General features: G+C 60.9%; 116 protein-coding genes, 1 tRNA gene and 3 pseudogenes (2 of these 120 only partly in view). 52 read left to right on the forward strand and 68 right to left on the reverse strand.

What is annotated here, in order from left to right; all coding sequences use genetic code 11:
- Positions 1–538, reverse strand: the 5' portion of a protein-coding gene (locus EN804_RS01125) for a sterol desaturase family protein (protein WP_135918506.1). It extends 329 nt beyond the left edge of the window; only the first 538 of its 867 coding nucleotides appear in the window; it begins with the start codon at positions 536–538; its stop codon lies off the left edge, out of view.
- A gap of 329 nt (positions 539–867) precedes the next feature.
- Between EN804_RS01125 and EN804_RS01130 the strand changes: the two genes are divergently transcribed.
- Positions 868–1101: a hypothetical protein gene (locus tag EN804_RS01130; protein ID WP_135918507.1), complete on the forward strand. Its 234-nt coding sequence runs from the start codon at positions 868–870 to the stop codon at positions 1099–1101.
- Between the two features lie 50 nt (positions 1102–1151).
- Here EN804_RS01130 and EN804_RS01135 read toward each other — a convergent pair whose 3' ends face one another.
- Together EN804_RS01135 and EN804_RS37855 are read right to left on the reverse strand one after the other, a co-directional pair.
- Complete coding sequence (locus tag EN804_RS01135) at positions 1152–2081, reverse strand: LysR family transcriptional regulator (protein WP_135918508.1); 930 nt, start codon at positions 2079–2081, stop codon at positions 1152–1154.
- A gap of 159 nt (positions 2082–2240) precedes the next feature.
- Entirely contained in the window at positions 2241–2411 is a 171-nt protein-coding gene (locus tag EN804_RS37855) for a hypothetical protein (RefSeq protein ID WP_246693336.1), read from the reverse strand.
- A 25-nt stretch (positions 2412–2436) separates the two neighbouring features.
- Here EN804_RS37855 and EN804_RS01140 point away from each other — a divergent pair, with 25 nt between their 5' ends.
- On the forward strand, positions 2437–2925 hold the full coding sequence (locus EN804_RS01140) for an SDR family NAD(P)-dependent oxidoreductase (protein WP_246693337.1): 489 nt from the start codon (positions 2437–2439) through the stop codon (positions 2923–2925).
- Between the two features lie 99 nt (positions 2926–3024).
- On the opposite strand, the gene EN804_RS01145 is transcribed toward EN804_RS01140, so the two are convergent.
- Entirely contained in the window at positions 3025–3258 is a 234-nt protein-coding gene (locus EN804_RS01145; RefSeq protein WP_135918759.1) for a hypothetical protein, read from the reverse strand.
- Positions 3259–3604: 346 nt separating this feature from the next.
- Between EN804_RS01145 and EN804_RS01150 the strand changes: the two genes are divergently transcribed.
- The 4 genes from EN804_RS01150 to EN804_RS01165 all read left to right on the forward strand — a co-directional run bounded on the left by EN804_RS01150 (position 3605) and on the right by EN804_RS01165 (position 7966).
- Positions 3605–4906: a site-specific integrase gene (locus EN804_RS01150; protein WP_135918509.1), complete on the forward strand. Its 1302-nt coding sequence runs from the start codon at positions 3605–3607 to the stop codon at positions 4904–4906.
- Positions 4907–4921: 15 nt separating this feature from the next.
- A complete protein-coding gene (locus tag EN804_RS01155) occupies positions 4922–5206 on the forward strand; it encodes a hypothetical protein (RefSeq protein WP_135918510.1) in 285 nt (94 codons plus the stop codon).
- A 252-nt stretch (positions 5207–5458) separates the two neighbouring features.
- Positions 5459–5647, forward strand: a complete 189-nt coding sequence (locus tag EN804_RS01160) for an AlpA family phage regulatory protein (protein ID WP_135918511.1) — start codon at positions 5459–5461, stop codon at positions 5645–5647.
- 192 nt (positions 5648–5839) lie between these two features.
- A complete protein-coding gene (locus EN804_RS01165) occupies positions 5840–7966 on the forward strand; it encodes a VapE domain-containing protein (protein ID WP_135918512.1) in 2127 nt (708 codons plus the stop codon).
- Positions 7967–8193: 227 nt separating this feature from the next.
- On the opposite strand, the gene EN804_RS01170 is transcribed toward EN804_RS01165, so the two are convergent.
- Positions 8194–8934: a hypothetical protein gene (locus EN804_RS01170; protein WP_135918513.1), complete on the reverse strand. Its 741-nt coding sequence runs from the start codon at positions 8932–8934 to the stop codon at positions 8194–8196.
- Positions 8935–9310: 376 nt separating this feature from the next.
- Between EN804_RS01170 and EN804_RS01175 the strand changes: the two genes are divergently transcribed.
- From EN804_RS01175 to EN804_RS01195, 4 genes are all read left to right on the forward strand, one after another.
- Positions 9311–10036 (forward strand): hypothetical protein, encoded by a 726-nt coding sequence (locus EN804_RS01175; protein WP_135918514.1) that lies wholly within the window; start codon positions 9311–9313, stop codon positions 10034–10036.
- Positions 10037–10305: 269 nt separating this feature from the next.
- Positions 10306–10731, forward strand: a complete 426-nt coding sequence (locus EN804_RS01185; protein ID WP_135918516.1) for a hypothetical protein — start codon at positions 10306–10308, stop codon at positions 10729–10731.
- A 244-nt stretch (positions 10732–10975) separates the two neighbouring features.
- Complete coding sequence (locus tag EN804_RS01190; protein WP_135918517.1) at positions 10976–11209, forward strand: hypothetical protein; 234 nt, start codon at positions 10976–10978, stop codon at positions 11207–11209.
- Positions 11210–11217: 8 nt separating this feature from the next.
- Positions 11218–11697 (forward strand): hypothetical protein, encoded by a 480-nt coding sequence (locus EN804_RS01195; RefSeq protein ID WP_135918518.1) that lies wholly within the window; start codon positions 11218–11220, stop codon positions 11695–11697.
- Between the two features lie 322 nt (positions 11698–12019).
- Here EN804_RS01195 and EN804_RS01200 read toward each other — a convergent pair whose 3' ends face one another.
- From EN804_RS01200 to EN804_RS01210, 3 genes are all read right to left on the reverse strand, one after another.
- On the reverse strand, positions 12020–12742 hold the full coding sequence (locus EN804_RS01200; RefSeq protein ID WP_135918519.1) for a hypothetical protein: 723 nt from the start codon (positions 12740–12742) through the stop codon (positions 12020–12022).
- A 13-nt stretch (positions 12743–12755) separates the two neighbouring features.
- Positions 12756–13613 (reverse strand): thermonuclease family protein, encoded by an 858-nt coding sequence (locus tag EN804_RS01205; RefSeq protein ID WP_246693338.1) that lies wholly within the window; start codon positions 13611–13613, stop codon positions 12756–12758.
- A 69-nt stretch (positions 13614–13682) separates the two neighbouring features.
- Positions 13683–13955, reverse strand: coding sequence for a hypothetical protein (locus EN804_RS01210; protein ID WP_145972883.1), 273 nt, complete (start codon positions 13953–13955; stop codon positions 13683–13685).
- 519 nt (positions 13956–14474) lie between these two features.
- Here EN804_RS01210 and EN804_RS01215 point away from each other — a divergent pair.
- From EN804_RS01215 to EN804_RS01235, 4 genes are all read left to right on the forward strand, one after another.
- On the forward strand, positions 14475–15470 hold the full coding sequence (locus EN804_RS01215) for a hypothetical protein (RefSeq protein WP_135918521.1): 996 nt from the start codon (positions 14475–14477) through the stop codon (positions 15468–15470).
- The gene (locus EN804_RS01220) at positions 15470–15973 is read left to right on the forward strand and encodes a hypothetical protein (RefSeq protein WP_135918522.1); all 504 of its coding nucleotides are present in this window, start codon (positions 15470–15472) and stop codon (positions 15971–15973) included. The genes EN804_RS01215 and EN804_RS01220 overlap by 1 nt, the downstream gene beginning before the upstream one ends.
- A gap of 555 nt (positions 15974–16528) precedes the next feature.
- Positions 16529–16741: a hypothetical protein gene (locus tag EN804_RS01230; RefSeq protein WP_135918523.1), complete on the forward strand. Its 213-nt coding sequence runs from the start codon at positions 16529–16531 to the stop codon at positions 16739–16741.
- A 12-nt stretch (positions 16742–16753) separates the two neighbouring features.
- Positions 16754–17047, forward strand: a complete 294-nt coding sequence (locus EN804_RS01235) for a hypothetical protein (protein ID WP_135918524.1) — start codon at positions 16754–16756, stop codon at positions 17045–17047.
- 10 nt (positions 17048–17057) lie between these two features.
- Here the strand turns inward: EN804_RS01235 and EN804_RS01240 are convergent, their stop codons facing one another.
- From EN804_RS01240 to EN804_RS37045, 3 genes are all read right to left on the reverse strand, one after another.
- Positions 17058–17585, reverse strand: coding sequence for a transcriptional regulator (locus EN804_RS01240; protein ID WP_135918525.1), 528 nt, complete (start codon positions 17583–17585; stop codon positions 17058–17060).
- A gap of 94 nt (positions 17586–17679) precedes the next feature.
- Positions 17680–17769: transfer RNA gene (locus EN804_RS01245), tRNA-Ser, on the reverse strand.
- Between the two features lie 43 nt (positions 17770–17812).
- Complete coding sequence (locus tag EN804_RS37045) at positions 17813–18106, reverse strand: hypothetical protein (RefSeq protein ID WP_189524447.1); 294 nt, start codon at positions 18104–18106, stop codon at positions 17813–17815.
- Between EN804_RS37045 and EN804_RS01250 the strand changes: the two genes are divergently transcribed.
- From EN804_RS01250 to EN804_RS01265, 4 genes are all read left to right on the forward strand, one after another.
- Positions 18037–19260 (forward strand): septal ring lytic transglycosylase RlpA family protein, encoded by a 1224-nt coding sequence (locus EN804_RS01250; protein ID WP_135918526.1) that lies wholly within the window; start codon positions 18037–18039, stop codon positions 19258–19260. The two genes, EN804_RS37045 and EN804_RS01250, sit on opposite strands and share 70 nt — an antisense overlap.
- 92 nt (positions 19261–19352) lie before the next feature.
- Positions 19353–20516, forward strand: a complete 1164-nt coding sequence (locus tag EN804_RS01255) for a D-alanyl-D-alanine carboxypeptidase family protein (RefSeq protein ID WP_135918527.1) — start codon at positions 19353–19355, stop codon at positions 20514–20516.
- Between the two features lie 81 nt (positions 20517–20597).
- Positions 20598–21272: a dTMP kinase gene (gene tmk, locus EN804_RS01260; protein ID WP_127872398.1), complete on the forward strand. Its 675-nt coding sequence runs from the start codon at positions 20598–20600 to the stop codon at positions 21270–21272.
- Positions 21269–22324, forward strand: a complete 1056-nt coding sequence (locus EN804_RS01265) for a DNA polymerase III subunit delta' (RefSeq protein ID WP_135918528.1) — start codon at positions 21269–21271, stop codon at positions 22322–22324. The genes tmk and EN804_RS01265 overlap by 4 nt, the downstream gene beginning before the upstream one ends.
- A 63-nt stretch (positions 22325–22387) precedes the next feature.
- Here the strand turns inward: EN804_RS01265 and EN804_RS01270 are convergent, their stop codons facing one another.
- Both EN804_RS01270 and EN804_RS01275 read right to left on the reverse strand, forming a co-directional pair.
- Positions 22388–23251 (reverse strand): hypothetical protein, encoded by an 864-nt coding sequence (locus EN804_RS01270; RefSeq protein ID WP_135918529.1) that lies wholly within the window; start codon positions 23249–23251, stop codon positions 22388–22390.
- Complete coding sequence (locus EN804_RS01275) at positions 23248–24294, reverse strand: aminotransferase class I/II-fold pyridoxal phosphate-dependent enzyme (RefSeq protein ID WP_189524424.1); 1047 nt, start codon at positions 24292–24294, stop codon at positions 23248–23250. The genes EN804_RS01270 and EN804_RS01275 overlap by 4 nt, the downstream gene beginning before the upstream one ends.
- 408 nt (positions 24295–24702) lie before the next feature.
- Here EN804_RS01275 and metG point away from each other — a divergent pair, with 408 nt between their 5' ends.
- The 3 genes from metG to EN804_RS01290 are packed head-to-tail and all read left to right on the forward strand — an operon-like array spanning position 24703 to position 27874.
- Complete coding sequence (gene metG / locus EN804_RS01280; protein WP_135918531.1) at positions 24703–26256, forward strand: methionine--tRNA ligase; 1554 nt, start codon at positions 24703–24705, stop codon at positions 26254–26256.
- On the forward strand, positions 26256–27056 hold the full coding sequence (locus EN804_RS01285; protein ID WP_135918532.1) for a TatD family hydrolase: 801 nt from the start codon (positions 26256–26258) through the stop codon (positions 27054–27056). Before metG ends, EN804_RS01285 begins: the two co-directional genes overlap by 1 nt.
- Positions 27053–27874, forward strand: coding sequence for an MBL fold metallo-hydrolase (locus EN804_RS01290; RefSeq protein WP_135917944.1), 822 nt, complete (start codon positions 27053–27055; stop codon positions 27872–27874). The genes EN804_RS01285 and EN804_RS01290 overlap by 4 nt, the downstream gene beginning before the upstream one ends.
- Before the next feature lie 219 nt (positions 27875–28093).
- Here the strand turns inward: EN804_RS01290 and EN804_RS01295 are convergent, their stop codons facing one another.
- Complete coding sequence (locus EN804_RS01295; protein ID WP_127872390.1) at positions 28094–28753, reverse strand: DUF1629 domain-containing protein; 660 nt, start codon at positions 28751–28753, stop codon at positions 28094–28096.
- Positions 28754–29085: 332 nt separating this feature from the next.
- Between EN804_RS01295 and EN804_RS01300 the strand changes: the two are divergent.
- Positions 29086–29244 (forward strand): annotated as a pseudogene (locus tag EN804_RS01300) (agmatinase); the annotation flags it as partial.
- Here the strand turns inward: EN804_RS01300 and EN804_RS01305 are convergent.
- Positions 29211–29288 (reverse strand): annotated as a pseudogene (locus tag EN804_RS01305) (PhnA domain-containing protein); the annotation flags it as partial. The pseudogenes EN804_RS01300 and EN804_RS01305 sit on opposite strands and share 34 nt — an antisense overlap.
- 309 nt (positions 29289–29597) lie before the next feature.
- Here EN804_RS01305 and EN804_RS01310 point away from each other — a divergent pair.
- Positions 29598–29870, forward strand: coding sequence for a helix-turn-helix transcriptional regulator (locus EN804_RS01310; protein ID WP_127280787.1), 273 nt, complete (start codon positions 29598–29600; stop codon positions 29868–29870).
- Positions 29871–30007: 137 nt separating this feature from the next.
- Positions 30008–30748 (forward strand): annotated as a pseudogene (locus EN804_RS01315) (YoaK family protein); the annotation flags it as partial.
- A 76-nt stretch (positions 30749–30824) separates the two neighbouring features.
- Here the strand turns inward: EN804_RS01315 and EN804_RS01320 are convergent.
- The gene (locus EN804_RS01320) at positions 30825–31550 is read right to left on the reverse strand and encodes a fused MFS/spermidine synthase (RefSeq protein WP_135918533.1); all 726 of its coding nucleotides are present in this window, start codon (positions 31548–31550) and stop codon (positions 30825–30827) included.
- A 293-nt stretch (positions 31551–31843) separates the two neighbouring features.
- On the opposite strand from EN804_RS01320, the gene EN804_RS01325 reads away from it, so the two are divergent.
- From EN804_RS01325 to EN804_RS01365, 9 genes are all read left to right on the forward strand, one after another.
- Complete coding sequence (locus EN804_RS01325; RefSeq protein WP_127872387.1) at positions 31844–32158, forward strand: helix-turn-helix transcriptional regulator; 315 nt, start codon at positions 31844–31846, stop codon at positions 32156–32158.
- Positions 32158–34176, forward strand: a complete 2019-nt coding sequence (gene hyfB, locus EN804_RS01330) for a hydrogenase 4 subunit B (RefSeq protein WP_135918761.1) — start codon at positions 32158–32160, stop codon at positions 34174–34176. The genes EN804_RS01325 and hyfB overlap by 1 nt, the downstream gene beginning before the upstream one ends.
- On the forward strand, positions 34167–35123 hold the full coding sequence (locus tag EN804_RS01335; protein WP_135918534.1) for an NADH-quinone oxidoreductase subunit H: 957 nt from the start codon (positions 34167–34169) through the stop codon (positions 35121–35123). Before hyfB ends, EN804_RS01335 begins: the two co-directional genes overlap by 10 nt.
- Positions 35123–35785: a hydrogenase-4 component E gene (locus EN804_RS01340; protein WP_127872386.1), complete on the forward strand. Its 663-nt coding sequence runs from the start codon at positions 35123–35125 to the stop codon at positions 35783–35785. The genes EN804_RS01335 and EN804_RS01340 overlap by 1 nt, the downstream gene beginning before the upstream one ends.
- Entirely contained in the window at positions 35782–37233 is a 1452-nt protein-coding gene (locus tag EN804_RS01345; RefSeq protein ID WP_135918535.1) for a hydrogenase 4 subunit F, read from the forward strand. Before EN804_RS01340 ends, EN804_RS01345 begins: the two co-directional genes overlap by 4 nt.
- Positions 37234–37243: 10 nt before the next feature.
- Positions 37244–38761, forward strand: coding sequence for an NADH-quinone oxidoreductase subunit C (locus EN804_RS01350; protein ID WP_135918536.1), 1518 nt, complete (start codon positions 37244–37246; stop codon positions 38759–38761).
- A gap of 12 nt (positions 38762–38773) precedes the next feature.
- Complete coding sequence (locus tag EN804_RS01355; protein ID WP_135864840.1) at positions 38774–39313, forward strand: NADH-quinone oxidoreductase subunit B family protein; 540 nt, start codon at positions 38774–38776, stop codon at positions 39311–39313.
- Positions 39314–39905: 592 nt separating this feature from the next.
- On the forward strand, positions 39906–40196 hold the full coding sequence (locus tag EN804_RS01360) for a DUF983 domain-containing protein (RefSeq protein WP_189524218.1): 291 nt from the start codon (positions 39906–39908) through the stop codon (positions 40194–40196).
- Positions 40197–40290: 94 nt separating this feature from the next.
- Positions 40291–40563, forward strand: a complete 273-nt coding sequence (locus EN804_RS01365) for a helix-turn-helix transcriptional regulator (protein ID WP_135917936.1) — start codon at positions 40291–40293, stop codon at positions 40561–40563.
- A 256-nt stretch (positions 40564–40819) separates the two neighbouring features.
- Here the strand turns inward: EN804_RS01365 and EN804_RS37050 are convergent, their stop codons facing one another.
- The gene (locus EN804_RS37050) at positions 40820–40969 is read right to left on the reverse strand and encodes a hypothetical protein (RefSeq protein ID WP_189522135.1); all 150 of its coding nucleotides are present in this window, start codon (positions 40967–40969) and stop codon (positions 40820–40822) included.
- Positions 40970–41114: 145 nt separating this feature from the next.
- Here EN804_RS37050 and EN804_RS01370 point away from each other — a divergent pair, with 145 nt between their 5' ends.
- Positions 41115–42026 (forward strand): agmatinase, encoded by a 912-nt coding sequence (locus tag EN804_RS01370; protein WP_135917935.1) that lies wholly within the window; start codon positions 41115–41117, stop codon positions 42024–42026.
- 50 nt (positions 42027–42076) lie between these two features.
- Here EN804_RS01370 and EN804_RS01375 read toward each other — a convergent pair whose 3' ends face one another.
- From EN804_RS01375 to EN804_RS01395, 5 genes are all read right to left on the reverse strand, one after another.
- Positions 42077–42961 carry an aldose 1-epimerase family protein gene (locus tag EN804_RS01375; protein WP_135918538.1) on the reverse strand — a complete coding sequence of 295 codons (885 nt, stop codon included), beginning with the start codon at positions 42959–42961 and terminating at the stop codon, positions 42077–42079.
- A 191-nt stretch (positions 42962–43152) separates the two neighbouring features.
- Positions 43153–43869, reverse strand: coding sequence for a Bax inhibitor-1/YccA family protein (locus tag EN804_RS01380; RefSeq protein ID WP_135918539.1), 717 nt, complete (start codon positions 43867–43869; stop codon positions 43153–43155).
- Between the two features lie 24 nt (positions 43870–43893).
- Positions 43894–44667, reverse strand: coding sequence for an anti-sigma factor (locus tag EN804_RS01385; RefSeq protein ID WP_127872379.1), 774 nt, complete (start codon positions 44665–44667; stop codon positions 43894–43896).
- Positions 44664–45182 (reverse strand): sigma-70 family RNA polymerase sigma factor, encoded by a 519-nt coding sequence (locus EN804_RS01390; RefSeq protein WP_246693339.1) that lies wholly within the window; start codon positions 45180–45182, stop codon positions 44664–44666. The genes EN804_RS01385 and EN804_RS01390 overlap by 4 nt, the downstream gene beginning before the upstream one ends.
- Positions 45183–45284: 102 nt before the next feature.
- Positions 45285–45896, reverse strand: coding sequence for a histidine phosphatase family protein (locus tag EN804_RS01395; protein WP_127281258.1), 612 nt, complete (start codon positions 45894–45896; stop codon positions 45285–45287).
- Between the two features lie 129 nt (positions 45897–46025).
- Here EN804_RS01395 and EN804_RS01400 point away from each other — a divergent pair, with 129 nt between their 5' ends.
- Together EN804_RS01400 and mazG are read left to right on the forward strand one after the other, a co-directional pair.
- Positions 46026–47210, forward strand: coding sequence for an amino acid aminotransferase (locus EN804_RS01400; RefSeq protein WP_127872561.1), 1185 nt, complete (start codon positions 46026–46028; stop codon positions 47208–47210).
- A gap of 89 nt (positions 47211–47299) precedes the next feature.
- Positions 47300–48124: a nucleoside triphosphate pyrophosphohydrolase gene (gene mazG, locus EN804_RS01405; protein WP_127872376.1), complete on the forward strand. Its 825-nt coding sequence runs from the start codon at positions 47300–47302 to the stop codon at positions 48122–48124.
- A 62-nt stretch (positions 48125–48186) separates the two neighbouring features.
- Here mazG and hflX read toward each other — a convergent pair whose 3' ends face one another.
- From hflX to dusB, 8 genes are all read right to left on the reverse strand, one after another.
- Positions 48187–49575: a GTPase HflX gene (gene hflX, locus EN804_RS01410; protein ID WP_127872375.1), complete on the reverse strand. Its 1389-nt coding sequence runs from the start codon at positions 49573–49575 to the stop codon at positions 48187–48189.
- Positions 49576–49821, reverse strand: coding sequence for an RNA chaperone Hfq (hfq, locus tag EN804_RS01415; RefSeq protein WP_006202172.1), 246 nt, complete (start codon positions 49819–49821; stop codon positions 49576–49578). It lies immediately after the preceding gene.
- Between the two features lie 144 nt (positions 49822–49965).
- Positions 49966–50829, reverse strand: a complete 864-nt coding sequence (locus tag EN804_RS01420) for a D-amino-acid transaminase (protein WP_127279996.1) — start codon at positions 50827–50829, stop codon at positions 49966–49968.
- A 96-nt stretch (positions 50830–50925) separates the two neighbouring features.
- Entirely contained in the window at positions 50926–52287 is a 1362-nt protein-coding gene (locus EN804_RS01425; protein WP_015317919.1) for a sigma-54 dependent transcriptional regulator, read from the reverse strand.
- Complete coding sequence (locus tag EN804_RS01430; protein WP_167531435.1) at positions 52277–54562, reverse strand: PAS domain-containing sensor histidine kinase; 2286 nt, start codon at positions 54560–54562, stop codon at positions 52277–52279. Before EN804_RS01430 ends, EN804_RS01425 begins: the two co-directional genes overlap by 11 nt.
- 129 nt (positions 54563–54691) lie before the next feature.
- A complete protein-coding gene (ntrC, locus tag EN804_RS01435; protein ID WP_027142746.1) occupies positions 54692–56152 on the reverse strand; it encodes a nitrogen regulation protein NR(I) in 1461 nt (486 codons plus the stop codon).
- Positions 56149–57291, reverse strand: coding sequence for a nitrogen regulation protein NR(II) (locus EN804_RS01440; protein WP_135917931.1), 1143 nt, complete (start codon positions 57289–57291; stop codon positions 56149–56151). Before EN804_RS01440 ends, ntrC begins: the two co-directional genes overlap by 4 nt.
- Positions 57288–58316: a tRNA dihydrouridine synthase DusB gene (dusB, locus tag EN804_RS01445; RefSeq protein ID WP_135917930.1), complete on the reverse strand. Its 1029-nt coding sequence runs from the start codon at positions 58314–58316 to the stop codon at positions 57288–57290. Before dusB ends, EN804_RS01440 begins: the two co-directional genes overlap by 4 nt.
- Positions 58317–58457: 141 nt before the next feature.
- Between dusB and EN804_RS01450 the strand changes: the two genes are divergently transcribed.
- Positions 58458–59687 (forward strand): bifunctional 2-C-methyl-D-erythritol 4-phosphate cytidylyltransferase/2-C-methyl-D-erythritol 2,4-cyclodiphosphate synthase, encoded by a 1230-nt coding sequence (locus EN804_RS01450; protein WP_127872372.1) that lies wholly within the window; start codon positions 58458–58460, stop codon positions 59685–59687.
- On the forward strand, positions 59684–60193 hold the full coding sequence (locus tag EN804_RS01455) for a CinA family protein (protein WP_135917929.1): 510 nt from the start codon (positions 59684–59686) through the stop codon (positions 60191–60193). The genes EN804_RS01450 and EN804_RS01455 overlap by 4 nt, the downstream gene beginning before the upstream one ends.
- Here EN804_RS01455 and EN804_RS01460 read toward each other — a convergent pair.
- The 12 genes from EN804_RS01460 to eno form a co-directional block, all read right to left on the reverse strand.
- A complete protein-coding gene (locus EN804_RS01460; RefSeq protein WP_135917928.1) occupies positions 60169–60627 on the reverse strand; it encodes a type II toxin-antitoxin system RatA family toxin in 459 nt (152 codons plus the stop codon). The genes EN804_RS01455 and EN804_RS01460 overlap by 25 nt on opposite strands.
- 36 nt (positions 60628–60663) lie before the next feature.
- Positions 60664–61629 (reverse strand): lipoyl synthase, encoded by a 966-nt coding sequence (gene lipA / locus EN804_RS01465; protein WP_135917927.1) that lies wholly within the window; start codon positions 61627–61629, stop codon positions 60664–60666.
- Positions 61630–61766: 137 nt separating this feature from the next.
- Positions 61767–62024 carry a GlsB/YeaQ/YmgE family stress response membrane protein gene (locus tag EN804_RS01470; RefSeq protein WP_027142753.1) on the reverse strand — a complete coding sequence of 86 codons (258 nt, stop codon included), beginning with the start codon at positions 62022–62024 and terminating at the stop codon, positions 61767–61769.
- A 99-nt stretch (positions 62025–62123) separates the two neighbouring features.
- Positions 62124–63569: a dihydrolipoyl dehydrogenase gene (lpdA, locus tag EN804_RS01475; RefSeq protein WP_135918541.1), complete on the reverse strand. Its 1446-nt coding sequence runs from the start codon at positions 63567–63569 to the stop codon at positions 62124–62126.
- A 15-nt stretch (positions 63570–63584) separates the two neighbouring features.
- Entirely contained in the window at positions 63585–64220 is a 636-nt protein-coding gene (locus tag EN804_RS01480; protein ID WP_135918542.1) for an SGNH/GDSL hydrolase family protein, read from the reverse strand.
- 4 nt (positions 64221–64224) lie between these two features.
- Positions 64225–64638 carry a hypothetical protein gene (locus EN804_RS01485; protein ID WP_135918543.1) on the reverse strand — a complete coding sequence of 138 codons (414 nt, stop codon included), beginning with the start codon at positions 64636–64638 and terminating at the stop codon, positions 64225–64227.
- Between the two features lie 14 nt (positions 64639–64652).
- Positions 64653–66053, reverse strand: a complete 1401-nt coding sequence (locus EN804_RS01490) for a pyruvate dehydrogenase complex dihydrolipoamide acetyltransferase (RefSeq protein WP_135918544.1) — start codon at positions 66051–66053, stop codon at positions 64653–64655.
- A 3-nt stretch (positions 66054–66056) separates the two neighbouring features.
- Complete coding sequence (locus tag EN804_RS01495; RefSeq protein ID WP_127280532.1) at positions 66057–66344, reverse strand: hypothetical protein; 288 nt, start codon at positions 66342–66344, stop codon at positions 66057–66059.
- Between the two features lie 12 nt (positions 66345–66356).
- Positions 66357–67757, reverse strand: coding sequence for a pyruvate dehydrogenase complex E1 component subunit beta (locus EN804_RS01500; RefSeq protein WP_127280533.1), 1401 nt, complete (start codon positions 67755–67757; stop codon positions 66357–66359).
- Between the two features lie 14 nt (positions 67758–67771).
- A complete protein-coding gene (gene pdhA / locus EN804_RS01505; protein WP_135918545.1) occupies positions 67772–68809 on the reverse strand; it encodes a pyruvate dehydrogenase (acetyl-transferring) E1 component subunit alpha in 1038 nt (345 codons plus the stop codon).
- Between the two features lie 191 nt (positions 68810–69000).
- A complete protein-coding gene (locus EN804_RS01510; RefSeq protein ID WP_127280535.1) occupies positions 69001–69324 on the reverse strand; it encodes a septum formation initiator family protein in 324 nt (107 codons plus the stop codon).
- 152 nt (positions 69325–69476) lie between these two features.
- On the reverse strand, positions 69477–70751 hold the full coding sequence (eno, locus tag EN804_RS01515) for a phosphopyruvate hydratase (protein ID WP_135918546.1): 1275 nt from the start codon (positions 70749–70751) through the stop codon (positions 69477–69479).
- Positions 70752–70951: 200 nt separating this feature from the next.
- Here eno and EN804_RS38585 point away from each other — a divergent pair, with 200 nt between their 5' ends.
- Positions 70952–71077 (forward strand): hypothetical protein, encoded by a 126-nt coding sequence (locus EN804_RS38585; RefSeq protein WP_135918547.1) that lies wholly within the window; start codon positions 70952–70954, stop codon positions 71075–71077.
- A gap of 56 nt (positions 71078–71133) precedes the next feature.
- Here the strand turns inward: EN804_RS38585 and EN804_RS01525 are convergent, their stop codons facing one another.
- The 6 genes from EN804_RS01525 to EN804_RS38590 all read right to left on the reverse strand — a co-directional run bounded on the left by EN804_RS01525 (position 71134) and on the right by EN804_RS38590 (position 74336).
- Positions 71134–71499 (reverse strand): PRC-barrel domain-containing protein, encoded by a 366-nt coding sequence (locus EN804_RS01525; protein ID WP_135918548.1) that lies wholly within the window; start codon positions 71497–71499, stop codon positions 71134–71136.
- 83 nt (positions 71500–71582) lie between these two features.
- A complete protein-coding gene (locus tag EN804_RS01530) occupies positions 71583–71786 on the reverse strand; it encodes a dodecin family protein (RefSeq protein ID WP_135918549.1) in 204 nt (67 codons plus the stop codon).
- Between the two features lie 85 nt (positions 71787–71871).
- On the reverse strand, positions 71872–72732 hold the full coding sequence (gene kdsA / locus EN804_RS01535; protein WP_135918550.1) for a 3-deoxy-8-phosphooctulonate synthase: 861 nt from the start codon (positions 72730–72732) through the stop codon (positions 71872–71874).
- Positions 72729–73616 carry a VOC family protein gene (locus tag EN804_RS01540; protein ID WP_135918551.1) on the reverse strand — a complete coding sequence of 296 codons (888 nt, stop codon included), beginning with the start codon at positions 73614–73616 and terminating at the stop codon, positions 72729–72731. Before EN804_RS01540 ends, kdsA begins: the two co-directional genes overlap by 4 nt.
- A 138-nt stretch (positions 73617–73754) precedes the next feature.
- Positions 73755–74045 carry a Dabb family protein gene (locus EN804_RS01545; protein ID WP_135918552.1) on the reverse strand — a complete coding sequence of 97 codons (291 nt, stop codon included), beginning with the start codon at positions 74043–74045 and terminating at the stop codon, positions 73755–73757.
- A 156-nt stretch (positions 74046–74201) separates the two neighbouring features.
- On the reverse strand, positions 74202–74336 hold the full coding sequence (locus EN804_RS38590; RefSeq protein WP_272482999.1) for a hypothetical protein: 135 nt from the start codon (positions 74334–74336) through the stop codon (positions 74202–74204).
- A gap of 336 nt (positions 74337–74672) precedes the next feature.
- Here EN804_RS38590 and EN804_RS01550 point away from each other — a divergent pair, with 336 nt between their 5' ends.
- A complete protein-coding gene (locus tag EN804_RS01550; RefSeq protein ID WP_135918553.1) occupies positions 74673–75929 on the forward strand; it encodes a cyclopropane-fatty-acyl-phospholipid synthase family protein in 1257 nt (418 codons plus the stop codon).
- Positions 75930–76110: 181 nt separating this feature from the next.
- On the opposite strand, the gene EN804_RS01555 is transcribed toward EN804_RS01550, so the two are convergent.
- Complete coding sequence (locus EN804_RS01555; RefSeq protein ID WP_135918554.1) at positions 76111–78090, reverse strand: bifunctional 2',3'-cyclic-nucleotide 2'-phosphodiesterase/3'-nucleotidase; 1980 nt, start codon at positions 78088–78090, stop codon at positions 76111–76113.
- Positions 78091–78241: 151 nt separating this feature from the next.
- On the reverse strand, positions 78242–79507 hold the full coding sequence (locus EN804_RS01560) for an NAD(P)/FAD-dependent oxidoreductase (protein WP_135918555.1): 1266 nt from the start codon (positions 79505–79507) through the stop codon (positions 78242–78244).
- Between the two features lie 164 nt (positions 79508–79671).
- Between EN804_RS01560 and EN804_RS01565 the strand changes: the two genes are divergently transcribed.
- Together EN804_RS01565 and EN804_RS01570 are read left to right on the forward strand one after the other, a co-directional pair.
- Positions 79672–80322: a 5-formyltetrahydrofolate cyclo-ligase gene (locus tag EN804_RS01565; RefSeq protein WP_127280883.1), complete on the forward strand. Its 651-nt coding sequence runs from the start codon at positions 79672–79674 to the stop codon at positions 80320–80322.
- A 196-nt stretch (positions 80323–80518) separates the two neighbouring features.
- Positions 80519–80941, forward strand: a complete 423-nt coding sequence (locus EN804_RS01570) for a hypothetical protein (RefSeq protein ID WP_135918556.1) — start codon at positions 80519–80521, stop codon at positions 80939–80941.
- Here EN804_RS01570 and EN804_RS01575 read toward each other — a convergent pair.
- A complete protein-coding gene (locus EN804_RS01575) occupies positions 80938–81411 on the reverse strand; it encodes an Lrp/AsnC family transcriptional regulator (RefSeq protein WP_015317948.1) in 474 nt (157 codons plus the stop codon). The two genes, EN804_RS01570 and EN804_RS01575, sit on opposite strands and share 4 nt — an antisense overlap.
- 156 nt (positions 81412–81567) lie before the next feature.
- On the opposite strand from EN804_RS01575, the gene ald reads away from it, so the two are divergent.
- Together ald and EN804_RS01585 are read left to right on the forward strand one after the other, a co-directional pair.
- Positions 81568–82683 carry an alanine dehydrogenase gene (ald, locus tag EN804_RS01580; RefSeq protein ID WP_019858003.1) on the forward strand — a complete coding sequence of 372 codons (1116 nt, stop codon included), beginning with the start codon at positions 81568–81570 and terminating at the stop codon, positions 82681–82683.
- A 215-nt stretch (positions 82684–82898) separates the two neighbouring features.
- The gene (locus EN804_RS01585; protein WP_135918557.1) at positions 82899–84203 is read left to right on the forward strand and encodes an outer membrane beta-barrel protein; all 1305 of its coding nucleotides are present in this window, start codon (positions 82899–82901) and stop codon (positions 84201–84203) included.
- Between the two features lie 234 nt (positions 84204–84437).
- Here the strand turns inward: EN804_RS01585 and EN804_RS01590 are convergent, their stop codons facing one another.
- From EN804_RS01590 to EN804_RS01615, 6 genes are all read right to left on the reverse strand, one after another.
- On the reverse strand, positions 84438–84905 hold the full coding sequence (locus EN804_RS01590) for a DUF1203 domain-containing protein (RefSeq protein ID WP_135918558.1): 468 nt from the start codon (positions 84903–84905) through the stop codon (positions 84438–84440).
- A 187-nt stretch (positions 84906–85092) separates the two neighbouring features.
- Entirely contained in the window at positions 85093–85650 is a 558-nt protein-coding gene (locus EN804_RS01595; RefSeq protein ID WP_135918559.1) for an OmpA family protein, read from the reverse strand.
- Between the two features lie 98 nt (positions 85651–85748).
- Positions 85749–86312, reverse strand: coding sequence for a GNAT family N-acetyltransferase (locus EN804_RS01600; RefSeq protein ID WP_127280900.1), 564 nt, complete (start codon positions 86310–86312; stop codon positions 85749–85751).
- 4 nt (positions 86313–86316) lie between these two features.
- Entirely contained in the window at positions 86317–87183 is an 867-nt protein-coding gene (gene sseA, locus EN804_RS01605) for a 3-mercaptopyruvate sulfurtransferase (protein WP_135918560.1), read from the reverse strand.
- Between the two features lie 36 nt (positions 87184–87219).
- Complete coding sequence (locus tag EN804_RS01610) at positions 87220–87963, reverse strand: alanyl-tRNA editing protein (protein WP_135918561.1); 744 nt, start codon at positions 87961–87963, stop codon at positions 87220–87222.
- The gene (locus tag EN804_RS01615; RefSeq protein WP_135918562.1) at positions 87963–88997 is read right to left on the reverse strand and encodes a cysteine synthase A; all 1035 of its coding nucleotides are present in this window, start codon (positions 88995–88997) and stop codon (positions 87963–87965) included. The genes EN804_RS01610 and EN804_RS01615 overlap by 1 nt, the downstream gene beginning before the upstream one ends.
- A 225-nt stretch (positions 88998–89222) precedes the next feature.
- On the opposite strand from EN804_RS01615, the gene EN804_RS01620 reads away from it, so the two are divergent.
- Together EN804_RS01620 and EN804_RS01625 are read left to right on the forward strand one after the other, a co-directional pair.
- Positions 89223–90044, forward strand: coding sequence for an SDR family oxidoreductase (locus tag EN804_RS01620; protein WP_127280474.1), 822 nt, complete (start codon positions 89223–89225; stop codon positions 90042–90044).
- Positions 90045–90136: 92 nt separating this feature from the next.
- The gene (locus EN804_RS01625) at positions 90137–91111 is read left to right on the forward strand and encodes an alpha/beta fold hydrolase (protein ID WP_135918563.1); all 975 of its coding nucleotides are present in this window, start codon (positions 90137–90139) and stop codon (positions 91109–91111) included.
- A 104-nt stretch (positions 91112–91215) separates the two neighbouring features.
- On the opposite strand, the gene EN804_RS01630 is transcribed toward EN804_RS01625, so the two are convergent.
- Positions 91216–92640 carry a DEAD/DEAH box helicase gene (locus tag EN804_RS01630; protein ID WP_135918564.1) on the reverse strand — a complete coding sequence of 475 codons (1425 nt, stop codon included), beginning with the start codon at positions 92638–92640 and terminating at the stop codon, positions 91216–91218.
- A 411-nt stretch (positions 92641–93051) separates the two neighbouring features.
- Here EN804_RS01630 and EN804_RS01635 point away from each other — a divergent pair, with 411 nt between their 5' ends.
- Complete coding sequence (locus tag EN804_RS01635) at positions 93052–94584, forward strand: acyl-CoA carboxylase subunit beta (RefSeq protein WP_127869351.1); 1533 nt, start codon at positions 93052–93054, stop codon at positions 94582–94584.
- A gap of 26 nt (positions 94585–94610) precedes the next feature.
- Here the strand turns inward: EN804_RS01635 and EN804_RS01640 are convergent, their stop codons facing one another.
- The gene (locus EN804_RS01640; RefSeq protein WP_135918565.1) at positions 94611–96140 is read right to left on the reverse strand and encodes an NAD(P)H-hydrate dehydratase; all 1530 of its coding nucleotides are present in this window, start codon (positions 96138–96140) and stop codon (positions 94611–94613) included.
- A gap of 356 nt (positions 96141–96496) precedes the next feature.
- On the opposite strand from EN804_RS01640, the gene EN804_RS01645 reads away from it, so the two are divergent.
- Together EN804_RS01645 and glnA are read left to right on the forward strand one after the other, a co-directional pair.
- Positions 96497–96835 (forward strand): P-II family nitrogen regulator, encoded by a 339-nt coding sequence (locus tag EN804_RS01645; protein ID WP_006205430.1) that lies wholly within the window; start codon positions 96497–96499, stop codon positions 96833–96835.
- 66 nt (positions 96836–96901) lie between these two features.
- Entirely contained in the window at positions 96902–98311 is a 1410-nt protein-coding gene (glnA, locus tag EN804_RS01650) for a type I glutamate--ammonia ligase (protein ID WP_127279623.1), read from the forward strand.
- Positions 98312–99119: 808 nt separating this feature from the next.
- Here glnA and EN804_RS01655 read toward each other — a convergent pair.
- Complete coding sequence (locus EN804_RS01655; protein WP_135918566.1) at positions 99120–100544, reverse strand: APC family permease; 1425 nt, start codon at positions 100542–100544, stop codon at positions 99120–99122.
- A 146-nt stretch (positions 100545–100690) separates the two neighbouring features.
- On the opposite strand from EN804_RS01655, the gene EN804_RS01660 reads away from it, so the two are divergent.
- Positions 100691–101293: a TetR/AcrR family transcriptional regulator gene (locus EN804_RS01660; protein ID WP_135867744.1), complete on the forward strand. Its 603-nt coding sequence runs from the start codon at positions 100691–100693 to the stop codon at positions 101291–101293.
- 34 nt (positions 101294–101327) lie between these two features.
- Positions 101328–102500: a P1 family peptidase gene (locus tag EN804_RS01665; protein WP_135915588.1), complete on the forward strand. Its 1173-nt coding sequence runs from the start codon at positions 101328–101330 to the stop codon at positions 102498–102500.
- A 115-nt stretch (positions 102501–102615) separates the two neighbouring features.
- On the opposite strand, the gene EN804_RS01670 is transcribed toward EN804_RS01665, so the two are convergent.
- Positions 102616–103656 carry a glutamine synthetase beta-grasp domain-containing protein gene (locus EN804_RS01670; protein WP_135918567.1) on the reverse strand — a complete coding sequence of 347 codons (1041 nt, stop codon included), beginning with the start codon at positions 103654–103656 and terminating at the stop codon, positions 102616–102618.
- Between the two features lie 312 nt (positions 103657–103968).
- Between EN804_RS01670 and EN804_RS01675 the strand changes: the two genes are divergently transcribed.
- Positions 103969–104163: a DUF2735 domain-containing protein gene (locus EN804_RS01675; RefSeq protein WP_127280109.1), complete on the forward strand. Its 195-nt coding sequence runs from the start codon at positions 103969–103971 to the stop codon at positions 104161–104163.
- A gap of 79 nt (positions 104164–104242) precedes the next feature.
- Here EN804_RS01675 and EN804_RS01680 read toward each other — a convergent pair whose 3' ends face one another.
- From EN804_RS01680 to EN804_RS01710, 7 genes are all read right to left on the reverse strand, one after another.
- On the reverse strand, positions 104243–106132 hold the full coding sequence (locus tag EN804_RS01680; RefSeq protein WP_135918568.1) for an MFS transporter: 1890 nt from the start codon (positions 106130–106132) through the stop codon (positions 104243–104245).
- A gap of 184 nt (positions 106133–106316) precedes the next feature.
- The gene (locus EN804_RS01685; protein WP_135867742.1) at positions 106317–107108 is read right to left on the reverse strand and encodes an ATP12 family chaperone protein; all 792 of its coding nucleotides are present in this window, start codon (positions 107106–107108) and stop codon (positions 106317–106319) included.
- Positions 107109–107119: 11 nt separating this feature from the next.
- Positions 107120–107992, reverse strand: coding sequence for a DMT family transporter (locus EN804_RS01690; protein WP_189521811.1), 873 nt, complete (start codon positions 107990–107992; stop codon positions 107120–107122).
- A gap of 47 nt (positions 107993–108039) precedes the next feature.
- Positions 108040–109020, reverse strand: a complete 981-nt coding sequence (locus EN804_RS01695) for an RluA family pseudouridine synthase (RefSeq protein WP_135880295.1) — start codon at positions 109018–109020, stop codon at positions 108040–108042.
- A 107-nt stretch (positions 109021–109127) separates the two neighbouring features.
- Positions 109128–109502: a fluoride efflux transporter CrcB gene (crcB, locus tag EN804_RS01700; protein ID WP_135867739.1), complete on the reverse strand. Its 375-nt coding sequence runs from the start codon at positions 109500–109502 to the stop codon at positions 109128–109130.
- A gap of 75 nt (positions 109503–109577) precedes the next feature.
- Positions 109578–111233, reverse strand: coding sequence for a hypothetical protein (locus EN804_RS01705; RefSeq protein ID WP_135918569.1), 1656 nt, complete (start codon positions 111231–111233; stop codon positions 109578–109580).
- A gap of 351 nt (positions 111234–111584) precedes the next feature.
- Positions 111585–112313 carry the 3' portion of an aspartyl/asparaginyl beta-hydroxylase domain-containing protein gene (locus tag EN804_RS01710; protein WP_135918570.1) on the reverse strand. 102 nt of this gene lie beyond the right edge of the window, so 729 of the gene's 831 nt are visible here — the last part of the coding sequence; its start codon lies off the right edge, out of view; it ends in the stop codon at positions 111585–111587.

Consider the following 112313-nt stretch of genomic DNA (forward strand, 5'->3'; position numbering starts at 1 on the left):
GGCCGAACGGAATCCGCAAGTTCGAATGAACAAGCAGCGTGTGCCAGAAGTAGATGACGGAAAAGACAGCGATCGAGGCTTCGGAGAATCCGAGAAAAAAGATCGGCGTCAGCGAAATTGCCTTCGTGACTATGGCGTCGACGGGATGAGAGTGGAATGCGCCGAGCCAATCCAGTTCCTCAATGCCGTGATGGACCGCATGGAATTTCCACAGCGCGGGGATTTCGTGAAACGCACGGTGTGCCCAATAGACGCCTATGTCGGTAATCAGGATGATTTCGGCGACCTGCAGCCATATAGGCTGGCCGCCGACCGCGTGCGTTGCCGATCGCGGGACCAGCATTGCAGCGGCTTCGAGTGCGTTGGCCGCGATCAGGATTATTACTGCCTTTACCACGAGGCCGTTGAACAGCACGTAGATCAGGTCGACACCCAGGCCCTTGCGCAGGATCTTCTGCGGTCGCTCGGCAAACAGATGCTCGAACGGAATGAAGATCAGCGCGGAGATCAACAGCCCCTTGATGCCAAAGATATCCATTCGACCGCTATCGCCTTGCCTTTGGTCAGCGCACCCGGCGCTTCAGCTCCCGAACAGAACCACATTTCTCCTTTCCAAAGGCTTGATGCCGACCGCTTGCATCGTTCCTCGCTTGTCATGTGACAAACGCGCTCGCCGGGTGTCACATCCGTGTCGCAAGCTGGCGCTACCTGGTCGGCGCGCGCTTGTCGAACGCAGCGCAACGCGCGTCCTCCCAGGACTAACCCCTCCGGTCCCTGCCGGCGGGGTTTTTCATTTCCAGAACCATATCGTCGGTCGCGAGTTGTCCTTGCTATCATGGCATTACGGTCAGCACAGGGACGCCCATGATGGACGCAAGTGAAATGAGTGCGATCGGCGACACCCTCATGAGGATCGTCACGCCCGACATGTCTCCCAAGCAGCTTGTCAAAGCCGCCCGGAAAGCTCACCCCAAGGCCTCGAAGAAGGATATTGCCAGAGCAGCCTTCTTCTCGATCATCGCAAACGCGGATCAGGACATCGGCAAGGCCAGGAACCTGCAGGCATTTGCCATCGCGGAGCGCGCGCAGCAGTCGGACTGAGCAGGTCGCCGCTTGGCATGGCGTGGGCTTGCCGTCGTTGGGTGACGCCTTCATCGCCGCGCATATGCCGCCCGGCAGGCCGACATCACGGTATCGCGCAGCCAACGATGGGCCGGGTCGGCGTCCATGCGAGGATGCCACATCGCCGATATCTTGAACTGAGGAATGGGAAGCGGGAGCTCGAAACTCTCGAGACCTGCCGTGATGGCGTGGTCGCCTGCACTGGCGCTGCCGAAACACGAGCCCGGCACGGTTGCGACCAGATCCGATTGGCGCACAATCCGCATTGCATCGGGGTAGCCGGGCACGACAACCACCACAGCGCGTCCAAGACCAAGCTTCTGCAAGGCGCCATCGATCGGCTCGGCGACATTGCCTTCCCGTGACGCCACGACATGCCTGCAGGCGGCATAGCGTTCGGGCGTAACGCCGGCGCCCGTCAGAAGCGGACGTCCGGCCCGGGCCACGCCGACATATTTGTCGTGGAACAGGAACTGGGTGCGTATTTCAGGCGCGGACGTTCCAAGCAAACCGATCTCCAGATCGATGAGGCCTTCCCGAAGCGGGCGCGCGTCCTTGTCGGGCTTGGGCGCGAAGCGCAGGCGGACACGAGGCGCCGCACCGGTGACCGCAATCACGACCGGGCCGGCAAGGAATTCCAGAAACGCTTCGCTGGCGCGAATGGTGAACGTCAATTCGAGCCCGGCCAGGTCCACGCGCATGTTTTGCGGCCGCAGAACCGATCTTACATCCCGGGTAAGCTCATGGACGCGATCGCGCAATTCGATGGCGTGCGGCGTGGGTACAAGCTCGCGTCCGGCTCTTACGAGCAGCGGGTCGCCGGTGGCAGCGCGAAGTCGTGCAAGCGTCCGGCTCATCGCCGAGGTGCTCAAGCCGAGCCGGCGGGCCGCCCCCGTCACGCTGCCTTCGGCCAGCAAGACGTCGAGCGCTACGAGAAGGTTCAAGTCCACACTGTCCATGGCACAGCCTTATCGCAGCTGTTTTGCCAGACATAGCGTCGGATGCAACCATAGTTTGAACCTGGCGCGTCTGGCGCATGGCTTCCGCTTGCCCATATCTGCGGTCACCCAACCAACGAAAGAGATCGCCCAATGCCCGCAAGCGTTTTGAACACCCCGTCAGGTACAGTCCTCATCATCGGCGCGTCGCGCGGCCTCGGCCATGCAATGGCGGCCGAGTTCCTCGGGAAAGGCTGGAACGTCATCGGCACGGTCCGGGAAGGCGGCCGGACCAAGCTGCACGACCTCGCGGACGAGTTCGAAGGCCGGCTCGAAATCGACAGTCGACATCTGCGAGCCCGATCAGGTCGCGGCCTTGCGCGACCGGCTGTCGGGCAGGGTGCTGGACATAGTGTTCGTCAATGCCGGCGTGAGCAACAACCCGGCTGAGACGATCGCCGATGTGACGACCGACGAGTTCGTGCGCGTGATGGTCACAAATGCACTCAGCCCGATGCGTGTTCTCGAGAGCCTGGCGCCATTTGTTCCGGCTACCGGCCTGATCGGCGTGATGTCGTCCGGGCAGGGGAGCATCTCCAACAACGAGACAGGTCAACGTGAGGTCTACCGGGGCAGCAAGGCGGCGCTGAACATGTTCATGCAAAGCTTCGCCGCCCGCCATGCCGCGACATCGCGTGCCATGGTGCTGATGGCGCCCGGCTGGGTCCGTACGGAGCTGGGAGGGCCGGATGGAAAGCTGAGCATCGAGGAAAGCGTGCCGAGCCTTGTCGACGTCCTGCTTGCCAAGAAGGGAAGCCAGGGATTGCATTATGTCGACTATCTCGGACGCACCGTCCCCTGGTAAATCCTATCGCTATGCCTGCGCGGCGACGAGCGCCAGCTTGTCCGCGGCCACACCGAATAAATTGGTACCGCGACCGGCTGGCGGCTTCTGCATCTAGCCCTATTGAGCCGCCGTCATGGCGATGAGCTTTCGGACCTGGACGCGCTCTACGCAGTGAGCAGGAAAATCCGGCCGGGTGGCCTCCGCGCAGTCTTTCGCGCTGGCGACAGGTTCATTGAGCGGAACGTTCGATGCCTGCGTAGACGCTGATGAAAAAAGCAGCGTTTGGGTGGTCAATGCCGAGACGGCAGCGACCTGTATGAGAAGCGCGGCGAAGGCGATATCTTTGAGCATGCGCGACAACGCGCCAACCTGCTACAACGTTCCAGTTAGTCGGGCCGCTTTGGGGCTTTCTTACTTCAATCGCCCATCTTGCGGCGGCGTCCCACGTTATTTCGGGCATTTTGCTCCCCCACGTCACGTGGTCGAAAGCGATTTTCCGGGCAGGGGTCACAGGCGTATATTGCCGTCGTTCTGGCGGAGGGAGTGACCATAAGTTGGCTTAGTCGTGATTAGTCACTAGTAGCCAACATGTTGATATCGCTAGATTTTGCTTAATCGTAGCTATTCAACTGATCTGTCGGACGGCTCCTAATGGTTAGCACGGCAATGGCCAACTAACCCAAGGACCGCTCCGCAAATGGCAACGAAAATCGACACTCTAAACCGCGAACTCCGCAATCGCGTTAAGGCCAACCAACCCAATCTATGGTCGCACGGCAACGGCTTGTGCTTCGTGCTGGCTAAGAACGGCAAGGCATCTTGGGCCATCCGTTACACCATCGACAGCAGGCGACGCGTGATGACGCTGGAACCGCATGCGGACCCGATTAGCGAACGCAAGCTGAAAGAACTGGAAATGATCGCGCTCGAATATCGGGACAAGATCAAGGCCGGGATCGACCCGCTTGCAATGCGCGAGGCATCCGCGAACCGTTCGAAAAGCATGGCGGGCGATACGTTCGAAACTGTCGCGCGCGATTACATCGCAACGCATAAGGCCAACTGGCGAAACGAAAAGCACGCCACGCAATGGACGAACACCTTGGAGACTTACGTGTTTCCGAAGATCGGGCGTTCACTACCGCACGAAATTAGCGTTGACGACGTGTTGTCGGTTTTGCAGCAACCGCACCTTCGGCGCGACAAGCGATTGCCGTTGTGGGATGCCGTGCCGGAAACTGCGTCGCGCGTCCGGATGCGCATCGAAACGATTATTGCTGCCGCGAAGTCCAAGGCACTCGGCAGCGCCAATCCTGAAATCAAAGCGTTGTGGAAGGATCACCATAACCCGGCGAAATGGGAAGACGGCCTGCAACATTGGCTCGGCAAGAAGGGCAAAAAGTTCAAGGGCAATTTCGCAGCAATGGCTTTTGCAGACGTACCGGCCTTTGTGCAGGAACTACAGACGAAAACCGACTACTCGGCAAAAGCGCTCATGCTGACGATCTTTTGCGCAACCCGCACATCAGAGACGTTGAACGCCACATGGGATGAATTCGATTTGGACGCGACAGTCTGGACCATTCCAGCGGAAAGAATGAAAGCGGGCGTTGAACACCGCGTTCCTTTATCGAGCGCCGCAATCACGCTGTTGAGAGGTCTGCACCGCTTTGCCGGCAATCCGTATGTCTTTCCGGGCGCGAAGCGTAATCAGCCGCTGTCCAATATGGCCATGTTGGAAATGCTGCGCGGCATGAGAGACGGATTGACCGTCCATGGCTTTCGGTCAGCATTTCGCGACTGGTGCAGCGAAACGACGTTGCATCCCGATACAATAGCCGAAATGGCACTTGCTCATACTCAACGGGATAAAGTTGTGGCCGCATACCGGCGTGGCGATGCCTTTGATCGCCGCAAACAACTCATGCAGCAATGGGCCGATTATCTTTTGATTTCGAACGACAACTACAAGCAAGAATGGCAACGATTAATTGCGTGAAAAGGGGCAAATCTCATGACCAAAAATTACTGCTGTGTTTGCAGGGAGGAATTTGGTGCGAAGGGCATCGCGCAAAAGACGTGTTCAATCGGTTGCGCTCGCGTATTGAGAAGCACCATCGACCACGCACACAAAAGTGGTGACATGCGCAGATTTATTGAACCGGGCGACGCTCGCGAATTGATGGCTGAACGCACAAGGCTAATGGTCCTAGAACAGTTTCAGCAGGATTATGAAGACCTAATAAAGCACGTTCGCAAAAATCATCCCGATTTGTTGCCGCCTCATAAAAGAGACTGACGGACCTGTTGTGGATAACTATTACAAACGGCCCGGAAAACCGGGCCGTTTTTGTTGACTAGCCGCCCTTAGTTATGTGTATCTTGCGGTTACCGCCTGATTTGGGCGGTTTGCCGCCTGATTGGATGATCGGCGGCGCTAGGGCGCTGGATGGTGCCGTGCCGCGAGCGAGACGCGGTGAACCGGGCAGGAACAGCCCCAGCGGCGTGAGAGACGCCGGCCAAACCCAATCCAGATTATGAAAGCCTTCTCATGAATGACGTGCTTCTCACGCGCGACCAGCTTTGCGCCTTGCTCAATATCAGCGACACAACACGGCAGCGGCTTGAAAAGACCGATCCGACGTTTCCCCGCAAACTGCACGTTTCGATCCGCAAAGTCGGCTACTTGCGCAGCGATGTACAAGCTTACATCACCCGGCAGCACCAGAAAGCAGCCTGATAGGTTTGCAAAAGCGGTTAGACCGAATTTTTTGCAGCCGTCACCGCTGCTGAATACGCTGCATTTTTAACGGCTTATTTGAAACGAGTTCGAAAGAGCATCGCTCCGCCGAGCTGGAAAAATAGGCCCGGCAAGGCGTTGCGAGCCGTACCGGGCCTAACCAGTCATTTCGATTACGGAAAGTGAAGTTACATGAACGATATATCATCACGCAACGCGCGGGGCAACCGCGCCGTTGATCTTGCTCGGCATGGGTACACAGTCTTTCCTCTCACAAACAACAAACTACCGTTCGCCAACGAAAGCATTGCGGCTGTTCTCGGCATACCGACACCGCCAAAAGGACAAGGCGGCGTTTGGCTGGCAACACGCGACGAAACCGCAATAGCACGTCTTTGGACGGCGTTTCCCGACGCGCTGATCGGCATTGCGACCGGTGCGGCATCGGGCGGCATCATCGCCCTGGACGTTGACCGGAAGAACGGGCGGGACGGCCTGCATACGCTTGCCATTTTGGGGCGGCACTTGCCGACAACCGCTTGGCAGCAAACCCGTTCGGGCGGCTACCACTACATCTATCGCGGTCCAGCCGGGCAGGGGTTGCCGACAGACGCGGGCGAACTTGGCGAGGCATTAGACCGGCGCGGCGACGGCGGCTACATCGTTGACTATGGCCTAGATATTGCGGCACCGCTTGCGATGGCGCCGGAATGGCTGTTGGCAGGCTCTAGGGCGCTCGGCAATGCTGATCGAAAGCCATTCGGCACCGACTGCGCGCCATCAATTGCTGATGCCATCGCAGCGCTGTCCAGCATCGACAATCCCGAGCAATACGACGATTGGCGCAATATCAGCGCGGCATTCCGGCAGGCCGCCACAGGCCTTGTTCACGACGACCTTGTTCGAATGGTCTGGGATAGCTGGTGTGCGCAGTGGCCGAAGGACAACAAAGCCGACAACGAAAAGCTCTGGCGATCCCTTGACGCCGGAACGCAACTGGGTTGGCGACGACTCCACCGCGAAGCCTATGGGCGACCCCCGCAGCCGGACCCGACGACGCTATTCGGCGGCCAGACTTACCAGTTGCCGGTTGGAGCATCCGAAACGCTGCAGCAACAGTCCGCACGACCTCACCAGCCGCCGCAACAGCTTGACGGATATGTGGAGATCATTTCGACAGCTTCCGGCGACAGCGGAAAAAACACGCTTATGGAAACCGTCAAGGTATTGCATGGCAACTTACCGGTCGCCTTTGACGAATTCACACAAACGGTGTTGGCAACGCATCCACTGCCATGGGACAAGCATGGAAGCTTTCCCCGGCAGTGGACCGAACTGGATACCATCCACTGTCAGCTTTCCGTCCAGGCGCTTTTCGTAAAGCCGGGCAAGGATACCGTTCACGACGCCGTTGCGGTCATCGCGAACAGACACAAGCGCCACCAAGTCCGCGACTATCTCGACACGCTGCTATGGGACGGCACGCCACGCCTGCCGCTACTCGCATCGCGATATTTCGGAACGTCTGACACCGGCTATGCCGGCATCATCATGACCAAGTTCATGGTCGGCGCGGTCGCTCGCATCATGCAGCCCGGATGCAAGATGGACAACGTTGTGATCCTCGAAGGCCGGCAGGGGGCCGGCAAATCATCTGCAATCGCCATGCTTGCCGGCCCGCAATGGTTCACCGACGAATTGCCCGACTTGCACACCAAAGACGCCGCAATCCAGCTTGCGGGAAAGTGGATCATTGAAGTTTCCGAATTGTCGGCGCTCAAACGATCCGACGTTGAGACGATCAAGAAATTCATGGGTCGATCAACGGACACCTATCGCGCACCCTATGAGCGCACAGCGGAGGATCACCCACGCCAATGCGTGTTCGTTGCCACGACCAACGACGAAAACTACCTCAAAGACCAGACCGGCAACCGTCGTTTTTGGCCGCTTGCATGCGGAGCAATCGACGTTGCTGCGATCAAGCGGGACCGCGACCAGTTTTGGGCCGAAGCGCTCACGCGCTACCGCAGCGGCGAACGCTGGTGGCTCGACGCCAGCGAAGCGCAACTAGCCGAGATCGAGCAAGAGGAACGCCGCGAAATCGATCCGTGGGACGACCGCGTAGCATCAGTTGTTGAGGCGTTGAACGGGCTTCCGACAACCTTTGGTCAAATCTGCATCATCCTTGGTATTCGTTTTGAACAGCACAACTCGACCGTGAACAAGCGCATTGCCTCTTGTTTGAAGCGGGCTGGATATGTCCGAAAACAGGTCCGCAACGGCGAGCAACGCTCTTGGCAATATGTGCGAGGATAGTGCTAATTGCCGGCAATTTGCTGTTGGGACGGGTTTGTCACCGCTGTCACTGCTTTGAACCGGTGACTTCCCTATATTACCCCGTTTGCCATATAGGGGGTATCTACATGACTCCACCACTCTTAAGCATTTCCAGTGGTGACACTGGTGACAGCGATGACAACCCATCAAATCGACGGGTTTTCTGTCACCAGTAAAGTCATCGCTGCCGGTGACAGCGATGACAGCTATTTACAGCCGTTCGGCGTCAATTGCTCGGGGTGGCCTATAAATTTGACCTCGCCAACCAGATGCCGCTTTTCGGCATCGGCTACGTCGAGAATCTGCGCTTCGGTTTGCAATTGCTTTGCGATCTCTGGAAGTCCGAATGCGCTGGTCGCGATGGATCGCGTTTCGCCCGGTTCAATGCCACCGTTCACATCCATCCCGAAATTCTCATCGGACCACGGAACGCTTCGACCCGGCGTCGTCACCTTGTAGCCAACGTGAACGAATGAGATCGACCACGGCAAGTTGTTGGTTACGTCCAACATGATGTTGCGGCCAAAGTCGGTCTTTTCGATCCTCGCGTTCGATACGATGACATTCCGCTGTAGGCATGAACGAATGGCGGCATAGTCCGGCTTAGCAACTGCCGCTGTCTTCTTCGCCAGTTCGCGGCCTCGCTCCAAAATCTCGTCTTTAGTCACGCCGTTCATCGTTGTGTGAGCCACCTCCATTGCTTCTGGCATCAAAGCCAGAAGCGGAAACCCTTCCAAGCCCTGCGCCGGTGGGTAACGAGTTATAATCAGGTTCAAAAGGCCCTTTTGAAAAGTCTCTTTCTCGTCCGGTTTGAGGCTTTCAACCATGGCCTTTGCCGTGAGGGTAAACGTCTCTTTGCTTGTTCCATCGATTTTCATTTCATCTGCCGTGGCCATCGACACAAAGATGCCGAATATCAGTGACGCAATTGCTACCTTGCTTTTCATGTGAGTCTCCCCGCCAAAATTATTATTGCGATTAAAATTGAAGGCGGCTGGCGCGATTTGCAAGCGAACATTGTGATGTTCGTATATGGCGGAAATGTCCTCCGCCGTGCTTCGCCTCTAGTGCTTTGAAATTCCTATTGTTCGGGATGAATACTTTTTGGTGCTAACCACTTGACTAGCCTTTTCGCCTTTTGCGATGGCCGCTTGCGGTGAACGCCGCTATAATTATCAAAGTATAAATTGCGATGATCGACCACGTAATCGTCGTCGAATGACGTTGCCGTGAATAAAATCTGATGATCCATGTAAATATGATGTTGACGCCGGATAATATATCCAGCACACAATGCAGATATGGTTATTTGGAGATATAGACATGAAGATAAATAAGACTTCGTTCCCGTCGCGTGGGACACTCTTAGCGACGACAGCCAATCGCGCGTTTATCCCATTGGGCGGCAAGTATGAAAATAGGCTTGCCGAAATCGGAGATCATTTGCAGGCGGTTGTGGACAAGAACACCGCCAAGTTCACTGAAGAACACCAGAAGCCCGAAAACAAAGAAGCCGTGGACTCTTTGTTTAGTCGCATGCGAATTTTGCACCGTGACCAAACGGACGCGCAACGCGATTGGAACAAGCGGAACGCAAATTTCACCGCGCCGGCTGCTTTGACCGATCCCCCGTATGAAGCCGAATTTCGCCAGCATCTTCGCTCTTTAGCACCGGCAGACAAAGCCGCTGCTGTATCCAATCTGTCCTACGCTCAATCCAGCACTCTGCTCAGGCACGGTGATCTGGATCGGCTCGGCTTGGATGGGCGGACGGCCGCGTCGGTACGGGAACGGCACCGTGTAAATGCTGCGGTCGAACTGATCGGACTTCGCGCCAATCATGCCACGCCAAGCACGCTCGAAAATCCGCTGCCGGGCGCTATCAACGAAGATGCCGCGTTTGCCGAAGGCAAGGCCGTTATAGCCAAACTGGACGGCGAACAGGAAACGCTCCGCAACGAAGCCAAGGCGCTGGCCGGCATTGTCACCATCGCGGCGGAAGTGTCTGGGCAGGACGCAAGTAAGCTCTGGACGGAGCTTACAGCGTGATCAATCCCGGCCCGCAATTGCCGGCCACGGTCTATTTGCCCGCCGTGGCAGAGATTGACAATCAGACGGTAGGCGAAGCGCTCGGCGGTCAATCGCGTGCGGTCCTATCGCAATGGCGCGCAAAATACGGACTGCCGCGTCCGTCACCGCGACGACACGGAAACGGCAACAGCACGTTCACCCGGACAGCAGACCTTGCGGCTTGGCTGAATGGCCGTGCAGCCGTTCAGTGGATTTGATCCGCCAAATACCGATTAAGAAACGGGACCATGATGGACGGCAAAGACAAAAAGACAGGCCGTTTTTTGCCCGGCAATAAGCTCGGTGGACGTGCGCCCGGCGCGATCTCGCATCGTCGCCGCGCTTTGGAACATCTGACCAAGCATGGCGACGCTATCATCACGACGGCCATTACTGCCGCGCTAGCTGGCGATACGCAGCTACTTTCGCTGTTGGTGAAATTGCTCGTTCCGACTGGTGGAATACCCGCCGAAATTCCGAACGGCGATCCAGTTCAGGCATATGCAGAAGGCGAGATCAATTCGAGCGAATTGCGTCAACTCATGACATCGGTCGAGAAGGCAAGGCAACTAGACGCCATTCACAAGGGCGATAGTCGCAGCGAGCCGCAACGGACGACAATTCTTGTCGATGAAGACGCAGCCGAAGTTTACAGGCGAATGATAGAAACTTGATGAGAACGCAACAAGAGACGGTCGCGATACCATCGTGCGAACTCGTAGACGAAACGTTTGCCGCATCGATCTTCGAATGGGACGTGCACAGGCTTCATTACATGCAGTCGTGGAATTCATTCCCGATCCCAACCACGATCGACAAATTGTTGGTCATTCGCACTTCCGATATCGCGCGATGGGCGACGAATAGAAATTACAACATTACCCGGCATCCAATTTATCCCACACAGGAAACACGACGATGAACATTGTATATTTCAACAACGCGAAGCTTGAAGCCGAAACGCTAGACGGAGCAATCGTCAACATTCGCAACCTGAAATCGCCCGACCAGCGCAATCACTCTGACAGGATAATGTTCAAGGGTGGAAGGCTCGCGATTGTTTTCGATGTCGATGACTCCAGCGCGAGCCCGTCCATCGACTTTGACGGCCCCGGCGATATCAGCCGCAACAGCATCGAAGGCAAGGAATAGAGAACACGATGAACATCGGAACGAAGGCGTACCCAAACACTATCGCAGTGCATGTTGTGCCGATGGATGACATTGTGGAATTGGAAGCCGGACGGATCAAAGCGATCTATAAGCGCTGGCCAAGTATGACTGCGCCCGTTGCGGGAAAGGTTGGTTTTCACGGCAGCTACAGCGAGCTCTCCCACTATGATGATGTTCGAGGCACGTTGGAGCTTTGCGACAAGGACGTGTTTGCGATCATTTCGCATTACCGTTGCAAATTCCCGCATTTGACGATCCGCCAATTCCGCCATTCGACGGCGATGCTTTTCGGCATGGACCGCGACGAATTCGATGAGCATTGGAAGGCGTCTCTTTTGCGCATTCCGGATCGTCTCGAACCGGACGGCGCAGCCTGCGGTCAACAATTCTACAAGCCACGGATTGCCGGGCGGACCCTCGCGGAATTGCACGGCGAAGACACGATGATGCTTGTGCAACTTCATTGATCGGTTGGTCGGAAAGGTTGGTCGCGGTGAAAAGCGATTGGAATTCAATGCCAGCGGCGGAAGGGTTGTCCGCTACGGAACAGCAGGGTCCAACTTCGATGGGCGGTCTGAAGGCGGAAGTTTTGACGCGCCGGCAGCTCACTCGGCGCGACTAAGCAGCGAATACCCGAACTGACGCTGGCTCAGCATACAGCGAGCGAACTCCCAATGAATACAACGATCACCGGTGCCTGGAGCACTGGCAGTTTGCGACTGGGATAGTCCCAGGGGTGAATGCCGCCTGCTTTGTGAATGGGATTTGCTATCCGCGCATCTACGCAGGCTAAGGCTTCCATTTCTTCAGGATTTCGCGAACTCGATCAGAGGGAACCGTTATCACCGTGTTGTCGCTACCAAGGAGAACCGCAAATCTTCCTGTGACAAGCACGACGCGAGCGCCGTATAAAATTCTATCGTCCAGGTAAATGTCTTCGGATAGCTGCGGAGCGTTTCTGATATGATTTCCATACATGAGTCCGACAAAGTGAAGAAAACCGACGAAAACGGTTAAGTCAGCAAGTGTTCTGTGGATGTTAACGGTTGCGAGTCCGTACTTATTAACAAAATGGAGACGAGAAACTAAGAAAATGAAACCGATCACGACTATCAGGGTGGCGATGCGTTCGGCTAAGCGATCTTTTCCGTCAAGCTGATCGAGGTATATAACTCCGGAAAATATAATAACAATTGACGCGATAACTAGCGCGGCGGCGGTCATGCGGAATCTTTTGGTTTGCGCGTCGTCGAAGAAAGATAAAACCGCCGTAAGTATCGTATTTCCAATGTAAAGAAACCCGGCAAGGAAAACTATTGTAACAAGTCCAAATTTGATAAGGTCCGTGTATTCGACTAGCCAAATCAAATTAGAATCGAATACCGATAGATAGCCCGATGTCAGAACCGCAGCGCTAATAACCATCAAAAAGAAGGCGGTGGCTGAAAGGGCGGCAAAGTTGGAAACCGAAAATTCAAACAGTTTTCTGAAACCAGATGCATTATCAGTCACGAATGATTCCCTCCTACCGTTTTGACAGCCGCCAGCCGGCCGCCATGGCTTCCGCTTCCGAGCAGAACCACCTTTCGCCTTTGGCTTGGTTAATCACGGTGACGCTATAAAATTTCTGCCCGGGCAGATGATAAATGCGCTCACCGTCCGCTGAGATATTGCCTTTAATGGTGCAGCCAGAGTTGCCGTTGCCGACCGCAGAAAGAGGCGCTGGCGTGGGTGCCGCATCGCTGCTGTGCCCTGCTCGCCAATCCCATGGCGCCTGGAAAGACCCTGCCCACAAACCGACTTTCGACGCTTCGGCCTTCGCCTGTTGCGTGGCATATGCCCCGTTGCTGTATTTCGGCCAGTCGAGTGCCTGCCCGTGCTCGACCATCCATGGAGCCACGCTGGTACCGTCAGCTCGCATGCAGTCGCCAACAAAGCGCCCGTAGCGGTCCCATGTGACGAATGCACATTTGACCGGCTTAGAAGCGGCAAGAAAGGCGTCCAAGGCATCGGCGGATCGTCGGCCACAGGGATACTCTAAGCCCTTCGCGTCATCGCAGTACTGCTTGGCCTCCGGCGCGTCGATCCCATTGAAACGGACGCGTTGGCCGTGGACTTCGATGGTGTCGCCGTCGATGACGGAGGCGACACCGACAAGTGCAACCTCCTTCGGCTTGATGATGTTCTGCAGATTGATTTTCGGCAACGATCCGCCGTTGCTCATGACGAATTGTGTCACAAGGGCAGAAGCCGCGGCTACGCTCACAAGAACTAGACGAAGCGGCACGCTTGCCCATCGTCTGGCGCGTGATCGTTTTCGGCCAGAACGCCGCCGCCACTCGTCAGAACGATTGTCATAACGCGATCTGTCGATGCCGATCACATCGCACCCCCTGGACGGCTTTCGGCGGACCGCTTACCGCAATGTGAGCCGTCCGCAGTCACGCTGTTGTTAGTCGGCAATTGCCGGAATAGCCGCCTCCGGCAGCAGACGGCGATTTGTACCGCTGGACAGAAGTGAGTTCGTGTTGTTCGCATTGCCGGACGCAAGCGTCACCGTGTCGTAGTTGTTCAAATAGTCAGCGGCACAGCCGGAAATTACAGCCGCAACCATTGCGACGAAGTACATACGGTAATTCACGTAGGCATCCCCCAAGCCGAACGCCATGATGCTCCCTTTGCACTTTACTGTCGAATCCGTTGTTGGATGGATTGCGATCTTCATCGCAATGAGCAAAGTTGGCTGTGGGTTAAGGGTTTGGGGGAATCATGAAGCGATTTGGTTTGACTATCGCCGCGTTCGTTTGCATTACAGGCTGTGCCACGCCGCCGGACAAGATTGCGGGCGTACCGAATGCCGGTCCTTGCACACAGGCAGATAAGGAACGGTTGGCACTTCTAACAAACCAACAAAACAAGGCCGCAACAGGAGACGCCCTCGGCGTGTTCCTAATCGGCGTGCCTGTTTCGTCAATGTCTGGCGGGGACCACGAAACCGAAATCGCCGTCCTCAAAGGACGTTGCGGACCCCCGAAGACCTGAAAAATCGTTCGCTCGGGTCGGGCGAAATGGTGAGCCAACTCGGTTGTTGGTCAGTCACCGCAGAAACCAAACGCGGAGGCGCTTTAAGTTGCAAATTGATCTGAGGTCCGTATCTATCCCGCTTAGCACTCGGGTTTGGCGCCTATTCCCGGGCAGCGACTACAAATTCCTCAACCACTTCATTAGAGGAAAAACAGCATTCTTGGACTTGCCTTCGCTGATATTGCCTGAGGGTCGTTTAACTCCAAATGCCGATCTCCTTGCAAGGATGCTGGCATCTGAGAAGACGAAGGAAATGATCGCTGATGCGGGGAATACAGCGGTCAAAGCAGTCACAGATCTTAAACCCTTCTTGCGCGCCCGCAAAACATCACCACGCATGAGGTTGCTGTCCGCAATAATAAATTTTTATCAAGAAGCAAAACAAGGCGACTACATAATTGTCCCATCATCGCTAACTAGTCGCAGGGTATACCTAGGGAAGTTTGTTTCTGACGACGTTGTTCCAGAATTTTTCAAGTACGGCGAGCATCCGATTCCTTCCAGGACGATAAACTGGATAGCCAATATCGATGAAGGCAAGATATCTGCGCCTCTGTCCACGTCATTACGGCATCAGCATGCGTTTTCATTGGTAGAAAGATCACGTTTCATTGAAGTGTTTGCCATAACAAACGGAAGCTACAAGTATGGCGATAGGACAGTAGCAACTATATACAATAAGCAAGATGATTTTCTAGATGCTGACTCGGCGCTCATTGGAATAATATCAAAATTGTCTGCATCGGCCTGTGCTGCGATGCAAAATCGTGAAAAAATGGGCGACACGCTCGCATCGCTAGTCTCATCGGTTCCTATTGAATTCACTTGTAGCCAAGAATCAGATATTCACTCTGAAGGATTTACTAGGTTTATTAGTTCTGCTCTCACTCCGCTAGTTATAGCGGCGGTGCTGGCGTGTCTATTAACCGCTGATGTCAATGGTGGGCAAGTTAACATTCACAATGAGTTGAAGAGTATACAAATAGTTAACAGTTTATCACCAGATGATCCTTGCGTTCCGCATGTGAGTATGGCAACCAAAATGATCTTGAAAAGCATTGACATTCAGACTACGTATGAGCTTTGCAAGGCGGCGCATGCGGCAAAGGACAGAGCCGGCCTTGAACCTACTGCGAAAGGCGCGTCAAAGCCATAATGGCTAGGATATCTGAGATTCTCGGTCATAACGCCACAAGCGCAATTGTCGGTGCGCTTGCCGCCGGCGTGGTCAGTTGGCCAGTCAGCTATTTTGTGGCGGTATCCAGTATGAAGCCCGCTCAAGATCGCCAGATGCGGCTGGAGCAATTGAAAGACTTCTCGAAAGATGCGGACACGTTCATATCTCTCGGCACCAAGGTGGTTTCTAGGATTAACGTCAGCCAGCCGCTTGATGATGTGAAGGTCGCTATTTCCGATGCATCGGGTCTCCAAGCAGTCAACACACAATCGCTTATCAGCGTATTCGGTGCCGAGATTCAACCTGCAGCCGAAGGCTATCAAGATGCGCTCAACAAGTTTGTGACAACCACGAACAGTTTGCATGAACCTGGACAAATTAAGTCATGGGTTGAGGCGTTTGACGGGGTTGTCAACGCGCAGATTGCGTTAAAAGAGCGGATTTATTCTGAGCTGGATGTCAAGCCTGCTGAGCGCAGTTAGAATAGTATTTCGGCACCGCCATGGCTGATCAGCCCCTAGGCAGCTTGTGAATTTCCAGCCGCACTGGCCCGCCACGGTCGCAACTGGTGCAGAAAAGCGCACCCAAACAAGGCATCCTTTCCGTATCTTTTGATCAGCGCGGCGGGCTTCACGTCCGCGTGATGCGAGCAGTTTTGCACCTTGCTGGCAGGCGGTGCCAATCGCGCAAGTCGCCAAGCGAAACGTCGAGGCCGGCATGGACGCTGCCGTCCACGATCGTTTGCGGTGGGATCGTTGGCTCGCGAGGCGTGATGATCTTTTCCATCGCGTGCCGGCCGTTGCGGTGAATAAGCAGCATGCCTGGGACGGCGACGAATAGCCGACTGCCACGCTTGGCTAACGAATGAATCCGGTGTTCGGCAGATGGTTTCCACGAGAGACTTTTCGTCGCGGTCCCAAACCTCGATCCGGAAGTTGTCTTCGTTGGTCTTTGCCATAGCTTCGCCGGCGGCGCCGAAGCGCTCGCTGCAATCCTCTCGCCAATTGACCCATCCTGAATAGCCGGTCGATGCCCGCTTGACTCTTTTGTTCCTATTTTGTTCACTGAGCAAAATCAGCGACGAAATCGGATTGCCGCGACCGGGTTATTCAACGCAGCCGGGCGTGCAGCATCATTTTTGCGAACATGCCGGATGCGGAAAAGATGCCGGTTGGGGCTTTGCTAAACTGAAACAGGAATCACACTGGTTCTGCTTCGAGCATCGCGGCGACGGCGAAAAATACCTTTGACGGAGCGTTGAAATGACACGGCTCGCATTCGCAAGAGAGCTAGAGAGCGCATCGGACGCCATTGGCGATATCAGCCGCGCCGACTTGGCAATCATGCTTAGGCGAGCCGCAATCAGGCTGCGAAATGTTGGTGGCATCGATCTTGAGCCGCGCACAGACGATGCGTTGGCGACCATCGCAACTGAACTGGCAATTCCTAAAGGCGATCTAGTCGCCCAGATCGTGCGGGAATGGTTGGAAGCCAATGCTTATCTGCCGGTGCCATATGCGTTGGGCAACGAAAGCGTGACGGAGGGTAACGCCTAGCCTTGAGCGGTTAACGCCGCCATTCTCGTTTCTTCAACCGCTCGACCGCAGCGTAATGAGCGCGATTAATCAGCCCCAATGCAAGGCCGACCGCAGCGGATGAGAATAGCCCAAAGCTGTTCACCTCGACTTTGCCATACGGCTTCGCTGAATGCTGCAGATTGTTGCAGAGGTCCACAACCCGCCGATCCTCGAACGAGACACGATGACTGTGCGCAAATTCGTTACGGATTTTCCGCAACGTGTCGAAGTCGTCCCGTTCCACATCTGAAATCAAACTAAGGCAATGCGCCGCTTTGATACGCGCAGAGAACGTCCCGAGCGGGGCGTTGAAACCATCCAGCAAGACCGCTTTGTCGGAATCTTCGACCAAATACGCGTCGATGATTCCACGCAGTTGCTCGTCCAAATAGGAACACGCAACCATTACCGCACCTCTTGGGCTCTCGGCATTGTGCGTATCGAGCAACGGCAAAAATTCTTTTAGATGTGGGTTGGTTTCGAGCACTTCCTCATTTGGTACACGGACCCACGGCATTGGCGATTGTCCTGTCTGGTTAGTGAATTGGTTAGTTGGTCACTAACCGAAAATCGCCCAACCCCACGGTTTCCAAGGCATTTTAGGGGTTGACTGGCGGAGGGAGTGGGATTCGAACCCACGGTGAACTTGCGCCCACGCCGGTTTTCAAGACCGGTGCCTTAAACCGCTCGGCCATCCCTCCGGTGACTGCCGGCCACTGCTCTAGTGTGCCCGGCAAAGGCCTGTCAACCGGCTTGCGTGAAGCGGCCCTTCTCCAAGCCCCAGGACAGGACAAGCAGCGTCACAATCTTGCCCGGTTCCGGCCACAATCGGTTAATACCGTGATAAACAATTCCTGCGCACAAAGGATCGGGGTCCGAGACGTCGTTGGCATTGTCGAGTGAGCGCGTGGCTCTCTGATGGTCGGACACGATGTCGTTGGTCGAGACTTTAGGGGGGGCAATCAAGAATGCAGGCTGTGACGCACCCGCGTCTTCGTCGCGTTGCCACGGTTGCGTTGCTTGCGGCGTCGGCTGCATTGCTTGCCGCTTGCGCGTCGCAGCCCGAGCCGAAGGGCATGGTCTACAAGAAGACCCGCTCCAAGGAATATTTCGCCGAGACCGAATATGGAGTGAAGGCCAGTCCGCGCGCTGCCTTCATGCGGCGCGGCGGCGGCCGCGACCAGCTCGGCAAGCCGTATCAGGTGCGCGGCAAGTGGTATTATCCCAAGGAAGAGAAGCGCTACGCCAAGGTCGGCTTGGCTTCGTGGTATGGCGACGCCTTCCATGGCCGGCTGACCGCCAACGGCGAAGTCTACGACACGGCGCAACTAACGGCGGCGCATCCGACGATGCCGCTGCCCAGCTATGCCCGAGTCACCAACCTCGAAACCGGCAGTTCGGTCATCGTGCGCGTCAATGATCGCGGCCCATACCATGAGGGCCGCATCATCGACGTCTCGGAGCGTGCCGCGCAGATGCTCGACTACGACAAGGTCGGCACCGCGAAGGTGAAGGTCGAATATGTCGGCCGCGCGCCGCTCGACGGCAATGACGACCAGTACCTGATGGCCTCCTACCATCCCGGCAACCGCATACCGGATCCATCGGATGGCTTGCCGACCGGCGTCATGGTGGCCATGAACGGACCGTCGCCGAGCCTTCCGGCGGGTGCTGCCGCCGTGCCGTTTCCAGGTCAGCTGACCGATTCCGCGACCCCGGTCCAGGCGCAGATGTCCGCGCAATCGCCGGCCTTCGGCGATCTGGCGCTGCCCGATTTCGGACCGATCGTGCCGGAACGTCCCGAGATCGGCTTGCCGCCGCAATCGCCGTTCGCCATGGCCTCGCTGTCCTATGCGGATGAACGCGTCCATCGCGCGGATGTCTTTGCCGCGCTGGACGACAGCGGCATGTCGCCCGCCGACATCCTGCCGTCCTGGAAAAAGACCGATCGCCAAGCGGCGCCGTCCAGCTCCGACTATGTCGCCGCCGGCACGTTCGACGATGCCACCGAGGCCAAACGTGTGGCCTCGGCGCTAAAGTCCTTCGGCAGAATAGAAATCCAGCGCTCCGATCTCGACGGCAATGACTGGTATGCGGTCAACCTCTATCCGGACGGCCATGGCGACCTGGACGAGTTGCTGAAGGCGGCATGGTCCCACGGCGCGCCCGACGCGCTGGTCGTGCGCGACTGATCAGAGCCGGCGTGCCGCCGGCAGTTGATCCCTCGCCGAAAAAGCCCGATAGTTTCGGCACGCCGGAGGGGCCGGCCAACGGGTCGCTTTTCATGCAATTTCGCTTGCTACAGCCTTTCGCCGGGTTTCTTCTCCTTGGCCTGCTGCTTATGCTTTCGCCGGCCCAAGCGCAGCTTTTCGAAACCAAGGCCGCACAGGCCTTCATGATCGATGCTGACACCGGCACGGTGCTGTTTTCGAAAGATGCCGACAAACCCATTCCGCCGGCCTCGATGGCCAAGCTGATGACGATGGAAGTGGTTTTCAACGCCCTCAAGTCCGGGCGCCTGAAACTCGACGATACGTTCGTGGTCAGCGAGAACGCCTGGCGCAAAGGTGGCGCGCCGTCGGGGACCTCGACGATGTTCGCCAAGCTCAAATCGGCGATCCGGCTCGAGGACCTGATCCAGGGGGTGACCGTGCAGGCCGCGAATGACGGCTGCATCGTCATCGCCGAAGGCATGGCCGGGTCGGAGGATAATTTTGCCGGAGAGATGACCGAACGCGCGCGCCAGATCGGCCTCAAGACTTCGACTTTCGTCAATTCGACCGGCCTGCCGGCCGATGGCCAGCAGACAAATGTGCGCGAACTGGCGCAGCTCGCGCTCCATCTGCGGCGCGAATACCCCGATTTCTATCGCTACTATGGCCTGAAGGATTTCACCTGGAACAAGATCTCGCAGAGAAACCGCAACCCGCTGCTGGCGATGGACATCGGCGCCGACGGCCTGGCTGTCGGCGCAAGCGAGACATCCGGCTTCGGCATCGTCGCTTCGGTCAGCCACGACGGCAAGCGGGTGATCGCTGCAATGAGCGGGCTGGCCAATGACAAGGAGCGTGCCGAAGAAGCGCGCAAACTGCTCGATTGGGGCGTTCGTTCGTTCGAGAAGACCGAGATTTTCGCCAAGGACGAGGTGGTCGGAGAGGCCCAGGTCTTTGGCGGTGCGAAATCCGGTGTGACGCTGAAGGCAAAGGGTCCGATCGACATCTTCCTGCCGATCACCAACCGCGACAAGCTGACGGCGAGAATCGTCTATACCGGGCCGGTCGCCGCTCCGGTGGAGGAGGGGCAACCGGTGGGCGCCCTGCGCGTCTGGATCGGCGACACGCTGAGCCAGGAGACACCGTTGTTCGCCGCCGAAACGATCGGCGTCGGCACGTTGCCGCAACGCGCGCTCGATGCCGTCAAGGAACTGGCTATCGGCTGGCTTCGATAACACCGACGGCATGGACGTTTTCCCGAACGCGGACTATCTAGAGCGCAACAATCCACTCGAACACGAACAAAGGCCCTCGGTTTGGCGCGCGGATTTTTCATCACCTTCGAAGGCGGCGAAGGCGCAGGCAAGTCGACACAGATCGAGCGGCTGGCCACAAAGATGCGCGCCAAGAAGTATGATGTCCTGCGCACGCGTGAACCGGGCGGCTCGCCGGGCGCCGAAGCGGTCCGGCATGTGCTGCTTTCAGGTGCTGCCGAACCGTTCGGGCCGAAGATGGAAGCGCTGCTCTTCGCCGCCGCGCGTTCCGACCATGTCGAGCAGGTCATCCGTCCGGCCGTCGAGCGCGGCTCCATCGTGCTTTGTGACCGCTTCCTGGATTCCTCGCGTGTCTATCAGGGCGTTACGGGCGGGATCGATCCGGCGTTCATGGCCATGCTGGAACAGGTCGCCATCAACGGCATGATGCCCGACATGACGCTGATCTTCGATATCGACCCGGCCGAGGGTCTGAAGCGCGCGACCTTGCGGCGCGGCAGCGATGCCGCCGCCGACCGCTTCGAAAAAGAGACGCTGGCTATCCACCAGGCCCGCCGCGAAGCGTTCCTAGCGATCGCCGCGGCAGAGCCGGAGCGCTGCATCGTCGTCGATGCGTCCGCCGATCCGGATACGGTGGAGGACGTCGTCACCGCGGCCGTGTTCGCGGCACTGGAGGCAAGGGCGCCCGAGCGCAACAGGCAGGTCGCACCGGTATGATCTTCGAACGCATCGCGCCGGAACAGCACGATACGCTGGACGGTGTGCCGGAACCCTCCGAAACGCCGCGTCTGGTCGGGCACGGGCAGGCCGCCGCCATGCTGGCCGCCGCCTATCGCGCGGGAAAGCTGCCGCATGCGCTGATCTTCGCCGGACCTGTCGGAATCGGCAAGGCGACGCTTGCCTTCCACCTTGCCCATCATCTTTTGAAGCACCCGGCCTTCGACCAGGCACCCGGCAACCTGGCGGTTCCCGATCCGGCCTCGCCGCTGTTTCGCCAGATCGCCACCGGGGCGCATCCCGGGGTGCTGCACCTGACCCGCCCCTTGAACGACAAGACCAAGAGCTTCAAGACCGTCGTCACCGTCGACGAAATCCGCAAGGTCAGCCGCTTCCTGTCGCTGACGTCGCACGACGGCAGCTACCGGGCGGTGATCGTCGATCCGGCCGACGACATGAATGCCAATGCGGCCAATGCCTTGCTGAAGAATCTCGAGGAACCACCGGCACGAACCCTGTTCATTCTCATCGTCCATGCCCCGGGCAGTCTGCTGCCGACGATCCGCTCGCGCTGCCAGGTGGTGCGGCTGACGCCGCTCGACGCCAACGAACTGATGGCGGTGCTGGAGACCGCGGAACCGCCGCCGCCGGACGATCCGGCCGCGCGAGCCGCGCTGGTCGAGCGGGCAGGGGGAAGCGCCCGCAGCGCGATCCTGCTGACGCAATATGGCGGGTTGGAGATCGCACAGACGCTCGATGGCCTGGTGGCGAAGGGAAAGAGCGATATTGGCGGCGCCTATCGCCTGGCCGAAGCCGTCGCGGGCCGAGATCAGGCGATCCAGTTCGACATCTTCAACCGCCGGGCACTGGACCTTCTGTCAGACGCGGCAAGCCAGGCGGCGCTGGCCGGCGACCTTGCGCGGGCCAAGACACTGTCGGACAGCTGGCATGAGGCGCTGGACGCCATATCGGAGACCAATACCTACAATCTCGACAAGAAGCAGCATGCCTTGACCATGATCGATCGACTGAATTCGGCGATGCGAGTGTGACGGTCATCTGGGGCGGCAATCGCCACCCGCTGGCAGCCGTTGGACCGGATCGCGGCCGGGCATTCAGATCGTCATCCGCGCTGGCTTGCTCGCGGCACCGTTGAGCGCGGCATCATATTTGGCGCGATTGGCCCAATAGATCGTGGCGAACAGCAGCGCCTGGTCGCGGAAAGGAATGTGGTCCACGGTATCGCTGGCGGCCTCGCCTTCGATCCAGTCGATATGGAAGTCGGCGGCTCCCTTCCTGTCGCCGCCATGTGCAATCTGCTGGAACCGATGCATATGTTCCTCGATGTCGGGATAGCGGTCGGCCCAGACAATCGACCATTGCCGGTTCTGCATGGTGAATTTGCGGATCCAGCGCTCGCTCAGGTCCATGTCGCCTTCGGGCTTTGAGTACATGACGTTTCGCCGCGCTTCGAGCAGCGTGTTGGTGGCGACGACTTCGTTCTCGCGCCATAGAAGCCGCATGGCCGGATCATTGAGAAACCGGTCCGCGTAAATGGGATGCGGAAACGCGCTTTCCCTCAGTCCATCGATCTTGAAATAGACCAGCAGTTCGGAAGCCACGCTCGCTTCGAGCTCGTTGCGCTCCATCTTGCCGTGGAAAGCCTCGAACCCGATGCCCGGTATGAAGGGCATGTGCGCGGCGTGCCAGATTTCATGCAGAATGTAGAGATCCTCGACGGCCGGAGCGGCATAGTCGTCCCGGCGCATCGTCAGCCCCCACCAGGTGCAGAAGTGCGCGCGTTCCAGGCGGTCGTTGGTGGTCTCGCAGGTGAAGCGCGGCAGGCGGGCGTACTGATCGACGACGTCGTGGATGTAGCCGCCCTCCAGATGCGAGGATCGGAATGCATCCGTTTTCCAGTGCGCCAGGCAGTGGGCATGGACGTCATCGCGGGTGACCAGCGGGATTAGATGCTTCATGAAACCGGTCCAGGAGGGGCCATGCCGATCCGCTCCGCCATGCCTGGCGTGAGACACAGGCGGGGCCGAGCACCGATCGCGCCAGGGGCGCGGGTAAGGTAGGAGGCCATGTCCGAATCCCCGTCCGCCCCTGCCGATGCCTGGGCAAGAATGAAGACGTCCGCCGGCACCAGAGCGAGGCCGAGAGCCTGGCCGGCATGTTCCGCAGCGCCATGTTGAACCGCGGCGTAGCGGCGCGCCATGGCGAACACGTCAAACCGCTCCATCAGCCGGATTCCCAGTTGCAGCGACGTCAGGTTCTTGAACCATTGATTGCCGAACAGGCCGAGATTCTCCGATCGGCAAAACACACCGCCTATGCGGTCGTAATAGGTGCCGAACGGTTTGGACAGGCTGATCACCACGGCACTCACGCAAGGGGCGTCGGCGAGGATCGTTTCCGGCGGTGGCTCGGCGGTTGCCCCGACATAGGTCAAATCCAAGACGACTTGGGCCGGGTTCGCGCGCCCGCTGAGCCGGCGAAGAAATGCGTTGGCTTCGGGCCATACCATTCCGTCAATGGCCGAGGGTTGGCTGAGACACAGCAGATGCTGGGGATCGATGGTGTCGGCCATATCGCGCCAGTCGTGGCGGTCATATTCCGTCACCGGAATGCCGCAAGCTTCAGCATAGGCTCTGTAGCCCTCATACTCGCCACGAAAGATTGCAAGGCGAGGGGAGAACCCATCGAGGCGCGCGCGGTTGCCGTAATCGGCAATCAGGTGAAAAAGCGGCTCGCTTGCACCCGCGGTCGGATAGCTGAATGGAAAGTCAGCCGTGTTCAACGGCGCCATCGGCTTCGCCCAACCGAGCCAGGTGTCGAAGAACCGTTTGTGCAGCGCGTTCTGCTTTCCGGTCCAGGCATGGCGAAACTGATCGAGATAGGCCGCACGGACCGGATCAGGGCCATTTCCGGTATTGTTGCCGAGCAATTCGGCCTTTACCGCCTCGATCTCGGGGGTGACGAGGGCGTAGACGGTTTTGCTCGCGCCGGCCTGGCGCAAGCGCAGATCGAGATTCGGTCGCGGATCATATTGTGTGGTCGTGGCCATGCAGGTCTGCCTTTGCCCGTCACGACCCTAAGGGAACGTGGCCGGGCTTTGCAACGGCTTGCCGCTGGACCATGGTGATGAATGCGCAGGTCAGGCAGGCGGTCTGGACTTGGCATGAGGCCTTGGACGTTATATTTGAGACCGACACCCCGCAATCTCGACAAGAAGCAGCACGTCCTGACCATGACCGACCGCCTGAATTCTGCAATGCGAATGTGACGGCCTTTTTTGGTGCATGCCGTTGCCCCCGAAACCGGGGCGACTTTTGGGCGGCATGCATTGGTCTCGGGATGGCAATCGCCATTCCGATGCGATATCCACCGCCACGGCTCCCATTCAGACATTCATGACGGTTCATTCATGTCACGCGACACATTCTACATCACGACCGCGATTTCCTATCCTAACGGCAAGCCGCATATCGGCCATGCCTACGAGTTGATCGCCACGGACGCGCTTGCCCGCTTCCAGCGGCTTGACGGCAAGCAGGTCTTCTTCCTCACCGGCACCGACGAGCACGGCATCAAGATGCTGCAGACGGCCAAGCGCGAAGGCATTTCGGCGCGCGAACTGGCCGACCGCAACTCGGCTGAGTTCAAGCGCATGGCGACCGCGCTCAACGCCTCTAACGACGATTTCATCCGCACCACCGAGGAGCGGCATTACGCGGCTTCGCAGGCGATCTGGAAGGCGATGGCCGCCAATGGCGACGTCTACAAAGGCGGCTATGCCGGCTGGTACTCGGTGCGCGACGAAGCCTATTACGGCGAGGAGGAGACCGAGGTCCGTCCCGACAATGTCCGCTACGGGCCGCAGGGAACGCCGGTCGAATGGGTCGAGGAAGAGAGCTACTTCTTCCGGCTGTCGGCCTATCAGGACAAGCTCATTGCGCTTTACGAAGGCCAGCCCGACTTCATTGGCCCGGCCGAGCGACGCAACGAGGTGATGAGCTTCGTCAAGTCGGGACTGAAGGACCTGTCGATCTCGCGCACCACATTCGACTGGGGCGTGCCGGTACCTGGCGACGAAAAGCATGTCATGTATGTGTGGGTCGACGCGCTGACCAACTACATCACCGGCGTCGGCTATCCCGATGAAAAGGCTGATAATTGGCGTTTTTGGCCGGCTGATGCGCACATCATCGGCAAGGACATTGTGCGCTTCCACGCGGTTTATTGGCCGGCCTTTTTGATGTCGGCCGGCATTCCGCTGCCGAAGCGTGTCTTCGGCCACGGCTTCCTGTTCAACCGCGGCGAGAAGATGTCGAAATCGGTCGGCAACGTCATCGACCCGTTCACCATGGTCGACCATTACGGCCTCGACCAGGTGCGCTACTTCTTCCTGCGCGAAGTGCCGTTCGGGCAGGACGGCAGCTACAGCCATGAAGCGATCGTCAACCGCACCAATGCGGATCTGGCCAATGGTCTCGGCAATCTGGCGCAGCGCTCGCTGTCGATGATCGCCAAGAATTGCGGCGGCGTGGTGCCGAAGCGCGGCGATATGGCGGAAGCCGACAAGGTGATCCTGGATCAGGCGATCGACGCCCTCGTCACCGCGCGCAAGGCAATGGCTGAGCAAGGCATCCATCTGGCACTGGCGGCGATCTTCGGCGTGGTTGCGGAAGCGGACCGGTATTTCGCCGGGCAGGAACCCTGGGCGCTCAAGAAAACCAATCCGGAGCGCATGGAAACGGTGCTGTGGACGACGGCCGAAGTGGTCCGGCGCGTGGCGGTTCTATGCCAGCCCTTCATTCCGGGCTCGGCCGGCAAGCTGCTCGACCTCCTGGCGGTGCCGGCGGACAGCCGCGATTTCGTGCATGTCCACGCCGACCATGCGCTTGTGTCCGGCACGCAGCTGCCTGCGCCGGAGGGCGTGTTTCCGCGCTATGTCGAACAGACGGACGCGAACGCCTGATGCTCGTCGACAGCCATTGTCATCTGGACTTTCCGGACTTTGCCGAGGAGCGGGCGGCCATTGTCGCCCGCGCCAAGGCGGCCGGTGTCGGCCGCATGGTGACGATCTCCACGCGCGTGAAGCGGTTTCAGCAAATCCTTGAGATCGCGGAGACTTTCGACGAAGTCTATTGCTCTGTCGGTACCCATCCGCACAATGCCGCCGAGGAGCTCGACGTCACCACGGCCGACCTTGTCCGCCTGTCTGCTCACCCGAAGGTGGTGGCGATCGGTGAAGCGGGGCTCGATTTTTTCTACGACAAGGCACCTCGCGAGGCGCAGGCGCAGGGTTTTCGCGCTCATATCGCCGCAGCCCGCGAGACCGGGCTGCCTCTCGTCATCCACTCGCGCGATGCCGACGACGACATGGCCGCCATTCTCGAGGACGAGACGGGGAAGGGCGCCTTCCCGTTCATCCTGCATTGTTTTTCGTCGGGACGGCGGCTCGCCGAATTTGGCGTGTCGTTAGGCGGCTATGTGTCGTTCTCGGGCATTCTGACTTTCAAGAATTCAGCCGAATTGCGCGCCATCGCCGCCGATGTGCCGCATGACCGGCTGCTGGTCGAGACGGACGCGCCATACCTGGCGCCGGTACCGTTTCGCGGCAAGCGCAATGAGCCGGCCTATGTCGCGCAGACCGCCAAGGTGCTGGCTGAAACAATCGGCGTCAGCGAGGCTGAAATCGCAGCGTTGACGACCGACAACTTCTTTCGGCTGTTTGGAAAAATGCCACGCCCGGACCAGCGGGCGCCCGAGGCATGAGCGACCGGCTGCGCCTGACCATTCTCGGCTGTGGATCGTCGCCAGGCACGCCACGCATCACCGGCGACTGGGGCAATTGCGACCCCACCAATCCCAGGAACCGGCGCATGCGCACGGCCGCGCTTGTCGAGCGCATTGCCGCCGATGGCGGCCGCACCACGGTCGTCATCGACACCGGGCCGGATTTCCGCGAGCAGATGCTGATGGCTTCAGTCAGGCGCATCGATGGCGTGATCTACACGCATCCGCACGCCGACCACATCCACGGCATCGACGATTTGCGCGGCTATGTGCTGGAACAACGGCATCGCATCGCCATCCATGCCGACGAGCCGACCATGCTGCGGCTGCGCGAGGCGTTCGGCTATTGCTTCGAGACGCCGCCAGGCAGTTCCTATCCGCCGATCGTCGACGCCCACATCATCGACCATGCCAGGCCGGTTGTGATCGAAGGAGAGGGGGGTGCCCTCACCTTCGAGCCGCTGCCCCAGATCCATGGCGACATCATTTCGCTGGGTTTCCGCATCGGCGGGCTCGCCTACTGTCCCGATATCAGCGATTTTCCCGATGCCACCGTCGAGCGGCTGCGCGGCCTCGATGTGCTGATTATCGACGCGCTGCAATACCATACCCATCCCAGCCATCTGTCGCTTAGCCAGGCACTTACCTGGATCGAAAAGCTGGCGCCCAGAAATGCCGTGCTGACGCACATGCATGTGCCGCTAGATTACGCCACGGTGATGACCGAGACTCCCGACCACGTGGTGCCGGCCTATGATGGCATGGTGATCGAAATTCCTTACGAGTCAAAGCGATAGAGAAAGCTGCTCAGTCGGCTTTTCCAGTCGCCGTTCGAACGTTGGGCGATGGGTTCGAGGTCGTGAAGTGCCGCTAGAGTGCCGTCCACGATGGTTGCCCGCCAAGGGCCGAAACCGCAGCAATTCCGGGGTTACGCCCCGTACGCTAGTTCCATAATCTATCTTATGCGACTTTTGTCGCAACGTGAAAGCGTCTCGAATCCATCTCGCAGCCCTGCCTTACAGACCTGCCTTCCGACGCAGACCGGCCCAAAAACTTCTGAGCGAATTCGCGGATGAGACAGGTGCACGCTCCACGCCGCGGTATTCGATCCTGTCGCGACCGACCGTTTCGTCATTCCAGACCAACTCAAAGGCGATGCCTTTGAGCCCGAGTTCTCCGATCTGACGCACGATGGTGTCTTGCAGATAGATATCGGATACTCGCACGCCATCGGCACGCTCCGGCAATTTGAATATCTCGGCCCCGCCGATAGCCTCCGCCCGAAGGACGAGGTTTTCGATCGTCATGATGCCGCCATCGTCAAAGCGGACGATTCTTGAACGCTCTTCGTCCAGCGCATCGACCACAGTGGTGACGTTGAAGAGCCATATGGGCTCGTCACCACGAAGCGACAGGAATTCGCCATACCGTTCGAGAATCGGCCGTAGCGACTTCAACGCCGTGGCCCTCAGAATGAGCACATGCTCGCCAAGCCAGGGAAAATCCGAATATAACCGGGGTGTTCCGTCTTCTTGCTCGTGCAGGAATTTCATCCGGGGCGAACGCCATCGCTTCTGGCTCCGGCCGCCGAGGGTCGCGAATAGCCGGTAGTCGTCGGTTTGTTCGGGAAGAACCCATTCCTGCCCCTCCACTACACTCGGAACATAGATCTTCACCCGACCTCCCGACCCTCGCACGCTTCCAGGCAGTGAAGCCCCCCTAACGCTGCGCACAGCGGCCTCGCAGCGGATTTTCGAGCACGCCGCCGATACCGACGCGTCGATCGAGACTATACATCCGTTTTGCGGACCGCCCGCACCCAACATATCACTGTAGATGACGCGGCGGTGCCGCGCGATGCTCTGTTCCTGTATCCGGGTCGGATCAGCGCACCTCCGCCGGTCGCAGGATGCGATGGATCTGGATGCGCTCGATGGAATCCGGCATACAAAGCAACTACCTGCCCCAATCCGTTCATCACGCGTCGGCGGGACTGAAGGCCATCAGAATGACCACTCGATCTTCCTTTCTAGGCTTGCCCGATCGCCTCGCCGATGGCACGGTGCCCCGCGCAGTGATCTTCGGTGCTGGTCACGGCAGCACCTATCCCGGCAAAGACAGCAGCGGTCACGCCTTGACCTTGAGATCCTTGATGAGCGTCACGGAATCTCCGTCACTCAGAGGTGTGCCGTTGCTGTCTTTGACCTTCATGGTTTCACTTCCTGCCTTTGTGCATTCAGCCCGTTGAGGAGATCGGCGAGTTCCTCGGCATCGGGTCGGTTCATTCCAACGATGGTCCGACTCCCCATCTCGGCGGGCCGCCCGGTCCGAGCATCATTGACGGCCCAGGTGCCAGTCGGCTCCTGAAAAGGTTCGTAACGATGAGTCATTGGCACAGGATAGTCGCCAAGGCTCTTCCTGCCAAGATCAAATCATTATTTTTTCGCCCTGTATTGATGTTTTATGCATCAATGATACGATAGAGGATATCATTTCTCATACCAAGACGATGATTCCTCGATGATCACGGCTTCCCAGCTTCGCGCCGCTCGCGCCCTTCTCAACATCGACCAGAAAACCCTGGCGGAAATGGCAGGCGTCTCGCTGCCAACGATCCAACGAATGGAGGCCAGCCAAGGGAATGTGCGAGGCGTTGTCGACAGTTTGATGAAAGTGATCAACGCGCTGAACCGCGCCGGCGTTGAACTTCTCAGCGAACATATGCGCAGCGACGATGGTGGTCGTGGCGTGAGGTTCCGGCATCCGGACACGCTATTGGGCAAGCCGAACTAGACCATACAAAGTGGACCTCCGGCGCCCGCGCAATCACCGTCTTTCGTCTCCTTTTCCTTCCAGAAACACCCAATGAGCCTCTCCCTGCACGTCAACTTGTGGTTCCGCTTTTCCACACGGAAAGGCAGGGTTCGCCCATGATCCTCTATCTGCGTCGGCTTGCCGGGAAGGAACGGAGCGACAGGACCGATCGACATCTCGCCCGTTTCCTGACCTTTGTCGCGGGGGCGGCCAATGCTGGAGGATTTCTGGCGGTCCAGCAGTATACGTCCCATATGTCAGGCATCGTTTCGTTGATGGCTGATCACTTGGCACTCGGCAACGTCGAGCTCGCGCTTTCCGGATTCGGAGCCTTGCTGTCGTTTGTCTCTGGCGCGGCCTGTTCAGCGATGCTGATCAATTGGGGGCGACGGCAGCATCTGCAGAGCGAATATGCGTTTCCGCTTGTCCTGGAAGCGATCTTGCTGATCTGTTTCGGCCTTCTCGGCGGCCATCTCGCGCGTCATGAAGCGCTTTTTGTACCAATGACGGTGATGCTGCTTTGCTTCATCATGGGGTTGCAGAACGCCATCATTACAAAGCTATCGGAAGCCAGAATCCGGACGACGCATATCACTGGCCTGGTGACGGACATGGGCATCGAACTCGGCAAGCTGCTTTATTGGAACATCTCAAGAAGTGACTCGGACGAGCTGTTCGTGAAGGCAGATCGAAGAAAGCTGAGACTGCTTGCATCGCTTGTCGCATTGTTCTTTGTCGGCGGTGTCATCGGCGCTGTGGGTTTCAAGCACATTGGCTTTGCAGCGACGCTGTTTCTCGCAGCCATTCTCCTCGTGCTGGCCTCCATGCCAGTCCTGGAAGATATCTCCGTTCGCATGAAGCAACTCTGGCAGTAGCTCAGCGGAGTTTTTGCACCTGCCCGGTCACACCCCAAGGATTACGCTGTCTGTTGCGCTAGCGCCAAGGCCTGAACACCAATTGGCTGAGGTCATTTGCGATCTCGTCGGCTCCGACCGTTGGCGGTATCAACAATATTGGCTGGACGAGGTCCCGCACCTTACCCGCCATGACGAGCGCGTTGCGATCCGGAATACCGCGCGTGTCGAGCAGTCTCACGTTCTCCCATATATTACTGAGTTTGGCAGCAACACGATCCGGCATGATGTCAAGGTCGTGTCGAGCATGAACGTTCCCGATCAGAATACCGGACGAGCTGAGACGCGTCTGCGCCAAGCCGAAGAATGTCTCGGCACACAAGTGGTCTGGAATGCGCCTCCCGGAATATGCGTCCAGAACAATCGCATCGTAGCGATGACGGCCGGCGCGCAGAAAATCCCGCCCGTCGGAGATGCAACAGCGAACTCCATGGGGTAGTCCAAAATATTTCTGGGCGATCTGGAAAGCCTTCGGGTTGATGTCGACGATCGTGACACGCACGCCAACCCTATCCAGCATCGTCCCCAGGCTGCCGCCGCCACAACCGATCATCAAGACATCGGACGCCTGCGCTTGCGCGAGGAGGCCAAAGATCGCGTGGATGTAGGGCACGACGCTGACGCCATTCGGATCGCACTCACTTTGATAGCAGCCACCTTGGCGATAAATGAACGAACCGGAGTCCTTGGCCCGCAGAACCTCGATGTTGCCGAAATCGGTATGATATTTCGCAACCCGGATCATGCCTTGTCACCACAGCTGAGTTCCTAAGTCCGCTGTACCGCCGGTTTCACGAACTTTCTTTCTGTCAGCACTCACGCGGAGCCCAGGGATTCCTCCCTCATCGCAGCAGGCTCCGCTTCCAGTTGCAGGGCAACCAATCGGCGAGGCTCAGCGCCTCCCAACTCGTATCTCCCAGTTTTCTACAACTTCGAGACAGATGCGTCACGCATCATTATTTGAATGCGCCGCATTTTAATATATGCTGCAGCGCTTAGAGATAATACGTCAAAGCTGATCGAAAAGGGGATGCGACCGTGATAACTGCTCCACAGTTGCGTGCCGCGAGGGCGCTCCTTGGCATCGACCAGCGCAGGCTTGCCGAATTATCAGGCCTTTCGGTGCCGACAATCCAACGTATGGAAGCCAGTGAGTCGATTATCCGAGGCAACGTCGATTCCCTCATGAAGCTGATTGGGGCTCTTGACCTTGCCGGCGTGGAATTGATTGCTGAAGGCGCCTCCAGCCAAATCGGTGGGCGCGGCGTGCGACTGAAAGCAGATTTTGATCCCGCCAAAATTCTGGGCGGGATCGATACGGACGCCAAACTCCCCGTGAGGAGCGTGGCGTGATTTCGAGCGCCGCGGTCCTCCTGTGGGGCGTTGCTGCGCTCTTGGGGACCGCGGTGCTTGCGGTTTCGGAAAGCCGTAGATCTGGCTCGGGAACACGCCTGATCTACGGCTTGACGCTGGGCATATCGGCGGCCGTGCTCCTGGTTCTCGCGAGCCGCATCGCCAATGATCCCGTCACCCCGTCGACTGCCGCGCTGCCTCTTGGGTTGCCATGGATTGGCGCTCATTTCCGCTTGGATGCGCTCTCGACTTTCTTCCTTGCCGTCGTCAATTTCGGCGGCGCCATGGCCAGTCTTTACGGCCTCGGCTACGGCAGGCACGAGTCCGCGCCGCATCGCGTGCTGCCGTTCTTCCCGGCCTTCCTTGCCGCAATGAACCTTGTCGTGATGGCAGACGACGCCTTCACCTTTCTGCTGTCCTGGGAATTCATGTCGCTCGCCTCCTGGGCGCTCGTCATGGCGCACCATCGCGAACAGGACAATGCGCGGGCGGGCTACATCTATCTCGTGATGGCGAGTTTCGGAACGCTCGCACTGCTGCTTGCGTTCGGTCTCCTGTCAGGCCCTGGCGGGAACTACACGTTCGACGCGATGCGTGCCGCCTCCCCCACCCCGCTCGCCACCGCTTTCGTCCTGGCTCTTATGCTGCTGGGCGCAGGCTCCAAGGCAGGCCTCGTACCGCTGCACGTTTGGCTGCCACTCGCTCACCCGGCCGCGCCGAGCCACGTCTCGGCTCTGATGAGCGGCGTCATGACCAAGGTCGCCGTCTATGGCTTCATACGCGTTATTTTCGACCTCCTCGGCGAGCCGGCATGGTGGTCAGGCGTTGTTGTGCTTTTCCTCGGCGGCCTGACGGCGGTTCTCGGCATCCTCTACGCGCTGATGGAAAAGGACCTGAAGCGGCTGCTTGCCTATAGCACCATTGAAAATGTCGGCGTCATCTTCGTGAGCCTTGGCCTTGCGCTAGCATTCAGGGCGAATGCCATGCCATCGGCCGCGGCGCTGGCGCTCACCGCCGCGCTGTTCCACGTCCTCAACCATTCCTTCTTCAAGAGCCTGCTGTTTTTTGGCGCGGGCGCCGTGCTGACGGCAACCGGTGAGCGTGACATGGAGAAGCTGGGCGGCCTCATCCATCGCATGCCCCTTACAAGTTTTGCCTTTCTCGTCGGCTGCGTCGCGATCTCGGCTCTTCCACCCTTCAACGGGTTCGTCTCCGAATGGCTAGCCTTCCAGGCCATATTGCAGAGCCCCGACCTGCCACAATGGGGACTGAAGGTCATGGTGCCCGCCGTCGGTGGTCTGCTGGCACTCTCGGCGGCGCTGGCCGCGGCCTGCTTCGTGAAGGCGTTCGGGATCACATTCCTCGGCAGGCCGCGCTCGGCCGCGGTGGAACCGGCGCACGAGGTCGACCGCTACTCGCTGACTGCAATGTTCAGCCTCGCGGCCCTGTGTCTGCTTGCCGGCATCGTTCCAGGTCTTGTAATAGACGGCCTATCATCGGTGACTCTCCCGCTGATTGGCAGCCGGATGCCCGTGCAAATGGCGCAGCCCTGGCTGTCGATCGTGCCGATTGCGACAAGCCGCAGTTCCTACAACGGATTGCTGGTGTTTCTGTTCATCGCGTTTTCAGCATCCGCAGCAGCATATGCCATCCACCGTTTCGCGTCGCATGCAATCCGTCGGGGTCCTGCCTGGGGTTGTGGCTTCGCGGATGTGACCCCAAGCTCGCAATACACGGCCGTCAGCTTCGCACAGCCTATCCGCCGCGTCTTCGGCACGTTCGCTTTCCGTGCGAGGGAAACCGTCGAAATGCCGCCCCCCGGCCAAACCGGTCCGGCTCGCCTGGATGTCGAAATGCATGATGTGATCTGGGAGACGCTGTATCTGCCCATCGGCAAGGCCCTCGACTTTGCGACCGACCACCTAAACCATCTCCAGTTCCTGACGATCAGGCGCTACCTGACCCTCGTCTTTCTCTTTCTCGTTGTCTTGCTCCTGGTGCTCGCACTATGGCCCTGATCCTTGAGTTGGCCGTTCAGGGCGCACAGATGATCCTGGTGCTTTTACTGGCGCCACTCCTGACTGGCTTCGTGCGCAAGGTGAAGGCGAGACTTCTGCGGCGCCAGGGTCCCTCTCTCGTCCAGCCCTATCGCGACCTCCTACGGCTCATGCGCAAGGAGGTCGTCCTGGCGGATAACGCCTCCTGGCTGTTTCGCGTGACGCCCTATCTGATCTTCGCCACGACCTGGGTCGCGGCTGCGCTCATCCCGACATTCGCTACCGGGCTCACCTTCAGTTGGACTGCGGATCTCATAGCCATCGTTGCACTGCTTGGGAGCGCTCGGTTCTTCCTGGCGCTGGCGGGGATGGACGTCGGCACCAGCTTTGGCGGCATAGGTTCGAGCCGCGAGGTCATGATCGCTTCCCTGGCCGAGCCCGCAATGCTTCTGATCGTGTTCAGCCTGGCGCTTGTTGCCGGAGCGACGCAGCTGTCCACGGTCGCCGCCTTCATGGGCTCGCCGCAAGTTGGGCTGCGGGTATCGCTCGGGATGTCCCTCATCGCCCTGGTGATGGTGGCGGTCGCCGAAAACGCCCGCATACCAGTGGACAACCCATCGACCCATCTGGAACTCACCATGGTTCACGAGGCGATGGTGCTGGAATATTCAGGTCGCCATCTGGCGATGATCGAGTTCGCGGCCTTCCTCAAGCTCCTGCTCTATATGTCGCTGATTTGCTGCGTCTTCCTACCTTGGGGACAGGCGACCGCCGAGGCAGGACCGGAATCCCTTGCTCCAGGTGTCGTTGCCTATATCGGCAAGCTTGCAGTCTGCGGCATTCTGCTCGCCGTGTTTGAGACTGCCATCGCCAAGATGCGCGTCTTCCGCGTCCCGGATTTTTTGGGCGCCGCACTCATGCTGGCGCTGCTCGGCACGCTCCTGCTGTTCGTCTCGCGGACTCTGTGATGAACGGTCTCACCTTCGACATCGCTCATTTGCTCGCCGGCGGCCTGGTGCTGGTCAGCTTCATGATGCTCTATCAGGATCGCCTTTTCGCGCTGATCAACGTCTTTGCGCTGCATGCCGTCGTGCTTGCGCTGTCGGTAGCCTGGCAGGCATACATTCAGGACGCCCATCATCTCTACGTCACCGCGGCGATCGCTCTCGTTTTCAAGGCGATCGTCATTCCCGTCGGGCTTCATCGCATCATCCAGCGGCTCGGTATCCATCGCGACATCGAGACAGCCGTCGGGATCGGTCCGACGATGCTTGCGGGAATAGGCCTGGTGGCCCTGTCCATGGTGTTGATGCTACGCGTCACGCCCGAAGCTGACCCCCTCGCCCGCGAGGACCTGGCCTTCGCGCTGTCCATCATACTGCTGGGCCTTCTGGTGATGGTCACCCGCCGGAATGCCGTGAGCCAGGTTGTCGGATTCATGTCGCTCGAGAACGGTCTGGTCCTTGCCGCCACGGGGGCAAAGGGCATGCCGCTGGTCGTCGAGATAAGTGTCGCCTTCTCGATCCTGATCGCCTTCATCGTCATCGGGGTTTTCCTGTTCCGTATACGCGAACGGTTCGACTCGGTGGATGTCGGCGCGCTCGACGATTACAGGGGAGAACACCGTTGACCGCGTTATCCCTCGATGCGGTGGCTGCCGTTTTGCTGATACCGGCCAGCGCGGCCGCACTTCTGGCGTCGCTGCCGAACTACCGGATATCGGCGGGCCTCAATGTCGGCGCGAGCTTGCTGACCTTGCTCGCCGCGGTGTCGCTCTTCGTCACGGATCGGCCGCTGCCGGGCCAATACCTGCTCGTCGACGATCTCAATATCGTCTTCATCGTGCTCAACGCATTCGTCGGTTTCACGACGAGCGTCTTCAGCGCCTCCTACATTGCGCACGAGCTCGAGACAGGGCGGCTGACCGTACCAAACTTGCGATTTTATCACGCGATGTACCAGATCATGATGTTCGGCATGAACCTGGCGTTCGTGTCGAACAATATCGGCCTGATGTGGGTGGCGGTGGAGCTTGCCACACTGACCACCGTGCTCATGGTCGGGATCTACCGCACGCACGAAGCGCTGGAAGCCGCCTGGAAATATTTCATTCTGGGAAGCGTCGGCATCGCGCTTGCGTTGTTCGGTACCATCCTCGTCTATATGGCCGCGCAGCCGGTTGTCGGCGAGGGCACGAATGCCATGGTCTGGACGGTGCTCATCGAGCATGCGGCGCGCTTCGACCCGGCCTTGCTGAATGTCGCCTTCGTTTTCCTGCTGCTCGGCTACGGCACGAAGGTTGGCCTTGCGCCCTTGCATGCCTGGCTGCCCGATGCGCACGCGGAAGGCCCGACGCCGATTTCCGCGGTGCTGTCAGGCCTGCTGTTGAACGTCGCGCTCTATGCCGTGCTGCGCTTCAAGCTGCTGCTTGCGGCTAGCCCCGAAGCGATCGCGCCTGGGCCATTGATGATCACGATGGGGCTGACGTCGCTTGTTTTCGCGGCCTTCATGCTCTACCGCCGCCGCGACATCAAACGTCTGTTCGCGTACTCTTCGATCGAGCACATGGGCATCATCGTGTTCGCTTTCGGCATGGGTGGCCCGCTCGCCAATTTTGCCGGTCTGCTGCACATGGTCATGCACAGCCTGACCAAGTCGGCGATCTTTTTTACGGTAGGCCACATTGCCCAGGTCAAGGGAACACAGAACATAGCTGAGATCCGGGGGCTGACAGAGACGCATCCGGGGCTTGGCTGGGCGCTCGTCATCGGGGTTGTTGCCATTGCCGGCCTTCCTCCGCTCGGCATCTTCATGAGCGAATTCCTGGTCGTGAGTTCGACATTTGCCAGACACCCCCTCCTGGCGATGCCGTTGGTGTTCGGGATTCTGCTCGCTTTCGGAGCCCTGCTGCTTCGACTGACTGGCGTCGCTTTCGGCGAACCGCGCGGCAGCACCGCACCCTCCGAGGCTTCCTACATTCCGATGTATTCCCACTTGGCGCTGGTGTTTGCCGCCGGCATCTACCTGCCGCCATCGCTGGTCACATGGTTCCAGCATGTCGCAAGTATCCTGGGATGAGAAAAGAGCCATGCCCGAGCTGATCGATCTCATACTTGATGGCCGACGTGTAAAAAAACATTTCCCTTGGCCACGCGCCGTGGTGACCCCCCAAATATGGGGCTTTGCTATTGAAAAGCTGGTCGTGGGTCACTGGAGCTTGCTCGGTCTTTGGGGTGAGCCAAGCGTCGTCCACATGGCGCTTCTTGATGACAACGCCGGGGACATCGGCGTTGTCAGCCTGAAATGCCCGGACGGCCGCTACCCGTCGGTCGGGCGGCTGCATCCGCCGGCATTGCGTCTCGAACGTGCGGCCGCTGACCTGTTCGGCCTCTTGCCACAAGGCGCGCCTGATACGCGACCGTGGCTCGATCATGGCCATTGGGGTGTCAACTATCCATTGAATACCCGCGTCCGGACGTCTGCTGCAACGGCGTGCCCGTACCCTTTCCTGTCAGCCGAGGGGGAAAGCCTGCATCAGATCCCGGTCGGGCCCGTGCATGCCGGCATCATCGAGCCAGGGCATTTTCGATTTACAGCGAGCGGCGAAACGGTCGTCCGGCTGGAGGAGCGCCTCGGATACACGCACAAGGGCATAGAAGGCTTGATGGCGGGGTCCGATATCGACCGTGCAGCCAAACTGGCGGGCAGAACCTCTGGCGACAGCACCGTGGCGTATTCACTGGCTTTTGCCCGCGCGGTCGAAGCGGCGCTGGGTGTCGAGGTTCCCTCACGAGCGATCTGGCTGCGAGCGCTGATGGCCGAGCTGGAGCGTCTGGCCAACCATCTGGGCGACATCGGCGCCATCTGCAATGACGCCGCCTTCGCCCTCATGCATGCCCACTGCGGAGTGCTGCGTGAGCGCGTGTTGCGGGCTAGCGATAATGCCTTCGGCCATCGTTTGATGCGCGACCGGATCGTACCGGGAGGGGTGGCAAGCATCCTGAGCGATGAGGGGGCGACAGCGATCGGGTCTCTGATCGTAGAGATCAGGCGGCGGTTTCCCGCACTGGTCGAACTCTACGACAACACGGCGTCGCTCCAGGATCGGACAGTCGCAACTGGCCGGCTGAAGGTGGAGCTTGCTCGACAATATCGTGCCGGAGGGTATGTCGGCCGAGCCTCCGGCCGGGACTTCGATGCCCGCCGCAATGTCGCCTATCCACCCTATGACAAGCTCGCCTTCGATGTGCCTCTCCTCCAGGAGGGCGATGTGAACGCCCGTGTCTGGATTCGCATTCACGAGGTTGAGCAGAGCTTATCCCTGATCGAGCAAATCCTGGCACAACTGCCAGATGGGCCGATCCGTGTCGACTTTGCGCAGACAGGCGGGCCGCATGAAGGCATGGCGCTTGTCGAAGGTTTCCGGGGCGACATTCTGGCCTGGCTGCGCATCGGCAAGGGCGGCTTGGTGGAGCGCTGTCACCTGCGTGATCCGTCGTGGTTTCAATGGCCGCTTCTTGAGGCTGCGATCGAGGGAAACATCGTCGCCGACTTCCCGCTGTGCAACAAATCGTTCAACTGCTCCTATTCCGGCCACGATCTCTGAAGGCACGTCGTCATGCGCAAGCTTCTCTTCGAAAGCCTGATACGCCCCCCTCTCACCGAGCGTCCACCGGTGGCACGCGACTCGGCAGTCGAGGAATTGGCGCGTGCCCTCAACGGGTCCGCTCGCAAAAGGCTGGGGAGAAGCCTGGCCATTCGGGCTGTCGACGCCGGTTCCTGCAACGGTTGCGAACTCGAGATGCATGCGCTCAACAACGCTTTCTACGACATCGAGCGTTTTGGGATCCGGTTCGTCGCATCGCCGCGCCATGCCGATGTGCTGCTCGTCACGGGTCCGGTCACAAAAAACATGCGCGAGGCATTGAAGCGGACATACGACGCAACTCCTAATCCCAAATGGGTGGTCGCGCTCGGAGATTGCGCCAAGAACGGCGGCTGTTTCGCCGGCGGCTATGCCGTGATGCGCGGAGTGTCGGAGGCTCTGCCCGTCGACCTGCATATTCCAGGCTGCCCACCGCCGCCCATCGAAATTCTGAAAGGCCTGCTCGCCTTGCTTGAGGGAGTGAGTTCAAAGGCTGGCGTTGCTCGAAGTTGACTATCGATGTGGAGGGCTCTTCCGCCACAAAATGGCATCCCGACTAACCAGGTTTCGATGTGAAAACGGAGCCTTGAACGATCGCAGCGTGAAGCAGAAGCAGGGCAAACTGGTCGACGGGCTGCCGCAGATTGCAAGGGAGCAGGCCGAGATCAGGAAGTGATGAGCGCGCTGGACTGCGTCAGCCAAGCGGGCAGGAACCATCACCCGACGGGCAGCTAGCTTCCGGTGTTCCTCACGGAACCGATGCCCTCCGCCGTGAACTGTCGGCGAAATAGCCGCGGCAGGCTTGAGTGCAACGCTCAGGCGTCCTAGTGGGCCTTACGAGTTGGCCGATCATCTGAAATGACAGTCGGAAGGCGCGCATGGTCAGACAGTGTCCATCTGATGGCGCAGCAGCCCCGCAACCTAACGCTGGACCCGTTCAGCATCATGTCAGACAGTGTATATCTAGGTGTTTTAACCATTGAGTGTCATGTATTATACATTATCATTGATGGACAAAGGAAGCGACAGATTTGCACGGCCGACCCTGCCAGTCGCCCTTTCACGAGGCTTGGTGGGCCGATGCCCTAACTGTGGTCAGGGGAAATTGTATCGCACCTACCTGAAGCAGGTGGAGCGTTGCGCAGTTTGTGGAGAACACTTTGGTGACATAGAATCTGACGATGCGGCGCCTTGGTTCACCATCCTCATTGCGGGCGTCTTTGCAGCCCCCTTGTATTTCTTGTTCCAAGGGCTTCTTCTGTCACACTTCGCCGTCACAATGGTATTGATCTCTCTTATTATTGTAGCGCTGATACTGCTTTTGTTACCACGCATAAAAGGCGCTTTGATCAGCGCGTTCTGGTTTTCGCGGCTTAAAAACGACGAGCCGGGATGATCCCTTTACTGATCACCATTGCCGTCTTTCCATACGCCGTCGCGTTGGTCGATGACTGTTTCAATGCGGAGCAGCGTAGCCTGGAGACCAAAATGTGATTAGCGCTTCGCAGATTCGCGCAGCCCGGGCATTGCTTGGAATCGACCAGAAAAGCCTAGCTGAGCGTGCCGGCATTTCCCTGTCAGCCATCCAACGAATGGAGGCCGGCGAGAGCGATCTACCTGGCGCGTTTGACATGCGGAAGAACGTCGTAATCGCCCTCAGAGCAGCAGGGATCGAGCTGATTGGCGATCATGAGCGCAGTGGCGGCGGAGGCCGAGGCGTGCGCCTGGCGCATCCTGTCGGTCTGGCAGGCCGGATGCATTGATTGCCCCGACGGCGTCGTAAGGACGACACCGATCAATCGGCGAGGTCTCGACCTGAGAAGCAGGAAAGATGAACACGTATCATCCAATGGGCCAATGAAGCGACGATACACAGAACATCAGGAGCCAACTGGTAGCTGGTCGGTCGGTTTGTTCGGGAAGAACCCATTCCTGCCCCTCCACTACACTCGGAACATAGATCTTCACCCGACCTCCTGGCCCTCGTCCGCTCCAGGCAGTGAAGCCCACTAATGCCGCTCACCTCCTGAGGTCTTCGGCCTCGCAGCGGATTTTCGAACACGCCGCCGATACCGGCGCGTCGATCGAGACAATACATCCGTTTTGCGGACCGCCCGCACCCAACATATCACTGTAGATGACGCGGCGGTGCCGCGCGATGCTCTCCATGTGTGTTCCTATATCCGGATCGGATCAGCGCAGCTTCGAGCAGGATGCGATGGATCTGGATGCGCTCGATGGAATCCGGCATACAAAGCAACCACCCTGCTCCAATCCACTCATCATGCGTCGGCGGGACTGAAGGCGATCAGAAATGACCACTCGATCTTCCTTTCTAGGCTTGCCCGATCGCCTCGCCGATGGCACGGCGCCCCGCGCGGTAATCTTCGGAGCTGGTCACGGCAGCACCTATCCCGGCAAAGACAGCAGCGGTCATGCCTTGGCCGCCGAGGCCATCCGCTTTGCGAGCCAGGGTGATGCCGCGCTCGTCGAGCACTGGGATTTCGATCTCGGCGGCCCGCTGTTCGACGGCAGGCCGATCTGCTGCGTCGACGCCGGCGACATCCTGACCATCATGCATGACAATGCCGGCAACCGTGCCCGGATCGAGGCGAAGACGCGCGAGATCCTGTCATCGCCGGCCGTGCCCATCCTGCTCGGCGGCGACGATTCCGTGGTCAGTCCCTTCCTCGCCGGCTTCGCGGATCACGGGCCTGTCTGGATCCTGCAGATCGACGCCCATATCGACTGGCGTGACGAAGTGCATGGCGAGCGCTACGGCTACTCCAGCCCGATGCGCCGGGCGAGCGAGATGGCGCATGTCGCCGGCATGGTGCAGGTCGGATTGCGCAGCGTCGGCAGCGCACGCCTCGCGGAAATCGAAGCGGCGCGGCACTATGGCAGCCGTTTCGTCACCGCCCGCGAGGTTCACGCCCTGGGTGTCGAAGCCGCCCTGCGCCATATTCCGGAAGGCGCGCGGGTCGTCGTCACCTTCGACTGCGACAGTCTCGACCCAGGCATCATGCCTGGCGTGGCCGCGCGTACGCCCGGCGGCCTCACCTATACGCAGATCATCGATCTCATCGCAGGCCTCGGCAAGCGGGCGAGGATCGCCGGATTCGATCTTGTGGAGCTCTATCCGCCAAACGACATTGACGGCCTGTCGGCGCTCATCGCCGCGCGCCTTCTCGTCAATGTGATCGGCGCCGTGGTCCGGCAGGTTTGAAACCCGACCTGAGGTCGAATACGGCTCCGGTCCCCGGCTTGCAGGAAACTTTACCGAGGCCCCTGCTCCAGCCTGATCCGGTAACTCAGCGAACGCTTCGCGCCCGGCGCGATCAGCATCAGGCCCGGCTTGTCGGTGAGCTCGCCATCGAAATCCAGCGGGCTGGCAATACCGTGCCAAGGCTCGATGCACAGGAACGGTGCGCCGCCGGGTTTGGACCAAATGCCCAGTTCTTGAAATCCCTGCCATGAGACCTCGATCGCCGGACCGCGATCGGCGCTGTAGCGAACGCTGCTGCTGGCCGGCTGGTCCAGGATCACGGCGTCCCCATCAAACAGCCGTTCGGACACCTCGAGGATATTGCCTTTGACAGGCGTTGGCTGCGGCGTCGCGGTGAGCAGGCCATCCTTCAGCCGGCGGATCGGAGCGCGCTCTGCTTCGGCGAACGTCAGGCGATGGGCATCCTTGGCTACATCGGGCAGAAGCGGCCAGTTGAACGCCGGATGCGCCCCGATCGAGGCCGGCAACGGGTCGTCGCCAGTGTTGGTGACCTCTAATCCTATGTCGAGTTGCCCCTCGCCCAGCGTATAGGTCACGGCCAGGCGAAATGCGAACGGGTAGTGCGTTCGGGTTTCCGCGTCATCGGTGAGCACCAGCGTGCAGGACCGCGGGCCCCTCTCCGCCCACACAAAAGGCTTATCGCGCGCGAAGCCGTGCTGCGTCATCGGATAGGTTTGGCCGCGATGGCGCAGCTGATCGCCCTTCAGCCGGCCGACGATCGGAAACAGCACCGGCGAATGGCGCCGCCAGGCCGGTCCGGCCTGCCACAGGAACTCAAATCCTCGTGCATCCCGCAGCGAAACCAGTTCCGCGCCATCCGCGACGATGGTTGCCGATATGCCGTCACCGTCGAGCGTCAGGCTGTCCTGTCCCATATGTCCTCGCGGTTTGTCTGGTGTGGCCAGCAGGCTAGCAAATGGCCGGGCTCGAACTCAAGGCCGCCGACCCATTTGCATTTATGAACATCGACGGCGCCGCGGGCCAAGCGTCGTCTCGAATGAAAAAGTGGCCGGAGGTTTCCCTCCGGCCACGGCAGAATGCCAGATGTTGCCTGCTACGGTTCGGACTATTCCCGCTCGCCGGTGAAATTCAGCAGCAGCTGGAAGATGTTGATGAAATTCAGATAGAGCGAGAACGCACCGAAGACGGCGAGCTTCTGCCGCGACTCCGCATCGAAATTCTCCGCATACTGCTCCTTGATCGTCTGCGTATCCCAGGCGGTCAGGCCGATGAACACGGCGATGCCGATCACCGAGATGGCGAACTGCAGCGCGGTCGAGCCGAGGAAAATGTTGACGATGCTGGCGATCACCACACCGATCAAGCCCATGATCAGGAAGGACGAGAACTGCGTCAGGTCGCGCCTGGTCGTGTAGCCGTAGAGGCTGGTGGCGCCGAACATGGTGGCGGCGATGAAGAAGGTGCGCGCGACACTGGTTCCGGTGAAGACCAGGAACACCGAGGCCAGCGACAGGCCCATGACGGCACAGAAGGCCCAGAACATTGCCTGCGCGCTTGCCGCCGACATGGTCTGCATCTTGAACGAGAACAGCAGCACGAAAGCGAGCGGCGCCAGCATCACCACCCATTTCAGCGGGCTGGAAAAGATCGGCACGTAGAGAGCGGGCGTCGACGACACCAGCAAGGCGACAAGGCCCGTAACCACCAGGCCGAGGCCCATGTAATTGTAGACGCGCAGCATGTGCTGGCGCAGGCCCTCGTCGTAGACGGCTCCGGTCCGGGCGCCTGTGCCCACGCGGTATCCAAGATTGGGCGTATTCATTTTCAGGTCTCCTTTGTGGATCGGTCAGTAAAGCGTTCTGGCGAGCGTTTCGGCGGCGCGGTCGAGATCATGAACCTCGCTCTTCGCGACAACCGCGTAGGCGACATCGCCGATCTGGAAGTAAGCCGAGGAGATATCGCCGGAGGGCGCGACCGTCGGTTTGACCACATCGAAAGTGCCCGGCCGGATTGCGAACAGCGACACCAGGCCCATCTCCTTCGTTTCAACAGCAATCTCGACACTCGGGCCGAAGCGCGACGGATAGATCTGCACGTCGCGGACTTTCCAGTCCGTCGGCAGGGATGGCATGACAATGGCGGTGGCGGCGCGGATCTCGCCGGCATTGTAATTGGGCGCCTCGGTCTGCGAGGGCATGTTCTCGCGCAGCAGCGTCGTCCTATGTGCCTGTACCGCCTCGTCGACATAGGCGGGCGGCTGCGGCGAAGCGACGACCTTTGTCACCGATATCGGCCCGATGATGCCGTTGGCCAGCCAGCCGGCGGCAACGAAAGCAGCAACCGCCGCCGCGCGTTGCAGCACGCCGAAGATACGGCCCCGGCCAAGTCCCCTCTCCAGCCGCCGTGCGGCATCGGCCGTTGCTGGCCGCGCCATGCCACCGGAGCCAGCCAACGCCACGCGCAGTTCGTCGCGGGTGCGCAGATCGGACATCACGCGCGCGGCCGCCGCCGGACGCGCGGCCAGGAAAGCCTCGACCTCGATGCGGCGGGTGACGTCGAGCTGGTCGTCGACATAGGCGTCGAGATCGGCGTCCGTAACCGGGTCGACAAGAGCGGTCATGATTCGCCTCCCACGATCCTGAGATGATTTTTGCCACGGGCGGGCGCCTCTTCCATTTGGCGCAAAGCCGCGCGCGCCCTGCCGATACGCGACATCAGCGTGCCCAGCGGCACGCCGCTGGCATTTGCCGCCTGCTGGTAGGAGAGGCCCTCGATGGCGACCAGATGCAACGCCGAGCGCTGCTCTTCCGGCAGGCTGAAAAAGGCTTCGCGCACCTGCGCCAGGCGCACGGAATGTTCCTGCGGCGCCGGCGTGCTGCCGTCGGCCAGATATCCGGCCTGTTCCAGCCGCGCCGCTTCCGAACGGCGCGAACGCACGCGGTCGATGAAGGTGTTGTGGACGATCGACAGCAGCCATGCCCGCAGGTTTCCTCCCGAGCGGAAGGTGCCGCGCCGCTCATAGGCGCGCACCAGCGCGTCATGCACGAGATCCTCGGCCTCGACGCCGTCGCGCGTCAGCGAGCGCGCATAGCGCCGCAGCGACCCGAGCTGTCCTATGATGTCAAAGCGTGGCATCGACGGTTTCATGCCCTGTTTACGGAGCATGTGGGGACTTTAATCCCGCTGGCGCCATTTTTTCTTCGCTGGAGGATATGTCGGCGGCTGCCCTCACCTCGCTCAGTTGTCGTAGGCGCCCTCTGGTCCAAAGTGTTTTGCCGGTTTGGGAAGCGTTACGCCGCAGGCGCGGAGCATCCACCTGTGGCCATCGCTGCGAAAATCCGTGATGCTCAGCGGCTCGACGTCGATCTTCCAACTGGCGGCAAGCGGCGCGCCGAGAACATGCAGGATCGCGGCGCGGATGACGCTGGCATGCGTTACTGCGATCGTGTGGCCACGTTCGGCGATCAATCGATCCATCAATCCAGCCGCCCTTTGGGCAACCTCGGCCAGCGATTCGCCACCATGCGGGGCCGCATTCGGATCCGTGCGCCAGGCGCCGATCTCGTCGGGCTGTCGCGCCTCCACCTCGTCAAGGCTCTTGCCTGCCCATCGTCCGTAGTTCTGGTCCGCCAGCGTCGGATCGACAGATGCATCCAGCGATAGCGCCTGCGCGGTCTGACGGGCGCGAAGCGCCGGCGCTGTCCACACACGGTCGGCGCGACGCAGCGTCCCGCGCATCGCGTTTGCCAATGTCAGCGATCGTGGCTCCAGCGGTTCATCCGAAGGAAACGATCCTTTCCGGGTCGCCGCCGTGGCGCCGGCGCAGATCATAGTCAGACGGACGAGCATGGAGCATGCTTTCTCTGAAGTGGGTGGAAGCTGTACCAACAGTGCCGCCTTTCATGCCGGCGCACCGAAACCGCTGGTGAAACGTAGCCAATTTGCGTATCACTCCGCCGCGCCAACGGAACCATAATGATGTTCGAAGACCTGCAGCCAGCTCCCGCCGACAAGATTCTTGCGCTGATCGGCCTCTATCGCGCCGATCCACGCCCTGGCAAGGTCGACCTCGGCGTCGGCGTCTACAAGGATCGCGACGGCAAGACGCCGGTCATGCGCGCCGTGCGCGAGGCCGAGAAGCGGTTGCTGCAGGGACAGGATACCAAGACCTATCTCGGCCTTGCGGGCGATACCACTTTCAACACGGTGATGGCCAAGCTCGCCTTCGGTCCGGGTGCCGACCTGTCGCGTATCCGGGCAGCACAGGCGCCTGGCGGCTCCGGCGCGCTGCGGCTGGTGGCGGAACTGCTCAAGCGCACACGGTCGGACGCGACGGTCTGGGTCTCCGACCCGACCTGGCCGAACCATATGCCGGTGATGCGTGCCGCCGGCCTGCAGATCCGCGAATATCCCTATTTCGATGCGGCCTCGGGCGCGGTTCGTTTCGACGATATGCTGGCCGCGCTACGGGGCGCCAACAACGGCGACGTGGTGCTGCTGCATGGCTGCTGCCATAACCCGACCGGCGCCAATCTCGACGCGGCTCAGTGGGAGGCCGTCACGGATCTGGTCGTCGAGCGCGGCCTGCTGCCATTTGTCGACATCGCCTATCAGGGCTTTGGCGACGGCCTCGAGGCGGACGCACTCGGTTTGCGACTGTTGGCCGCGAAGGTGCCGGAAATGGTCGTGGCGTCGAGCTGTTCGAAGAATTTCGCCGTCTACCGCGACCGTGTCGGGGCGGCGATGGTGCTGGCCAGGGACGGCGCGCAGGCCGACGTGGCGATGAGCCAGATGCTGTCGGCGGCGCGCGCCATGTATTCGATGCCGCCGGACCATGGCGCGGCCGCGGTGCGCATCGTGCTGGAAGACGCCGCGCTGCGTGCCGACTGGGAAGCCGAGCTCGAAGAGATGCGCCTGCGTATGCTGCGGCTTCGGGTCGCGTTCGCCGAGGCGTTGCGCCGGCAATCCAATTCCGATCGCTTCGACTTCGTTGCCAGCCATCGCGGCATGTTCTCCCGGCTTGGCCTCACGGAAGCGCAGGTCGAACGGCTGCGCGCCGAGCACGCCGTCTACATGGTCGGTGACAGCCGCATCAACGTGGCCGGCCTGCCCGAGGACGGCATGGATGACCTCGCCAAGGCGATCGTTTCCGTGCTGGACTGATGAAACGGGTACGGTGCAGCTGTGGACAAAGTCCCCTCGCCGGCTGACAGCGTTGGCCGCGCGGCGGTCGGCGCGATAGCATCCGCCGCATGACACCATCGAAAGATATTTCACGCCTGATCGAGATCATGGCGGCGTTGCGCGCGCCGAAGACCGGCTGTCCGTGGGACATCGAGCAGGATTTCTCGACCATAGCCCCTTATACGATCGAGGAGGCCTATGAGGTGGCGGACGCCATCGCGCGCGGCGATCTCGACGACCTGCGCGACGAACTCGGCGACCTCCTGCTGCAGGTCGTCTACCACGCGCAGATGGCGCAGGAGGCCGGAGAGTTCGCGTTTGGCGACGTGGTCCAGGCCATCACCACCAAGATGATCCGCCGCCATCCGCATGTCTTTGGCGACGAGAAGGCTCGCAGCGCCGGCATGGCCAAGGGCATGTGGGAGAAGATCAAGGCGCAGGAGAAGGCCGAGAAGCGGCAAGCCCGCCTCGCGCGTGGCCTCGACCCCGAGGATAATGGCAAAGGCTTCCTGGACAGTGTTCCAGTCGCCCTGCCCGCCTTGACGCGAGCGCTGAAACTTCAGGAAAAGGCTGCCCGTGTCGGCTTCGACTGGAGCGAGGCCGTTCCCATCCTGGACAAGATCGAGGAAGAGATCGGGGAGTTGCGCGAGGCTCTGGCCAAGGGCGAAACGGCTGACATCAAGGACGAGTTCGGCGACACGCTGTTTGCCGTCGTCAATCTCGGCCGTCACTTGAAGCTCGACTCGGAAGCGGCGCTTGCCGGCACCAACGAGAAATTCCGCTCACGCTTCCACTACGTCGAGCAGGCCGTGGAGAAATCCGGCGGCACGCTGGAGGAAGCGACCCTGGAGGAAATGGAAGCGCTCTGGCAGGAAGCGAAAACCGCGACGTAAGCCTATAGCTCGGCAATGCCGGGCGAAAAACCGCGATACACTTTTCCTGGAGTTGTTGCGCGTTAGCCGTTGTTTTTGCGCCGCAATCGGCTTTCGATCTCTTCGCGAGCGCTTTGCGTGGCCTTCAGTGAAATGGTGGCGCTGCCGTCGTCATTGTCGGTCCGCGAAACGACGTCACCATTGCGATAAAGCCAATCGACCAAGCCAAACTGGGCCGGCTCGATCGTCACCGTCAGGTCTTGCAGCTCGCCGGCCATTCGCGTTTCGATGACCGCTTTCAGCACATCGATGCCTTCGCCTGATACCGCCGATACGGCGATTGGCGGTTCCTTGCTGCCGTCGGCGCCGTCGGCAAGCAGCCGGTGCCTGTTGCCTTCGTCCAGAAGGTCGATCTTGTTCCAGACTTCGATGACGCGCTTGGCGTCGCCGGCATCGACGCCGAGGTCGGCGAGGATGCGCTCGACATCCTCGGCCTGAGCCGCCGTATCGGGATCGGAAATGTCACGCAGATGGAGAACGAGGTCGGCCTCGACCACTTCTTCCAGCGTGGCGCGGAAAGCCGCGATCAGATGCGTCGGAAGGTCCGAAATGAAGCCCACCGTGTCGGAAAGTATAATCGGCGTGCCATGCGGCAGGCGTACGCGGCGCAGTGTCGGGTCAAGTGTGGCAAACAGCATGTCCTGCGCCAGCACCCCTGCCCCGGTCAGCTTGTTGAACAGCGTCGACTTGCCGGCATTGGTGTAGCCGACGATCGCCACCACCGGAAACGGCACCTTCTTGCGCTTGGCGCGATGCAGGTCGCGGGTGCGGCGCACGGTTTCCAGCTCGTGCTTCAGCTTTATGATCTTTTCCTGCAACTGACGCCGATCGGATTCGATCTGCGTTTCACCGGGGCCGCCGAGGAAGCCGGCACCGCCACGCTGACGCTCCAGATGGGTCCAGCTGCGCACCAGGCGGCCCTTCTGGTAGTTGAGATGGGCAAGCTCGACCTGCAGCGTACCTTCCTTGGTGCGCGCCCGCTCGCCGAAAATCTCCAGGATCAGGCCGGTGCGATCCAGCACCTTGGCGTTGAATTCCTTCTCGAGATTGCGCTGCTGCACCGGCGTCAGCGGATGGTCGACGATGACCACTTCCGCATGGCCCTCCTTGACGATTTCGGCGAATTCCTCGACCTTGCCGCTGCCCAGCAATGTCGCCGGACGCGGGTCGTTGACGGTCACGACGGCCGTATGGATCAGATCAAGATCGATGGCGCGGGCAAGGCCGACTGCTTCGTCGTGGCGCGCCTCGGCCGAGCGCGTCAGCCGGGGACGGCTCGTGTCATCGTCATTACGCGGTTGGCGGGTAAGCACCGGTACGATGACAACGGCCCGGGTCGGGGCTTCGGCCGCCCCGGGATGATGCGCTGGTTTTCCGCGAACCGTGCCGTCCGCGTCCTTCTCACGTGCCAATCAGGCGCCCTGGCTTTCCTCGCCATCGAACATCTGAACCGGCTGGCTCGGCATGATCGTGGAAATGGCGTGCTTGTAGACGAGCTGGGAGTGGCCGTCGCGGCGCAACAGGACGCAGAAATTGTCGAAGGAAGTGACCACGCCGGTCAGCTTCACGCCGTTGATGAGAAAGATGGTGAGCGGGTTCTTGCTCTTGCGAACTGAGTTCAGGAACAGGTCCTGAAGGTTTTGCGATCGTTCCGCCATTGTTTTTGTCTTTCGCCGATCCCCTTCGGTTTGCAGCCAATGCGCCAAATTAGCGGGCACATGTCAAGCGCGCAAACACCCTCTTGCCGTCAGTAACGACAAGCAGAACGAGATATATTGATGTTCATTCCACCTGTGCGGTTATCAGGCTGGACTTTTTTCCGCAATGTCAAAAAAGGCTTGCCGCAACGAAAGTGTTATTGAGCCGGGGTGTCCATTGGCTATGGGATCACCGTCAATGGCCACGATTGGCATGGCAATAGTCGTCGCCGAACTGATGAATGCTTCGCGAGCCGCCTTGGCCTCGGCGACGGAAAATCCACGCTCCTCGATCTTCAGGCCGAGCTTTGCGGCGACTTCGAACATGGTGGTGCGCGTGATGCCGCGCAGAATGCCATGTTCGGCCGGCCTGGTGACCAGAACGCCGTCCCTGGTAACGATCCAGGCATTCGACGAGCCGCCTTCCTTGACGTTGCCATCCGTGTCCACGAACCAGGCTTCCTGGGCGCCGGATTCCTTGGCCTTCTGCTTGGCCAATACATTGGGCAGCAGCCCGACGGTCTTGATGTCGACACGGTCCCAGCGGTTCTCCGGCACGGTAATGACCGCGATACCGGTCTCGGCTCGTTTCGTGCCGGCGGCAGGATCCGCCTTCCTGGCGGTCACCACCAAAGCCGGCTTCGTGTCCGCCGACGGAAAAACGAAATCGCGGCTGGCGACACCGCGCGTCACCTGAACATAGACCAGACCGTCGACGACATGATTGCGGTTGACCACCTCGCGCAGGATCAGCGGCAACACATTGCGTGTCACCGGCCAGGCGATCGACAGCTCGGTCAGCGAGCGGTTCAGGCGGGCAAGGTGGCGCGGCATGTCGACGATGAAGCCGCGCGCCACCTCGCAGACCTCGTAGACGCCGTCGGCGAACTGATAGCCGCGATCCTCGATATGCACGGAAGCGTCAGCATGAGCGACGTAGCGCCCGTTGACATAGGCAATGCGCGGCATTGGCGACCCCTGGAAAATTCTCGGGCTTTCTTATGCGATTCCGCCGCCGCCGTAACCGGCAAATGCTTGGCCCAGGCGCGGCTGATGGACGCCGCGTCAGACGCCCAGCGACTTCAGCTTGCGATGCAAGGCGGAACGCTCCATGCCAATGAACTCGGCCGTCTTCGAAATGTTGCCACCGAAACGGTTGATCTGGGCTATCAGATAGTCCTTTTCGAACTGTTCGCGCGCCTCGCGCAGCGGCAGCGCCATGATGTGCTGGTCCGACTGGTTCGGCGTGCGCGGCATGACATCGCCGATTTCGGACGGCAGCAGATCGGCGGTGATCGGCGCGTCGACGTCCTCGCCGCGCGCCAGGATCATCAGCCGCTCGACATTGTTGCGCAGCTGGCGCACGTTGCCCGGCCAGTTGTGCGCCTGCAGCACGGCCAGCGCGTCATCGCCGATACGGCGCGGCTTGATGCCGGCCTGGCGGGCGATCTGCTTCATGAAATTGTCGACGAGATAGGGGATGTCCTCGCGCCGCTCGGCCAGCCCCGGCACCATGACCGGAACCACGGCGAGCCGGTGGTAAAGATCCTCGCGGAAACGCCCGTCGGCGATCATTGCCTCCAGGTTCTGCGAGGTCGAGGAAATGATGCGGACATCGACCTTGACCCGCTTCGTGCCGCCCACCCGCTCGAACTGCTGTTCGACCAGCACGCGCAAGATCTTGTTCTGCGTCTCGCGTGGCATGTCGGCCACTTCGTCGATGTAGAGAATGCCGCGATGGGCCTCCTCCAACGCTCCCACCTTGCGCTCGACCCCGTTCGATTCGGTGCCGAACAATTCGATCTCCATGCGCTCGGGCGTGATGTTGGCGGCGCTCAGCGTCACGAACGGCCCGCCCTTGCGGGTCGACAGCGTATGGATGGCGCGCGCCGCCAGTTCCTTGCCCGAACCGGAGGGGCCAACGATCATCACGCGGCTGTTGGTCGGCGCGACGCGCTCGATGGTCTGGCGCAACTGGCTCATCGCCGACGACATGCCGATCAGGTCGAAGGTCTCGCCGCTGCGCAGCTTGAGGTCGGAAACCTCGCGGCGCAATTTCGAGGTCTCGAGCGCGCGTTCGGCAATGAGGATCAGCCTGTCGGCCTTGAACGGCTTCTCGATGAAGTCATAAGCGCCGCGACGGATGGCGGAAACCGCCGTTTCGATGTTGCCATGGCCTGAAATCATCACCACGGGCAGGTTGGGGTGCATGGTCTTGATCTCGTCGAGCAACGCCAACCCGTCCAGGCGCGAACCCTGCAGCCAGATGTCCAGGAAGATCAGCCTCGGCGCTCGATCGGCGATGGCCGCCAGGGCGCTGTCGGCATCGAATGCCGTACGGGTTTCATGACCCTCGTCACTCAGGATGCCCGCGACGAGTTCACGGATGTCTTCCTCGTCATCGACGATGAGAATATCAGACGCCATTACCGACCTTTTCAGTTTCTCTTTCGTGGTCCGCCCTGCTTTCGCCGCGCGGCGGCGCGCCGGTCGCGGGCGGCAGGACGATGCTGATCATCGCGCCGCGCCCGCCATGGAAATCCGCGGGCGCGTCATGGAGTTCCAGCCTGCCGCCATGGTCCTCCACGATCTTCTTGACGATAGCGAGACCAAGCCCAGTGCCCTTTTCACGTGTGGTCATATAGGGCTCCAGCAAGCGTTGGCGATTCTCGCGCGGCAGGCCTTTGCCATTGTCGATGACGTCGATGCGAATCGCGCCATTCTGGCGGCCGGCTTGAATCCGGATTATGCCGTGCGAACCGTCCTTCTGTTCCAGCCCGTCGATCGCCTCGGCGGCATTCTTGATCACATTGCCGAAGGCCTGAGCCATCAACCGGCTGTCGAAAGTGCCCTTGAGCGGTTCGTTGCCGAATATCCGCTCGAAGGTGATGTCGGCACGGCTGACTTCGACCAGGAAAGAGGCCTCGCGCAGCGATTCGCGCAGGTCGATGGCTTTCATCTCGGGCTTTGGCATGCGCGCGAAGGCCGAGAACTCGTCGACCATGCGGCCGATGTCCTCCACCTGCCGGATGATGGTGTCGGTACACTGGTCGAAAACTTCGCGGTCTTCGGTGATGACCTTGCCGTAGCGGCGCTTGATACGCTCGGCGGAAAGCTGGATCGGGGTCAGCGGGTTCTTGATCTCGTGGGCGATGCGCCGCGCCACATCTGCCCAGGCGGACGAACGCTGGGCCTGAACCAGATCGGTGATGTCGTCCACCGTCACGACATAGGATTTTTCCTCCGAGCCGTCATCGCCTGCCTCGATGGTGACCTGCACGTTAAAGGTCCGCTCGGCGCCGGCTCGATAGAAAGTCACCTGCTCGCGATAGACAGGTTTGCCGGACTTGCGGCCGATCTCGAAGACACGGCCGACATGCGGGAGGACCGCGGAAAGGTTTTGCCCGAGCGCCGCGCTGGCGGAAATGGCCAGCATCGATTCGGCAGAACGGTTGACGATGGTGATGATGCCGTAAGGGTCGACGCCAATGACGCCGGCGGTGACACCGGCAAGCACGGCTTCGGAAAAACGCCGCCTCTCGTCGATCAGGTCCTTCGCCGACAGAATCTCGTTGCGCTGTGATTTGAGCTCCAGCAGCATCTTGTTGAACGTATCGCCAAGCGAGGCGACATCGCCATCGGATGGCCGCACCGGCACCGCAACGTCGAGATTGCCGGTCGCGACTTCGTCGGCAGCGCCGATCAGCTGACGGATTGGCCGCACCAGCCGGTCGGCAACAGCGATGCCGGTCCAGATCGCCGACAGGATGATGATCAAGGTGAGTGACAAATAGGGCAGCGCAAATGCCACTTGCGAGGTGCGCCTGTTATCCTCGAGATTGCGATACTCGTCGGTGTTGGACCTGACGATCTGCCGCGCCTTGATCACCTCGGGGTCGACAAGTCGGATAGTGTAGAGATAGAGGCCCTCGATCTCCCGCAGCTTGACGATGGCGCCCATGATGTTGCGCGTGCGCGGCTCGATCAGCACCGGCTTGCCGTCTGTGGCGGTGGCAACCGCTCCTTCCGGCGGTTCCGGCATGGCGAAATCGGCATCGGTCTTGGCGCTCATGACGAAGGAGCCGTCGGGCTTGATCAGCGCGGCATGCGCCAGCGAGCGGCCCACGGCTTCCTTGTTCATGAGGTCGAGAAAGCCGGTGCGATCGAGGCCGTAGAGCGTGCGGGACGAATCGAGATCATAGGCCATCGACAGCGTCGTGCCCTGCAGATTGCGGGCGTTCTCCTGCACATAGGCGTCGGCGATCGACAGTGAAGAATTGACGATCGTCTTGGTGCGAATCTCGAACCAGCGATCAAGGCCGATATCGAGCGTTATCGAGGCGATGATCGCCACCATGATGGCGGGAATGGCGGCAACCAGCGCGAACATGGCAACGATGCGCACATGCAGCCGAGAAGCCGCCTTGCCATGGCGGCGCGCCATGACGATGCGATGCACCTCCCGCCCGACCAACGCGATGAGAACGAGCACGAAGGCGGCGTTGAGCGCGATCAGCGCCCAGGTCGTCTTGGCGTCAGGCGCAATCGGCGTCGCTCCGACCAGGATGGCGAACGAGATAGCCGCCATGACCAGGGCACCGACGACCGCCACCACGCCGGGCAGCGCCAGCAGCCGGCGCCCGTCGCGCGCGCCAGGTTCGCTGAAAAGCGGTTTGTTGAGTACAGGTGCCTGCGGAGCCATGTCGCCGTCTAGAGCCAGTGATTGCGTCGGATCTATGCAATGCATTGTGGCGATTATGCAACAAGTGTGACAGCAGCGGGACTCTTTCCCCGTTCGGTCCCCTGAAAAGATCGTGTGCTTGGCGCGGGCTCAGGTCTGGCGGGAGGACTTGTAGACGTTGACGCCCAACTCGCGAATCTTCTTGCGCAGGGTATTGCGGTTGAGGCCCAAAAGCTCCGCGGCCTTGATCTGGTTGCCGCGGGTTGCCGTCATCGAAGCCAGCACCAAGGGATATTCGACCTCGGACAGAATGCGCTCGTAGAGACCGGCGGGCGGCAATTCGCCTGCAAAGGAGGCGAAATAGCGCTGCAGGAAGTGCTCCACCGCCTGGCCGATGGAAAGATCGTCGGGAATGAGGTTGCCGGCGCCCGGTACCACCGGGCGCTCGCCTGTCTTGAGTTCCGCCTCGATGATCTCGGCGGAGATCTCGTCCTGCGAATAAAGCGCGGCGAGCCTGCGAACGAGGTTTTCCAGCTCGCGCACATTGCCTGGCCAGGGATAGCGCTTCATCAGCTCGATGCCGCCGGAAGAGATGCGCTTGGTCTGCAGCCCCTCCATCTCGCCAAGCTTGAAGAAATGGCGCACCAGGTCGGGCACATCCTCGGAGCGTTCGCGCAGCGCCGGCAACCTGAGCGGCACGACGTTGAGACGGTAGAAGAGGTCCTCGCGGAAGAGGCCCTGGTTGATCAGCGTGCGCAGGTCCTTGTTGGTGGCGGCAACGATGCGCACATCGGTCTTGATCGGCGTGCGGCCGCCGACCGTCGTGTACTCGCCCTGCTGCAGGACGCGCAGCAGGCGCGTCTGCGCCTCCATCGGCATGTCGCCGATCTCGTCGAGGAACAGCGTGCCGCCCTCTGCCTGCTCGAAGCGGCCGGTCGAGCGGTTCTGCGCGCCGGTGAAGGCGCCCTTCTCGTGGCCGAACAATTCCGATTCGATCAGATCGCGCGGGATCGCCGCCATGTTGATGGCAACGAATGGACCGCCACGACGGCGTCCATATTCATGCAGCGCGCGCGCCACCAGTTCCTTGCCGGTGCCCGATTCGCCCGAGATCATCACCGTCAGGTCGGTCTGCATCATGCGCGCCAGCATGCGGTAGATGTCCTGCATGGCCGCCGAACGGCCGACCAGCGGCATCGTTTCGGGCTGCTCTTCCTGCCGCGCATCGATCTTGGGGCGCCGGGGCTCGGACAGCGCGCGGTTGACGATGTTGAGGAGTTCGGTCAGGTCGAAAGGCTTCGGCAGATATTCGTAGGCACCGGTTTCGGAAGCGCGGATCGCCGTCATGAAGGTGTTCTGGGCGCTCATGACGATGACAGGCAGTTCCGGCCGCGCCTTCTTGATGCGCGGCAGCATGTCGAAGGCGTTCTCGTCCGGCATCACGACGTCGGTGATGACGAGATCACCCTCGCCAGCCGCCACCCAGCGCCACAGGGTCGAGGCGTTGGAGGTGACGCGCACCTCGTGACCGACACGCGACAGGGCCTGATTGAGCACGGTGCGGATCGCCGCATCGTCATCGGCGACGAGAATGTTGCCGCGAACGGTCATTTGCGATCTCCTTCGCCGTCTTGATCGGCGCCTAGCGCCGTTTCCTTCCAGGCCGGCATCAGCACCCGGAACGTCGTTGCGCGCGGCGTCGAATCGCACTCGATGATGCCGCCATGTTCACCGACGATCTTGGCGACCAGCGCCAGCCCCAGCCCCGAGCCGTTCGGCTTGGTGGTGATGAAGGGATCGAACAGGATCGGGAGGATGTCTTCCGAGACGCCCGAACCATTGTCGCGCACGCAGAACTCCAGCGGCAGCGATACGCGGTCCTGCGTGCCGGGAACCGAAACGCGAATGCCGGGCCGGAAGGCGGTGGACAGCACGATCTCGCCCTGGGGATCGCTACCGATCGCCTCGGCGGCGTTCTTGACCAGGTTGAGGAACACCTGGATCAGTTGATCGCGATTGGCGAACACTGGAGGCAATGATGGATCATAGTCCTCCAATATCTTGATTTTCTTCGCGAAACCGTTCTTTGCGATTGCTTTCACGTGATCGAGCACGACGTGGATGTTGACGGGATAGCGATCGATCGGCCGCTCGTCGGAAAACACCTCCATTCGATCGACCAGCGACACGATGCGGTCCGTCTCGTCGGTGATCAGCCGCGTCAGCGCGCGATCCTCATCGGAGGCGGACAGTTCGAGCAGCTGGGCCGCCCCCCTGATACCGGACAGCGGGTTCTTGATCTCATGCGCCAGCATCGCCGCCAGGCCGGTCACCGAGCGCGCCGCGCCCCGATGCGTCATCTGCCGGTCGATCTTGTCGGCCATCGACCGCTCCTGGAACATGACCACGACGGAGCCCGGAAATTCCGGCACCGGCGCGACGTAGAGATCGACGACCTTTTCGATGCCGAGGCGCGGTGACGAGACGTCGACCCGATATTCGTTGACGGGCGCGCGGCGCTCGCGCACCTGGTCGACCAGCGTCAGCAACGGGCTGCCGAAAGGTATGAGTTTGGACAAGGTGTTGCGCGCCAGCATGGTCGCGCTGGAGCGAAAGAAATCCTCGGCATCGGCGTTGGCGAAGATGATGAACCCTTCCTCGCTGATCATGATCACCGGGCGACGGATCGTATTCAGCACGATCTGGGCGGCATCCGCTATTTCGGTGCCTTGGCCAGCAGTGGCGGTCATGCGGCGCTCCGCAGGTTCATGGTTTGCGGATCGCGCGAAAACACATCGCGCAGCAAGGCAATGACGCGAGCGGGTTCGAACGCGGTCATTATCGCTTTTCTACTGTCGCCAGCGACACCCCTGGCATGTCGATCGAGATACCAGCCCAGATGCTTGCGCGCCTGGCGCAGGCCGCTCTCGATGCCGTAAAGCGCCAGCATGTCCTGGTAATGAGCAATGATATAGTCGGAGAGCGCCTGGCGGGTCTCGGGAACGCCGGGCGAAAATGTCCCAGCGGCGGCCGTAGCGATGCTGCCGGCGACCCACGGCGCGCCATAGTGGGCGCGGCCGACCATCACGGCGTCGGCGCCGGACTGTTCGAGAATGACCGAGGCTTCAGCCGGGGAGCAGACATCGCCATTGGCGACGACCGGGATGGAAACGGCCTCCTTGACGCGAGCGATGGCACGCCAGTCCGCCTTGCCCTGGTAGAACTGGCAGCGTGTGCGGCCATGGACCGTGACCATCCTGACGCCCGCCTGCTCGGCGCGGCGCGCAAGGACGGGAGCGTTGAGTGCCGCCTCGTCCCAGCCGAGCCGCATTTTGACCGTCACCGGCACCTTGACGGCGCCGACCACGGCCTCGATCAGCGAGAGCGCGTGGTCGAGGTCCAGCATCAATGCCGAGCCGGCATAGCCGCCGGTGACCTTCTTGGCCGGGCAGCCCATGTTGATGTCGATGATGTCGGCGCCCTCGCCGGCGGCGATTCGAGCGCCTTCGGCCATATGCATCGCCTCTCGGCCGGCAAGCTGAACCATATGGACGGGCAGGCCGGAATGACGTATGCGCAGGTCGCAGCCAGCCCTGCCCTTGGCGAGTTCGCCGCTGGCAACCATTTCGGACACGACCAGGCCGGCGCCGTGCGAATGGGCGCGCTGCCTGAACGCCTCGTCCGTAATCCCGGACATCGGCGCGAGGAAGACGCGGTTGCGGATTCTCACGCCGCCGACGTCGAGAGGCGCGGCCAATCTGATCAAGTTAACCATGCACAAAAACCAAGCATGTCCATTCGTTGCACATTCTCTAGCCAGATCGAGAGAAATGTGCAACGCGGAATGACGCCACATTGAGGCGCAATTGGGAAAATGCTGGCCTTCGGCCTTGGCCGCGACTAGGACCAGACTTGGATGATTGGCGCAACTGAAAATCAGGCTTCGGATCCGGGTGGTAAAGTCGCGGTGGTTATCGTCGCGGCCGGTCGCGGCGCGCGCGCCGGACAGACCGATGGCCCGAAGCAATATCAACGAATTGGCGGGCGCGCCGTCATCGCGCGCGTCATCGATATTTTTCTCGCGCACCCGCTCATCGGCCGGATCGTCGTGGCCATTCATGCGGAGGACCGCGAGCTTTTTCGGCAAGCCGTGGGCACCGATGCCGATCGGGTGACGGCAATCGCCGGAGGCGCGACCCGGCAGGATTCGGTTCGGCTCGGGCTGCAGGCGCTGAGAAGCTACGCGCCCGACAAGGTCCTCATTCACGACGCCGCGCGCCCCTTTGTCGACATGGATCTGATCGACCGCACCATCGCGGCGATCGGCGAACGCGAGGGCGCGCTTCCCGCCCTGCCCGTCGCCGACACGCTGAAACGCGAATCGGCCACCGGCACCGTCGGCGAAACAGTCCCCAGGAGCGGGCTGCACGCGGCGCAAACGCCGCAAGGCTTTCCCTTCCTCGCGATCATGACCATGCATGAGGAAGCCTACAACAGAGGCAAGACCGACTTTACCGACGACGCATCGATCGCCGAATGGATGCAAATGCCGGTAAAGCTCGTTCCCGGCTCGCCGGACAATGTCAAACTCACCTGGGCACGGGACATCGCCATGGCACACCAGCGGCTTTCCAGCGAACGGATGCACTTCCCCGACATCCGGACCGGCAACGGCTACGACGTCCATGCCTTCGAGCCCGGCGATCACGTCACGCTCTGCGGCGTGGCCATCCCGCATGACAGGAAATTGTCGGGCCATTCCGACGCCGATGTCGGCCTGCACGCCCTGACCGACGCGCTGCTGGCGACGTGCGGCGCCGGCGACATCGGCACGCACTTTCCTCCGTCGGATGCGCAGTGGAAAGGCGCCGCGTCGCGAATATTCGTCGAACATGCGGCAAGGCTTGTGCGCGAGCGCGGCGGGCGCATCGCCAATGCCGATATCACGCTGATCTGCGAGGCACCGCGCGTCGGCCCGCACCGTGAGGCGATGACGTCAGTCCTTTCGCAGATGCTGGGCATTTCCGCCGACCGCATCTCGGTCAAGGCGACGACCAACGAGAAGCTCGGCTTTGTCGGCCGCGAGGAAGGCATAGCGGCGATCGCCACCGCCAGCGTGGTGTTTCCCGGCGAGGTTCCGGAATGACCAACAGCGAACTGGCAATCGCCCTGTTTGAGGCCTGCCGCGAGCGCGGCATCATGCTGGCGACGGCGGAAAGCTGCACCGGCGGCATGATCATTGCCGCGCTGACCGACATTGCCGGCTCCTCCGCCGTGGTCGATCGCGGCTTCATCACCTATTCCAATGAAGCCAAGATGGACATGCTCGGCGTTCGTGCCACCACGCTCGACACGCATGGCGCGGTTTCCCGCGAGACGGCGACCGAGATGGCAGCCGGTGCGCTTGCCCGGTCGCGCGCCGGCCTCACCCTGGCCGTCACCGGCATTGCCGGTCCGGGTGGCGGTTCTGCGGAAAAGCCGGTCGGGCTGGTCTGGTTCGGCGTCGCCGTGAACGGCCAACCCGTGACGGCTGAACGAAAGCTGTTTGCCGACAATGGTCGCGACTTCATCCGCCGGGAAACGGTCAACCATGCGCTCAAGCTTGGCTTGCGGGCGCTTGGCGAGAGTCAGGCCGCCGGTGTCTTGCCGTAGATGACATCGGCGCGTTTTTCGAAAGCCTCTGCGAACATGCGGAAGGCACGGTCGAACATCGTGCCCATCAGCGCACCCAGGATGCGGCTCTTGAATTCATAGTCGATGAAGAAGCGCACGGCACAGCCGGCGCCGTCTGGCTCGAAACGCCAGACATTGCTCAGATATTTGAACGGGCCATCGATGTACTTCACATCGATGGCGTTTTCGTCGGGCTTCAGCAGCACCTGGGTCGTGAAGGTCTCACGGATCGCCTTGTAGCCGATGCTCATGTCGGCGACGAGGATGGTGCGCCCATCCCGTTCCTTGCGCGAGCGGACCGTCAGCGCCTCGCAAAGCGGCAGGAATTGCGGATAGGTTTCGATGTCGGCGACCAGCGCGAACATCTGCTGCGGCGTGTGAGCAACGCGGCGGGTGGCTGCGAATTTCGGCATGAACCCGGCTCTAGAGGGCGTCGCGTCGAAGACGCATCAGAGCGATTTCGCGAGCTGTGCTTCGCGCGCCGCGCGCAGCCTGGCGAAATCGTCGCCGGCGTGATGCGACGAGCGCGTCAGCGGGCTCGACGCCACCAGCAGGAAACCCTTGGTCTTGCCGATCGTCTCGAAGGACTTGAATTCCTCCGGCGTGACGAAGCGGATCACCGGGTGGTGCTTCTTCGACGGCTGCAGATACTGGCCGATGGTCATGAAGTCGACATTGGCCGAACGCAGATCATCCATCAACTGCAGGATTTCGTTGCGCTCCTCACCCAGTCCCACCATGATGCCGGACTTGGTGAAGATCGAGGGATCGAGTTCCTTGACCCGCTGCAGCAGCCGGATCGAGTGGAAATAACGGGCGCCTGGCCGGACCTTCAGATAGTTCGACGGCACGGTTTCGAGATTATGGTTGAAGACGTCGGGCCTGGCCGCCACGACGATCTCCAGCGCCCCGTCCTTACGTAGGAAATCCGGCGTCAGGATTTCGATCGTCGTCAGAGGCGTTGCCGCCCGGATCGCACGGATGACATCGGCGAAGTGCTGCGCGCCGCCATCGGCGAGATCGTCGCGGTCGACCGAGGTGATGACGACATGGGTAAGGCCCATCTGCTTGACGGCATGCGCGACGCGGGCCGGCTCCTCCGGATCGAGCGCGGTCGGAATGCCAGTGGCGACATTGCAGAAGGCGCAGGCGCGCGTGCAGATCTCGCCCATGATCATGAAGGTGGCGTGCTTCTTTTCCCAGCACTCACCGATGTTCGGGCAACCGGCCTCTTCGCATACGGTCACCAGCTTGTGGGATTTGACGATCTCGCGTGTCTCGGCATAGCCTTTCGATACCGGCGCCTTGACGCGGATCCAGTCCGGCTTGCGCAACACCTCCTGGTCGGGCTTGTGCGCTTTCTCGGGATGCCGCAGCCGCGGCGCGTTGGCGATCGTGTCGAGGACAGTGACCATCTGAACCCTGGCTTTTCTCGCGACCGCCCGTCGGCGATCGTCACGTTTACGTCATCTAGGACTTTTCAACACAAAGAAAAAGGCTGCGGAGGCGCATGCCGCCACAACCGTTTTCGCATAGCCGGGAAGGATATCGACTAGCGGCGCACCAGGCGACCGACCCAGATCAGCAGGCAGGCACCGATGAAGCCGGTGATCAGATAGGCGGTCCAGCCGACGCCGAACACGCCGATGTTGAGCGCCTGTAGGATGGCATTCAGCACCACCGCGCCAACGATGCCCATGATAATGTTCATGAATATGCCGGTGTTGCTCTTCATGACCATTTCGGCGAGCCAGCCTGCCAGGCCGCCGATGATGATGGCTGCGATCCAGCCCACGCCGTTCAGGTGCATATGCCTTCTCCTTGCGCGCGTAAAAATGCATCCGGAAACGAACTGCCTCGCCGTCGCGATCTCGCGGCCTTCGAAGCTGAGTCTCCTGTGGCGAATCTATCATGCGTTCAAGGCGCGACCATAGGCGTCGAGCACGCTTTCCTTCATCATCTCCGACAGCGTCGGATGCGGGAAGATCGTGTGCATCAGCTCTTCCTCGGTCGTTTCAAGGTTCATCGCCACGACAAAGCCCTGGATCAATTCGGTGACTTCGGCGCCGACCATATGCGCGCCGAGCAACTGACCGGTCTTCTTGTCGAAGATGGTCTTGATGAAGCCCTGGTCCTCGCCAAGCGCGATGGCCTTGCCGTTGGCGGCGAACTGGAAGCGGCCGACGCGAATATCCCGGCCTTCGGCCTTTGCTTTCGCTTCCGTCAGGCCAACCGAGGCAACCTGCGGGTTGCAATAGGTGCAGCCGGGAATCTTGAGCTTGTCGGTCGCGTGAACACCGGGAAAATTGGCGATCTTTTCGATACACACGACGCCCTCATGCTCGGCCTTGTGGGCAAGCATCGGGGGACCGGCGACATCGCCGATGGCGTAGATGCCAGGCACATTGGTCTTGCCATAACCGTCGATGACGACGCAGCCGCGCTCGGTCTTGACGCCGAGGGCCTCAAGGCCGAGATTCTCGATATTGCCCTGGACGCCGACGGCCGAAATCATGCGATCGGCCGATATCTTCTCGACCTTGCCGTCCTTCCTCTCGACATACGCGGTGACGGAGTTCGCCCCCTTCTCGACCTTGGTCACCTTGGCCTCGAGGATGATCTTCATGCCTTGCTTCTCGAACTGCTTTTGCGCGAATTTCGAGACTTCGGCGTCCTCGACCGGCATGACCGCCGGCAGCAGTTCGACCACCGTGACGTCGGCACCCATTGTGCGATAGAAGGAGGCGAATTCGATGCCAATGGCGCCTGAACCCATCACCAGCAGCGACTTCGGCATCTCCTTCGGCACCATGGCTTCAAAGTACGTCCAGATCAGCTTGCCATCCGGCTCGATGCCGGGCAGCGCGCGCGGCCGGGCGCCGGTCGCCAGGATGATGTGCTTGGCCGTGTAGGTGCCCTCGCCCTTGACGCCTTTCGGCACCGGCGGCTGCGGTTCCATCGGCTTCTTGGCCGTCTTGGAAACAACGACCTCACCGGGCTTCGAGAGCTTGGCCTCGCCCCAGATGACATCGACCTTGTTCTTCTTCATCAGGAACGCGACGCCGCCATTGAGCCTGAGCGACACTTTCCGCGACCGATCGACCACGGCCGCGGTGTCGGCGCTGACCTTGCCGTCGAGCTTCAGGCCATAATCCTTCAGGTGATCCGAATAGTGCATGATCTCGGCCGACCGCAGCAGCGCCTTGGTTGGAATGCAGCCCCAGTTGAGGCAGATGCCGCCGAGATGTTCGCGCTCGACGATCGCCGTCTTGAAGCCGAGCTGGGCGGAACGGACCGCGGTGACATAGCCGCCGGGACCGGAGCCGATGATGATGACGTCGTAGTTCTCAGCCACGGTTTTCTCCTTCAATCACAATTCCAGCATGACGCGCACGACTGGTGTCAGCGCCTTGCCGATGTTTCGCGTGTTTTCGGCGTCGAGGTGGACGCCATCGAGAGGTGTTGTTTGCGCCACCGTGCCAGCGTCGAAGAAGCCGCAACCGACTTCGTCGGCGAGTGCTGCGTATTGCGGTGCAAGCTGCTTCGAGGCGTCGTCGCCACCGGCGAACATCTCCTTGAAATCGGCATTCTCCGTGCGGCTGACAAGAGGAGGCGAAACGATCAGGATCTGCGGCGCCGGCCAGTCGAACGGATAGTCGTGGCCACGCACGATGTCGATCAACCGCTGGATGCCTTGCTTGGCGGCAACCGGGTTGCCATGGATCCATGGTTTCATGTCATTGGCACCGAGCATGATGACGATCAGGTCGATCGGCGCATGCGTCGTCAGCACCGTCGGCAGCAGCCGCGCGCCGTTGCGGTCAGCTCCGGCCAGATGATCGTCGAAGGCGGTGGTGCGGCCATTGAGGCCGTCGGCGATGACCTGAACGCCTTCGCCGAGGCCGGCCTGCAGCACGCTTGGCCAGCGATCCGGCAGCGCATGACGCCCGCCTTCGGCATTGTAGCCCCAAGTCAGAGAGTCACCGTAACAAAGAACCGTCTTCATCCGTTCAACCCGCCTTTATGTCGGCCACGCCGCGCTTCACGCGCCAGCGCACGAACAACCAATGGATGATGATCGTCACCAAGCCCGGCAGACCGAGACCGGCAACCATCGGCATGTCTTTCCTGACCAACGCGGCGCTGCCGTCGCTGTAGAGGATCAGCCCGACCAAGAGGACGAGCAGCACCACAAAAACAATCAGCGTCGATTTGCCCGCCCTCGCCACGACCGCGCCCGGATCATTCGTCAATTGCGCCACGAAGAAGACGAAGGTGACGACCAAGGTCACCAGCACCGAGAACATGAAGACGAGGATGTATTCTTCCTCGGCGCCGGTGGCGACAGCCAACCATTGCGCGATCAGACCGCCAACCAATCCGGAAATGAAAAAAGCGAAAAGGCTGGTGAAGAATATTCGCACAGCCTTTCCCTTTCCTAGACCAGCATGCCCATCGGGTTCTCGATCAACTTCTTGAAGGCGACCAAGAGTTCCGCCCCCAGCGCACCGTCAACCGCACGATGGTCGGTCGACAGCGTCACCGACATCACGGTGGCGATCTTGATCTCGCCGTTCTTGACCACCGGCCGCTCCTCGCCGGCGCCGACCGCCAGGATCGTCGCGTGCGGCGGGTTGATGACGGCGGCAAAATCCTTGATGCCGAACATGCCGAGATTGGACACTGCCGTGGTGCCGCCCTGGTATTCCTCCGGCTTCAGCTTGCGGCTGCGGGCACGGCTGGCCAAGTCCTTCATCTCGTTGGAGATGACGGAGAGCGTCTTTTCATCGGCGTGGCGGATGATCGGCGTGATCAGGCCGCCGGGGATCGACACGGCAACGCCGACATCGGCATGTTTGTGCTTGACCATGGCGCTTTCGGTCCACGAGGCATTGGCGTCCGGCACCGCCTTCAGCGCCATGGCCATGGCCTTGATCACCATGTCGTTGACCGACAGCTTGTAGGCGGGCGCCTCACCCTTGTCGGTCTTCTTCACCGGTGCCGCCGCGTTGAGCTGCGTGCGCAGCGAAAGCAGTGCATCGAGTTCGCAATCAAGCGTCAGGTAGAAATGCGGGATGGTGGTCTTGGCCTCGACCAGGCGCCGCGCGATGGTCTTGCGCATATTGTCGTGCGGGACGAGTTCATAAGAGCCTTGCTCGAACAGCTTCAGCACCTGATCGTCCGACATTGCCTTTACAGCCGGAGCAGCGGAAGGCGCACCAGCCGGAGCCTTGGCTGCCGGTGCTGCCTTGGCGCCGCCACCGGCGATCGCGGCGTCGACATCGGCCTTCACCACCCGGCCATGCGGACCGGTGCCGGTCACGGCCGACACATCGACCCCCGCCTCCTTGGCGATGCGGCGCGCGAGCGGCGACGCAAAGGTGCGCTCGGCCGATTGGCTGATCTCCCCCCTTGTGGGGGAGATGGCCGGCAGGCCAGAGGGGGGCGCCTCGCTCTTGGCTGCTGGAGGAACAGCGCCCCCCTCTGTCGACTTCGTCGACATCTCCCCCACGGGTGGGGAGATTGGCGCCCTGTCCTGCTTGGCCTCGGCTTTCGCCGGTGCGCCAGCGCTTTTGGCTGCAGCGCCCGCATCTTCGCCTTCGGCGGCAAGCACGGCGATCAGCGCGTTGACCTTGACCCCTTCGGTTCCGGCCGGCACGACCAGCTTGGCGACAGTGCCCTCATCGACGGCTTCAACTTCCATCGTCGCCTTGTCGGTCTCGATCTCGGCAATGACATCGCCCGGCGAAACCTTGTCACCTTCCTTGACCAGCCATTTTGACAGATTGCCTTCTTCCATCGTGGGCGACAGGGCCGGCATGGTGATGTTGATAGGCATCGCTCACTCCTGGATGAATTTGAAAAGGCCGCGCATGACGGTCAGCGTGGCGACGATGAACACAGGTGGCAAGACACCGAAATGGTAGCTACCCTTGCCCATCTCGAGCGTCATCATGCTGCCGGTCTGGTCGACCTTTGCGGAAGCAGTTGCCACAATAGCAAGAACCAAAGACGCGGCACCGCTGAGCATCAACAGAACCGCATCGAACTTCCCCGTCATCGATCGCACGAGAAAGGCGACCACGACAGTGGGAACAATGATGGCTGCCAACGTCCAGAAAGACAGCATCCGCATTGCTCCCTAGCGATATGCGACGGCTTTGACGGCCTCGATGACCTCGCCGACATTCGGCAACGCCAGCCTTTCGAGGTTGGCCGCATAGGGCATCGGCACGTCCTTGCCGGCAATGGTGATGACCGGCGCGTCGAGGAAATCGAAGGCGCGTTGCGACACCTGGTTGGCGATATGGTCGCCGACCGAATTCTGCGGGTAGCCTTCTTCGACCACGACCAGCCGGTTGGTCTTCTTGACCGAGGCGATGACGGTGTCGAGATCGAGCGGACGGATGGTCCTGAGGTCGATGATCTCGGCGTCGATGCCCATGCCGCGCAGCTCGGCTTCCGCCTTGACCGCATAGGTCATGCCGATGCCGAAGGAGACGATGGTGACATCCTTGCCCGTCTTGTGGATGCGCGCTTTGCCGATCGGCAGCACGAAGTCGTCCAGCTTCGGCACGTCGAAGGACTGGCCGTAGAGGATTTCGTTCTCGAGGAAGATGATCGGGTTCGGATCGCGGATCGCCGCCTTGAGCAAGCCCTTGGCGTCGGCGGCCGTATACGGCATCACGACTTTCAGGCCTGGAATGTGGCTGTACCAGGCGGCATAGCACTGCGAGTGCTGTGCGGCGACACGGGCGGCCGCGCCGTTCGGCCCACGGAACACGATTGGCGCGCCCATCTGGCCGCCGGACATATAGAGCGTCTTGGCGGCCGAGTTGATGATCTGGTCGATCGCCTGCATGGCGAAGTTGAAGGTCATGAACTCGACGATCGGCTTGAGGCCCGCCATCGCAGCACCGACGCCGACGCCGGCAAAACCATGTTCGGTGATCGGCGTGTCGACGACGCGACGCGGCCCGAATTCCTGCAGCAGGCCTTGCGTGATCTTGTAGGCGCCCTGGTATTCGGCGACCTCCTCGCCCATGACGAAGACATCGCCGTCGCGGCGCATTTCCTCGGCCATGGCGTCGCGTAACGCTTCGCGCACCGTGGTTGAGACCATTTCGGTACCGGCGGGAATATCCGGATCGGCGGCGATTTCCGTTTTCGGTGCGGCCGCGACTGGTGCAGCGGCCGGCTTTGCCACCTCCGCCTTGTCCTCGGCCGGCGCTTCCGCCTTTGCCGGTGCTTCGGCCTTGGCGGGAGCCGCCGCGGACTTGCCGACGTCGGCGGCGCTCTCGCCGTCCTGGAGCAGAACGGCGATCGGCGTGTTGACCTTGACGCCTTCGGTGCCGGCGGCGATCAGGATCTTGCCCAGCGTACCTTCGTCGACGGCTTCGACTTCCATCGTCGCCTTGTCGGTCTCGATCTCGGCGATGACGTCACCGGCGACGACCTTGTCGCCCTCGTTCTTCAACCACTTGGAAAGATTGCCCTCTTCCATGGTCGGCGAGAGAGCGGGCATGAGAATTTCGATCGGCATGTCCTGGCCCTCCCTTACAATACGATATCGGTCCAGAGCTCGGACCGATCCGGCTCGGCATCGTTCTGGGCAAAATCGGCGGCGTCGGCGACGATGTCGCGAACCTCCTTGTCGATGGTCTTGAGCTCGTCCTCGGTCGCCCACTTCTTCTCGATCAGCCGCGCCTTCACCTGCTCGATCGGGTCATGCTCGGAGCGCATCTTCTGCACTTCTTCCTTCGACCGGTATTTCGCAGGATCGGACATCGAGTGGCCGCGATAACGGTAGGTCTGCATTTCGAGGATCAGCGGGCCATTGCCGGCGCGGCACCATTCGGTGGCGAGATCGCCGGCGGCCTTGACCGCGCGCACATCCATGCCGTCGACCTGGAGGCCGGGAATCTTGAAGGAAGCGCCACGGTGCGAGAAGTCAGTCTCCGCTGAAGAGCGCGACACCGAGGTGCCCATGGCGTAGCGGTTGTTCTCGATGATGTAGATCACCGGCAGCTTCCACAGCGAGGCCATGTTGAAGCTCTCATAGACCTGGCCCTGGTTGGCTGCGCCGTCGCCGAAATAGGTCAGCGAGACATTGTTGTTGTCGCGGTAGCGGTTGGCGAAGGCCAGACCGGTGCCGAGCGACACCTGCGCGCCGACGATGCCGTGACCGCCATAGAAATGCTTCTCCTTGGAGAACATGTGCATGGAGCCGCCCTTGCCCCTGGACAAGCCGCCGCGGCGTCCGGTCAGCTCAGCCATCACGCCACGCGGCGAAAGCTCCATCGCCAGCATGTGGCCGTGATCGCGATAGGCCGTGATCATCTGGTCGCCGTCGATCAGCGCCATCTTCATGCCGGTGACCACGGCTTCCTGGCCAATGTAGAGGTGGCAGAAGCCGCCGATGAAGCCCATGCCATAGAGCTGGCCGGCCTTTTCCTCAAACCGGCGGATGAGCAGCATGTGCCGGTATGCGGCAAGCTCTTCGTCCTTGGTGAAGTCAGCAGGCTTGGGTGCTGACAGGCCGGATTTGCCGTCGGATTTCGATTTGGCAGGCGCTTTTCTGGCTGCGGTGGCCATGCATCACTCCCTGTTGGCGTCTCTTTGCGGACACTGGAGCAAGATCAACCTGCTCCGGGGAGATCGCCCTCCCCTTCGATTTATGGGAGGCTAACACGTAGAAAGGCGTTCCGCCATGTCGAAATTGCATAGCTGGCATGCGCCTAAGCGATTAAAATCATTGAAAATATTGCTGATTAACCGAAAACCGGTTACTTCTCCGAAACCGGCAGCATGATGGTGATCTCGTCGGCCTGGGACAGATTAAGCGCTTTACGCGCCTGCTCATCGAGCATGTCCCTCTCCAGCGTGCCATCATGCATGAGCTTGACGCGCCGTTCGAGTTCCATCCTGCGCGCCCTGATCGCCTCGAGCTGACCCTGCAGCGCGACCGTTTCGGCCTCCAGCTTGTATTTGGAATTGATACCGAATTCGCCGTGATAAGCGTGAAAGCCGAAATAGGCCAGGAACACCACGCACAGCGAAGGAATGATCAGCCGCCCGGTATTTCTCTGCTTGTGCTGACGCGTCCACATGACCGATTCCCCGTGGCCGCGAACTCAAACGGCTCGACGCCTTTTTCGCCTGATTGTGCTTAACGGACGGTTACGGGCGGCGGCCCAGCCCAGCCTGAAATGAAAAAGGGCGGGATGTCCCGCCCTTTCGATACCAAAGATGCGCGGCCGGATCAGCTCTTGATCACCGACTTGCCGGCGTAGCGCGCCTGCTTGCCGAGTTCTTCCTCGATGCGGATCAGCTGGTTGTATTTGGCCATGCGGTCGGAGCGCGACAGCGAGCCGGTCTTGATCTGCCCGCAATTGGTGGCGACGGCGAGATCGGCGATGGTTGAATCCTCTGTCTCGCCCGAACGGTGCGACATGACGGCGGTGTAGGCTGCCTTGTGCGCGGTCTCGACCGCGTCGAGCGTCTCGGTCAGCGAGCCGATCTGGTTGACCTTGACCAGGATCGAATTGGCGACGCCCATGCGGATGCCGTCGCGCAGCCGCGCCGTGTTGGTGACGAAAAGATCGTCGCCGACAAGCTGCGTCTTCTTGCCGATCAGGTCGGTCAGGTATTTCCAGCCTTCCCAGTCATCCTCGGCAAGGCCGTCCTCGATCGAGATGATCGGGTAATCGGCGGCCAGCTTGGCGAGGTACTTGGCCTGCGCCTTGGGATCGCGCGTCTTCTTCTCACCCTCATAGACGTAGTTGCCGTCCTTGAAGAATTCGGTCGCGGCGCAATCGAGGCCGAGCGCGATCTCGTCGCCCGGCTTGAAACCGGCCTTCTCGATCGATTCCATGATGAAATCGAGCGCCACCGGCGCGCTCTTCAGGTTCGGCGCGAAGCCGCCCTCGTCGCCGACATTGGTGTTGTGGCCGGCATCCTTCAGCTTCTTGCGCAGCGTGTGGAAGATTTCCGAACCCCAGCGCACGCCTTCTCGCAGCGTCGGCGCGCCGACCGGCAGGATCATGAATTCCTGGAAGTCGATCGGATTGTCGGCATGCGCGCCGCCATTGATGATGTTCATCATCGGCACGGGTAGGATATGCGCCTTTGTGCCGCCGACATAGCGATAGAGCGGCAGGCCGGCGGCATCGGCCGCGGCTTTCGCCACCGCCAGCGAAACGCCCAGAATGGCGTTGGCGCCGAGCCGGCTCTTGTTGGGCGTGCCGTCAAGCTCGATCATGGTCTGATCGATATGGATCTGGTTTTCGGCTTCCATGCCGCCGATCGCCTCGAACAGTTCGCCGTTGACCGCTTCGACGGCCTTGAGCACGCCCTTACCGAGGTAGCGGGCGCCGCCGTCGCGCAGTTCGACGGCCTCATGGGCGCCGGTCGACGCGCCCGACGGCACCGCGGCGCGGCCCATCGAACCGTCTTCGAGAACGACATCGACCTCGACGGTAGGGTTTCCACGGCTGTCCAGGATTTCACGCCCGACAATATCGATGATGGCGGTCATTGCGATGTCCTCGATTGATCTGGAGAAAACGTCGCGCCCGTCTTAGCCAAAGCGACGCAAAAGGCAATCGGGCCCTGCCCGAATATTGCCGCCCGCGCGATTCACGAAGCGCAAATTTCTGTCATCATAAGTCATGACATCGGACACGCATTTTCGGGTATGGCTATCCCTGCGCGGGGCGAAACAGGAGGAGTTTCGCCATGTCCGAGTTGAGCGGTATCGTCAGTTTGTTCCTGATCGCGGCGGCATTCCTGACGTCGTGCGACAATCAGCAACGACCGCCAAAGGCCATTGCGCCTTTGCCGGCCTTGCACATCAGCGAGTAGCTTTGCTTCGAATCGAAAAGGGGGCCGTCGAAACGGCCCCCTTTTCGGTTATGCCGTCAGTGCCAGTAGGGCGTCACCTTGTAATATTCGTATGACTCGTCGCGCACGCTCTCGCCATCGGCGCCGGCCAACTCTTTGATCGAATGGGCGGGCGCCGCCTTCAGCTGTTCCTTGGTAAAGGGCACGACATAGCCGCCCTTGTCCTCGTCGTAGTCGAGGCTCGCCCAGGGAATGGCATGGTACTTCTCGCCAACACCGAGAAAACCGCCAAATCCAATCACCGCGAACATGATGCCGTTCGATGTCTTGTCGAGCATGACGTCCTCGATGCTGCCGATGCTGTCGCCTTGGGTATTGTAGACGGTGGTGCCGATCACTCGCGAAGCGGCAATCGCTTCGGTGTGGCCTGTTTGCGTCGTCATTGTTTGCTCCTCGTTGTCGTTAATCTGCACGTTGACAATGAGGGGCGCAGGTGAAAGTTCCCGACTTTTTGGCGTCTGGCTGATCACTCCGCGAGGATGAAAGTCACCTTCATGTTGACGCGATAGGCCGCGATCTGGCCGTCCTCGACGACGATCTTCTGATCCTGGATCCAGGCCCCTTCGACGTTCTTTAGAGTTTTGGCGGCGCGGGCGATTCCCTTCTCGATGGCGTCCTGAAAGCTCTTCTTCGACGATGAGGTGATTTCGGTGACGCGGGCGACGGACATGGCTTCCTCCTGCCAAAACGCTCATTTGCCGGCCAAGCGTACAACTGGCCCCTGGCAACCACAAGCACCGGCAAGAAGCCTTGGATTAGCGGCCCTTCGCTACCCGGTCCAATGCCATCAGCTTTTCGAGCAGCGCCGGCATATCTTTCAGCGGCACCATGTTCGGACCGTCGGAGGATGTCGAATTGTCGGGGTCCTGATGGGTCTCGATAAAGACGCCGGCAACGCCGACGGCAACGGCCGCGCGGGCCAGCGTCTCGACAAAGCGGCGCTCCCCGCCAGACGACCCGCCCTGCCCGCCCGGCTGCTGCACCGAATGGGTGGCGTCGAAGATCACCGGGGCGCCGATCTCGGCCATGATAGGCAGAGCGCGCATATCCGACACTAGTGTGTTGTAGCCGAAAGAAGCGCCGCGCTCGGTGGTCAGCACATTGGCATTGCCGGAACCGGTGATCTTGGCGACCACGTTCTTCATGTCCCAGGGGGCGAGGAACTGTCCCTTCTTCACATTGATGACCTTGCCTGTCCTTGCGGCGGCGACCAGCATGTCGGTCTGGCGCGACAGGAAGGCCGGTATCTGCAGCACATCGACATGCGGCGCGACGATCGCGCACTGCTCCTCCGTGTGGACGTCGGTCAGCACCGGAAGCGAGAATTCCTTGCGCAACTCGTCGAACACGGGAAGTGCGGCGTCCATGCCGGCACCGCGCGTCGCCGACAGCGAGGTGCGGTTGGCCTTGTCGTAGCTGGTCTTGTAGACGAGGCCGATGCCAAGCCTGCCGGTCAACTCCTTAAGCGCACCGGCCATGTCGAAGGCGTGTTGGCGCGATTCGAACTGGCACGGGCCAGCGATCAGCGCCAGGGGTGCCGCGTTGTCGAAGACGACATTGCCGACGGTTATCGAAGAATTCGGCGCCGCCGAATTTGGTGCTTGGGACTTGCTCATTTGGTCTCCCCGAAGATGAAAGCCGCGCCTTGGCCGGCTGCCGGCGGCACGACAATGTCGGTGCCCGCTATATCGTGCTGGATTGAGTTGGCTGCAAGCAGCCTCGCCGCGGCATCGGCACTTCGGATCGCAAATACCACGGCGGCGAAACGAAGCTCCGTCGCCGGGCCGATCGGGATGCCAAAGCGCGCGGCGTAAGACGCGGGATCGAGCACACGCAACGTTGCGTTCGGCAAGGGAAACGCGCCGTCTTGCCCGCCGGCGGACGGGTCGTTGACCGCCACGGCAATCAGCCTGCGCTGTTCGGTGGGAGCACTGCTGACTGCAATCACCTCGACGACCCCATCGACGCCATTGGGATGAGCCTGCAAGGCCGCGCGGTCCACTTTCGGCGCGTTGATGCGCTGGCAGGCAAAAAGAAAAGCGTCCCTGGCACGATTGGCCGAAGCAAAGGCGAGCTTGAACGAGGCGGTATCGCTTTTGCCCGCCGTGTCGGTGAAAGCGCGCGAAAAGCTCAGCGTGTCTCCCGCCGACAGGCCGGCGTCGACATAGCGTTCATGGTCGTCATCGGCATTGTCAGTGCCAAGAACCACCGCGGAAAATCCCTCGTTACCACGGCTTTCGCGATAGAGGCGATCGCGCGCAACGAAGACATTGCCCTCGGCGGCAGCCTCCGTCGCAGCCTGTTCGCTGCCAATCGCGAGCGGCTCCAGATAGGTGCCGTCGGCAAGGAACACGCAGCAGTTTTCCGTGCCAAAGGGATGGATGCCGGTCGGAGCGACGACGAAGCCCAGCGCGGTGAGCCGGGTCCGCGCCGTGTCGAGGTTCTGCGTCGGCAGAACCAGGTGATCGAGCGGGTGAATGGCTGATGTGGTTGGGGTCATGCAGGCGCGATGTGCATCATTCCGAACGTCGGTTCAAGACTTGATCGCAATGCCGCCGGCGGCGGTGCATGGTTCGCGCAGCACGATCTATCGGGAAACGCGCCCCCGCGAACGGCGCCTTCCGGAGCAGGCGCCGGATCAGCTTCCGGCCACGACATCCGCCGAATAGCGCAGCTCGCGCAATGGTTTGACCTTCCTGGTGGTCCGCGCATAGAGCGGGTGCGCCTTGTAGGCTGCCAGCGCCGCGTCATCGGCGAATTCCGCGTAAACGACGACATCGACTTCATCCGACAGCGGGTCGACCTTGGTGTTCAGCGTGACCTCGAAGAGGCTGCAATGAGGAATGTCGCCGAGCGCCAGCAGCCCGGTACGAACAGCTTCCACATCTTCCTTGCGCCGCGCGCTGAAGAAAACGATATGCCGGATCAATCCCGCCTCCTCGATCTGAATGTCGGGGTCTTTTGTGACGGCGGTCCCTTTGCGTCAACCGGTCATGGCGCCACGCGTCCTTGCGACGCGCCTCGATCGGTGCTGGACCTCGGTTCGCGCGGATCAGGGATGAAGCGCCGGCCTGCCCAGGGACGTCTAGGCCTTGCCGGTGACGTAGCGCACCGCATGGGAAACTTCCCTGACCGCGACGTCGAGATACCGGCCTTGATTGTAGAGACCGTCCCAGATCAGGAAGAACGCGATGGCGGCAATCACGATTACATAACGCATGGCTAAAGCTATCGCACAAGCGATGCGGCTGCCATAGGCGTTTTTGATTTCGGGCCGCAGCGGCCTGACGCAGGGCGGCAGATGCCGGGCGCCGCGTGGCACAGTCCAGCTCTCGGCATGCCTCTTGAAGTTCCCCCTCATGGCGTGGAAGATTGTGGCAGGCATTCACTGGTAAGCGCTGAAGCTCTGCTAAGGGGCGCGCGCTTTCGTTCGAGCCCGCCTGCCGTCGAACCCGCAGCTGCCGGGACCAGGCAACGGTGTTTGAACCCGGCGGATGATCCAAGAGAACCGTGGCTTGGCAATTGCGCCGACAGCACGGAGATCCAGGGGCATGGAATGGCACACGGGGAACATCATGGCATAGCGCCGGGCGACGCGGTCAGGCTCGACGAATTCAATTTCGCCGAGATCGTCAAGGGCCTGCCGGCCAAGGCGCGCATGGTGCTGTCGGCGGCCATGAACCTGCCGCGTGGTTCGCTGAAAGTCAGGATGCCGGACGGCCGTGCCGTCCTCGTCGGCGGCAAGGCGCCAGGCCCCGACGCCGAACTTGTGCTCAAGAACTGGCGTCTGCCGGGCCGCGCCTTTTCCGGCGGCACGATCGGCGTAGCCGAATCCTATATGGACGGCGATTGGGAAAGCCCTGACGTCACCAGCTTCCTCGAACTGTTCGTGGTCAATTCGGCGATCGGCGAACGCGTCGCGGGCGGCGCCAGTTGGCTCATCAACACGGCCCAGCGCATCCGCCACTGGTTCAACGAGAACACACGCAAAGGGTCAAAGCGCAATATCTCGGCGCATTACGATCTCGGCAACGCCTTCTACAAGGAATGGCTCGACCCGAGCATGACCTATTCCTCGGCGCTTTACGCCAATGGCGCCAATGATCTCGAGAGCGCCCAGGCCGCCAAATACCGGGCGCTGGCCAGGGATACGGGCATCGGCGGAAAGGATCACGTGCTGGAGATAGGTTGCGGCTGGGGCGGCTTTGCCGAGTTCGCGGCACGCGAAATCGGCTGCCGGGTTACCGGATTGACCATCAGCCGCGAGCAGCACGATTTCGCCAAGGCACGCATCGCCAAGGCCGGGCTTGCCGACAAGGTCGACATCAAGTTGCAGGATTACCGTGATGAAACCGGGATCTACGATCGCATCGCCTCGATCGAGATGTTCGAGGCGGTCGGCGAGAAATACTGGCCGGTATTCTTCTCCAAGATGAAGGCCTGCCTGAAGCCCGGCGGCACCGCGGGCCTGCAGATCATCACCATCAACGAAGCCGCCTACGACACCTATCGCGCCAGGCCGGATTTCATCCAGCGCTACGTCTTCCCGGGCGGCATGCTGCCGACGCCGTCCATCCTGAAGTCGCTTGGCGCCGCGCACGGCCTTGCCCATTTACGCGAACACGTTTTCCCCGAGGACTATGCCCGCACGCTTGCCGAATGGCGCCAGCGTTTCCGGGGGTCGTGGGAGAAGATCGTGCCGCTCGGCTTCGACGACCGTTTCAAGAAGCTCTGGGAATTCTACCTGCATTATTGCGAGGCCGGTTTCCGCACCAGCTATATCGACGTGCGCCAGGTGGTCTACAAGGCGTAGGCTGGGGACAGCGATCTCATCGACAACACCCGGACATCGACCATCCACGAGGTCCATGCACCCGCGGGGATGAGGCTCTTGACCGTGCCGAGCGATCCGACTGCTCCTCCCTCGCTATGGCGAGGTCATCTTCCGCACGGGGATGCGGCCAAGACCGGCCGCATCCAGCCCTGATAGTCGATCAGAGAAGGATGCGGTATCGGGCGAAACCAGATTCGCCCTCGCCCACCGGCTCGATCTTGAGCGACTTCACATCGGCGATGAAGACCTTTGCCTTGACGCCTGTCTCGAAGACGACGCTGCTTCCTGGCAGCGGCGCGAACGACCAGTTGCCATCCGCCGACGGGTTGATGGTGCCTTGGCTGACGACGTAGCGGACGATGACGTCGCGGTTGGTGTCCGGCGCTTCGTAGATGATCTTCGAGGCATTGATGTCGGGAAAGTTGCCACCGCCGCCGGCACGGTAGTTGTTGGTCGCAACGACGAATTTCGCTGCTGGATCAATCGGTTTGCCGTCGAATTTCAGGTCGACAATGCGATTGGAACCGGCATTGGCGACGGCGCCCTTGGCATCGTATTTCGGTGGCTGCGACAAATCTATTTTGTAGGTTACGCCATCTATGACGTCGAAATTATAGGATGGGAATTCGGTGTCGATCAGCGGCTGGTCGGCTTTTCCTGCCTCGATTTTCTTGAAGATGCCGGCCGACATCTCCAGCCATTCCTTGACCTGGGCACCCGTGATCTCAACCGCGCGAACCGTGTTCGGATAGAGATAGAGGTCGGCGACGTTCTTGATTGCGACATCGCCCACCGGCACGTCGGTGTAGTAGTCGGCGCCGTTGCGCCCGCCGGCCTTGAAGGGCGCCGCCGCCGATAACATCGGCACGTCCTTCCACTGGGTGCTCTTCAGGATATCCTTGAGATACCAGCTCTGCGCCTGGTTGACGATCTGCACCGAAGGATCATCGGCCACCAGCGCGAAATAGGAATAGAGCGGCGCCGAGGTCTTGCCGACAGGGCGGCGCACATAGGCGAGCGTCGCCTGGTGGTCCTGCTCGAGAGCAGCGATGATGCGCTTGTCGTCGGCGACAGTCGGCTTGTTCTTGTTGTCGACACGCTCGAAGATCGGCCGCGCCTCCGAGGTCGCCGAGACCACTTTCCACTTCGACCCATCGCGTTCCAGCATCAGGTCGATCAGGCCCATATGCGAGCCCCAGAAACCGCCCATGACGGCGGGCTTGCCCTGCAGCGTACCCTTCTGTGTATCAACGCCCTCGAGCCCCTGGAAATCCTTCTTGCCGGGAAAGACCAGGTGCTGGTGGCCGGTGAAGACCGCGTCGATGCCTTCGACGCCGGCGACGAAGAACGAGGCGTTCTCCATCATGTCACCCTGCTTGACGTCGATGCCGGAATGCGAGAGCGCGATGACGATGTCGGCGCCCTCCTCCTTCATCTGCGGCACCCAGGCCTTCGCCGCTTCGACGATGTCGCGCGTCTTGACGTTGCCTTCGAGATTCTTGAGATCCCAGACCATGACCTGCGGCGGTACGAAGCCGATGATGCCGATTTTGATCGGTTGCTCGGTGCCTGAACCGTCCTTGATCTTCTTGTCCAGGATTATGTAGGGCTTGAGGTAGAGCTTGTCGTCGCGCGGATTGGCGGCAAGCTCGGTGCCCCGGATCAGATTGGCGCAGACGAACGGGAAATTGGCGCCGGCCAGTACCTTGTCCAGGAAGGACAGGCCGTAGTTGAACTCGTGGTTGCCAAGTGTCGAACACTCGTAACCGAGCAGGTTCATGCCTTTCATGATCGGATGGAGATCGCCCTCCTTCAGGCCCTTCTCATAGGCAATGTAGTCGCCCATCGGGTTGCCCTGCAATAGGTCGCCATTGTCGATCAGCATCGAATTGGCGGCTTCCTTGCGCACCGCGTCGATGAGGGACGCCGTGCGCGACAGGCCCATCGTGTCATTGGCTTTGTCGGCGTAATAATCATAGGGCAGCACGTTCACATGGATATCGGTGGTCTCCATGATCCTCAGATGCGCCTGGTTGGCCTGCGCACGGGCGGAGAAGGGATGAAGCATGATCAGCGCCCCTGTGGCGGCGACCCCCGCAAGGAGACCACGGCGAGAGACGGGATGGAGCAGTTGCGACATGTTTTCTCCTTCTTCGACGACCTGACATGCCCCTGCCCCGAAGCGAACTTCGCGCTGAAATCGGCTCAAGTCCACTCAAGAAGTCGCGCGCATCGGCACGCCAATCCATCAGCAACAGATGACGGCCGGATGAAAGGCTCGGTGAAGAAAGTCAGGTCTTGTCGTCGTCGCCCTGGGTAATCAGCCGGGCGCTGCGCTGGCCCGTGACATAGATCCATAGCCAGCTCAGCGAAACGGCAAGCCGGTTGCGGAAACCGATCAGGAAATAGATATGCGCAATGCCCCACAGCCACCAGGCGAGCCAGCCGGTCAGCTTGATCCAGCCGAAATCGATCGCGGCGGCGCGCTTGCCGATCGTCGCCAGATCACCGGCATGCTTGTAGTGGAAAGGCCGCGGCCCCGTGTCGCCGGCAAGCCTGGCCCTGACGGTCGCGGCAACATGGCGGCCCTCCTGCTTGGCGGAAGGCGCCACGCCGGGCACCGGCCGCCCGTCGGGCCGCAGCACAAGGGCGGCGTCGCCGATGACAAAAATCTCCGGGCTGCCGGGCACGCTGAGATCAGGCTCGACCAATACCCTGCCGGCCCGGTCCGCGTTCGCGCCCAGCCATTCAGCGGCGGGCGAAGCGGCAACGCCGGCTGCCCACAGGATCGTGCGGGCCGGCAGAACGGTATCGCCAAAAACCACGCCTTCGGCATCGCAGCGCGTAACGGCCCGGCCAAGCTCGACCACAACACCAAGCCGCTCCAGCGCCTTCCCGGCATAATTGGAGAGCTTCGGCGCGAAATTGGCCAGGATGCTGTCGCCGGCCTCGATCAGCACCACGCGCGTCTGGCGCGTGTCGATGTTGCGGAATTCGCCGCGCAGCGTGTCATGCGCCAGTTCGGCAATGGTTCCGGCAAGTTCGACGCCGGTCGGCCCGCCGCCGACGATGGCAATGGTCAGCAGCGCCTGGCGCCTGGCAGGGTCGGGTTCCCGTTCCGCCTGCTCGAAGGCCAGAAGGATGCGGCGCCGAATGGTGGTGGCGTCCTCCAGCGTCTTCAGGCCCGGCGCGAAAGGCTCCCATTCGTCATGGCCGAAATAGGCGTGCCGCGCGCCGGTGGCGAGCACCAGCGTGTCGTAGGCGACGGCGCTGCCATCATCGAGCACAACACGTTTGCCGGTCCGGTCTACTCCTGTGACATTGGCCAGCAGCGTGGTCACATCCTTGCGCTTGCGCAGGAGATGGCGGATCGGCCAGGCCACCTCCGAGGTCGCCAGCGCCGTGGTTGCCACCTGATAGAGCAGCGGCTGGAACAGATGATGGTTGCGCTTGTCGATCATGGTGATGCGCACCGGCGCGCCAGCCAGCGCGCGGGTGAATTCGAGGCCGCCGAACCCGGCGCCGACGAGGACGAGATGATGTCTGGCATCGCTCATTTCATCACCCCTGATGGGCAAGATTGCCTGCCCTGGATGTAGGTGTTTTTGTGCAATGCAACAATGGCAGGACAGTGCCCGAGACTCGTCGTTCCATGTCGTGAACGCACATGTTGTATCGTATCGCGAGGTATAGCGTCATCGAACACGAGATGAGGTGAGGCATGACCAACGATCATGAGGACGAAGGACCGGCGCAGTATTCTTCGCCGCCCTGCTTCATGCATGAACTCGATCCCGCGTTCCAGGCACCACTCAGCGACTGGACCGACGTGAGACGCTGGCGAAAGGCCGAGCGTGAACGCCTGATCGCGGCGCGCCTTGCCGTTTCCGCCGATGCCCGAACCGCAATGTCGCGGCGCATCGCGGAAGGCCTCGACACGATCATCGGTGACATAGCGGGCCGGATGGTCAGCCTTTACTGGCCGTTTCGGGGCGAGCCGGATTTACGGCCATGGATGGCGTCTATCAACGAACGCGATGGCCGCACCGCGTTGCCCATCGTCGTCGAAAAGGGTCAACCGTTGATCTTCCGCGCCTACAAACCGGGCGACCGGTTGGAAAAAGGCGTCTGGAACATCCCGATCCCGGCCGAAGGCGATCCGGTACTGCCGGACATCGTCATCTCGCCCATTGTCGGCATCGATCCGGCAAGCTATCGGCTGGGCTATGGCGGCGGCTTCTTCGACCGCACGCTGGCCGCCATGCCGTTCAAGCCGCTGGTCATCGGCGTTGGCTACGAATTGCAGCGCATCGCGACCATCTATCCGCAACCTCACGACATCCCGATGGATCGGATCGTGACGGAGGCGTAAGAGCCTGTTTGGTCCAATGAGACCGGTCGGATTTCTGGTTACCCCGCGCGGAAGCAGCGCAAATGTCACGTGACAAAAATCCGACTTGGTCGATAAATAATCTGATTTTCAAAGCACGGTGCCGCGGAGGATTGCCTAGACATGCGCCCTGGGGAACCAACACTGTCCGGTCGCTCCTCACAGTGGCTGCTTCACGATGGGTGACAAGATGATCGGGCGTACCATGGCGGCTGCCGTTGCAACCGCTGTTTCCTTTTCGCCCGCGCTCGCGCAACGACATCGTTTGCCGAGCGGTTACAAATGGGGCCGTTGCCTGCTTGTTGTTGACGGTCAGACCCGCATATCCGGAAAATGCTCCTATCAAATCGAGAAGGGCGGCGATTTCAATATCCAGGGACCCCGGCAAGTTTTCGCGGGTATCGACTATCCTGACACGCATAGTGGGGCTGGTGAAATGTCCGAGGATTACTGGGCAGCCGTCTACAAGGACGGCGATATTTGGGACGGCTATGGTAACTCGGATATTCGCGCGACTCACGGTGATGAACGTTGGGAAGACCTTCACCGCGAAGGCGCATGCTATATTGGGAAGGACGTCCGGGTGTGCCTTTGGCGTTAAGCCATTTCCGGCTTTAGCCCCATGGCCGTCCGGTCGACGATTTCACGTAAGGCGAAGGACGAATTGATCTTCGTTACATGCGGCATCGCCGACAGCCATTCCTTGTGGATGCGCTCGTAGTCGACGAGATCCTTGGCCGCGATCCGCAGGATATAGTCGTACTCGCCCGACATCAGGTGGCACGACAGCACGTTCGGACAGCGTTTGATCGCCGCCTCGAAATCCGACAGCGTCTTCTCGAACTGGCCGGAGAGGGATATGTGGACGATCGCCGTCATCTGATGGCCAAGGGCCGCATTGGACAACCGGGCGTGGTAGCCGCGGATGGTTCCGGATTTTTCCAGATTATCAAGCCGGCGCGAACAGGCCGATTGCGACAGGCCGACCTTTTCGGCAAGGGCCGCATTCGGCATCCGGCCATCCTTCTGCAATGTCTCCAGAATGGCGATATCAATCCTGTCGAGCGGCATTCTTCGTGAATCCTGCGAATATACTGCTATTTCACGCAACGATTATCGAAACCCTCCTGTTCGCGCAAGCGCATTCGCAAACACTTGCGAGCCGATTCATGGTTCACTCCGACAATCAGGGAGTGAGCCCAAAAGGGCCCGGATCAGGAGAAGAAAATGCGCGTCGGCTGCCCCAAGGAAATCAAGAACCACGAATACCGTGTCGGCCTTACGCCGGGTTCGGTCCGCGAATATGTGGCCCACGGCCACGAAGTGCTGGTCGAGGCTGGTGCCGGTGCCGGTATCGGCGCCGACGACAACGCCTATCGTGCTGCAGGCGCCACCATCGCCAAGACCGCCGCCGACGTGTTCGCCAAGTCGGACATGATCGTCAAGGTCAAGGAGCCGCAGCCCAATGAGTGGGTGCAATTGCGCGAAGGCCAGATCCTGTACACCTATCTCCACCTGGCCCCGGATCCGGAGCAGACCAAGGGCCTGCTCGCTTCGGGCGTCACGGCGATCGCCTATGAAACCGTGACCGACGATCGTGGCGGGCTGCCGCTGCTGGCGCCGATGTCGGAAGTCGCGGGTCGCCTGTCGATCCAGGCCGGCGCCACGGCGCTGCAGAAGGCCAATGGCGGCCGCGGCGTGCTGCTTGGCGGCGTGCCCGGCGTGCTGCCAGGCAAGGTCACCGTGCTCGGCGGCGGCGTCGTAGGCCTGCATGCGGCCCGCATGGCCGCCGGCCTTGGCGCCGATGTCACCATCATCGACCGCTCGATCCCGCGTCTGCGCCAGCTCGATGACCTCTTCGCCGGCCGGGTCCACACCCGTTACTCGACCGTCGAGGCGCTCGAGGAAGAATGCTTCTCGGCCGACATCGTCGTCGGCGCCGTGCTCATCCCGGGCGCGGCCGCGCCTAAGCTGGTCACCCGTGAAATGCTGTCCGGCATGAAGAAGGGCTCGGTGCTGGTCGATGTCGCCATCGACCAGGGCGGCTGCTTCGAGACCTCTCATGCGACCACCCACGCCGAGCCGACTTACGAAGTCGACGGCGTTATCCACTACTGCGTCGCCAACATGCCAGGCGCTGTGCCGGTCACTTCGGCCCATGCGCTGAACAACGCAACGCTGCATTACGGCCTGCAGCTCGCCGACAAGGGCCTGAAGGCGCTGGTCGACGACCATCATTTGCGCAACGGCCTCAACGTCCACAAAGGCAAGATCACCAACCGCGCGGTCGCCGAAGCGCTCGGCTACGAACTGGTCGAGCCGAAAGCCGTGCTCGCGGCCTGATACACCCAGAAAAAGTCAACTTACACTTTTGCCCGCCGGTTCGCTCCGGCGGGCTTTTTCTTTAGGCAATGATGCTCCAAACCTGCTTCCCAGGGGATCCATCGAAGCGTGTGCCGTAAGGGCACTTAGCCTCCCGCTGTTGCATTTTTGTCATACCTGTATTGGCCGACTCCCTGCTAGGAACATCCCGGGTTTATTCATTAGGGGTACGGGCTATGTTTGTTCGCATTACTGCGAAATCTATTCTTCTCTGCGCGGTTTCTGTTGTGGCTTTGATGTCGGCGGCTCATGCGGCCGACGTCGTGCAGCCGGTAGAGGCATCCGGTTTTAACTGGAGCGGCGTTTATGTTGGCTTCGGCGTAGGCGCCGGAGCCAACGTCCATAAGTTGAGCAGCGATTTTGCTCCCTTGTCATTGAATGGCATTGGCGGTGAAGGCGTTTACGGCGAACTTACCGCTGGCTACGACTACATGGTCTCGCCCCGCTTCCTGCTCGGCGGATTGCTGGACGTCCATGCCGGCGACATCAAAACCAAGCTCGACGCCGGTGGTTTCAACGCCTCGATCCAGGAGACATACGGTTTCGACGCTGGTCTGCGCGTAGGGTATCTGCTTACCCCGAACACGCTGGGCTACGTGCTGGGCGGCTATTCCTGGCAGAAGTACAAGCTTGATTCCAACGCCGGCTTTGGTTTCGATTGGGACCAGAGCGGATATTTCGTCGGTGGTGGTCTCGAAACGGCCATCAACAGCAATTGGACGATCAAGACCGAGTATCGCTATACACGCTTCGGCACCAAGGACGATCTCCTTTCCGAGGCCGGCCTTATCGGGGCTCCGGATGGCCTTCTCAATCTCGATACGTCGCGGCACACATTCCAGGTTGCCGCCAGCTATCGCTTCGGGGCGCAGAACGGTGCCGCCACTTCGTTTGAAACGCCCGCCTATAACTGGTCCGGCTTCTATATCGGTGGCGGTTTGGGCGCGGGTGCGTCGGTGCACCAGATCGAAATCCCACCGCTTGGCGGCGCGAAGTTCAACGGCCTCGGCGGTGAAGGCGTGCTTGGCGAGCTGAATGTCGGCTATGACCGCGACTTCGGCAGCTGGGTCGCTGGCATCATGGTGGACGCCCGCTATTCCGGCATGACCTCGAAGCTGGACCTCGGCGGCGGATCGATCAATGTCGATACCGACTACGGTTTCGATGTGCTTGGCCGCGCCGGCGTGAAAATGAATGAATCGACCCTCGCCTACGCGCTGGCTGGCTACAGTTGGCAGCATTTCGACTTGAACGCTTCAGACCCGGTCGGCGACATCCTCGATTGGGGCTCCAGCGGTTTCTCTGTTGGTGGTGGTCTGGAAACGGCAATATCCAGCAATGTTACCTTGGGTGTTGAGTATCGCTACTCGCAATTCGCCAAGAAAGATTTCTCATCCGAGGTGGGGCTGCCTGACGACTCCATTACCTCTACGTCGTCCTTCCATACCGTGCGTATCGGCGCGAAGTACAAGTTCAACTAAGCCCTCCAGGCAAACCTAAAAAAGCCCGCCGGCGTTGCCGGCGGGCTTTTTCGTTGCTTGAGATATGACGCAGTGAAATCTGGGCAACAAAAAAGCGGAGCCAAAGCCCCGCTTCCTCGATATCGAGATTGCCGCCGGTTCATCCGCGGTCGGCCAATCGATCGACAATGGCTTTCTAGCGCGTTCGTGCGACAGCAGTGCGACAGAAGCTTTCTATCGCCAATCCCTGGACCCTCACGCGCGCTCGATCCGGCATTGGTAGCAATTGTTGCGCGCCGAGCGGACATGCACATAGGCAATGTCTTCACGCTCAAACAGGGTTTCCGCCCGCGCTACTATAGCGTCGGTTGGGATGACGCCGCCGCTGCCATAGACAATGCGGTCGTCCTTGCCGTAGCCGCGCACGATATAGTCGGCGCTTTCCAGTATCACGGGAATGATCTCCGCCTCAACAGCGCGTTCGCATTCCTGCGCGTGCAGGAAGATGGGGCCCGTCTCGGCATAAGGCTGAAGCTGCGGGAACGGCCGGTAGGCCAGGACGAGGTAGTCATCGCCGGCGGCGATGTTCTTCAAACAATGCCGGCAAGGCATGCCGTCACCGTCGGAAACCTGGCGCTCGGGCGTGTTGCCATAGGCGTCTGGCCCACCCCCCTGCAGCGCTCGCACATCTTCGGTCGGCAGAGCTTTGAACTGGATGGTCATCGCATGATCTCCGGTGTGGTTGAGCGGAAATTATGCTTCCCCTTCGATGCTTCCCACCCGATTCCTGCCAAGAGTCGAGGGCCGACCTGCCGTCGGCAAATCGGGCCCGAGATCAAATGGGATAAGCGCCGATATTGCCAGCCGGGACAATATAAGCCGGCTAATCAGTTTGAATCGGCGCCTGCGTTCAGCGGATGAAATCGTCGAAGCGGCGCAATGTCACCCGGCGATTCTGCCAGTTCTCGCTCTGAGTCGGCACCAGCAGGAATTCCTCGCCGTAACCGACAGTCTCCAATGCATAACCGGGCACGCCGAATTCACGCACCAGCGTGCGCTTCAGCGAAGCGGCGCGCTGTTCGGAAAGAACCTGATTCGACTGAAACGATCCGACAGCGTCGGTATGACCCTCGATGAGCACACGCGCGCCGGGGTCGCGGCGCAGGATGCGGCGCAGCGCATCGGCGATGTTATCGATCTTGTTATACTGCGAACTGGGAATCGCCGCGGAGCCAAAGGCGAAATTGATCGACTGGATATCGATCGAGCGCGCCATGCGGCGCAGGTCCGGCCGGCGCTTGAATTCACGGATGGTGACGCGCTCGTTCGGCCGCAGCTTGACCCGGGGTGCCGCCTCGAGCTTTCGCTCGATCGTCGCGGCCGAGGGCGTCGTCGCCTGGGCAGCGGCAAGGCTCGGCATGGTAATCGCCGCAATCAGCGCGGCGGCAAGAGTACGTCGGGTCAGCATGTCTTTCTCCTTCGGCCTCGGCCGCATTGGCAATGCGGGCAACATGCCAAAGACAGGCTGAAGCGCCGATGAACGGAAGGTTCAGATTCCGGCTGGAGTTACGGCCGCATGACGCTTGCCGAGCGCTCGGCGAAAGGCAGGGGATGCACGATTTCCTTCTTCTGCGCGACCGGCTTGAAACCAAGCTTCTGGTAGAGCGGCAGGGCTGCGGGGTGGTCGAGCGTGCAGGTCTGCACCGTCACCCTTTTCGGCCCATGCGACCATGCCGCGGCAATCGCCGAGCCAAGGAACCAGCGGCCGATGCCTTGCCCGGTGGCGTGTTCCATCATGCCGAAATAGGCGAGCTCGACTTCCTCAGGCAGATGCGGCTTGAGGTCGAAGAAGCCTGCCGGCGAGCCGTCGAGATAGAGCACCCTGATGTCGCGATCCTCGCGGTGGATTCCGGCCGACAGCTCATCGTCATTCAGCCTCAGAACATTGACCCAGTGCCATTTGCGCCCCACGCGGTCCATCAGGTAGCGGTAGAAATGCAAGGGGATGTCCCTGGTCTTCAGCAGTGCGACCTGGCGGTTGTAGGGCACCGGTGGCGAGGCGGCCGGAGGTGCATGCATTTCGAGAAAAGTCACCGTGACTTCAATGTCCTGCAGCACGCCGTTTTCCATCAATTCATTCCTTGCCGGTAGTGGCTGGGCCGCTCACGACTGGCGTATCGGGCAATCCGCCCCACTCGGTCCATGAGCCGTCATAAAGCCTGTTGTCGGTGTGGCCAACCGTCTCCAGTGCCAGCGTGACCACCGCGGCCGTGACACCGGAGCCGCAGGATGTGACAACGGGCTTCGACAGGTCGATGCCGGCGTCCTCAATCACCTTGCGCAAACGGTCCTTCGGCAGCAGCCTGCCGTTTTCGGAAAGCGCCGAATAGGGGATATTGCGTGCCCCCGGCATGTGGCCGGAGCGGATGCCAACGCGGGGCTCGGGCTCTGAACCGGTAAAGCGCCCTGCCCCACGCGCGTCGGCAATCTGGCTTGCCCCCGTATCGACGATCCGGCGCATGTCGGCTAGGCCGACGACGCGACCAGCGTCGAAATCGGCATGAAAGACACTTGGCGCGATCTTGGTCGGTTCGGCCGTTATCGGCCGGCCGGACGCCTTCCAGCCATCGAAGCCGCCGTCCAGAATATAGGTCTGGAAGACGCCCATGACGCGGAACATCCACCATGCCCGGGGCGCGGAGAAAAAGCCTGGGCCATCATAGACGACGATGGTGTCATCCGCAGAAACGCCCATCGCGCCGACATACTGAGCAAAATGCTGCGGCGATGCGAGCGTATGCGGCAAGGCGGCGTCGGGGTCCGAAACGGCATCCTGGTCCAGGAAACGGGCGCCTGGAATATGGGCTGCATCATACTCGGCGCGCGCGTCGCGTTTTTGCGCCGGCAGATACCAGGAGGCGTCTACGATCGTCAGGCCCGGCTGGCCCAACCGCTCCTGCAGCCAGTCCGCATCGACGGTGAAAGCGCTGTCTTCGGCCATCTTTTCTCCTGCCGCTCTTTGACGGTGTCTGTCTGTTCAATTTACCGGCATCGGGCCGAAGCGGATGCGGAAGCGCCTGTTTTCCCGGCCCTTCTTCTCGATCTTGCCGATGTGGATTTCGCCGATCTCGCCGGTGCTCTTCACATGGGTACCGCCGCAGGGCTGGCTGTCCACCGAGGCGTTCTCACCGATGCAGACGAGACGGATCTTGCCCGTGCCAACAGGCGGTCTGACATTCTTGGATTTTACCAGGCCAGGATTGGCGCCCAATTCCCCGTCGCTGATCAGCCTGGTAAAGATGGGATGATCAGCCCGCACCAGGTCCATCATGCCCGCAGTCACCTGTTCCTTGGTGAAGCTGGCGTCCGGAATGTCGAAATCGACACGGCTGTCGTCCTCGAAGACCGCCGCCCCGGTGATCGGGAATGGGCAGACGACTGTCAGCAGGTGGCAGGCAGCGTGCATGCGCATCAGCAGGTACCGGCGCTCCCAGTCAATCGCCAGCTTCACGCGCTCACCGACCTGCAGCGTGGCCAGCTCCGGCGCCGGCACATGGATGATCTCGTCCTTGGTCTCGCCGGTGATCGTGGCGGCGATCGCGATGCGGCTGCCATCGCCGCGTTCGATATGACCAGTGTCGCCCGGCTGGCCGCCCGAGGTGGCGTAGAAGATCGTCCGGTCGAGAATGATGCCGCCGCGCTCATTGATGGCGACGACCGTGGCTTCAGCCGTCCTGAGATAGGCATCGTCGCGAAACAGCGCTTCCGTCTTGTGCGCCATCATGCAACCTTTTCGAACGGCACCGAGATCTTGCTCTGCAGTTCCATCCAGCCCGGCACCGGCAGATTCTTGTCGCGCAGGAAGTCAGGGTTGAACAATTTCGACTGGTAGCGGGTGCCGTAGTCGCAAAGGATGGTCACGATGGTGTGCCCCGGGCCTAATTCCCTGGCCAGCCGCATCGCGCCGGCAATGTTGATGCCGGTCGAACCGCCGACGCACAGGCCTTCCTCCTGGATCAGGTCGAAGACGATCGGCAGCGCGTCCTCGTCCTTGATCTGGTAGGAGAAGTCAGGCGTGAAACCTTCGAGATTGGCGGTGATGCGCCCCTGCCCGATGCCCTCGGTGACCGAACTGCCTTCGGACTTCAGCTCACCGCTGGTGTAGAAACTGTACAGCGCGGCGCCAAGAGGGTCGGCGAGCGCAATCTTGACGTTCTTGCTCTTGGCCTTCAATCCGAGCCCGACACCGGCCAGCGTTCCACCCGAACCCACCGCCGAGACAAAACCGTCGACCTTGCCGCCGGTCTGGGTCCAGATTTCCTCGGCCGTGGTGCGGATATGGCCATCTCGGTTGGCGACATTGTCGAACTGGTTGGCCCAGATGGCGCCGTTCGGCTCGCTCCTCGCCATCTGCTCGGCCAGCCGTCCCGACAGTTTCACGTAATTGTTGGGGTTCTTGTAGGGCACGGCCGGCACTTCGATCAGCTCGGCGCCGAGCAGCCGGATCGTGTCCTTCTTTTCCTGGCTTTGCGTGTCCGGGATGACGATGACGGTGCGGTAGCCGAGCGCCTTGGCGACGAGCGTCAGCCCGATGCCGGTGTTGCCGGCTGTCCCCTCGACGATGACACCGCCCGGCTTCAACAGGCCACGTTGTTCGGCGTCGCGGATGATGAACAGGCCGGCGCGATCCTTGACCGACTGTCCCGGATTCATGAACTCGGCCTTGCCCAGGATCTCGCAGCCGGTTTCCTCGGAAGCTTTGTTGAGGCGGATCAGAGGCGTGTTGCCGATCGCGTCGATCACAGAACGGGGCATTCAGGATTCCTTGTGTACATGCGCCGAAACCCTAGAAACCCAACGCTGCGGTTTCAAGGCAAGAATTCGTCTGGTCCAGTCGCATTTCCGGCCCTGCGGGTGCCGACCTTGCCGCGACCGGGCTCGATATCACACAGTTCATTTGCACCTGTGGTGGAAAAGCACTCTTTTCATTCGATTTCTTCGCCGCTAGAGCAAGGCACCAACAACTCGGCAGGGCGCAGCATGACACTCTATCGGGCCGATCCGAAACACGGCGTCGCCTGGGTCACGGGCGGCAGCAGCGGCATTGGCCGTTCGCTGGCCAGGGACCTGGCGTCACAAGGCTATGCGGTGGCGGTGACAGCGCTGGACGACGATCCGATCGACACGCTCATCGTCGAGACCGCGCAGATGCCGGGCAAGGTCGTGTCCTTTCCCTGCGACGTCACCGACGAGCCGCGCATGGCAAGAACGGTTGCCGCGATCGAGAAGGACCTCGGACCGATCGTGCTCGCCATATTCAATGCCGGAAATTACATCTCGACACCTGGCGAATCCCTCGTCGTCAAGGACTTCCGCCGCTCCTTCGAGGTCAACTATTTCGGCATCATCAATGGGCTGGTGCCTGTCGTCGAGCATATGCGGGTACGCGCGCGCGGCCATGTCGTTCTGGTCGGCTCGGTGACCGCCTATTTTGGCTGGCCGACCACGGCCGCCTATGGCGGCACCAAGGCCGCCATCAACATCCTGGCCGAGTCGCTGAAGTATGATTTCGACAAGATGAACATCCGCGTTCAGGTGATAAATCCCGGTTTTGTCGATACGCCATTGACCGAAAAGAACATGCTGCCGATGCCGGGCCTGATGCCGGTCGGCCGCGCGACCCGCCGCATGGTGCGGGGCATCAAGTCCGGTGGCTTCGAAGTGACCTTCCCTTACCGGACGAGCTGGCCGCTGAAAATTCTTGGCATGCTGCCAAGGCCTTTATGCCGATGGGTGATCATCCTGACGACCAGCTGGAAGGCACGGCCGCTGCATTACGAGCGCAAACCGCCCAACGAATAGATGCCCACAGGATTGCTGGCATGGCTGCCTGAACGGCCGTTGCCTGTCCATGGCCACCGCCATAGGTTGAATATTGTTGCGTGGAGTCTGCGATGGGGCGACGGATCGTGCTTGCTGTGCTGGGCCTGGTCGCCATCCTTGCACTGACCTTCGTACTGGGTCCACGCGTAGCGATCGACACCACGATCCGCTTCGATCCTTCCGTCATCGGCGACGACCCACAAGCCTATGTGGCAAAAGTGGAGGCCACCGTACCCAATATCCGAGACGGGTTGGAAAAGGAGATCGTCTGGGCCAACCCGATGGTGCATGCCAAGACCCCGCTGTCGATCGTCTACATCCACGGCTTTTCCGCCTCGAAGGGCGAGGTGCGCCCGCTACCTGACGACGTGGCCGACCAGCTCGACGCCAACCTGTTCTACACCCGCCTCACCGGTCATGGCCAAGACGGCGAATCGATGACGCAAGGCAGCGTCAATGCCTGGATCAACGACTATGAGGAGGCGATCGCCATCGGCCGGGCAATCGGCGACAAGGTGATCGTCATCTCGACGTCGACCGGCGGCTCGCTGGCGGCCTGGGCGGCGACGCAGCCCGGGGCATCCGAGGGTGTGGCGGCCATTGCATTCATCTCGCCCAATTTCGGCGTGACGGCATCCGGCGCCGAGATCCTGACCATGCCCTGGGGCAAGCAGATCGCCGAACTCGTCGCCGGCAAGGAGCGCAGCTTCGTGCCACGCAATGCGCTGCATGAGAAATTGTGGACCACCAGATATCCGATCGCCGCGACGATGCCGATGCAGGCCCTGACCGAGCTTGCCTATGGCGCGCCTATGGAGAAGGCGACCATCCCCGCCCTGTTCATCTTCTCGGATATCGACAAGGTAGTACGGCCCGACCGCACCCGCGAAATCGCCGCGCGCTGGGGCGGCGCGCATGAGCTGGTGCCCATGGAAAGCACCGGCGATCCCGACAATCATGTCATTGCCGGCGACGCGCTGTCGCCATCCACCACGGCGTTCCTGGCGCAACGGATTGCCGTCTGGATCGAAGCGGTGGCGAAATAGGCTTCAAGAAGAAGAGGGCGCCCGAAGCATTGCCTCGGCCGCCCTCTTCTTTGCTATCCGGTCAACCAGCCAACCCCAGGGATTGGAGGCGTCCGTGAGGCCTATCAAGCAGCCCGCGCTGCCGGACGCTTGCCGCCGAAGCGGCGCTTGTTGTTGCCCTTGAAGGGCTTGGCGCCTTCGGGCTTGCGCTCGCCGGCAAAGGCCGGCTTGTCGCCGAAGCGCTTCTTGCCGAAGCCGTTGTTCTGCTTCTTCTCGCCGCCCGGCCGCCGGCCGTCGCGACGGCCGTTACGGTCGCTGCGATCGTTGGCGGGTTCGAAGCGCTCGTTCTTCTCAGCCGGATTGCGTGCCGGATCGGGGCTGCCGAGATGGTCGGCAACAACAGGCAGCTTGGTGCGGATGATCCGCTCGACCTGGCGCAGCTTGCTGTTCTCCGAAGGATCGCAAAGCGTGATCGCGATGCCATCCATGCCGTTGCGGCCGGTGCGGCCGATACGGTGGACGTAGCTTTCCGCCTCATCCGGCAGGTCGAAATTGACGACATGGCTGATGCCGGGCACGTCGATGCCGCGCGCGGCGATATCGGTCGCGACCAGAATGCGCACCGAGCCGTCACGGAAGTCATTCAGTGCCTTCTGACGGGCATTCTGCGACTTGTTGCCATGGATGACGGCGGCCTTGAAGCCGTCGCGCTCGAGGTCCTTGGTCACCCGGTCCGCACCATGCTTGGTGCGCGAAAAGATGATGACGGACTTCATCGCCGCGTCAGCGAGCATCGTCGACAGAACCTGGCGCTTCTGCTTGGTGCGGGCGAAGACGACGCCCTGCACGATCTCGGCCGCCGCGGTGCTTTGCGGCGAAACTTCAATGCGGACCGGGTTCTTCAGGAGGCCCTTGGCGAGCTCGGCGATCTCGTCCGGCATGGTGGCCGAGAACAGTGCCGTCTGGCGGTCGGGCGCGGTCGCCTTGGCAATGCGCTTGACGTCATTGATGAAGCCCATGTCGAGCATGCGATCGCCCTCATCCAGCACCAGCCATTTGGTGTCAGAGAGGATGAGGTCGCCCTCGCGCACGAGGTCGGTCAAGCGGCCGGGCGTGGCGATGAGGATATCGACGCCGGGAGCAACCTTCTTCACCTGGCTGAAGCGCGAGACGCCGCCCAGTACGAGTGCCGTCGAGACATGCGCGCCCTTGGCGAGGATCTTGATCGTGTCCTCGATCTGCACGGCGAGTTCACGGGTCGGCGCCAGGATCAGCGCACGGGTCGTCTTGGCGCGCCGCTTGGTGCCGAGCGCGATGATCTTCGACAGGATCGGCAGCGCGAAGGCCGCGGTCTTGCCGGAGCCGGTCTGCGCGATGCCGAAAATGTCACAGCCCTGCAGCTGCGGCGGGATCGCCTGCATCTGGATCGGCTTCGGTTCGGCGAAGCCGGCATTGTGGGTTGCCTTGAGCAGCGCACCCGTAATTCCCAGCGCCGCGAAACCGGAGAGTTCCGCGGTTTCATTGCCGGGCAAAGTGTTTTCGTTGGTCAAAATAATCTTCTTTCACGCGGCCTCTGGCCGCAAACATCAATGGCGGCAGGGCGCAACCTGCCGTCGGATAAACTGTCATGGAACGACAAGGCGGCGGACAGGATTGTCCGCGCGGCTGCGCTGTCGTGCCCGCAGGCATCATGCCACGGGGCTTTTTCGCCACTTTGTGATGTACCGGAAAGAGGGGCCGATATACCGGAAAGAGGGAAAACAGACGCAACCAGTCTCATTCGTCGAGAAGGCCGGTGAGTCCGGCCCAAGCGCCTATGCCGCTGCATATGGCTGAGTTCGCCCCGAAATGCAAGGGCTCCATGTTGCAGCGCAACAAAACCGGACCAAAAAGCCGACGCTTGCGCTCCCCGTCGGGCATCATTACCACAAACGCAGCTTCCGTTTTCTGGGGACCGAGCGATGAAGGACGTGCTGAAGGAACTCGAGCGGCGGCGCGACATCGCCCGCATGGGTGGCGGCCAGGCCCGCATCGACGCCCAGCACAAGAAGGGCAAGCTCACCGCGCGCGAACGCATTGAGGTGTTCCTCGACGAAGGCTCGTTCGAGGAGTTCGACATGTATGTCGAGCATCGCTCGACCGATTTTGGCATGGAGAAGACCAAGATCGCAGGCGATGGCGTCGTCACGGGCTGGGGTACGGTCAATGGCCGCCCGGTCTATCTCTTCGCCAAGGATTTCACAGTGTTCGGCGGCTCGCTGTCGGAAGCCCATGCCGAAAAGGTCATCAAGGTGCAGGAGATGGCGCTGCGCAACCGTGCGCCGATCATCGGCCTCTACGATGCCGGCGGGGCGCGCATCCAGGAAGGCGTGGCGGCACTCGGCGGCTATGCCGAAATCTTCCAGCGCAACGTGCTCGCTTCGGGCGTCATACCGCAGATCTCCGTCATCATGGGCCCTTGTGCCGGCGGTGACGTCTATTCGCCGGCCATGACCGATTTCATCTTCATGGTGCGCGACACTTCCTACATGTTCGTCACCGGGCCGGACGTGGTGAAGACCGTGACCAACGAGACGGTGACAGCCGAGAGCCTCGGCGGTGCTTCCGTTCACACGACGAAATCCTCGATCGCCGATGGCGCCTATGACAATGACGTCGAAGCACTCCTGCAGATGCGCCGGCTGATCGACCTGCTACCGGCTTCCAACACATCAGAGATTCCCGAGATCGAATGCTACCAGTCGGTCACCGATCATGACATGTCGCTCGACCGGCTGATCCCCGACAACGCCAACAAGCCCTATGACATCAGGGAATTGATCCTGAAGGTCGCCGACGAGGGCGATTTCTTCGAGATCCAGCAGAGCTTTGCGAAGAATATCGTCACCGGTTTCGGCCGGGTCGAGGGCCGCACGGTCGGCTTTGTCGCCAACCAGCCAATGGTGCTGGCGGGTGTGCTCGATTCCGACGCCAGCCGCAAGGCGGCACGCTTCGTGCGCTTCTGCGACTGTTTTTCAATCCCGATCGTCACCTTCGTCGATGTTCCCGGCTTTCTGCCGGGTACCGCGCAGGAATATGGCGGCCTGATCAAGCATGGCGCCAAGCTGCTCTTCGCCTATGCCGAGGCGACCGTGCCGAAGATCACCGTCATCACCCGCAAGGCCTATGGCGGCGCCTATGACGTGATGGCGTCAAAACATCTGCGCGGCGACATGAACTATGCCTGGCCGACGGCGCAGATCGCGGTGATGGGCGCCAGAGGCGCGGTCGAGATCATCTACCGCAAGGACATCGGCGATGGCGAAAAGATCGCTGCCCATACAAAGGCTTACGAGGATCGCTTCCTGTCGCCTTTCGTGGCCGCCGAGCGCGGCTATGTCGACGAGGTGATCATGCCGCACTCGACCCGCCGCCGTATCGCCCGGGCGCTTCGCATGCTGCGCAACAAGGACATGCAGAACCCCTGGAAGAAGCACGACAACATTCCGCTGTGAACTGGTGTCGCGGGCATCGCGGTTGATCAGCGCCCGTCTCCTGCAGCCACCAGGTCGCGCAGCACCGGCACCAGCGCCAGCGGCAAGTCCTCGGCGATCAGCCCCGGCCCAAACCGACTGCCCGCCTCGGCATGGATCCAGACCGCCGCGCAGGCCGCTTCGAACGCCGGCATGCCTTGGGCAAGCAGTCCGGCCGCGATGCCGGACAACACATCGCCCGACCCCGCTGTGGCAAGCCAGGCCACGCCGTTGGAATTGATCGCCGCCCTGCCATCCGGAGCGGCGATCACCGTATCGGCGCCCTTGTAGACGATGACGGCATTGGCATTCGCGGCAGCCGAGCGTGCCTTGTCCAGCTTCGAGGAGGCATTGTCGTCGGCGATACCAGGAAACAGCCTGGCGAACTCGCCTTCATGCGGTGTCATCACCAGCGCCGGCGCGTCCGGCCCACGGGCGGCTTCGAACAAAACGTCTGGCGCCTCCCGAAAACTCGTGATCGCGTCGGCGTCGAAGACCAGGCCGTCAATTCCGGTGGAGGCGGCCGCTGGCTTGCCCGACGCGAGCAGCGCGAGCGCGAACGCCTTGGTTTTTTCACCGACGCCAAAGCCAGGTCCGAGAACAAGGGCCGATGGCCGGCGCTCCCCGACAAATGCTTCAATGTCGGCAATATCGTCGGTCCTGCGCAGCATGATCGAAGTCAGGTGCGCGGCGTTGACCTGCATGGCGTTGCCCGGCGACAGAACCGTCACCGCCCCTGCTCCGCTTCGGGCAGCGGCAAGCGCCGAGAGCCGCGCCGCGCCGGTGGCGTTGGGTCCACCGGAACAGACGCCGACATGGCCGCGCCTGTATTTGTGCGCGTCGACGGCCGGCACCGGCAAACCGTGTAACCAAAGCGCTGGTCCATTCTCGAATGTCCGGGGCTGGAGCCTTGCAATGATGTCATCGCCGATGCCGATATCGGCAAGCACGATCTCGCCGCATCGTTCCCGGCCCGGCAGGAGCAGATGGCCGGGCTTCTTGCGCGCGAAGGTCACGGTAAGGTCGGCTGAAAACGATGTGCCGAGCACCTTGCCGCTGTCACCGGAGACGCCGGAAGGCAGGTCGACCGCGACGACCGGCAGATGCAGGTCGCTCACGAGATCGACCGCCCTGGCGGCCTCGCCGGACAACGGCTTGGACAGCCCTGCCCCGTAAAGCGCATCGACCACGATCGAGCCGGGTCCGGCATCAAAGTCCGAGAGCGGCCTGGGCTTGATTGGGCATTCCGCAGCGGCGAGTGCCGCGTCGCTATCCGGCCTTGGCGGACCATGCGCCCAGACCGTGGTGGCGACGCCGCTGCCGGCAAGCACCTGGGCAACGACATAACCGTCGCCGCCATTGTTGCCCGGGCCGCACAACACATGGACGTGCGCCGCCGCGGGATAGCGTCTGAGCACTTGCGCCGCGACGGCTTGCCCGGCACGGCGCATCAAGCCAATGCCGTCGGTTGGACCTGCTGCAATAGTCAGCCGATCCGCTTCGCCCATCTCGGCGGAAGTAAGAAGTTCGTGGCTCATGGATTGCCGATCCGCATTCGATCAAGCATTGTCCAGTTTTCGGCTCGACGCAAACGGGGAGGAGTAGCGCTGTCATGGTCACGTCGATCGGCGCAAGGATCGCAGGCACCAAACTGCCCGCAAGATGAGCACTTTGCCCAGATATTGGGCGGACACGCACAGTGGTGCCGGATAGGCCGTTGCCATTCATGCCGCTTCCAATGCAGCGAATGACGCGAATTTACATCTGGGGGTGACATGGCTTTGAAATCGTATGACACCGCTTCTGTTCCCTCCGACTGGCACAGTTCGTGCTTGATGGAGGCGCAAGCGGGGGCTCACAACCCGTTTTTTTGGCAGTGGAGGCCACTTTTTACATGAAAAAGATCGAAGCGATCATCAAGCCATTCAAGCTGGACGAAGTGAAGGAAGCGCTTCAGGAGGCCGGACTGCAAGGCATTACCGTGACCGAGGCCAAGGGTTTCGGACGCCAGAAGGGTCACACAGAACTCTACCGCGGCGCCGAATATGTCGTCGACTTCCTGCCCAAGGTGAAGATCGAGGTCGTGCTCGGCGACGATGCCGTGGAAGGCGCGATCGAGGCCATCCGCAAGGCGGCCCAGACCGGCCGTATCGGCGACGGCAAGATCTTCGTCTCCAATATCGAGGAAGTCGTGCGCATCCGCACCGGCGAAACCGGCATGGACGCGGTTTGATCCGACCCGGCCATCCTCTAAGAAACGTCATCCATCAAAAAACGTCAGCACACAGGGATACATGACATGACGACAGCCAAAGACATCATGAAGCAGATCAAGGACAACGACGTGAAATTCGTCGACCTGCGCTTCACCGACCCGAAGGGCAAGCTGCAGCACGTGACGATGGATGTCGTCGAGGTCGAGGAAGACATGTTCGCCGACGGTGTCATGTTCGACGGCTCCTCGATCGCCGGCTGGAAGGCCATCAACGAGTCCGACATGGTGTTGATGCCCGATCCGGACACGGTCCACATGGACCCGTTCTTCGCGCAGTCGACCATGGTTATCCTGTGCGACATCCTCGACCCGGTCTCGGGCGAATCCTACAACCGCGATCCGCGCGGCACGGCCAAGAAGGCCGAGGCCTACATGAAGGCGGAAGGCATCGGCGACACCATCTATGTCGGCCCGGAAGCCGAGTTCTTCGTGTTCGACGACGTCAAGTACAAGGCCGATCCCTACAACACCGGCTTCAAGCTCGATTCGACCGAACTGCCGTCGAACGACGACACCGACTACGAAACCGGCAACCTCGGTCACCGGCCGCGCATCAAGGGCGGCTATTTCCCGGTGCCGCCGATCGATTCGGCGCAGGACATGCGTTCCGAAATGCTGACGGTGCTGGCCGAAATGGGCGTGCGCGTCGAAAAGCATCACCACGAGGTGGCCGCCGCCCAGCACGAGCTCGGCATCAAGTTCGACACGCTGGTCCGCAACGCCGACAAGATGCTGATCTACAAGTATGTCGTGCACCAGGTCGCCAACGCCTATGGCAAGACGGCCACCTTCATGCCGAAGCCGATCTTCGGCGACAACGGGTCGGGCATGCACGTCCACCAGTCGATTTGGAAGGGCGGCAAGCCGACCTTCGCCGGCAATGAATATGCCGGTCTGTCGGAGAGCTGCCTGTTCTATATCGGCGGCATCATCAAGCATGCCAAGGCGATCAATGCCTTCACCAACCCGCTGACCAACTCCTACAAGCGTCTGGTGCCTGGCTACGAAGCGCCGGTGCTGCTCGCCTATTCGGCGCGCAACCGCTCGGCGTCCTGCCGCATCCCATTCGGCTCGTCGCCAAAGGCCAAGCGCGTCGAGGTTCGCTTCCCCGATCCGGGCGCGAACCCCTATCTCGCTTTCGCCGCCATGCTGATGGCTGGCCTCGACGGCATCAAGAACAAGATCCATCCGGGACAGCCAATGGACAAGGATCTCTACGACCTGCCACCGAAGGAGCTGAAGAAGATCCCGACCGTCTGCGGCTCGCTGCGTGAAGCGCTGCAAAGCCTCGACAAGGATCGCGGCTTCCTGAAAGCCGGCGGCGTCTTCGACGACGACCAGATCGATAGCTACATCGAACTGAAAATGGCGGAAGTGATGCGCTTCGAAATGACCCCGCATCCGGTCGAATACGACATGTACTATTCGGTCTAGGATTCCGTTCGGATAGTGTTTCAAAGCCCTTGAAGGATTTCCCCCTTCAAGGGCTTTTTGCTGATCCAAAGGGCTCCATCGATGGATGGCTTGCGGCCAGCCACGCAACGATGGTCAACTTGCTTACTTTGGAGGACGGATCGCAGCCGGAATTGCCGGGCGTCGCGGCCGCCGGCCGAAGACCTCAGGTCAGGGGCGGCAAGACCCAGCCAGCGCTCATTCGAGCAAGTAGCCGTAGCCTTTCGAGCGCAATCGAAGGCCAGGAGCGAGCGGCGCACTGCCTCAGGCTGCAATGCCCGCTCGTCCGGCGCCCCCGCCAATGCAGTCGTTCACGAAACCCCCGCCCCGTTCGAACAGCATCGCTTTGGCGTAACCCCATAGCCACGAATACGCATGCCGCGGCGTCATATGTCAACGCCACCCGAGGTATGGCACAAACTGGCGATTTCCTTGTATGAACAGTGGCTTATACAAGGGTTCGTTGGTGTACGGACGAGCCGGAAACAGGCAGTTTTCCGGGCTTTTTCACCAAATATAGAAACGCAAGCCATCGATGAAGGGTATGGCATGCCGGCCAAAAGCCTCCTCATTCGCTGAAGGTGACCCTACCTTTCAGCCTGACTTTTTTTGGGTGTATTCAAGTCGCGGCTGTTCGATCGGTTTTGATGGACGTTCAGCACCTGTTCCGCCCACTCGCTGTTAACGGGGCATCCCGGAGCGAGTCTCTCCGGAATGGACGGGCCGCCAGAAAAAAGAACCCCGGCGAAGGCCGGGGTTCTCGCAAGGACAGAGCGTCGGAGGGTAACGCCTATCCGGCAAGTTCGTCGGGACCGTGCAGGTTCCAGTCCGCTCGCCTGGCCAGGATCAGCAGATAGTAGATCGCCGCCGCTGCCATGATCAGCAGCGTCGCGATCAGGCTCGGGCGCCCGAACGCGGCATCGAGCAGGTTCTGGTAGGCGACATAAACCAGCGCCACAAAGGCGAGGACGGCCGGCACTGGAAACAGCGGCATGCGGTAGTGTCCGCCAGCCGTGGTGCCATTGCGGCGGCCGGCAAACACCGCCACGCAAAGAAGTGCGTAGATCACCACCAGCGACGTGCCGCTGACCACCAGCAGCAGATTGAGATCGATGAAGCAGGCGAGCGCAGCCAGGACCGCCACGACAATGGTGGCGATCCAGGGCGATGCGTAGCTGCCGTGGACCGAGGCGACGGCGGCGTTGATTGGGCCGAACCAGGTCTTGTCGCGGCCGGAGCTGAACAGCAGCCGCGCCGCCTGCAGGATGATGGCGATGACGGCGTTGAAGATGGCGACGACGATGGCAAGGCTGATCAGAACCGTCAGCGCATGGCCGCCGCGCGCTTCCAGAAAATACTCGATCTTCTGGGGTGCCGCGAGCAGGCCGGGAAGATCCGGAGACCCCAGCAACACCGCCGTCAGCGGAATGAGTTCGGCCGCGACGGTAATCACCAATGCCCAGAGAACCACCTTGCCGATGTTGCGCCTGGCATCCTGTGTCTCCTCGCCGAAATAGGCGGCCGCGCCATAGCCGTTATAGGCAAACAGCGAGACGGCAGTGGAGGCCAGGATGAGGCCGGCCGAGGCCGGAACAAGCGTGTTCGTGGTGGCGTCGAGCAATTGCGGCGAGGTGAACAGGCTGGAGAGCGGCCGCTCGACATGGGCAAAGCCGAGACCGGTCAGGATCAGCAGCGCCAGCATCTCGATGCCGAGGAAAATGCCGGTGACGAAGGCATTGAGCTTGATGCGCATCGCCGCGACCGTGCCGGCCAGCCCGATCGTCACCACGCCGACCCATTGCGGACTGAGGTTGGGGATGAGCACACCGAGATAGGTGCCGACACCAAGCGCGATGACGGCGACGATCAGCACGATCGAGACGAACACCAGCACCAGCGTGACGAAGCCCCAGAAGCGGCCGAGCGTGCGGCCGATCATGGTATATTCGCCGCCGGCCATCGGATAGGCCGATGAGAGCTCGGCATACACGAAGGCCATGAACAGCCCGATGACCGCGGCAATGACGAAACTGAGGAATGAACCGGTGCCGGCCAGCGCGATGACGCCCGGCACGATGATGAACACCGAGGATGCCGGCGTCACTGCCGACAGCACGATCATCAGTGTGCCGAGCGCATTCAGTGCCCGATCCAGTCCCTTGGCGGCGGGCGCGGCCTTGGCAGTTGCCCCTGTCGTTGCCTCGTTTGTAGACATCTTCCTCCCCTTTTTTTAATAAGATAAAAATATTCCTCCGAGGGGAACCTAGCGATGGAGTCAGATATCGTCAATTAATATGGTGCATTGGTGCTTGCGAAATTTCATGAGGCTGTTTTAAACTGAATCAAATTCAGGAACCGAAGATGGGACGACCCAAAACCCAGGCCGATCGTCGCCTCACGCTCGTCGCGGCAGCGGAATCGATGATCGCCAAGCGCGGCCTTGCCGGCGTCACGTTGCGCGACGTCGCCAATGAAGCAGGGATGAGTTCGAGCGCCCTGCTCTACTATTATCCGGGGCTGAAGGACCTGCTGGACGATGTGCAACGCAAGGCCGTCGAGCGGTTCTGCACCATACGCGCGGCGTCGGTTGCCGAGATCGCCGATCCGCGGCTGCGGCTGAAAACGATGATCGAAAGCGGACTGCCGACGGACGCGGACGACCAGCTCTGCCGGCTGCTGCTCGAACTTGGCGCCTATTCGCGCTCGGATGCGAACTACGCGGCCCGGCACATCACTTTGTTCGAGCGGCAGGTGTCGATCTATGTCGGCATACTGGAGGCGGGCGCCGCCACCGGCATCTTTAAACTACGGGCGACCAGCGAGACGATCGCGCGCAGCCTGGTCGTGCTCGAGGATGGCCTGGGGCTGCATCTCGTCAATGTCGTGCCCGCGGTCGATCAACCTTCGGCGATGGCGATCCTGACCAGCTATGCCGAGCTTGCGACGGGCTGCAGCCTTCGCTGAGCCAGAATATCAATCAACGGAGCGGAACCCCAGCATGGACCAACTGCCGACCCATACCACCACGCCAGCCGGCAAGGCCCGCGCCCGGGCGCTCGCCATTCCCTTGCAGGGCACGCCCGGCCCCGCCAATGCCATCACCGATGTCGGAGGCGTCCTGGTCGGCTACTCCACGATCATCAAGGGCGAAGGCAAGCTCGCGCTCGGACAGGGACCGGTGCGCACCGGCGTGACGGCGATACTGCCGTTCGGCCACGACGGTGTCGGCGTGGCCTGCGCCGCCGGCTATCACTCCTTCAACGGCAATGGCGAAATGACCGGCGCCTCGTGGATAGAGGAAGCCGGTAGCATCAGCCTGCCGATCCTGATCACCAACACCCATGCGGTCGGCCCCTGTCATCGCGGCATCATCGACTGGGTCGCGCGCCACAAGCCCGACGTCGCCGATCAGTGGCTGCTGCCGGTGGTGGCCGAAACCTGGGATGGCTATCTCAACGATATCAACGGCTCGCATGTCACGGTCGACCATGCGATCGCGGCGATCGACAATGCGACAAGCGGGCACATCGAGGAAGGCTCGGTCGGCGGCGGCACGGGCATGAACTGCTACGCTTTCAAGGGCGGCTCGGGCACGGCTTCAAGGGTCGTCGACTACGGCCATCGCTCCTACACGGTCGGCGTCTTCCTGCAAGCCAATTTCGGCTCGCGCCGGGAACTTACCATTGCCGGCGCGCCGCTCGGCAACGAACTGGCCGACGACAACCCGATGGAGGCCTATTTCAGCGGCGGCCCGACGGGCGCCGGCTCCTGCATCGGCATCGTCGCCACCGATGCGCCGCTGCTGCCTGGCCAGTGCAAGGCGCTGGCCAGGCGCGTGCCGCTCGGCCTCGCACGGACAGGCACCACCGGCTCGCATTTCTCCGGCGATATTTTTCTCGCTTTCTCGACCGCCAACCGCGACGCCCTCAACGGCCGCTTCCCGCGGGGACCGGCGACCGAACACAGCTATGGGCACATGGATTTCATCCCGTGGGGTCGCATGGATGATTTCTACGCAGCCGTCGTGCAAGCAGCCGAAGAGGCGGTGCTCAACGCGCTTGTCGCCAACAGCGACATGATCGGCCGCGACGGCAATCGGACCCCCGCCCTGCCGCATGCCAAGGTGGTGACGGCGCTGAACGCGCGTGGGGTCATGGCTGATCGACAATAACGAAGGCCAATCCGGCAAACTGCTTGACAAAAAAAAGCCCGGGCGTTTTCAGCCCGGGCCTTTTCCATAATGAGCATCCGTTCGCGGCGCCGAGTTGCATGCGCCGCAAAGAGGATCAGGCGGCGGCCGAAACCTCTGCGCTGGCCGGCACCGAAGCGATCGTCTTCAGGATCTGCGAGGCGATCTGGTAGGGGTCGCCCTGCGAGTTCGGACGGCGGTCTTCCAGATAGCCCTTGTAGTCGTTCTTGACGAACGAATGCGGGACGCGGATCGACGCGCCGCGATCGGCGATGCCATAGCTGAACCTGTTCCACGGCGCGGTCTCATGCTTGCCGGTCAAACGCTTGTCGTTGTCCGGGCCGTAGACGGCGATGTGGTCCATCAGATTCTTGTCGAAAGCCGCCATCAGCGCTTCGAAATAGACCTTGCCGCCGACTTCACGCATATAGGCGGTCGAGAAATTGGCATGCATGCCCGAGCCGTTCCAGTCGGTGTCGCCGAGCGGCTTGCAATGGTATTCGATGTCGATGCCGTACTTCTCGGTCAGGCGCTGCATCAGATAGCGGGCCATCCACATCTGGTCGGCGGCCTTTTTGGAGCCCTTGCCGAAAATCTGGAATTCCCACTGGCCCTTTGCCACTTCGGCGTTGATGCCTTCGTGGTTGATGCCGGCCGCGAGGCAGAGATCAAGATGTTCCTCGACGATCTGGCGCGCGACAGAGCCGACATTCGAATAGCCGACGCCGGTATAGTACGGGCCCTGCGGTGCGGGATAGCCGCTCTCGGGGAAGCCGAGCGGACGGCCGTCCTTGTAGAAGAAATACTCCTGCTCGAAGCCGAACCAGGCGCCTTCGTCGTCGAGGATGGTGGCGCGCTTGTTGGATGCATGCGGCGTCACGCCATCGGGCATCATGACTTCGCACATGACGAGCACGCCGTTGGTGCGGGCCGGATCGGGATAGACCGCGACCGGCTTCAGCACGCAGTCGGAGCTATGCCCTTCGGCCTGCTGCGTCGATGACCCGTCGAAGCCCCACAGCGGCAGCTGCTCGAGCGTCGGGAACTCGGCGAATTCCTTGATCTGCGTCTTGCCGCGAAGATTGGGGACCGGGGTGTATCCATCGAGCCAGATATACTCGAGCTTGTATTTGGTCATTCTAGAGCCTCTCGTTGCTTGGACACCGCAAGCAGGCGATGTCGATGCATGGCCGAAACAGGCCGGCCTGCCGATGATTAAAAAGCAATTCGTATGCCACTCGGCCTCCGACGGGTGCGGCAAAATGGTCATGCCAAGGCTTTGATTTTGGTGAGCCGTCTCAGCAATGCGTGCAGATCGCCCAAGCCGCAATACTGCTTAAATCATAGGCAAATGATGATCTTTTCGTAGGCATATTGCCTAAATGACTCGCAGAACCTATTTTGATGAGAACTGAATCGACGAGCTTCTGAAAAACAAGGGAGACCGGCAATGCAAGTCACGCAATCGCGTCCGTCGGCGAAAATCCTGATGTTCCCGCTGGCAGCGCGCAGGCCTGCCTTAAATTTAGGCGCCAAGGCCAAATTCGCGGCAGAGCTTGCCGCGCTTCGCGGCGAGCACGCCGATTTCGATGGCTGGTACCACGAGGCCGCCGTCGAGGAAGAAAACCCGCAACGGAAAAGCTGAAGCCGCTCCACGTCGATCTCGCATGAAAAAGCCCGGCGCGATCGCTCGCGCCGGGCTTTCGTTCGTAAGAGCCTATCGACTACTCCTTGGCGTGCAGGTCGGTTCCCAGCGTATCCTTGACGAAGATCATGCCGATGATCAGCGTCATCGCCGCGATGACCACCGGGTACCAAAGGCCATAGTAGATGTCGCCCTTGTAGGCGCTGAGCGCGAACACCGTCGCCGGCAGCAGGCCGCCGAACCAGCCATTGCCGATGTGGTAGGGCAATGACATGCCGGTGTAGCGGATGCGAGTCGGGAACATCTCGACAAGGATCGCCGCGATCGGCCCGTAAACCATGGTCACGAACAGCACCAGGATGAACAGGATACCGATTGTCATCGGCCAGTTCACCGCCGCCGGATCGGCGAACATGGCAAAGGCACCGCCGCCCGGTATGTTGTAGACGGTGACCTCGGGTGCGCCCGCGGCCTCATCGGCGGTCAAGAGCTTGTCCTTGACCGCCTGATCGGTCGGCACCGCTGCCTTCTCGCCGCCGCGGATCGCGGCTGCGTCGAGCTTGAGTTCAGGATTGGCTGCGATGAAGGCATCGAGTTTCTGGTCCGCAACCTTAATTGCCGCACGCTTCAGCGGATAACCGCTGTCCCGCAGGGACATGTTGACGGCCTTGACGAAGACCGCGTCCTTGGCCTTGGCCTGATCGCCGGCCGCGACCGCATCGTAGGACGGCACCGTCTCTGTACCAATCTTGACTGACGCAGCCGTCCCGGGGGCCGCCGTCGACACCACATCGTACGGAACCGAGTTCTTGGTCAGGAACGAAGTCGCGATGTCGCAGGATGTCGTGAATTTCGCCGTGCCGACCGGATTGAACTGGAACCTGCAGTCGCCGGGTGCCGCCGTCACCGTTGCCCGGGTGCTCTGCTGTGCCTTGGCGAGCGCCGGATTGGCGGCCCAGGTCAACGCCTTGAAGAGTGGGAAGGTGCAGACGATGGCCAGCGCAAGGCCAGCCATGATGATCGGCTTGCGGCCGATCTTGTCGGAGAGCCAGCCGAACACGACAAAGAAGATCGAGCCTAGCGCCAGCGCGATGGCGATCATGATGTTGACCGACTGCGCGTCGACTTTCAGCACGTTCTGCAGGAAGAACAGCGCGTAGAACTGGCCGTTGTACCAGACGACGGCCTGACCGGCGGTGAGGCCGAGCAGCGCCAGGAGCGCGATCTTGGCGTTCTTCCACTGACCAAAGGCTTCCGAGAGCGGCGCCTTGGAGCCCTTGCCTTCTTCCTTCATCTTCTGGAAGGTCGGGGACTCCGACAGAGACAACCGGATCCAGATCGAGACGGCGAGCAGCAGGAAAGAGACGATGAAAGGAATGCGCCAGCCCCAGGCGGCGTAAGTCTCCTTGCTCAGCGATCCCTGCACGATAAGGATGATGATCAGCGACAGGAACAGGCCTAGCGTCGCGGTCGTCTGGATCCATGAGGTGTAGAAGCCGCGGCGGTCATCGGGCGCGTGCTCGGCGACGTAGGTGGCCGCACCACCATATTCGCCGCCCAGCGCCAAGCCCTGCAGCATGCGCAGGGCGATCAGGATCACCGGAGCCGCGATGCCCAAGGTCGCATAGCCGGGCAGAAGGCCGACCAGGAAGGTCGAGAGACCCATGATCGTCATGGTGACCAGGAATGTGTATTTGCGGCCGACGAGGTCGCCGATGCGACCGAACAGCAGCGCGCCGAACGGGCGCACCAGGAAGCCCGCGGCAAAGGCAAGCAGCGCGAAGATGTTGCGCGTTGCCTCGGGAATGGTCGGGCTGAAAAAGGTCGAGCCGATGAAAGCCGCCAGCGAGCCGTAGAGATAGAAATCGTACCATTCGAAAACGGTGCCGAGCGAGGAAGCGAAGATGACTTTCTTCTCCTCTCGCGTCATGCCGCGGCTCGTTCCGCCGGCGGTCGATGCCATTGCCATTGAGTTATCCTCCCGTGAGACCCAGTCCTCGATGCTGTGCGCCAACGTCCGCGTTCTCCTCGGAACGCGGACTCACAAGACGCAGCCAACACAGGAAAAATGGCAGAAAGCGCCGGGGAAAGGCACCGCGACGATGGGATTATGACTTTCGTATTAGGTGCAGTGCGAAGGCGGAGCGAAGCGCTCAGGCCTGCAGCGCCTCGAGCAGGCTGACGGCGGCCATCATATCTCGTTTGCGCGCGGTGCGGCGCGCGACGGCTTCGGCGTCCTGTCCCCACTGGGCGATCTGCCAGTCTTCGTCGACATGGCCGGCGGCCCAGGCTTCCTCGCCGTCGAGCTCGCCGAAATCGACCGCCAGCGCCAGCAGTGCCGAGCCGGTCAGCGACGTCATGACATGAATGGCGGCAAGGCGCAGCGGTTGGGCGCGCTGCGCCAGATGGCTGCCCAGCACGGCAATGGTCTCGCGCGGCTGCTCGACATGGATGATGCCCTCGGCAAGGTTGAAGCGAACGCCGAGCGAAGCGCGCGCCCAGTCGATGACGGGATCCCACTGCTCGTTCTGCCGCTCGACCAGCCCTTGTGGGGCGTCGGCGCGATAGCAGAGCAGGTCCGACGAGGCGAAACGCAGAATGTCTTCCAGCACCGCCTGCGGATCGCTGGCCACGCCATCGATGGCGGTGTTGACAAGCCGCATCACCGGCATCGTCACCGGATTGATCGTCTCGCCCTGTTCGGCGAACTCGCCTGCAACCAGCGTCGCGGCCGCCTCGGTCGGCAGCGCCAGCAACGCCTTGCCCGGGGTGCGCACCGGCCTGCCGTCGAGTTGCACGGCAAAGCCAGCTTCCACCGGCACGACCGAAACCTCCTTGTAGAAGCGCTTGGGCAGCGGCGTCTTCATCTGGATCTGGGCGCGACGCACCGGATCCGGATCGGAAAGATACTTGCCCGCTTCGAGGTCGTTGAGGATATCGCGCATGAAAATCTCTTTCACACCGGCGTCAGCTTGCGCGCCGGCCGGTTGACGATGATCAGGCCCGCCGCGATGAGACCAAGTGCCAGGAAGATGCGAATGGTCAGCGGCTCATTCAAGAACATCGCGCCGCATAAAACACCGAAAACCGGCGAGAGGAAGGTGAAGCTCGACAGGCCGGAGGCCGGATAGCGGCGCAGCAGCCAGAACCACAGCACATAGGTAAAGGCGACGATATAGATCGCCTGGAAAAGCAGCGCCAATGTCGGCAGCAAGGCTGGATCGCGAACCGGCGGGCCCGCGAGAGGCATCACCAACACGCCAACAACCGCCGCGCCGGCGAGTTGATAGAGCAGCAGCTTCTCCGCGGTTGCCTCGACCAGTTTCGATCGCTTGATGAGGATGTTGGTCAGAGCCCAGAAAAACCCGGAACCAAGGCTCAGGAGATCGCCGAACAGCATGTCTCCGCTACCGCCGAGCTTGTCGGAAAAAACGGTGGCGAGACCCGCAAAGGCCAACAGCAGGCCAAGGAATTTGCGCGTGGTGATCCGTTCGCCGAGCAGCAAGTGGCCGCCGATCAGCATCCAGAACGGCATCGAGTTGACCAGCAGCGTATTGCGGGCAACGGTCGTATGCTCCAGGCCGACATAGAGGCAAAGGAACTCGACGCCGAAAAGCACGCCGACCGCGATGCCGGCCAGCAGTGTCCCATCCCTGGTGAACAGCGCGATGCCGCGCCATCGGCACCAGAGGAAAACGCAGAAACCACCAATGACCGAACGCGCGATCGACAGGAAGACCGGGTCGTAGCCGGCATAGGAGATTTTGGCGGCGACGTAGTTCAGCCCCCAGGAAAAGGTCAGGCCGACCATGATGGCGGCGGCGGCCATATCGACAGCGTCGCGCCGATCAAGCGCGTCGGTGGCGCCGCTCACGGTCAATCCTCCGCGCTGGCGTCGTCGAAGCCGATCAGGTTCCAGCTTTGGCGCATGTGCGGCGGCATCGGCGCGGTGACATCGATGACGCCCTTGTCCGGGTGCGGAATAATGATGCGGCGCGCGTGCAGGTGCAGGCGGTTTTGAATGCCGCCGGGAAAATCCCAGTTGGTGTCGGCTTCGAAGTATTTCGGGTCGCCGATGATCGGACAGCCGATATAGGCGGCGTGGACGCGGAGCTGGTGCGTGCGGCCCGTATAAGGCTCCATCTCCAGCCAGGTCATGGTCTGCGCCGCCTGCTCGATGATGCGGTAATAGGACACGGCGTGGTCGGCGCCCTTTTCGCCATGCGCGGCGATGCGCACGCGGTCGCCGTCCGGCGTCGCCTCCTTGATCAGCCAGGTCGAGATCTTGTCCTCGCGCTTGGGCGGCACGCCCTTGACCAGCGCCCAGTAGGTCTTCTTGGTTTCCCGTGCCCGGAACGCCTCGGAGAGCTTCATGGCGGCCAGCCTGGTACGGGCGACGACCAGCACGCCCGACGTATCGCGGTCGAGCCGATGCACCAGCCGCGGCTTCTCGCCCTTCTGGTTGCGCCAGGCTTCCAGCATGTCGTCGACATTGCGCGTGACGCCGGAGCCGCCCTGAACGGCGAGGCCCGCCGGCTTGTTGAAGACGAAGACCTTCGGATCCTCATGGATCAGCATCTTGGCGAGCACATCGGCGTCACCCTGGTTGCGGATCGAGTGGCCTGTGAGCGCGCTCTCGCCCTTCTTGTCCACCTCGAGCGGCGGCACACGCACCATCTGGCCCGGCTCGACGCGGGTGTCGGCCTTGACCCGACCGCCATCGACGCGGATCTGGCCGGAGCGCAACAGCTTCTGCAGATGGCCGAAGCCAAGACCCGGGAAATGGGTCTTGAACCAGCGATCGAGCCGCATGCCCGCCTCGCCGGCCTCCACCGTGATCTGTTCAACGCCTGCCATGTCTTTTTCGCTTATCCGTTTCCCGAGCAGGGCTCTTGGCCTGCGTTTGGCGCGGCAATAGCATTAATGCACGCCGCCCAAAACCATAAAGCACGCCATGGCATGCTTTATGGCAGGCTTCTTGCAAGCCAAAGTCCCAGAAACAGGGCAATGATCGCGCCAATGACGCTTGCAAGCGCGTAACCAAACGCCGGCAACGTGGCGCCCCGCTCCCACAGCGTCGCGAAATCGAGCGAAAAAGCGGAAAAGGTGGTGAAGCCGCCAAGGATGCCGGTGGCGACGAATAGCCTGAGCTCGTTCGATCCGCCGCGGCGCACCAGAACGGCGATGAACAGCCCCATAGCAAAGGAGCCGATGATGTTGATCGCCATCGTGCCCCAGGGATAGTTGGGGCCGACGAGGCGCAGCGCGCCCATACTGGTCAAATGGCGGATGCCGGCACCGATGCCGCCGCCAACGGCAACAAGAAGCAGATTGAACATAGCCGTTACTGCCCCTGAGAGGGCGCCGGCGTCAATCCCTTGGGCTCGGTCAGCGCCAGATCCGCCTGTCGCGGTTCACCAGACAGGTGTTGTCCAGTCCGGATATCTCTTCTTGAATTCGCCGTACAGCGCATTGAGTTCCTGCTGCGTGACTGGACGCATCTGCTCATAGAGATAGCCGGTAACGCCGCCGGACAATTGGTACCGCGCAATGCGCTTGTACGCGGCACCGATGCCTTGCCCGTCAAGAATATATTGGTTCGGAAGCGTGACGCAAATCTGCGCGCCCGGTTGCAGATGAGTAACCGGCGGGTCGGTCACAATCACAAATCTGGATTTCAATGCGTCCGGCTGAAACCGATCACGACTATCCACCTGGCAAATCCAGCCGATATGGGGAACGAGGTCCCGATCCATCCCGAACAACAGCGCGTCGCTCATGACTGCCCCCGAGGCAAAAACCGAAAAGCGATCCTGTGGCCCCATTCTGCCGGCCAGATCATCGATCATGCGCCTGTATTCGGGGAGATTATCGAGATGGAGCGGGAGCGTGGCCTCCCGCGCAAAAAAGAAATCGACCGGAGACAGGAGCTGACGACCTGTCGGGAAAAATGTGCCCAGGAAAGCGAGCCCAGCGGCAACCGCCATGCCTGCGGTCCACCATCGCGATTTCAGCGCCGGCACGGAAACGATCGCGACAATGGCTTGGGCGTATGCAGGGAAAAGCCAAAGGAACATCGGCAGTGAATGATGGGGTTCCGGATCCTGCGTCCGGGTGAAAATCAAAAATGTCAGCAGCGAGGCGATGGCGCAGAACAGGGAGAACCTGTTGCGGCGAGCAATGGAGATGTAAAGCCCGGCAATGATCAGCAGCCAATTCACATAGCTGAGCCGGCTCCCCATTTCACCGAGTTCAGTGCCAAAGGTCGTCTTGTATCCGCTGTAGAGGTCGCCGTAGCTCGTTCCCAGAATTCTGGCGATCAGCGGCAGCTGGAAGTTCAATGCGGTTGCGGTGACAACGAAGATCGCACACAGGCCACCCCCAGCCGCAGCGCGGAATGCCGGAAGATCCCGATCCCTTGCGATCTGCAGCAGGCCCAGGAACGCCGCGGAAAGGGTGACCCCGATAGCGGCGTAGGCGTACCAGCGCCGCAGCATGAAGGCCAACCATAGGCTGGCGCCGACCGATATTCCGCCCACCACCGGTTCGCGGGTCAGGAATTTTGACTTCCACAGGAAATAGGTTGCCGCGGTGAGAGCGAGACAGCCGGCAACATCAGGCATTCCACGCAGTGTCGGCGCCCAGAACGGCGTGTAGAGCAAAGCCGCGATCCAAACGGCTGGCCAGCTGCGAGAAGGTGCCTCGGAGACCGCCTCGAGATAACTTATCCTGCCTATGAAAAGAACCGCTGGAACCAGGTAGACCGAGACTATTCCAGCGACGAAGGAAAGCCTCGAACCACCGAAGACGATGTGAAAGGGCATCAACGGCACCAGGATAGCCACACCATAGTCCTGCGTGGCAATGGAGGTACCCACCTGGCTCAGCCAGTTGAAGGGGCTCTCGACCAGGAGCGCGCCCTGCTGGTTGAACACATTGAAATAAGCAGCGTAGTCCCAATAGTAGACCGGTTCTTCAAGATTTATGTACGCGGCGCTGATAGCAATGCCTAGCATCACGGTGCATATGTAGGTTCCCGCCCAGACTCCGAAGGCTTTGTGCTTTGACACTTGGATCCGCCAAGGAAGGAAGAGACAGAACTGCCGAGGGCAGAATCGAGATACCCTGACGCAGCCGGAGCCGTGCGGGCAAATGCGAATCCTGCGACATAGGTCATATAATGAATTGGCGACGGCCCAAAGAGGCCGAGGTCTGAACCGACGTAACGCTAAAGCTGCCCGTCTTGTCAGAGCATGGCTTGTCAGAGCATTGCCTGGCGGTGCTCAAACCAATGCAGGAGCGCCGGCAGCGGCTCTTGGTTTGACGCAATTCGCGACGGAAAGCCGTCTGCGTTTCCTGGAACTGCCCTAACGCATTCAGGATGCTGCCGGCAGAGCCGGCAGCATCGATGGATCTTCAACTCAGGTGGTTTCGACCTTCTTCGGCTTTGTGGAGCCAATCATCTTCCAGTTCTTGTAGAACATCGAATTGATGCGCTCGACGCTCACCGAGACGATGGCGAGAAGCCCCGCGATGAGGCCCGGGAATGGCGACGGCCTGACAATGTCCATGAACACGCAGTAGCGGCGGCCGTCATATTCGTTGACCGAACGATGCAGCAGCGTGTCGTCGAAAATGTAGAGCGGATTGTCATGCCAGTAGTTCCTGGCGTTGTTGCACTCGACGAAAACCTCCGCCTTTACCGGCAGCAGATTGTAGAGAATGCGCAGGCTGAGCCGCAGCGGCCCGAAATGCCAGGAGGTCGATTCCTTGCCCCTGAAGACCGAAACGGCAATGGTCTTGATGTATTTGAAATCCTTGTTGAATTCAGCGACGTTGTCGATCCGGTGCTTGCCGTACCATTGATAGACATACATGCCACGCCGGCCGGTGCCGAAATTGGCGTCGATGTCGGCGATGATCTCGTCCTTGCGCGCCTTGAAGACATCAAGGACCTCGTTGACCTCACGCTGATAGTCGGCGGGAAACTGCTCCAGCTTCCACACGCCCGGATTTCTGTAGCACAGAAGATCGACCAGCAGGTTGAAGGGTGAGAGCAACCAGGTGAAGAGCCCGTTGCCAAGGAAGTAGCCGCTGAACAGCGCCAGATCCTTCCTGTTGTTGCGCAGCACGTCGATCACGCCACAGAC

The organism is Mesorhizobium sp. M8A.F.Ca.ET.161.01.1.1, from assembly GCF_004792105.1.
Lineage (GTDB): Bacteria > Pseudomonadota > Alphaproteobacteria > Rhizobiales > Rhizobiaceae > Mesorhizobium.

Excerpts from the sequence above, each read along its gene's own strand:
- EN804_RS01130 (WP_135918507.1), top strand. The coding sequence starts at position 868 with ATGGACGCAAGTGAAATGAGTGCGATCGGCGACACCCTCATGAGGATC.
- EN804_RS01135 (WP_135918508.1), bottom strand. The coding sequence starts at position 2,081 with ATGGACAGTGTGGACTTGAACCTTCTCGTAGCGCTCGACGTCTTGCTG.
- EN804_RS37855 (WP_246693336.1), bottom strand. The coding sequence starts at position 2,411 with ATGTCGACTGTCGATTTCGAGCCGGCCTTCGAACTCGTCCGCGAGGTC.
- EN804_RS01145 (WP_135918759.1), bottom strand. The coding sequence starts at position 3,258 with ATGCTCAAAGATATCGCCTTCGCCGCGCTTCTCATACAGGTCGCTGCC.
- EN804_RS01150 (WP_135918509.1), top strand. The coding sequence starts at position 3,605 with ATGGCAACGAAAATCGACACTCTAAACCGCGAACTCCGCAATCGCGTT.
- EN804_RS01155 (WP_135918510.1), top strand. The coding sequence starts at position 4,922 with ATGACCAAAAATTACTGCTGTGTTTGCAGGGAGGAATTTGGTGCGAAG.
- EN804_RS01160 (WP_135918511.1), top strand. The coding sequence starts at position 5,459 with ATGAATGACGTGCTTCTCACGCGCGACCAGCTTTGCGCCTTGCTCAAT.
- EN804_RS01165 (WP_135918512.1), top strand. The coding sequence starts at position 5,840 with ATGAACGATATATCATCACGCAACGCGCGGGGCAACCGCGCCGTTGAT.
- EN804_RS01170 (WP_135918513.1), bottom strand. The coding sequence starts at position 8,934 with ATGAAAAGCAAGGTAGCAATTGCGTCACTGATATTCGGCATCTTTGTG.
- EN804_RS01175 (WP_135918514.1), top strand. The coding sequence starts at position 9,311 with ATGAAGATAAATAAGACTTCGTTCCCGTCGCGTGGGACACTCTTAGCG.
- EN804_RS01185 (WP_135918516.1), top strand. The coding sequence starts at position 10,306 with ATGATGGACGGCAAAGACAAAAAGACAGGCCGTTTTTTGCCCGGCAAT.
- EN804_RS01190 (WP_135918517.1), top strand. The coding sequence starts at position 10,976 with ATGAACATTGTATATTTCAACAACGCGAAGCTTGAAGCCGAAACGCTA.
- EN804_RS01195 (WP_135918518.1), top strand. The coding sequence starts at position 11,218 with ATGAACATCGGAACGAAGGCGTACCCAAACACTATCGCAGTGCATGTT.
- EN804_RS01210 (WP_145972883.1), bottom strand. The coding sequence starts at position 13,955 with ATGAAGATCGCAATCCATCCAACAACGGATTCGACAGTAAAGTGCAAA.
- EN804_RS01220 (WP_135918522.1), top strand. The coding sequence starts at position 15,470 with ATGGCTAGGATATCTGAGATTCTCGGTCATAACGCCACAAGCGCAATT.
- EN804_RS01235 (WP_135918524.1), top strand. The coding sequence starts at position 16,754 with ATGACACGGCTCGCATTCGCAAGAGAGCTAGAGAGCGCATCGGACGCC.
- EN804_RS01240 (WP_135918525.1), bottom strand. The coding sequence starts at position 17,585 with ATGCCGTGGGTCCGTGTACCAAATGAGGAAGTGCTCGAAACCAACCCA.
- EN804_RS01250 (WP_135918526.1), top strand. The coding sequence starts at position 18,037 with ATGCAGGCTGTGACGCACCCGCGTCTTCGTCGCGTTGCCACGGTTGCG.
- EN804_RS37045 (WP_189524447.1), bottom strand. The coding sequence starts at position 18,106 with ATGCAGCCGACGCCGCAAGCAACGCAACCGTGGCAACGCGACGAAGAC.
- EN804_RS01255 (WP_135918527.1), top strand. The coding sequence starts at position 19,353 with ATGCAATTTCGCTTGCTACAGCCTTTCGCCGGGTTTCTTCTCCTTGGC.
- EN804_RS01265 (WP_135918528.1), top strand. The coding sequence starts at position 21,269 with ATGATCTTCGAACGCATCGCGCCGGAACAGCACGATACGCTGGACGGT.
- EN804_RS01270 (WP_135918529.1), bottom strand. The coding sequence starts at position 23,251 with ATGAAGCATCTAATCCCGCTGGTCACCCGCGATGACGTCCATGCCCAC.
- metG (WP_135918531.1), top strand. The coding sequence starts at position 24,703 with ATGTCACGCGACACATTCTACATCACGACCGCGATTTCCTATCCTAAC.
- EN804_RS01285 (WP_135918532.1), top strand. The coding sequence starts at position 26,256 with ATGCTCGTCGACAGCCATTGTCATCTGGACTTTCCGGACTTTGCCGAG.
- EN804_RS01290 (WP_135917944.1), top strand. The coding sequence starts at position 27,053 with ATGAGCGACCGGCTGCGCCTGACCATTCTCGGCTGTGGATCGTCGCCA.
- EN804_RS01310 (WP_127280787.1), top strand. The coding sequence starts at position 29,598 with ATGATCACGGCTTCCCAGCTTCGCGCCGCTCGCGCCCTTCTCAACATC.
- EN804_RS01320 (WP_135918533.1), bottom strand. The coding sequence starts at position 31,550 with ATGATCCGGGTTGCGAAATATCATACCGATTTCGGCAACATCGAGGTT.
- EN804_RS01335 (WP_135918534.1), top strand. The coding sequence starts at position 34,167 with ATGGCCCTGATCCTTGAGTTGGCCGTTCAGGGCGCACAGATGATCCTG.
- EN804_RS01340 (WP_127872386.1), top strand. The coding sequence starts at position 35,123 with ATGAACGGTCTCACCTTCGACATCGCTCATTTGCTCGCCGGCGGCCTG.
- EN804_RS01350 (WP_135918536.1), top strand. The coding sequence starts at position 37,244 with ATGCCCGAGCTGATCGATCTCATACTTGATGGCCGACGTGTAAAAAAA.
- EN804_RS01355 (WP_135864840.1), top strand. The coding sequence starts at position 38,774 with ATGCGCAAGCTTCTCTTCGAAAGCCTGATACGCCCCCCTCTCACCGAG.
- EN804_RS37050 (WP_189522135.1), bottom strand. The coding sequence starts at position 40,969 with ATGGAGAGCATCGCGCGGCACCGCCGCGTCATCTACAGTGATATGTTG.
- EN804_RS01370 (WP_135917935.1), top strand. The coding sequence starts at position 41,115 with ATGACCACTCGATCTTCCTTTCTAGGCTTGCCCGATCGCCTCGCCGAT.
- EN804_RS01375 (WP_135918538.1), bottom strand. The coding sequence starts at position 42,961 with ATGGGACAGGACAGCCTGACGCTCGACGGTGACGGCATATCGGCAACC.
- EN804_RS01380 (WP_135918539.1), bottom strand. The coding sequence starts at position 43,869 with ATGAATACGCCCAATCTTGGATACCGCGTGGGCACAGGCGCCCGGACC.
- EN804_RS01385 (WP_127872379.1), bottom strand. The coding sequence starts at position 44,667 with ATGACCGCTCTTGTCGACCCGGTTACGGACGCCGATCTCGACGCCTAT.
- EN804_RS01390 (WP_246693339.1), bottom strand. The coding sequence starts at position 45,182 with ATGCCACGCTTTGACATCATAGGACAGCTCGGGTCGCTGCGGCGCTAT.
- EN804_RS01395 (WP_127281258.1), bottom strand. The coding sequence starts at position 45,896 with ATGCTCGTCCGTCTGACTATGATCTGCGCCGGCGCCACGGCGGCGACC.
- EN804_RS01400 (WP_127872561.1), top strand. The coding sequence starts at position 46,026 with ATGTTCGAAGACCTGCAGCCAGCTCCCGCCGACAAGATTCTTGCGCTG.
- mazG (WP_127872376.1), top strand. The coding sequence starts at position 47,300 with ATGACACCATCGAAAGATATTTCACGCCTGATCGAGATCATGGCGGCG.
- hfq (WP_006202172.1), bottom strand. The coding sequence starts at position 49,821 with ATGGCGGAACGATCGCAAAACCTTCAGGACCTGTTCCTGAACTCAGTT.
- EN804_RS01420 (WP_127279996.1), bottom strand. The coding sequence starts at position 50,829 with ATGCCGCGCATTGCCTATGTCAACGGGCGCTACGTCGCTCATGCTGAC.
- EN804_RS01425 (WP_015317919.1), bottom strand. The coding sequence starts at position 52,287 with ATGGCGTCTGATATTCTCATCGTCGATGACGAGGAAGACATCCGTGAA.
- EN804_RS01430 (WP_167531435.1), bottom strand. The coding sequence starts at position 54,562 with ATGGCTCCGCAGGCACCTGTACTCAACAAACCGCTTTTCAGCGAACCT.
- ntrC (WP_027142746.1), bottom strand. The coding sequence starts at position 56,152 with ATGACCGTTCGCGGCAACATTCTCGTCGCCGATGACGATGCGGCGATC.
- EN804_RS01440 (WP_135917931.1), bottom strand. The coding sequence starts at position 57,291 with ATGACCGCCACTGCTGGCCAAGGCACCGAAATAGCGGATGCCGCCCAG.
- dusB (WP_135917930.1), bottom strand. The coding sequence starts at position 58,316 with ATGGTTAACTTGATCAGATTGGCCGCGCCTCTCGACGTCGGCGGCGTG.
- EN804_RS01450 (WP_127872372.1), top strand. The coding sequence starts at position 58,458 with ATGATTGGCGCAACTGAAAATCAGGCTTCGGATCCGGGTGGTAAAGTC.
- EN804_RS01455 (WP_135917929.1), top strand. The coding sequence starts at position 59,684 with ATGACCAACAGCGAACTGGCAATCGCCCTGTTTGAGGCCTGCCGCGAG.
- EN804_RS01460 (WP_135917928.1), bottom strand. The coding sequence starts at position 60,627 with ATGCCGAAATTCGCAGCCACCCGCCGCGTTGCTCACACGCCGCAGCAG.
- lipA (WP_135917927.1), bottom strand. The coding sequence starts at position 61,629 with ATGGTCACTGTCCTCGACACGATCGCCAACGCGCCGCGGCTGCGGCAT.
- EN804_RS01470 (WP_027142753.1), bottom strand. The coding sequence starts at position 62,024 with ATGCACCTGAACGGCGTGGGCTGGATCGCAGCCATCATCATCGGCGGC.
- EN804_RS01480 (WP_135918542.1), bottom strand. The coding sequence starts at position 64,220 with ATGAAGACGGTTCTTTGTTACGGTGACTCTCTGACTTGGGGCTACAAT.
- EN804_RS01490 (WP_135918544.1), bottom strand. The coding sequence starts at position 66,053 with ATGCCTATCAACATCACCATGCCGGCCCTGTCGCCCACGATGGAAGAA.
- EN804_RS01495 (WP_127280532.1), bottom strand. The coding sequence starts at position 66,344 with ATGCTGTCTTTCTGGACGTTGGCAGCCATCATTGTTCCCACTGTCGTG.
- EN804_RS01500 (WP_127280533.1), bottom strand. The coding sequence starts at position 67,757 with ATGCCGATCGAAATTCTCATGCCCGCTCTCTCGCCGACCATGGAAGAG.
- pdhA (WP_135918545.1), bottom strand. The coding sequence starts at position 68,809 with ATGGCCACCGCAGCCAGAAAAGCGCCTGCCAAATCGAAATCCGACGGC.
- EN804_RS01510 (WP_127280535.1), bottom strand. The coding sequence starts at position 69,324 with ATGTGGACGCGTCAGCACAAGCAGAGAAATACCGGGCGGCTGATCATT.
- eno (WP_135918546.1), bottom strand. The coding sequence starts at position 70,751 with ATGACCGCCATCATCGATATTGTCGGGCGTGAAATCCTGGACAGCCGT.
- EN804_RS38585 (WP_135918547.1), top strand. The coding sequence starts at position 70,952 with ATGTCCGAGTTGAGCGGTATCGTCAGTTTGTTCCTGATCGCGGCGGCA.
- EN804_RS01525 (WP_135918548.1), bottom strand. The coding sequence starts at position 71,499 with ATGACGACGCAAACAGGCCACACCGAAGCGATTGCCGCTTCGCGAGTG.
- EN804_RS01530 (WP_135918549.1), bottom strand. The coding sequence starts at position 71,786 with ATGTCCGTCGCCCGCGTCACCGAAATCACCTCATCGTCGAAGAAGAGC.
- kdsA (WP_135918550.1), bottom strand. The coding sequence starts at position 72,732 with ATGAGCAAGTCCCAAGCACCAAATTCGGCGGCGCCGAATTCTTCGATA.
- EN804_RS01540 (WP_135918551.1), bottom strand. The coding sequence starts at position 73,616 with ATGACCCCAACCACATCAGCCATTCACCCGCTCGATCACCTGGTTCTG.
- EN804_RS38590 (WP_272482999.1), bottom strand. The coding sequence starts at position 74,336 with ATGCGTTATGTAATCGTGATTGCCGCCATCGCGTTCTTCCTGATCTGG.
- EN804_RS01550 (WP_135918553.1), top strand. The coding sequence starts at position 74,673 with ATGGCACACGGGGAACATCATGGCATAGCGCCGGGCGACGCGGTCAGG.
- EN804_RS01555 (WP_135918554.1), bottom strand. The coding sequence starts at position 78,090 with ATGTCGCAACTGCTCCATCCCGTCTCTCGCCGTGGTCTCCTTGCGGGG.
- EN804_RS01560 (WP_135918555.1), bottom strand. The coding sequence starts at position 79,507 with ATGAGCGATGCCAGACATCATCTCGTCCTCGTCGGCGCCGGGTTCGGC.
- EN804_RS01565 (WP_127280883.1), top strand. The coding sequence starts at position 79,672 with ATGACCAACGATCATGAGGACGAAGGACCGGCGCAGTATTCTTCGCCG.
- EN804_RS01570 (WP_135918556.1), top strand. The coding sequence starts at position 80,519 with ATGGGTGACAAGATGATCGGGCGTACCATGGCGGCTGCCGTTGCAACC.
- EN804_RS01575 (WP_015317948.1), bottom strand. The coding sequence starts at position 81,411 with ATGCCGCTCGACAGGATTGATATCGCCATTCTGGAGACATTGCAGAAG.
- ald (WP_019858003.1), top strand. The coding sequence starts at position 81,568 with ATGCGCGTCGGCTGCCCCAAGGAAATCAAGAACCACGAATACCGTGTC.
- EN804_RS01585 (WP_135918557.1), top strand. The coding sequence starts at position 82,899 with ATGTTTGTTCGCATTACTGCGAAATCTATTCTTCTCTGCGCGGTTTCT.
- EN804_RS01590 (WP_135918558.1), bottom strand. The coding sequence starts at position 84,905 with ATGACCATCCAGTTCAAAGCTCTGCCGACCGAAGATGTGCGAGCGCTG.
- EN804_RS01595 (WP_135918559.1), bottom strand. The coding sequence starts at position 85,650 with ATGCTGACCCGACGTACTCTTGCCGCCGCGCTGATTGCGGCGATTACC.
- EN804_RS01600 (WP_127280900.1), bottom strand. The coding sequence starts at position 86,312 with ATGGAAAACGGCGTGCTGCAGGACATTGAAGTCACGGTGACTTTTCTC.
- sseA (WP_135918560.1), bottom strand. The coding sequence starts at position 87,183 with ATGGCCGAAGACAGCGCTTTCACCGTCGATGCGGACTGGCTGCAGGAG.
- EN804_RS01610 (WP_135918561.1), bottom strand. The coding sequence starts at position 87,963 with ATGGCGCACAAGACGGAAGCGCTGTTTCGCGACGATGCCTATCTCAGG.
- EN804_RS01615 (WP_135918562.1), bottom strand. The coding sequence starts at position 88,997 with ATGCCCCGTTCTGTGATCGACGCGATCGGCAACACGCCTCTGATCCGC.
- EN804_RS01620 (WP_127280474.1), top strand. The coding sequence starts at position 89,223 with ATGACACTCTATCGGGCCGATCCGAAACACGGCGTCGCCTGGGTCACG.
- EN804_RS01625 (WP_135918563.1), top strand. The coding sequence starts at position 90,137 with ATGGGGCGACGGATCGTGCTTGCTGTGCTGGGCCTGGTCGCCATCCTT.
- EN804_RS01635 (WP_127869351.1), top strand. The coding sequence starts at position 93,052 with ATGAAGGACGTGCTGAAGGAACTCGAGCGGCGGCGCGACATCGCCCGC.
- EN804_RS01640 (WP_135918565.1), bottom strand. The coding sequence starts at position 96,140 with ATGAGCCACGAACTTCTTACTTCCGCCGAGATGGGCGAAGCGGATCGG.
- EN804_RS01645 (WP_006205430.1), top strand. The coding sequence starts at position 96,497 with ATGAAAAAGATCGAAGCGATCATCAAGCCATTCAAGCTGGACGAAGTG.
- glnA (WP_127279623.1), top strand. The coding sequence starts at position 96,902 with ATGACGACAGCCAAAGACATCATGAAGCAGATCAAGGACAACGACGTG.
- EN804_RS01655 (WP_135918566.1), bottom strand. The coding sequence starts at position 100,544 with ATGTCTACAAACGAGGCAACGACAGGGGCAACTGCCAAGGCCGCGCCC.
- EN804_RS01660 (WP_135867744.1), top strand. The coding sequence starts at position 100,691 with ATGGGACGACCCAAAACCCAGGCCGATCGTCGCCTCACGCTCGTCGCG.
- EN804_RS01665 (WP_135915588.1), top strand. The coding sequence starts at position 101,328 with ATGGACCAACTGCCGACCCATACCACCACGCCAGCCGGCAAGGCCCGC.
- EN804_RS01670 (WP_135918567.1), bottom strand. The coding sequence starts at position 103,656 with ATGACCAAATACAAGCTCGAGTATATCTGGCTCGATGGATACACCCCG.
- EN804_RS01675 (WP_127280109.1), top strand. The coding sequence starts at position 103,969 with ATGCAAGTCACGCAATCGCGTCCGTCGGCGAAAATCCTGATGTTCCCG.
- EN804_RS01680 (WP_135918568.1), bottom strand. The coding sequence starts at position 106,132 with ATGGCAATGGCATCGACCGCCGGCGGAACGAGCCGCGGCATGACGCGA.
- EN804_RS01685 (WP_135867742.1), bottom strand. The coding sequence starts at position 107,108 with ATGCGCGATATCCTCAACGACCTCGAAGCGGGCAAGTATCTTTCCGAT.
- EN804_RS01690 (WP_189521811.1), bottom strand. The coding sequence starts at position 107,992 with ATGGCCGCCGCCGCCATCATGGTCGGCCTGACCTTTTCCTGGGGGCTG.
- EN804_RS01695 (WP_135880295.1), bottom strand. The coding sequence starts at position 109,020 with ATGGCAGGCGTTGAACAGATCACGGTGGAGGCCGGCGAGGCGGGCATG.
- crcB (WP_135867739.1), bottom strand. The coding sequence starts at position 109,502 with ATGTTCAATCTGCTTCTTGTTGCCGTTGGCGGCGGCATCGGTGCCGGC.